Annotated in this window: 110 protein-coding genes (1 of these 110 running past the window's edge); 15 read left to right on the top strand and 95 right to left on the bottom strand. The window is 40.7% G+C overall.

The window, feature by feature from the left end:
- The 4 genes from P9E47_RS04530 to P9E47_RS04515 all read right to left on the bottom strand — a co-directional run.
- On the bottom strand, nucleotides 1-233 hold the 5' portion of the coding sequence (locus P9E47_RS04530; RefSeq protein WP_326162680.1) for a flagellar hook-basal body protein. It extends 613 nt beyond the left edge of the window; only the first 233 of its 846 coding nucleotides appear in the window; the start codon lies at nucleotides 231-233; its stop codon lies off the left edge, out of view.
- 133 nt (nucleotides 234-366) lie between these two features.
- Entirely contained in the window at nucleotides 367-1,368 is a 1,002-nt protein-coding gene (gene mreB, locus P9E47_RS04525; protein ID WP_003333329.1) for a rod shape-determining protein, read from the bottom strand.
- A gap of 221 nt (nucleotides 1,369-1,589) precedes the next feature.
- The gene (spoIIID, locus tag P9E47_RS04520; RefSeq protein WP_035195972.1) at nucleotides 1,590-1,880 is read right to left on the bottom strand and encodes a sporulation transcriptional regulator SpoIIID; all 291 of its coding nucleotides are present in this window, start codon (nucleotides 1,878-1,880) and stop codon (nucleotides 1,590-1,592) included.
- Between the two features lie 286 nt (nucleotides 1,881-2,166).
- Nucleotides 2,167-2,943, bottom strand: a complete 777-nt coding sequence (locus tag P9E47_RS04515) for an isoprenyl transferase (RefSeq protein ID WP_326162679.1) — start codon at nucleotides 2,941-2,943, stop codon at nucleotides 2,167-2,169.
- A gap of 296 nt (nucleotides 2,944-3,239) precedes the next feature.
- Here P9E47_RS04515 and P9E47_RS04510 point away from each other — a divergent pair, with 296 nt between their 5' ends.
- Complete coding sequence (locus tag P9E47_RS04510) at nucleotides 3,240-3,809, top strand: Uma2 family endonuclease (RefSeq protein WP_003333335.1); 570 nt, start codon at nucleotides 3,240-3,242, stop codon at nucleotides 3,807-3,809.
- A 169-nt stretch (nucleotides 3,810-3,978) separates the two neighbouring features.
- Here P9E47_RS04510 and P9E47_RS04505 read toward each other — a convergent pair whose 3' ends face one another.
- The 5 genes from P9E47_RS04505 to P9E47_RS04485 all read right to left on the bottom strand — a co-directional run bounded on the left by P9E47_RS04505 (nucleotide 3,979) and on the right by P9E47_RS04485 (nucleotide 10,647).
- Complete coding sequence (locus P9E47_RS04505) at nucleotides 3,979-4,641, bottom strand: 3'-5' exonuclease (protein WP_003333336.1); 663 nt, start codon at nucleotides 4,639-4,641, stop codon at nucleotides 3,979-3,981.
- Between the two features lie 146 nt (nucleotides 4,642-4,787).
- On the bottom strand, nucleotides 4,788-6,710 hold the full coding sequence (locus P9E47_RS04500) for a DUF294 nucleotidyltransferase-like domain-containing protein (protein ID WP_003333337.1): 1,923 nt from the start codon (nucleotides 6,708-6,710) through the stop codon (nucleotides 4,788-4,790).
- Between the two features lie 130 nt (nucleotides 6,711-6,840).
- The gene (locus tag P9E47_RS04495; RefSeq protein ID WP_326162677.1) at nucleotides 6,841-8,376 is read right to left on the bottom strand and encodes a solute symporter family protein; all 1,536 of its coding nucleotides are present in this window, start codon (nucleotides 8,374-8,376) and stop codon (nucleotides 6,841-6,843) included.
- A 29-nt stretch (nucleotides 8,377-8,405) separates the two neighbouring features.
- A complete protein-coding gene (locus P9E47_RS04490; protein ID WP_035195959.1) occupies nucleotides 8,406-8,738 on the bottom strand; it encodes a DUF485 domain-containing protein in 333 nt (110 codons plus the stop codon).
- Nucleotides 8,739-9,711: 973 nt separating this feature from the next.
- Nucleotides 9,712-10,647 (bottom strand): peptidoglycan DD-metalloendopeptidase family protein, encoded by a 936-nt coding sequence (locus P9E47_RS04485; protein WP_326162676.1) that lies wholly within the window; start codon nucleotides 10,645-10,647, stop codon nucleotides 9,712-9,714.
- A gap of 355 nt (nucleotides 10,648-11,002) precedes the next feature.
- Here P9E47_RS04485 and P9E47_RS04480 point away from each other — a divergent pair, with 355 nt between their 5' ends.
- Nucleotides 11,003-11,338, top strand: a complete 336-nt coding sequence (locus P9E47_RS04480) for a hypothetical protein (protein WP_326162674.1) — start codon at nucleotides 11,003-11,005, stop codon at nucleotides 11,336-11,338.
- Between the two features lie 154 nt (nucleotides 11,339-11,492).
- On the opposite strand, the gene spoIID is transcribed toward P9E47_RS04480, so the two are convergent.
- The 29 genes from spoIID to P9E47_RS04335 form a co-directional block, all read right to left on the bottom strand.
- On the bottom strand, nucleotides 11,493-12,527 hold the full coding sequence (gene spoIID / locus P9E47_RS04475) for a stage II sporulation protein D (protein WP_326151631.1): 1,035 nt from the start codon (nucleotides 12,525-12,527) through the stop codon (nucleotides 11,493-11,495).
- 383 nt (nucleotides 12,528-12,910) lie between these two features.
- A complete protein-coding gene (gene murA, locus P9E47_RS04470; protein ID WP_003333343.1) occupies nucleotides 12,911-14,221 on the bottom strand; it encodes a UDP-N-acetylglucosamine 1-carboxyvinyltransferase in 1,311 nt (436 codons plus the stop codon).
- A 31-nt stretch (nucleotides 14,222-14,252) separates the two neighbouring features.
- A complete protein-coding gene (locus P9E47_RS04465) occupies nucleotides 14,253-15,158 on the bottom strand; it encodes a YwmB family TATA-box binding protein (protein WP_326162673.1) in 906 nt (301 codons plus the stop codon).
- 392 nt (nucleotides 15,159-15,550) lie between these two features.
- On the bottom strand, nucleotides 15,551-15,784 hold the full coding sequence (locus tag P9E47_RS04460) for a DUF1146 family protein (protein WP_003333347.1): 234 nt from the start codon (nucleotides 15,782-15,784) through the stop codon (nucleotides 15,551-15,553).
- 329 nt (nucleotides 15,785-16,113) lie between these two features.
- The gene (gene nuoN, locus P9E47_RS04455) at nucleotides 16,114-17,634 is read right to left on the bottom strand and encodes an NADH-quinone oxidoreductase subunit NuoN (RefSeq protein WP_326162672.1); all 1,521 of its coding nucleotides are present in this window, start codon (nucleotides 17,632-17,634) and stop codon (nucleotides 16,114-16,116) included.
- A 6-nt stretch (nucleotides 17,635-17,640) separates the two neighbouring features.
- The gene (locus tag P9E47_RS04450; RefSeq protein WP_326162671.1) at nucleotides 17,641-19,149 is read right to left on the bottom strand and encodes a complex I subunit 4 family protein; all 1,509 of its coding nucleotides are present in this window, start codon (nucleotides 19,147-19,149) and stop codon (nucleotides 17,641-17,643) included.
- Nucleotides 19,146-21,017 carry an NADH-quinone oxidoreductase subunit L gene (gene nuoL / locus P9E47_RS04445; RefSeq protein WP_326162670.1) on the bottom strand — a complete coding sequence of 624 codons (1,872 nt, stop codon included), beginning with the start codon at nucleotides 21,015-21,017 and terminating at the stop codon, nucleotides 19,146-19,148. The genes P9E47_RS04450 and nuoL overlap by 4 nt, the downstream gene beginning before the upstream one ends.
- A 45-nt stretch (nucleotides 21,018-21,062) precedes the next feature.
- A complete protein-coding gene (nuoK, locus tag P9E47_RS04440; RefSeq protein WP_003333351.1) occupies nucleotides 21,063-21,377 on the bottom strand; it encodes an NADH-quinone oxidoreductase subunit NuoK in 315 nt (104 codons plus the stop codon).
- Complete coding sequence (locus P9E47_RS04435) at nucleotides 21,370-21,885, bottom strand: NADH-quinone oxidoreductase subunit J (protein ID WP_003333352.1); 516 nt, start codon at nucleotides 21,883-21,885, stop codon at nucleotides 21,370-21,372. The genes nuoK and P9E47_RS04435 overlap by 8 nt, the downstream gene beginning before the upstream one ends.
- Nucleotides 21,882-22,301: an NADH-quinone oxidoreductase subunit NuoI gene (gene nuoI / locus P9E47_RS04430; RefSeq protein WP_003333353.1), complete on the bottom strand. Its 420-nt coding sequence runs from the start codon at nucleotides 22,299-22,301 to the stop codon at nucleotides 21,882-21,884. Before nuoI ends, P9E47_RS04435 begins: the two co-directional genes overlap by 4 nt.
- A gap of 48 nt (nucleotides 22,302-22,349) precedes the next feature.
- Nucleotides 22,350-23,354, bottom strand: a complete 1,005-nt coding sequence (gene nuoH, locus P9E47_RS04425; protein ID WP_326153913.1) for an NADH-quinone oxidoreductase subunit NuoH — start codon at nucleotides 23,352-23,354, stop codon at nucleotides 22,350-22,352.
- Nucleotides 23,354-24,457: an NADH-quinone oxidoreductase subunit D gene (locus P9E47_RS04420; protein WP_003333354.1), complete on the bottom strand. Its 1,104-nt coding sequence runs from the start codon at nucleotides 24,455-24,457 to the stop codon at nucleotides 23,354-23,356. The genes nuoH and P9E47_RS04420 overlap by 1 nt, the downstream gene beginning before the upstream one ends.
- 3 nt (nucleotides 24,458-24,460) lie before the next feature.
- Nucleotides 24,461-25,510: an NADH-quinone oxidoreductase subunit C gene (locus P9E47_RS04415; protein ID WP_326162669.1), complete on the bottom strand. Its 1,050-nt coding sequence runs from the start codon at nucleotides 25,508-25,510 to the stop codon at nucleotides 24,461-24,463.
- Between the two features lie 3 nt (nucleotides 25,511-25,513).
- Nucleotides 25,514-26,035, bottom strand: a complete 522-nt coding sequence (locus P9E47_RS04410; protein WP_003333357.1) for an NADH-quinone oxidoreductase subunit B — start codon at nucleotides 26,033-26,035, stop codon at nucleotides 25,514-25,516.
- Nucleotides 26,026-26,400 carry an NADH-quinone oxidoreductase subunit A gene (locus P9E47_RS04405; protein WP_003333358.1) on the bottom strand — a complete coding sequence of 125 codons (375 nt, stop codon included), beginning with the start codon at nucleotides 26,398-26,400 and terminating at the stop codon, nucleotides 26,026-26,028. The genes P9E47_RS04410 and P9E47_RS04405 overlap by 10 nt, the downstream gene beginning before the upstream one ends.
- 374 nt (nucleotides 26,401-26,774) lie before the next feature.
- Nucleotides 26,775-27,176 carry a F0F1 ATP synthase subunit epsilon gene (locus P9E47_RS04400; protein WP_003333359.1) on the bottom strand — a complete coding sequence of 134 codons (402 nt, stop codon included), beginning with the start codon at nucleotides 27,174-27,176 and terminating at the stop codon, nucleotides 26,775-26,777.
- A gap of 80 nt (nucleotides 27,177-27,256) precedes the next feature.
- Nucleotides 27,257-28,669, bottom strand: a complete 1,413-nt coding sequence (gene atpD / locus P9E47_RS04395; protein ID WP_326162668.1) for a F0F1 ATP synthase subunit beta — start codon at nucleotides 28,667-28,669, stop codon at nucleotides 27,257-27,259.
- 95 nt (nucleotides 28,670-28,764) lie between these two features.
- Complete coding sequence (locus P9E47_RS04390) at nucleotides 28,765-29,625, bottom strand: F0F1 ATP synthase subunit gamma (RefSeq protein ID WP_003333361.1); 861 nt, start codon at nucleotides 29,623-29,625, stop codon at nucleotides 28,765-28,767.
- A 157-nt stretch (nucleotides 29,626-29,782) separates the two neighbouring features.
- A complete protein-coding gene (atpA, locus tag P9E47_RS04385) occupies nucleotides 29,783-31,291 on the bottom strand; it encodes a F0F1 ATP synthase subunit alpha (RefSeq protein ID WP_003333362.1) in 1,509 nt (502 codons plus the stop codon).
- 17 nt (nucleotides 31,292-31,308) lie between these two features.
- Entirely contained in the window at nucleotides 31,309-31,854 is a 546-nt protein-coding gene (locus P9E47_RS04380) for a F0F1 ATP synthase subunit delta (RefSeq protein ID WP_003333363.1), read from the bottom strand.
- Nucleotides 31,851-32,375 carry a F0F1 ATP synthase subunit B gene (atpF, locus tag P9E47_RS04375; protein ID WP_003333364.1) on the bottom strand — a complete coding sequence of 175 codons (525 nt, stop codon included), beginning with the start codon at nucleotides 32,373-32,375 and terminating at the stop codon, nucleotides 31,851-31,853. The genes P9E47_RS04380 and atpF overlap by 4 nt, the downstream gene beginning before the upstream one ends.
- 269 nt (nucleotides 32,376-32,644) lie before the next feature.
- Complete coding sequence (gene atpE, locus P9E47_RS04370; RefSeq protein ID WP_003333365.1) at nucleotides 32,645-32,863, bottom strand: F0F1 ATP synthase subunit C; 219 nt, start codon at nucleotides 32,861-32,863, stop codon at nucleotides 32,645-32,647.
- Nucleotides 32,864-32,917: 54 nt separating this feature from the next.
- Nucleotides 32,918-33,628, bottom strand: coding sequence for a F0F1 ATP synthase subunit A (gene atpB / locus P9E47_RS04365; protein ID WP_003333367.1), 711 nt, complete (start codon nucleotides 33,626-33,628; stop codon nucleotides 32,918-32,920).
- A 17-nt stretch (nucleotides 33,629-33,645) separates the two neighbouring features.
- The gene (locus tag P9E47_RS04360; RefSeq protein ID WP_003333368.1) at nucleotides 33,646-34,053 is read right to left on the bottom strand and encodes an ATP synthase subunit I; all 408 of its coding nucleotides are present in this window, start codon (nucleotides 34,051-34,053) and stop codon (nucleotides 33,646-33,648) included.
- 59 nt (nucleotides 34,054-34,112) lie between these two features.
- Nucleotides 34,113-34,310 (bottom strand): AtpZ/AtpI family protein, encoded by a 198-nt coding sequence (locus P9E47_RS04355; RefSeq protein WP_035196026.1) that lies wholly within the window; start codon nucleotides 34,308-34,310, stop codon nucleotides 34,113-34,115.
- Nucleotides 34,311-34,842: 532 nt separating this feature from the next.
- On the bottom strand, nucleotides 34,843-37,101 hold the full coding sequence (locus P9E47_RS04350) for a S8 family serine peptidase (RefSeq protein WP_326162666.1): 2,259 nt from the start codon (nucleotides 37,099-37,101) through the stop codon (nucleotides 34,843-34,845).
- A gap of 558 nt (nucleotides 37,102-37,659) precedes the next feature.
- Nucleotides 37,660-38,802, bottom strand: coding sequence for a non-hydrolyzing UDP-N-acetylglucosamine 2-epimerase (wecB, locus tag P9E47_RS04345; protein ID WP_326162665.1), 1,143 nt, complete (start codon nucleotides 38,800-38,802; stop codon nucleotides 37,660-37,662).
- Nucleotides 38,803-38,908: 106 nt separating this feature from the next.
- Nucleotides 38,909-39,538 carry a uracil phosphoribosyltransferase gene (gene upp, locus P9E47_RS04340; protein WP_003333080.1) on the bottom strand — a complete coding sequence of 210 codons (630 nt, stop codon included), beginning with the start codon at nucleotides 39,536-39,538 and terminating at the stop codon, nucleotides 38,909-38,911.
- A gap of 472 nt (nucleotides 39,539-40,010) precedes the next feature.
- Nucleotides 40,011-41,216: a YbfB/YjiJ family MFS transporter gene (locus tag P9E47_RS04335; RefSeq protein ID WP_003333081.1), complete on the bottom strand. Its 1,206-nt coding sequence runs from the start codon at nucleotides 41,214-41,216 to the stop codon at nucleotides 40,011-40,013.
- Between the two features lie 153 nt (nucleotides 41,217-41,369).
- Here P9E47_RS04335 and P9E47_RS04330 point away from each other — a divergent pair, with 153 nt between their 5' ends.
- Nucleotides 41,370-41,789 carry a hypothetical protein gene (locus tag P9E47_RS04330; protein WP_003333082.1) on the top strand — a complete coding sequence of 140 codons (420 nt, stop codon included), beginning with the start codon at nucleotides 41,370-41,372 and terminating at the stop codon, nucleotides 41,787-41,789.
- Nucleotides 41,790-41,905: 116 nt separating this feature from the next.
- On the opposite strand, the gene P9E47_RS04325 is transcribed toward P9E47_RS04330, so the two are convergent.
- The 29 genes from P9E47_RS04325 to P9E47_RS04185 form a co-directional block, all read right to left on the bottom strand.
- Nucleotides 41,906-43,147 carry a serine hydroxymethyltransferase gene (locus P9E47_RS04325; protein ID WP_003333083.1) on the bottom strand — a complete coding sequence of 414 codons (1,242 nt, stop codon included), beginning with the start codon at nucleotides 43,145-43,147 and terminating at the stop codon, nucleotides 41,906-41,908.
- 103 nt (nucleotides 43,148-43,250) lie between these two features.
- Nucleotides 43,251-43,829 (bottom strand): TIGR01440 family protein, encoded by a 579-nt coding sequence (locus P9E47_RS04320; protein ID WP_326162664.1) that lies wholly within the window; start codon nucleotides 43,827-43,829, stop codon nucleotides 43,251-43,253.
- Nucleotides 43,830-44,048: 219 nt separating this feature from the next.
- The gene (gene rpiB / locus P9E47_RS04315; protein ID WP_003333085.1) at nucleotides 44,049-44,489 is read right to left on the bottom strand and encodes a ribose 5-phosphate isomerase B; all 441 of its coding nucleotides are present in this window, start codon (nucleotides 44,487-44,489) and stop codon (nucleotides 44,049-44,051) included.
- A 1-nt stretch (nucleotide 44,490) separates the two neighbouring features.
- Nucleotides 44,491-45,789 carry a methyl-accepting chemotaxis protein gene (locus P9E47_RS04310; protein ID WP_003333086.1) on the bottom strand — a complete coding sequence of 433 codons (1,299 nt, stop codon included), beginning with the start codon at nucleotides 45,787-45,789 and terminating at the stop codon, nucleotides 44,491-44,493.
- 95 nt (nucleotides 45,790-45,884) lie between these two features.
- On the bottom strand, nucleotides 45,885-46,343 hold the full coding sequence (locus P9E47_RS04305) for a low molecular weight protein arginine phosphatase (RefSeq protein WP_003333087.1): 459 nt from the start codon (nucleotides 46,341-46,343) through the stop codon (nucleotides 45,885-45,887).
- Nucleotides 46,344-46,565: 222 nt separating this feature from the next.
- Nucleotides 46,566-47,126, bottom strand: a complete 561-nt coding sequence (locus P9E47_RS04300; protein ID WP_003333088.1) for a manganese efflux pump MntP — start codon at nucleotides 47,124-47,126, stop codon at nucleotides 46,566-46,568.
- Between the two features lie 117 nt (nucleotides 47,127-47,243).
- Nucleotides 47,244-48,293: an L-threonylcarbamoyladenylate synthase gene (locus tag P9E47_RS04295; protein ID WP_326162663.1), complete on the bottom strand. Its 1,050-nt coding sequence runs from the start codon at nucleotides 48,291-48,293 to the stop codon at nucleotides 47,244-47,246.
- A gap of 174 nt (nucleotides 48,294-48,467) precedes the next feature.
- Nucleotides 48,468-48,926, bottom strand: coding sequence for a GNAT family N-acetyltransferase (locus P9E47_RS04290; RefSeq protein WP_003333090.1), 459 nt, complete (start codon nucleotides 48,924-48,926; stop codon nucleotides 48,468-48,470).
- 196 nt (nucleotides 48,927-49,122) lie between these two features.
- On the bottom strand, nucleotides 49,123-49,737 hold the full coding sequence (spoIIR, locus tag P9E47_RS04285) for a stage II sporulation protein R (protein WP_326155990.1): 615 nt from the start codon (nucleotides 49,735-49,737) through the stop codon (nucleotides 49,123-49,125).
- Nucleotides 49,738-49,961: 224 nt separating this feature from the next.
- Entirely contained in the window at nucleotides 49,962-50,843 is an 882-nt protein-coding gene (prmC, locus tag P9E47_RS04280) for a peptide chain release factor N(5)-glutamine methyltransferase (RefSeq protein WP_003333094.1), read from the bottom strand.
- Nucleotides 50,843-51,910, bottom strand: coding sequence for a peptide chain release factor 1 (gene prfA, locus P9E47_RS04275; protein ID WP_003333095.1), 1,068 nt, complete (start codon nucleotides 51,908-51,910; stop codon nucleotides 50,843-50,845). Before prfA ends, prmC begins: the two co-directional genes overlap by 1 nt.
- A 212-nt stretch (nucleotides 51,911-52,122) precedes the next feature.
- On the bottom strand, nucleotides 52,123-52,557 hold the full coding sequence (locus P9E47_RS04270; protein WP_326162662.1) for a hypothetical protein: 435 nt from the start codon (nucleotides 52,555-52,557) through the stop codon (nucleotides 52,123-52,125).
- A gap of 191 nt (nucleotides 52,558-52,748) precedes the next feature.
- Entirely contained in the window at nucleotides 52,749-53,363 is a 615-nt protein-coding gene (locus tag P9E47_RS04265; protein WP_039957790.1) for a thymidine kinase, read from the bottom strand.
- Nucleotides 53,364-53,587: 224 nt separating this feature from the next.
- Entirely contained in the window at nucleotides 53,588-53,788 is a 201-nt protein-coding gene (gene rpmE / locus P9E47_RS04260; RefSeq protein ID WP_003333098.1) for a 50S ribosomal protein L31, read from the bottom strand.
- A 184-nt stretch (nucleotides 53,789-53,972) separates the two neighbouring features.
- Nucleotides 53,973-55,241 (bottom strand): transcription termination factor Rho, encoded by a 1,269-nt coding sequence (gene rho, locus P9E47_RS04255; RefSeq protein WP_003333099.1) that lies wholly within the window; start codon nucleotides 55,239-55,241, stop codon nucleotides 53,973-53,975.
- Nucleotides 55,242-55,527: 286 nt separating this feature from the next.
- Nucleotides 55,528-56,496: a class II fructose-bisphosphatase gene (gene glpX / locus P9E47_RS04250; protein ID WP_003333100.1), complete on the bottom strand. Its 969-nt coding sequence runs from the start codon at nucleotides 56,494-56,496 to the stop codon at nucleotides 55,528-55,530.
- 248 nt (nucleotides 56,497-56,744) lie between these two features.
- Nucleotides 56,745-58,031 (bottom strand): UDP-N-acetylglucosamine 1-carboxyvinyltransferase, encoded by a 1,287-nt coding sequence (locus P9E47_RS04245; protein ID WP_003333101.1) that lies wholly within the window; start codon nucleotides 58,029-58,031, stop codon nucleotides 56,745-56,747.
- A 123-nt stretch (nucleotides 58,032-58,154) separates the two neighbouring features.
- Nucleotides 58,155-58,799, bottom strand: a complete 645-nt coding sequence (gene fsa / locus P9E47_RS04240; protein ID WP_326162661.1) for a fructose-6-phosphate aldolase — start codon at nucleotides 58,797-58,799, stop codon at nucleotides 58,155-58,157.
- 225 nt (nucleotides 58,800-59,024) lie between these two features.
- Nucleotides 59,025-59,888, bottom strand: coding sequence for a class II fructose-1,6-bisphosphate aldolase (fba, locus tag P9E47_RS04235; RefSeq protein WP_003333103.1), 864 nt, complete (start codon nucleotides 59,886-59,888; stop codon nucleotides 59,025-59,027).
- A 328-nt stretch (nucleotides 59,889-60,216) separates the two neighbouring features.
- Nucleotides 60,217-60,585: a response regulator gene (locus tag P9E47_RS04230; RefSeq protein ID WP_003333105.1), complete on the bottom strand. Its 369-nt coding sequence runs from the start codon at nucleotides 60,583-60,585 to the stop codon at nucleotides 60,217-60,219.
- Between the two features lie 245 nt (nucleotides 60,586-60,830).
- Nucleotides 60,831-62,432 (bottom strand): CTP synthase, encoded by a 1,602-nt coding sequence (locus P9E47_RS04225; RefSeq protein WP_003333106.1) that lies wholly within the window; start codon nucleotides 62,430-62,432, stop codon nucleotides 60,831-60,833.
- A 321-nt stretch (nucleotides 62,433-62,753) separates the two neighbouring features.
- Nucleotides 62,754-63,383 carry a DNA-directed RNA polymerase subunit delta gene (rpoE, locus tag P9E47_RS04220; RefSeq protein WP_003333107.1) on the bottom strand — a complete coding sequence of 210 codons (630 nt, stop codon included), beginning with the start codon at nucleotides 63,381-63,383 and terminating at the stop codon, nucleotides 62,754-62,756.
- Between the two features lie 261 nt (nucleotides 63,384-63,644).
- Nucleotides 63,645-66,911: a fused isobutyryl-CoA mutase/GTPase IcmF gene (gene icmF / locus P9E47_RS04215; RefSeq protein WP_326162659.1), complete on the bottom strand. Its 3,267-nt coding sequence runs from the start codon at nucleotides 66,909-66,911 to the stop codon at nucleotides 63,645-63,647.
- A 67-nt stretch (nucleotides 66,912-66,978) separates the two neighbouring features.
- Nucleotides 66,979-67,608, bottom strand: coding sequence for a TetR/AcrR family transcriptional regulator (locus P9E47_RS04210; RefSeq protein ID WP_003333109.1), 630 nt, complete (start codon nucleotides 67,606-67,608; stop codon nucleotides 66,979-66,981).
- Nucleotides 67,609-67,832: 224 nt separating this feature from the next.
- A complete protein-coding gene (locus tag P9E47_RS04205) occupies nucleotides 67,833-68,975 on the bottom strand; it encodes an acyl-CoA dehydrogenase (RefSeq protein WP_003333110.1) in 1,143 nt (380 codons plus the stop codon).
- Between the two features lie 193 nt (nucleotides 68,976-69,168).
- Nucleotides 69,169-70,311: an acyl-CoA dehydrogenase gene (locus P9E47_RS04200; protein ID WP_003333111.1), complete on the bottom strand. Its 1,143-nt coding sequence runs from the start codon at nucleotides 70,309-70,311 to the stop codon at nucleotides 69,169-69,171.
- A gap of 196 nt (nucleotides 70,312-70,507) precedes the next feature.
- A complete protein-coding gene (locus P9E47_RS04195) occupies nucleotides 70,508-71,359 on the bottom strand; it encodes a 3-hydroxybutyryl-CoA dehydrogenase (protein ID WP_003333112.1) in 852 nt (283 codons plus the stop codon).
- A gap of 44 nt (nucleotides 71,360-71,403) precedes the next feature.
- Nucleotides 71,404-72,594, bottom strand: a complete 1,191-nt coding sequence (locus P9E47_RS04190) for an acetyl-CoA C-acetyltransferase (RefSeq protein WP_326162658.1) — start codon at nucleotides 72,592-72,594, stop codon at nucleotides 71,404-71,406.
- A 151-nt stretch (nucleotides 72,595-72,745) separates the two neighbouring features.
- Entirely contained in the window at nucleotides 72,746-74,851 is a 2,106-nt protein-coding gene (locus tag P9E47_RS04185; protein WP_326162657.1) for a (Fe-S)-binding protein, read from the bottom strand.
- 315 nt (nucleotides 74,852-75,166) lie between these two features.
- Between P9E47_RS04185 and cls the strand changes: the two genes are divergently transcribed.
- Nucleotides 75,167-76,363 (top strand): cardiolipin synthase, encoded by a 1,197-nt coding sequence (gene cls, locus P9E47_RS04180; protein WP_326162655.1) that lies wholly within the window; start codon nucleotides 75,167-75,169, stop codon nucleotides 76,361-76,363.
- 174 nt (nucleotides 76,364-76,537) lie between these two features.
- Here cls and P9E47_RS04175 read toward each other — a convergent pair whose 3' ends face one another.
- The 8 genes from P9E47_RS04175 to P9E47_RS04140 form a co-directional block, all read right to left on the bottom strand.
- Nucleotides 76,538-76,903 (bottom strand): DUF488 domain-containing protein, encoded by a 366-nt coding sequence (locus P9E47_RS04175; RefSeq protein WP_003333117.1) that lies wholly within the window; start codon nucleotides 76,901-76,903, stop codon nucleotides 76,538-76,540.
- A 107-nt stretch (nucleotides 76,904-77,010) separates the two neighbouring features.
- Nucleotides 77,011-78,681 carry an arginine--tRNA ligase gene (gene argS, locus P9E47_RS04170; RefSeq protein ID WP_326162653.1) on the bottom strand — a complete coding sequence of 557 codons (1,671 nt, stop codon included), beginning with the start codon at nucleotides 78,679-78,681 and terminating at the stop codon, nucleotides 77,011-77,013.
- An 87-nt stretch (nucleotides 78,682-78,768) separates the two neighbouring features.
- Complete coding sequence (locus tag P9E47_RS04165; protein ID WP_003333119.1) at nucleotides 78,769-79,215, bottom strand: DUF1934 domain-containing protein; 447 nt, start codon at nucleotides 79,213-79,215, stop codon at nucleotides 78,769-78,771.
- A 192-nt stretch (nucleotides 79,216-79,407) separates the two neighbouring features.
- A complete protein-coding gene (locus P9E47_RS04160) occupies nucleotides 79,408-79,833 on the bottom strand; it encodes a universal stress protein (protein ID WP_326162652.1) in 426 nt (141 codons plus the stop codon).
- Between the two features lie 164 nt (nucleotides 79,834-79,997).
- Nucleotides 79,998-82,022: a DUF6449 domain-containing protein gene (locus tag P9E47_RS04155; protein WP_326162651.1), complete on the bottom strand. Its 2,025-nt coding sequence runs from the start codon at nucleotides 82,020-82,022 to the stop codon at nucleotides 79,998-80,000.
- Nucleotides 81,997-82,899, bottom strand: coding sequence for an ABC transporter ATP-binding protein (locus P9E47_RS04150; protein WP_326162649.1), 903 nt, complete (start codon nucleotides 82,897-82,899; stop codon nucleotides 81,997-81,999). The genes P9E47_RS04155 and P9E47_RS04150 overlap by 26 nt, the downstream gene beginning before the upstream one ends.
- Nucleotides 82,896-83,282: a GntR family transcriptional regulator gene (locus P9E47_RS04145; protein WP_003333123.1), complete on the bottom strand. Its 387-nt coding sequence runs from the start codon at nucleotides 83,280-83,282 to the stop codon at nucleotides 82,896-82,898. Before P9E47_RS04145 ends, P9E47_RS04150 begins: the two co-directional genes overlap by 4 nt.
- Nucleotides 83,283-83,544: 262 nt before the next feature.
- Entirely contained in the window at nucleotides 83,545-84,243 is a 699-nt protein-coding gene (locus P9E47_RS04140; protein WP_326162647.1) for a GNAT family N-acetyltransferase, read from the bottom strand.
- Between the two features lie 197 nt (nucleotides 84,244-84,440).
- On the opposite strand from P9E47_RS04140, the gene P9E47_RS04135 reads away from it, so the two are divergent.
- Both P9E47_RS04135 and P9E47_RS04130 read left to right on the top strand, forming a co-directional pair.
- A complete protein-coding gene (locus P9E47_RS04135) occupies nucleotides 84,441-86,114 on the top strand; it encodes an ABC1 kinase family protein (protein WP_003333126.1) in 1,674 nt (557 codons plus the stop codon).
- Between the two features lie 265 nt (nucleotides 86,115-86,379).
- Entirely contained in the window at nucleotides 86,380-86,901 is a 522-nt protein-coding gene (locus P9E47_RS04130) for a DoxX family protein (RefSeq protein WP_003333127.1), read from the top strand.
- A 123-nt stretch (nucleotides 86,902-87,024) separates the two neighbouring features.
- On the opposite strand, the gene speB is transcribed toward P9E47_RS04130, so the two are convergent.
- Complete coding sequence (gene speB / locus P9E47_RS04125) at nucleotides 87,025-87,894, bottom strand: agmatinase (protein ID WP_326162646.1); 870 nt, start codon at nucleotides 87,892-87,894, stop codon at nucleotides 87,025-87,027.
- A gap of 86 nt (nucleotides 87,895-87,980) precedes the next feature.
- Nucleotides 87,981-88,808 carry a spermidine synthase gene (speE, locus tag P9E47_RS04120; RefSeq protein ID WP_326162645.1) on the bottom strand — a complete coding sequence of 276 codons (828 nt, stop codon included), beginning with the start codon at nucleotides 88,806-88,808 and terminating at the stop codon, nucleotides 87,981-87,983.
- A 311-nt stretch (nucleotides 88,809-89,119) separates the two neighbouring features.
- On the opposite strand from speE, the gene P9E47_RS04115 reads away from it, so the two are divergent.
- A complete protein-coding gene (locus tag P9E47_RS04115; protein ID WP_326162643.1) occupies nucleotides 89,120-91,198 on the top strand; it encodes a transglycosylase domain-containing protein in 2,079 nt (692 codons plus the stop codon).
- Nucleotides 91,199-91,538: 340 nt separating this feature from the next.
- Here P9E47_RS04115 and P9E47_RS04110 read toward each other — a convergent pair whose 3' ends face one another.
- A complete protein-coding gene (locus P9E47_RS04110; protein WP_326162642.1) occupies nucleotides 91,539-92,051 on the bottom strand; it encodes a YwhD family protein in 513 nt (170 codons plus the stop codon).
- Between the two features lie 199 nt (nucleotides 92,052-92,250).
- Here P9E47_RS04110 and P9E47_RS04105 point away from each other — a divergent pair, with 199 nt between their 5' ends.
- Together P9E47_RS04105 and P9E47_RS04100 are read left to right on the top strand one after the other, a co-directional pair.
- The gene (locus P9E47_RS04105) at nucleotides 92,251-92,433 is read left to right on the top strand and encodes a 2-hydroxymuconate tautomerase (protein WP_003333132.1); all 183 of its coding nucleotides are present in this window, start codon (nucleotides 92,251-92,253) and stop codon (nucleotides 92,431-92,433) included.
- Nucleotides 92,434-92,559: 126 nt separating this feature from the next.
- Complete coding sequence (locus P9E47_RS04100) at nucleotides 92,560-92,853, top strand: hypothetical protein (protein ID WP_003333133.1); 294 nt, start codon at nucleotides 92,560-92,562, stop codon at nucleotides 92,851-92,853.
- Between the two features lie 38 nt (nucleotides 92,854-92,891).
- Here P9E47_RS04100 and P9E47_RS04095 read toward each other — a convergent pair whose 3' ends face one another.
- The 4 genes from P9E47_RS04095 to P9E47_RS04080 all read right to left on the bottom strand — a co-directional run bounded on the left by P9E47_RS04095 (nucleotide 92,892) and on the right by P9E47_RS04080 (nucleotide 95,822).
- The gene (locus P9E47_RS04095) at nucleotides 92,892-93,425 is read right to left on the bottom strand and encodes an undecaprenyl-diphosphatase (RefSeq protein WP_035195435.1); all 534 of its coding nucleotides are present in this window, start codon (nucleotides 93,423-93,425) and stop codon (nucleotides 92,892-92,894) included.
- A gap of 135 nt (nucleotides 93,426-93,560) precedes the next feature.
- Nucleotides 93,561-94,082 (bottom strand): YwgA family protein, encoded by a 522-nt coding sequence (locus P9E47_RS04090; RefSeq protein WP_003333136.1) that lies wholly within the window; start codon nucleotides 94,080-94,082, stop codon nucleotides 93,561-93,563.
- Between the two features lie 11 nt (nucleotides 94,083-94,093).
- Nucleotides 94,094-95,386: an HD domain-containing protein gene (locus tag P9E47_RS04085; RefSeq protein WP_003333137.1), complete on the bottom strand. Its 1,293-nt coding sequence runs from the start codon at nucleotides 95,384-95,386 to the stop codon at nucleotides 94,094-94,096.
- Nucleotides 95,387-95,597: 211 nt separating this feature from the next.
- Nucleotides 95,598-95,822, bottom strand: coding sequence for a DUF1450 domain-containing protein (locus tag P9E47_RS04080; RefSeq protein ID WP_003333141.1), 225 nt, complete (start codon nucleotides 95,820-95,822; stop codon nucleotides 95,598-95,600).
- A 360-nt stretch (nucleotides 95,823-96,182) separates the two neighbouring features.
- Between P9E47_RS04080 and P9E47_RS04075 the strand changes: the two genes are divergently transcribed.
- Both P9E47_RS04075 and P9E47_RS04070 read left to right on the top strand, forming a co-directional pair.
- A complete protein-coding gene (locus P9E47_RS04075; protein WP_003333142.1) occupies nucleotides 96,183-96,881 on the top strand; it encodes an RsfA family transcriptional regulator in 699 nt (232 codons plus the stop codon).
- A gap of 234 nt (nucleotides 96,882-97,115) precedes the next feature.
- Nucleotides 97,116-97,940 carry a lipoate--protein ligase family protein gene (locus P9E47_RS04070; protein ID WP_326162641.1) on the top strand — a complete coding sequence of 275 codons (825 nt, stop codon included), beginning with the start codon at nucleotides 97,116-97,118 and terminating at the stop codon, nucleotides 97,938-97,940.
- Nucleotides 97,941-98,010: 70 nt separating this feature from the next.
- Here P9E47_RS04070 and pta read toward each other — a convergent pair whose 3' ends face one another.
- Entirely contained in the window at nucleotides 98,011-98,982 is a 972-nt protein-coding gene (gene pta / locus P9E47_RS04065; RefSeq protein ID WP_326162640.1) for a phosphate acetyltransferase, read from the bottom strand.
- Between the two features lie 358 nt (nucleotides 98,983-99,340).
- On the opposite strand from pta, the gene hemQ reads away from it, so the two are divergent.
- From hemQ to gerQ, 3 genes are all read left to right on the top strand, one after another.
- Nucleotides 99,341-100,084: a hydrogen peroxide-dependent heme synthase gene (hemQ, locus tag P9E47_RS04060; protein ID WP_003333146.1), complete on the top strand. Its 744-nt coding sequence runs from the start codon at nucleotides 99,341-99,343 to the stop codon at nucleotides 100,082-100,084.
- Nucleotides 100,085-100,332: 248 nt separating this feature from the next.
- Nucleotides 100,333-100,758 (top strand): cell wall hydrolase, encoded by a 426-nt coding sequence (locus P9E47_RS04055; RefSeq protein ID WP_003333147.1) that lies wholly within the window; start codon nucleotides 100,333-100,335, stop codon nucleotides 100,756-100,758.
- Between the two features lie 139 nt (nucleotides 100,759-100,897).
- Nucleotides 100,898-101,356: a spore coat protein GerQ gene (gene gerQ / locus P9E47_RS04050; protein ID WP_326162639.1), complete on the top strand. Its 459-nt coding sequence runs from the start codon at nucleotides 100,898-100,900 to the stop codon at nucleotides 101,354-101,356.
- Between the two features lie 73 nt (nucleotides 101,357-101,429).
- Here the strand turns inward: gerQ and P9E47_RS04045 are convergent, their stop codons facing one another.
- Nucleotides 101,430-101,801: a DUF423 domain-containing protein gene (locus tag P9E47_RS04045; RefSeq protein WP_039957801.1), complete on the bottom strand. Its 372-nt coding sequence runs from the start codon at nucleotides 101,799-101,801 to the stop codon at nucleotides 101,430-101,432.
- Between the two features lie 213 nt (nucleotides 101,802-102,014).
- Between P9E47_RS04045 and P9E47_RS04040 the strand changes: the two genes are divergently transcribed.
- A complete protein-coding gene (locus tag P9E47_RS04040; protein WP_326162638.1) occupies nucleotides 102,015-102,359 on the top strand; it encodes a YckD family protein in 345 nt (114 codons plus the stop codon).
- 105 nt (nucleotides 102,360-102,464) lie between these two features.
- Here P9E47_RS04040 and P9E47_RS04035 read toward each other — a convergent pair whose 3' ends face one another.
- The 11 genes from P9E47_RS04035 to P9E47_RS03985 form a co-directional block, all read right to left on the bottom strand.
- Nucleotides 102,465-104,369 carry an LTA synthase family protein gene (locus P9E47_RS04035; RefSeq protein WP_326162637.1) on the bottom strand — a complete coding sequence of 635 codons (1,905 nt, stop codon included), beginning with the start codon at nucleotides 104,367-104,369 and terminating at the stop codon, nucleotides 102,465-102,467.
- Between the two features lie 163 nt (nucleotides 104,370-104,532).
- A complete protein-coding gene (locus tag P9E47_RS04030; protein WP_003333154.1) occupies nucleotides 104,533-105,246 on the bottom strand; it encodes an ABC transporter ATP-binding protein in 714 nt (237 codons plus the stop codon).
- 21 nt (nucleotides 105,247-105,267) lie between these two features.
- A complete protein-coding gene (locus P9E47_RS04025) occupies nucleotides 105,268-106,047 on the bottom strand; it encodes an ABC transporter ATP-binding protein (protein WP_003333155.1) in 780 nt (259 codons plus the stop codon).
- A 2-nt stretch (nucleotides 106,048-106,049) separates the two neighbouring features.
- Complete coding sequence (locus P9E47_RS04020) at nucleotides 106,050-107,384, bottom strand: branched-chain amino acid ABC transporter permease (RefSeq protein WP_003333156.1); 1,335 nt, start codon at nucleotides 107,382-107,384, stop codon at nucleotides 106,050-106,052.
- Between the two features lie 4 nt (nucleotides 107,385-107,388).
- On the bottom strand, nucleotides 107,389-108,375 hold the full coding sequence (locus tag P9E47_RS04015) for a branched-chain amino acid ABC transporter permease (protein WP_003333157.1): 987 nt from the start codon (nucleotides 108,373-108,375) through the stop codon (nucleotides 107,389-107,391).
- Nucleotides 108,376-108,478: 103 nt separating this feature from the next.
- Nucleotides 108,479-109,705, bottom strand: coding sequence for a branched-chain amino acid ABC transporter substrate-binding protein (locus tag P9E47_RS04010; RefSeq protein WP_326162636.1), 1,227 nt, complete (start codon nucleotides 109,703-109,705; stop codon nucleotides 108,479-108,481).
- Between the two features lie 159 nt (nucleotides 109,706-109,864).
- The gene (locus P9E47_RS04005; RefSeq protein ID WP_003333159.1) at nucleotides 109,865-110,299 is read right to left on the bottom strand and encodes a threonine/serine exporter family protein; all 435 of its coding nucleotides are present in this window, start codon (nucleotides 110,297-110,299) and stop codon (nucleotides 109,865-109,867) included.
- A gap of 14 nt (nucleotides 110,300-110,313) precedes the next feature.
- Entirely contained in the window at nucleotides 110,314-111,087 is a 774-nt protein-coding gene (locus P9E47_RS04000) for a threonine/serine exporter family protein (RefSeq protein WP_003333160.1), read from the bottom strand.
- 145 nt (nucleotides 111,088-111,232) lie between these two features.
- Entirely contained in the window at nucleotides 111,233-113,443 is a 2,211-nt protein-coding gene (locus P9E47_RS03995) for a sensor histidine kinase (protein WP_326162635.1), read from the bottom strand.
- On the bottom strand, nucleotides 113,421-114,119 hold the full coding sequence (locus P9E47_RS03990) for a response regulator transcription factor (protein ID WP_326162634.1): 699 nt from the start codon (nucleotides 114,117-114,119) through the stop codon (nucleotides 113,421-113,423). Before P9E47_RS03990 ends, P9E47_RS03995 begins: the two co-directional genes overlap by 23 nt.
- A gap of 805 nt (nucleotides 114,120-114,924) precedes the next feature.
- On the bottom strand, nucleotides 114,925-115,257 hold the full coding sequence (locus P9E47_RS03985; protein ID WP_003333165.1) for a hypothetical protein: 333 nt from the start codon (nucleotides 115,255-115,257) through the stop codon (nucleotides 114,925-114,927).
- Nucleotides 115,258-115,343: the final 86 nt, after the last annotated feature.

The following is a 115,343-nucleotide window of genomic DNA, read 5'->3' as shown; positions in this document are numbered from 1 at the left end:
ACACCAGTATTGATTGGACCGATTGTTTGGATGCCATTTAGCTGATAGCGTTTTTTTACAGGTAACGTTTCCGTGTTCATGCTTGTGATCAGCATTTCTGGGAATGCCCGTAAGGATCCTTGATCTGCTTTGAACCCTGGTGTATTCGCGTTTGCTAAGTTATTTGTTAGCATTTCTTGGCGGCGTTGCTGTGAAAGCATGCCCGCTGCCGCTGTATAAAAACCTCGGAGCATATTGTTGTCTCCCTTCGAGATCGGAACTTTTCCTTTATAGTGGGACAGAGGGTCAGGTTCACTGTCCCATTTGGGTCACAGGACCCACCGAGCCACAGAACCCGACCCCTTGTCCCATTTTATATCGACCGGTTTAGCCCCATCTTTTACTTGGAAGTTTATCCATATTATCTAACATGATGCCTGTTCCGATTGCTACGCAGTCCATTGGATTTTCTGCAATTAGAACAGGAACTTTTAATTCTTCTGCTAAAAGCTGGTCGATGCCGTGAAGCAAGGCGCCGCCACCTGTTAGGATTACACCACGGTCAATAATGTCTGCTGATAGCTCTGGTGGCGTACGTTCTAATACGCTTTTTGAAGCTTGTACAATCAATGCCACTGATTCACGTAGTGCTTCCCCGATTTCTTGTGAATAAACAGTAATTGTACGTGGAAGGCCTGAGACCATATCACGACCGCGAATATCAATTTCCTCATTACGTGCACCTGGAAATACAGTTGCCACATTGACTTTGATATCTTCAGATGTTCGTTCACCAATTAACAGCTTATATTTTCTTTTGATATAATTCAGTATTTCTGTATCGAACTTGTCCCCAGCCATTTTAATAGAAGAGGCGGTGACAATATCGCCCATTGAAAGCACGGCAACATCTGTTGTTCCACCGCCAATATCTACAACCATGTTTCCACTAGGCTGGAAGATATCCATCCCTGCACCAATTGCAGCAACCTTTGGCTCTTCTTCAAGAAATACTTTTTTACCGCCGCTTTTTTCAGCAGCTTCTTTGATTGCTTTTCTTTCCACCGACGTTGTATTAGTTGGACAGCAAATTAACATCCGCGGTTTTGAGAAAAAGCCTTTCACATTGATTTTTTCAATAAAATACTTCAACATTGATTCCGTTACATCAAAATCGGCAATGACCCCATCCTTTAATGGACGAATTGCAACAATATTTCCAGGTGTACGACCTACCATACGTCTTGCCTCTTCACCAACAGCTAATGCACGACCAGTGTTGCGGTCAATCGCAACTACAGATGGTTCGTTCAAAACGATACCCTTCCCTTTCACATGGATCAGCACATTAGCCGTTCCCAAATCAATTCCGATATCCCTAGCAATCATTAATCATTATCCTCCTTAAACCATTCCATCTATATGGAAACCGATACTTTATCTCTAATATCATATTGTATCATATTTGCATAGGGTCTGTCATTTTTTGTACTATAAAGTCTAATTTTTATGGATTATAGTATAAGAAAAACATCGACATTTACCATTGTGGGCAAATATCGTGTTTTTCTAATCGGAAATTTCATTGGGAATTTATTGGATTTTTTAGATTATCTGATCTGTACTTCGGTGCTGTCTGTCTCAGCATCGGTTTTATCCGATTTGTACTTCAATTTTGTTGCTTCACCACCCCGCAAGTGTCGAATTGATTTATGATAATCGAGTATCTCTTTTACTTCGTTTGCTAGCTCGGGATTAATGTCTGGAAGTCGTTCTGTTAAATCTTTGTGGACAGTACTTTTGGAAACGCCAAATTCCTTCGCAATGACGCGAACTGTCTTCTTCGTCTCCACGATATACTTGCCAATCTTGATAGTTCGCTCTTTGATGTAATCGTGCACACCACTCGCCTCCCTAAATTGGATGTGAGAAGTGCGAAATGAGACTCACTTTATACGCTCACCTCAAACACTCTCTAAACATGGTTTGTATATATTTATTAGCGAACAAGTGGTATTATGCTTAAAAGTCAATAGGGACAAGGGAATTGTTAGAATTTTTTTGCTTTTGAGCCATGGAGTCCGCCATGGGGGCGGGAACTGTGGTCCATTTATGGGTGCAAAACAAAAGGCTGGGTATCATGGCGATACCCAGCCTTTTGTTTTGATATGTATTCGATTTAAGTAGTTATACCCCACCAAACCTTCGAGTTCGGCATTGGTATTCAACAATGGATTTAAGAAATTCGTTTTTATTAAAATCCGGCCAATACACATCGGTAAACCAAAACTCTGCATATGCTAGTTGCCACAACATAAAGTTGCTAAGCCGAATCTCCCCACTGGTGCGAATTAACAAATCAGGTTCTCCGATATCAGAAGTCATTAAATAACTAGAAAACAATTCTTCATTAATATCTTCGACTTCTAAATTACCATTCTTTGAATCTTTCACGATCTGTTTTATCGCTTCAATCATTTCATAGCGACTACCATAATTTAATGCGAAGTTTAGAATTAAACCATCATTGTACTGAGTGTCATAAATCGCTTTATTTAATGCTTTTACAGTATGTGATGGAAGTTGCTCTTGGTTCCCCATTACCCTGACTTGAACATTTTCAGTAACTAATTCAGGCAAAAATGTTCCTAAAAATTCCTCGGGGAGCCTCATTAAATAATCAACCTCTTCTTTAGGCCTCTTCCAATTTTCAGTTGAAAATGCATAAAGAGTTAACACTTTAACTCCAATTTCATTAGCTGATTTTACAATTTTACGGACTACCTTCATTCCCTCATAGTGACCGGCAATACGAGGAAGACCTCTTTTTTTAGCCCAGCGCCCATTTCCATCCATTATAATTGCAATGTGATTAGGTACAGAAGACAAATCAATATCTTCTATTGAATAATCCGAACTTGTGATTTCTGTTTTGTTCTTTATTAACGAGAAAATATCGAGCATTATATCCTCCACCTAAATTTCTTTAAAGTATTACTAAAAATAGAACTTTTATTTATTTTTCAGATAATTCAAGTATTTTGTTTGCTAGTAGGTCTATTTTATCGTAAAAACTAATGAACTTCCATATTTCTTTATTATTTTACATATTATAACAGGACCTTTATAGGAAGGAAGGACCATAGGTGAGCCATGGGGGCGGGAACTATGGTCCGCAATTACTGGAGTATTTTATCATTTAGTATAGAAGTGTTATAATTATATATAAAGTATGGGTAGGTATGAACGGAGGGTATTTTATGGCATTGCCTAAAGAAAATGTCCGATACAGTTATGCTGATTATCGTAAATGGGATGAAAATGTTCGGGTGGAATTAATTAATGGCCTAGTTTATGATATGACGCCTGCACCAAGCAGAAAACATCAGAAAATACTGCGTGAACTTTCGACTGAATTTAGTCAATTTTTAAGGAATAAAAGTTGCGAGGTTTATTTTGCTCCGTTTGATGTACGCCTGTTTAGTGAAAACAAGGATGATAAGGATATTTTAGATGTAGTGCAGCCAGATCTAACAGTTATATGTGATAAGTCTAAGTTGGACGACCATGGCTGTAACGGAAGTCCAGATTTTATTCTTGAAATATTATCGCCATCCAATACTAACTATGATCGCTGGACAAAATATAAAACCTATGAAAAGGCTGGAGTGCGTGAATATTGGATCGTTGACCCTTTCTATGAGACTGTAGAAGTATTCTTATTGGAAGATGGCTTTTATCGATTGTCTGGGGTTTACTCAAAAGAAGATGCTGTACCTGTAAATGTAGTTGAGGGACTGGAGATCGAACTTCAAAAAGTTTTTATTTAGCAAATTACATTCTGGGGCCAGAGTTATCATCAAAAGTCAGGTATCCATTGATACCTGACTTTATTATTGTTATTAACTCTTTAGTTTGCTTATGATTATTATTGAGTTCCATAAATTTCATTGATCCTATTTCTAGGATATCAATTTAAAAGGGGAGATAGTAATCACATCAAAACGAATGACTCCTCGACTCCACATCACTATATAGTAATAAATCTCCCCATGTTTTGTAGCCGCGGTCGACGAATTGCTGCAGGAGCTCGCTAAATAGGTACGCTGTTGTTAGGGCGTCGCCTAGAGCTGAGTGTCTTGGGTAGATGCGGGTGCCGAAGGCCATGGCGTATCTTTCTAGGTCACGCATATCCCAGGACGGGCTGAGGAGCCCGATTACGTTAAGCGTATCGATAAGTTTTGGCTTTTTTAGGACTTGCTTAGCTCGTCTTATTTCGTGCCGTAGGACCATTTCGTCGAAGGCAACGTAGTGACCCACTAGTGCTGCACTTTTGTTTTGTTCGATAAAGTCAAAGTAGGCGGTGATGGCGTCGATTGATTCTGGAGCCGCTTTGACTTTTTCCTCTGTTATGCCGGTTAGTTCGGTGATAATTTTTGGTATGTCCCGATTTGGTTTGACGAAGGTTTGGAATGTGTTTTGTTCTAATACTTCGAATCCTTTCATTTGTACAGCACCGATTTCAAGTAGGCGATCGGTTGTCGCTACTTGAAAGCCAGTCGTTTCAGTATCGAAGATTGTGAATGATAGTTCTTCGATTGGTGTTGATAATGGTAGATTGTCGTCCAATGGACAGGACATCGATTTTTTTAACCAGAACAAGCTTGAATCCCCCTATTTTCAATTACCCATGATTATTGTTGAAGACCAACCTGTAAAAAGTGCCAGACTTGGTACACCAGTTAGTGTGCCAGTTGTACCACCAGTGGTGCCTGTCCCCTTACTGCACGGCACTCAGTTCTATAAACTCATAGTTTTGACAAAAGATGGAACTGCAGGGCACGCACGGCTTTTAACATATTCATGATTTCGTCCTTCTCCCAGCTATGAAGGGAAGTGATGTCTATCTCCGTTGTGCTCTGTTCCCCTTTTAGATGTTTTTCCCAAGACATTTTAATCCGAGTTTTCAAAGCTACTTCGTAGGCATGGCGCAAATCGTCTGAAAGGCTCTCATACAGGACTTTTCTCCTAACTAGTTCGTTCAGAAGCTGCAGGGAGGTTCCTTCGATGATGCCATTTATTGCCCCCAGCACCTGCAAGCAATGATGAAGTGGGAACAGGGCATGTTTTTTTACATCTATCACGTTCTTCTTTCCTTTGAAAAGCCCGAGAAAAGATTGGTCAATTTGTGGAACTAATTTTTCTCGTTCTTGTTGGGCCATGTAATAAAGGAAAGTCTGGGAAACTTCCAATTTGTTTTGGACCATCGTGACAAATTGTTCGTTCAAGTTGTTATCGCCATATAAAAATCGGAACGATAAAAAGTTTTGTCCCAATAAAATTTGCTCGTCCGTTGTTTTTAATGCCCACTCGCGAAGCCTTGCCTTCCAGTCCGTAATAGATCCACGCCAATCCGGGTTATTGGACATCATCTTGCCGATACAACGTGAATAGCCCGCTTTTTCCAGGTGCACGACGATTTCTTCACCCAGCAGTGAAAAATAATCTTCCACTGCTTGCTTTTTCGAATCATCAGGATCGGCATAGACGAGGAAATGGTCCTGATCTGTAAGCATAAACTGCTCCCCCCTAGCACCACTCCCCATTAAATACCATGTAAATGGAACCGGTGGTGTACCCTTTCCTTTCTTTTCTAATGATTCAACGGCTAGGGCTACACATTGTCGGGTGAGGCGGTCATACAGCTTTGTAATAATTTCGAGCATATGAACCGTTGAGATTTCATCATTGATTAAGCTCGTTAAAACATCATAAATGGCATTTTTAACCGATGGTAGATTGTCATATGAGGACTGTTCAATTTGTTTTAAAATACTCATCTGTCCTCTATTTTTCTTAGTAAGCAAACTAGATAGGGTCACAATTCCAACAACCCGTTCTTCTTCAATAACCGGTAAATGCTTTACACCATTTGTGTAAAAGGCTGATAAAGCCTCATAGTAATAAGCATTGCGTGAAATTGTAAGTGGATTGGGAGTCATGATGTCTTTAGCTTGAAATTGAAGTGAATGATTTTCTAATTGGGTTGCGACTCTACGAACGATGTCTTTATCCGTGATGACCCCGAGGAGCCTCTCCGCTTCGTCCACTACAAGGACCGATCCGATAGCGTGCTCTACCATTTTCCGTGCCGCTTCCTGAGCTGTCTCATTCTCGCTAATCGTAATAACCGGTTCCGTCATTAGATCTTGTACACGGCGGACAAACGGCTCACTTTCGCCCCAATCCGCAGCCAATTTCACCTGTTCGGCCAATGAAGAATAGATATCTCGTAGCCTGATTGCTACTTTTCTTAGGAAAAAATCACGGACCTCTGCGTCTGACCATCTTTTTTCGACAACTGAATAAGGGATTTTCAGGCAATATAGATCCTCAACCGCCTCTACCTCAACGGTAAGGGAACGGATATGATCATCCGGCTCACCTAAAAACTGAGCCAGACTTGAAAAGCCAATAATTTCATTTTGTTGGAGAACTTCAAGAATTTCCCTTCTGTCATTTTCCCCGCCAATGTAGACTTCTGCCACCCCGGTTAAAATGAGAAGCAGGCCTTCCCTGTGGGATTTGGCATACAGGACTTTTTCCGTTTTTTTATAAATTTTCAACTCACAGTCTTCCATTAATTTTGAAAATTGTTCCTCGGTTGAGCCTGCAAATAGTGGATGTTTATGCACCAGCTCATATAGTTCTACTTTGTTCAGTACATTCATGGCTTCTACCTCATTATTATTTTGAAAATAGACGAAAACCCCCATCCATGGCTTAACAAAGTAGGAAGGAGGGTTCTCAGTCTATTTATTTTATTTGTGGGTTAGGACTACCAATTTAAGATTTAATGAATTAACCAATCTCTCTGTAACCAGTTTGTGCTTTGAATTCAACCTCAGCGAATTTCTTCTCATCGCGTTCAGCTGAAACTAATGTACCGATAATGGCTGCCAAGAAACCAAGTGGTACCGAGATAATCGCTGGGTTCGTGAATGGGAAGATTGGATTTCCTGTAATTAATGTTGCGCCTTCTGTTGGGCTCATTACGCTTGGGCTGATTGCCACAAGAATTAATGATGAAAGAAGACCTACTACCATTGATGCTACTGCACCCGTTGTATTGAACTTTTTCCAATAGATTGTAAAAAGAATTGTTGGTAGGTTTGCTGCTGCAGCGATACAGAATGCTAGTGACACTAGGAACGCAACGTTCATTTTTTCTGCACCAAGTGCAATGATGATCGAGAATACAGCGATACCTAATGAAGCTGCACGAGCTGCCTTAACTTGCTCTTTTTCAGTTGCTTTACCTTTTTTGTAAATTTGTCCATAAAGGTCATGAGCGATCGCTGATGCTCCAGATAATACTAGACCGGCAACAACCGCTAAGATCGTCGCGAATGCAACCGCTGATACGAATGATTCAAGAACTGGTCCACCTAATACGCCGGCAAGCATTGGCGCCGCCATGTTACCAGCTGCGTTTTCGGCAATAATCGCATCTGAGCCTACGAATTTCGCCGCACCAAAGCCTAAGAAAACTGTTAATACATAGAAAATACCGATGATCCATGTTGCATAAATTACAGAAGAACGAGCTGTTTTCGCATCTTTAACCGTAAAGAAGCGCATTAGGATGTGTGGTAAACCAGCAGTACCTAGAATAAGTGCAATTAGAACTGAAATTAAATCCAATGGATTTTTATATTTAACACCTGAATGTAAGTAAGCTTCACCATGTGGTGTTGCTGTTGCCATTTCGTTAAACATTTGAACTAGACTGAAGTCAAACTTTAAGAATACTAGGAAGGAAATAATAATTGTTCCTGCCATGAGTAAACCCGCTTTAATGATCTGTACCCAGCTTGTCGCTGTCATACCACCGAATAAAACGTAAATTGTCATCATAATACCAACGATAATAACTGCAATATGATAGTCAATGCCAAGAAGAAGTTTAATAAGTGCTCCCGCTCCAACTAACTGAGCAAGCATATAGAAAATTACGATCGTGATTGTATTGAATGCTGCTGCACCACGAACTCTAGGTGCTGAAAAACGTGACGCAATCATATCTGCCATTGTATATTTACCAAGGTTACGCATTGGTTCCGCTACTAGGAATAATACTACTAGATAAGCTACTAACCAACCAATACTATAGTAAAATCCATCATAACCAACTAAAGAAATTGCCCCCGCAATACCTAAGAATGAAGCAGCTGATAAATAGTCTCCCGCTATCGCCATGCCATTTTGCCAACCAGACAAAGATCCACCAGCTGTGTAGAATTCACTTGCCGTTGAAGTTCTCTTTGCTGCCCAATAAGTTACTACTAGTGTTGCTGCTATTACAGCAACGAAAATTAGTACAGAAACAATACCCAATTAGAACGCCCCCCTTTATATGATCTCTTTTATTTGAGAATATTTTTTGCAATGATTTCTTCAGCTTCGCTATCGAAACTTGAAGACTTTTTCAAATAGATTGTTGCAAACGTCCAAGTCATGATAAACATCGCGAATGAGTAAATCCATGTCCATGTGATCCAGCCAATGGCTTTCGTTTCTAGTATACTTGTATACCCTGTTAAAATCGGAAGTATGAAATAGGCAGCCAGAAATACGATTACATATGGCGTCATAAATGCATTTTTCCGTTTAACCAACGCTTTAAACTCAGGTGTTTCAACTAATCTCTCATAATCTACGTTACCTGAACGTGTTTCCTTACGAGCAGTACTACTCATTTTTTCATCCCCTTTATTGTGTGATGTCCCTATGGATCAAATGCGCCTTGGCGTATTTGTGCCCAGATTTTTTCGAGCTCGCTCGAAAAACTACCCCTGAAAATCTGAGGCATCCGCCGGAGGCTTTAACTTTATTCAATAGAATAAAGTTAATCCTTCTCCCTTAGATAAATACTTTGTGGACTACCCTCTTAACCCCTTTGTTTTGAATCACCCCCTTAAATTCATTAGAGGTCGTCCTATTTTTTATCAGTAAGCCCGAAAAGGTGGGCTTATTGTAAACTATGTGTGAGTTGTTGTGTTTATGAGAATTTTAGTAGATTTTTATTTTTCTAATTTCTCTATCACTTTTTCCTCCAGACAAGATTTTATAACTATCTTACATGTAAGCGTATTCAACATATGATAGAAAAGTAAAATTTATTCCGCCTTTTGTGCGTATGGGTTGAGCATTGTTTGGGCTCCACTCTTTCAATATAATTTTAGGCAGAGAGTTATAACGTTTTTAATAATTTTTTGAATATTTCCATAGTTGTATTATTCCAGAATATAGGTGCTACCGTCAAGATTTTTTTTATAAATTTATTATAATTTTTTGTCGATTTGTGGTTGGACACGTTTTTGTAAGCTTGTATGTGACAATTCCTTGGCTCTTTTGTGACGTTAAATTTTTATATTGAAATAATGTTATTTCAGGATTGTGGATGAAGTTTATGGGGGGATTTGCGGGTTAGTTCGAATTTTTGTTTTATTTTATGAATAATGGTTGGTGGTAGGTCTTTGTCTTTGCTGACTTTTTCTTTATTTTTATAGGTAATCAGTATTATACATAGTGAATTATTAAGGTTTCTATAGTACAAATGTACTAATTAGGAGATTTGAGAATTACTATTTTTCAGAAGTTTTTTTACAAAAAAAGAAGGCCTTGAAGTTGTGTGGATTTTTCAAGACCTTTCATTATTTTGCTGTGTCATTAACCTCTATTCATGCTAATAGAAGCGTCAGTTTCTGGTTTTTCAGTACCAGATTTGTCTTCTTTTTTATCAGAAGGCTGATCTTTCACTTTATCAGCAGGTACTTCACTTTGCTCCGGTTGTTTTTCATCAGCAGATTTAGCCTCAGTTGCCTTATCAGCAGCATCCGTTTTTCCTTCTTCTTTCACTTGTTCAGCAGACTCTTTTGATTTTGCTGCATTTTTAGTTGCCACGTTTTCAGCTTCTGAAAATGGTTTGTTGAATAAATCATTGGGATTTATAGGGTCGTTGTTTTGACGAATTTCAAAATGTACGTGGATGCCAGCATCTTTATTATAAACGCTTGTTCCAGCTGTACCGATAACATCACCTTGATCTACTTGAATCCCCGCTTCCACATGCATTTCATCTAAGCTTTGATAGAATGTGGTTACGCCATTTTCATGCTCAATTTCTACTACGTTTCCTAGGATCGGGTCGTTTTCGGCTCTAACGACTGTGCCACTTAATGAAGCTACTACGTCAAAGCCTTCGCCATTTTCTTGGGCGATATCGATGCCAGTGCTAGGATAATACGTATTATTATAGAAAACGAGTGCGGCTTCTTGTTCTTCACTGGATGCATCATTATCATAGAATTCCTTCTTAATGACGACTGATTTTTCATCCATTACAGGCATTTTGAAGTTTTCTTCAGTTGCAGTAACAGGAATGGCTTCTTGGTTTGTGTAGTTTGGTGTTTGATTGTTGGCTACATTTTGTGCTTGCTCGTCTTTATCTGTACCGAACAGGTTGCCTGTAGCTGCTTGGAACCAAAGTACTCCTGTCAAAATTAATGCTGCACTTGCAATGTAAACTGATGGAAGCACCCATTTCTTTCTGATAATACGTTTCCACTTTGAATCTAGAGAAGTTACTTTTTCTTCCTCTCTCATTTTCATCACCTCAGCAACCAGTTTTATCAAATTTACTAGTTTCTATACATTGGAGAAAAAGTTTTTTTAGATTATTTTTCGACAAAAGGGGCGGGATTATGCATGGGGTGGGGAATTTTTTTATGGAGGGCTTGGGACATGGGGTCGGGAACTCTGGCTCGGTTCGTGAATTGTTTTACTAGGAACATTCCATGATTATAAAAGTTTTTTATCTCTTATTTATGTTTTCTTGCCGACTTTTGATTGGCAAGCAATTTTTTATTCTATTGCTTTCATATTCGTGTATCATTTATTTTGAGGGGAAAATTTATTCTATAGTACGATAAGTATTTATAGAAGTCGGGGGATGGTGTGAGTGAATTCCAAGTATAGTAAAAGTATTGAGTTGTATGGTAAGTGCATTGGTAATTTAGAGATTAGTCCTTTTGAGTCGGTGGATTTGCTGCATAGACGCAGCGATCTGGAAAGAGTGGTTCATGAACTAACCGAGGACCAGAAGATAAAGTTATCAGAATATGATTTGAAGTTAATTGATAATGCAAAGATCATGTCTGAGCATATACAGAAGGCTTATGATTTTTCTGTGTCGGATCACCCGCTAAGCGAGTGGTGGTGGCATTTGGATTTAGTGGCTAATGGGAAGAGTCCATTCAATTTGAATGTTGAATTGGAGTCCGATGAGGTAAAATAATTAAGATGTTGGTGGTGGGAGGATGGGCTTTGGGCTTGGGACAGAGTTCCCGACCCTGTGGCTCTTTCCAACCGTGACCCACAACCTGAAGAGCAAAAGAGCACCATCCCGAAAAGAGAGCCCCAGTTTCAGGAGCTCCCGCTAAATATCCTGTTTATTTCTTCGCCACTACTGCTGCGGCTATGTTGGAATCGATGCTTGAAATAGCTGTGCCTTGGTAGTAGTAGGTGATGATGTCTTTGAATGTTTTGCCTTCGGTAGCCATGCCGTTTGCACCGTATTGGCTCATACCAACACCGTGACCATAGCCTTTTGTTGTGATGACGACGTTAGTTCCCTGTTTTTTCCATGTGAAGTCACTGGAACGCAGACCTAGTTTTTCACGGATTTCGCGGCCATCGAACGTTTTGTCATTGATTTTGACTTGGGCTACACGATTGCCTTTTGTTCGAGAAATAATTTCACCAACTGTGTCTGATTTTATTTTTACATTAAGCTTCTTTTCGAAGTCAGCGACGGACACGATAACCTGGTCTTTGAATTTTGGAGATGCTTTATCCCAAGGGCTTTCTACGCTACGTAAATATGGGAATGAATTTTTCCAATAATCCTCAGAGTTTTCTGTGAAGCCATTGCTTGTTGAAAAGAATGATGCTGTGATTGGCTCGTTGTTATACGTTATGATTTGGCCTTTTGTGGCCCCTACTGCCTCTGTAATGCGTTCCATTTTCCATTCATAGTTAGCTGCTCCCCAAGCGGTGCGAAGCTCTTCTGGGCTCTTATATACCTGATGCATGACGGTATCGGTTACTACTGCCCCCTCCGGAGCGCTAATCGGTTCATTTCCTAATAATTGTTTTACGATATAAGTGCGGGCGGTTAAAGCTTGTGCTTTTAAAGCCTCTAATTCAAACTCAGCCGGCATTTCTGATGCAACGACTCCCTTTACATATTCTTCTAGTGGGATATTGTCGATTTTCTTTGTTTTACTTCTATAGACAGCAACTTCAATCGCTGGCTCCTGTAGCGTTGGATTTTGTTGGGTTGCTGAAGCTGGTACTGCCGAATTTTCATGTGGATTTAGTGTATGTTTTTCGTTTGTAAAGGGTATTACTAATAAGGTTGGAATTAATAAGATTACTGCAAAAAGTGCGGATCCAAGAATAACTAGTGGTTTGATTCGTGACATTGTCTCATCCTCCATAATAAAATGCGCCTTGGCGTATTTTCGCTCAGCGGATATTATCGAGCTTGCTCGATAAAAATCTGAGGCATCCGCCGGAGGCTTGATCTTTATTCCAAGGAATAAAGGTTCAAATTTGTTGCTATATATCTAAAATATGGGGATGGACAAGCAAATAGAACTAAAATTAGAAAAGCGCAGGCGCCCGTTTAGCGAAGTTTACGAGTCGCTGGGCGCTGGAGCTGGACAAAATTGTGCAATCTGAGACAGAGTTCCCGACCCTACGGCGCACAAAAACGCAACTAACCACACAAAAAAAGGAACCAATTGATTTTTGGCTCCTTTGCTTTGAACTAGGCCGGAGTTTCCGACCCCGTGTCCCACCATGGCTATGCTAGGTTTGACCTAACATTGATGATATTGCTTGATTTTGTAATTGTATCTTCGTTGATACGTTCGATTTCTGCACCTAGGCCGGCAAGTTTTTCGGTAAAGTTGTAATAGCCGCGATCTAGATGTTTAAGTTCGACTACGCGTGTATAGCCTTCTGCTACAAGACCAGCAAGGATGAGCGCTGCGGCAGCGCGAAGATCTGTTGCAGATACTTCTGCTCCTTGAAGATTTGCTGGACCGTTAATGATTGCTGAACGACCTTCGATTTTGATATCGCTATTCATGCGGCGGAATTCTTCCACATGCATATAACGATTTTCAAAAACCGTTTCAGTAATCATGCTCGTGCCCTCTGCTCTTAATTGCAGTGCCATCATTTGTGACTGCATATCTGTTGGAAAGCCAGGATACGGCATTGTTTTTAAATCAATTGCTTTTAGACGTTCTGGTCCGATTACACGGATTCCATCTTTAACTTCCTCAAAACGAACGCCCATCTCTTCCATTTTTGCAATTAAAGCAGTTAAATGTTCAGGAACAGCACCCTTAACAATAACATCGCCTTGCGTAATTGCTGCAGCTATCATAAATGTTCCTGCTTCAATCCGGTCAGGAATGATTGTATGATGAGCACCTACTAGTTTTTCAACGCCGTCAATACGAATTGTACCCGTGCCAGCACCTCTAACTTTTGCTCCCATTGCATTTAAGTAATTCGCTAAATCAACGATTTCAGGCTCTTTTGCAACGTTTTCGATTGTCGTTGTGCCTTCGGCTAATACAGCTGCCATCATAATATTTTCCGTTGCCCCTACGCTTGGGAAGTCTAAATATATTTTCGCACCACGAAGTCGACCCTCCACTTTTGCTTCAAGGAAGCCGTTACCTACTACAACAGAGGCACCCATAGCTTCGAAGCCTTTCAAATGTTGATCAATTGGGCGGGAACCGATCGCACATCCGCCAGGCAACGCCACACGTGCGTGACCCACACGGGCCAATAATGGTCCCATTACAAGAACAGAGGCACGCATTTTTCGAACGTACTCAAATGGGGCTTCTGTAAGTAATGGCTTAGAAGCATCAACTTGAATCATATTATCATTAAAAATAACCTCTGTGTTTAATAAACGTAAAACTTCATTAATCGTGTAAACATCTGCAAGAGAAGGGACGTCGTAAATATAGCTTTTTCCTTCACTAGCGAGTAAACTTGCTGCGATGACAGGCAGTACAGCATTCTTAGCACCTTCAACTTTTACGGTACCCGATAACCGCCTACCACCACGGACGATGATTTTATCCAAGGTATTCCCCTCCGCGTCCATTATCTATATATTAATATTCAGATGTGATGATTGGTGTGCCAATTACGACCGTAGTTGAGGCGCCCAATCCATGATTTCGTAACGCTATTTGTATATTCATTTCCTTATTCTTCTCAGGGATGCTGTTCTTCCAATTTTCAGTATATGCTGATACTGTGACAAATTCCTCTTCTTGTAAAGATTCAATTGGATCTGCGGAAAAGTCCTTTAGTATTTTAAGGGCTTGATTATACAAAACACCATCTATCTTACCACCAGTTTGACCCTTTGCACAAGAGAAAATTTGCGGACTTTTGTCGAACATTGTACCTATTTTTGTTTGAACCGATGGTGCAAAATCATTCATAAGCTCCGGTTCCCAATTTTCTCCTTCAATCACATATATAAGATACGTTTTGAGTTGATTTTTATGGGGGTAGGCGACATAAATTATTTGTTCTTTTAGTGCTGCAGTTGTGTTTTTTGTTACGGCTATTTCGCTATTATTTTGGGATTGGCTTTCGTTTTGTTGGTTGTCGATTTTTGCCGAACTTGTAGCTACATTAGTAGTATCTGCTTTTACATCTGATTCAATGCTAGTTGTTTCAGTTTTTTGGATTTTTGTTTCTGCGGTACCCACTGTTTTGTACATGCCATTTTCTTGTATTTGCTCCCATTCGAAGTTCGGGTTTTGTTTCTTTAGATGGTCGATCTTGGCATCGTATTTTTCTTTGTTTGTAAAAGAAGTGCGGTCCTCGCGTGCATAAATTGACCAACCCTCGACTTTGATTTCGTGCTTGTTCATCACTTCAAAAATATCTTGAAGTTGCTCCGTCGCATTTTCCGTCAAACCGATCACTTGGCTATTCCCATGACCATTAAATTGAAAACACATAACAAACATAAAAGTTAAAAGAACAAAAATTGGTTTATTCATTTTAAAGCTCCTCTTCTCCCTACTGGATGGCTGTGTTGATTAGATTTTGATCCGTATTTGATTCGCCATCCTCTGTTATCTCTTTTTTTAGTTTGGTTTAGTCACCTACAAGATTCTTTATTTACATTTTTGCCAGTTAATTTAGGATGAATACGTGGAAGAAGTCGTCAGTTATCGACATGGATAAGTTTTAGGTTTAAGGGGAAAATAGGTGGGGCATAGGCTCGGTCTTGGTGGGACGCAGGGTCGGGTTCTCTGTCCAGTTTTGAGCCGTGGGGTCGAGCCGTGGGGTCGGGTTCTCTGGCCCGGATGTTCGTGGGCTAAGCCGCGGGGTCGGGAACTGTGTCCCACCCAAAACGCAAAAAGTCCCGGAAATACTAAACCGGAACCTTTTAAAACATAAATTGCAGCTGCTGTGCCCAGAGAAGATAGTTTAAAAAGAAATTGCTTACTGCCGAACCGATCGCGATTGTTAATAAAATCATTAGTACTTTTGCATGACCGATCTTCCCCGGTTTGATTAACAAGTCCATTCTCAGCCCCATTAATGTCCACCAAGTAATAGCGAAAAATAGCAAATGTACAACAATGCTGACAGCCGATTGCTGACCAAAGTTTTCAAACATTATTTCCCCTCCTCCCTTCAATATTTCCCGGAAAATACATATAACGACAAAAGTTAACTTTATGTATGAATTATCACCAAATTTATTCAAAACAGCAATACGTTTAACCGACCTTTCATTAACCATTATGCAGTATTTAAAGGCAAAGTAAAAAAATATTTAATAAATTTGCTAGTACTGAGACAGAGTTCCCGACCCCATGGCCCCAAAATGGGACAGAGAACCCACCCCTGCGGTCCAACGGCCAAAGCCGCCCACACTTGCGCACGTACCAAAAAGAAAAGACTCGCCCCAGGCGAGTCTTTTCTTTTTCCACACTACACTATTGTTTACATCCCCATCACGCTGTAGAAGAAGTCGAGTGCTAGGTTTGGTGCGATTCCGAATAGGATTGTACCGATTACGCATAGGGCTACGACTACCATTACACCGCTTGGCAATTTGATCCGAACAGGTTCATTTTCGTCTACTGGGGCTACCATGAACATTTGTTTCATGACGCCGAAGTAGTAGAAGTATGAGATGACAGTTGTTGCCATCATGATGCTCACTAAGACGATGTGGCCTGGGAATGGTCCCATCGCTGTGATTGGTCCTAAGGCACCGATGAAGATGTTCAACTTACCGATAAAGCCGGCTGTACCCGGTATTCCTGCTAAAGACAACAGGAAGATTGCCATCATAACGGCGGCAATTGGTGCACGCTTGTATAGGCCGGAGAAGCTTGAGATATCGTCGCTTCCCATTTTGACTGTTACGACTTGTAGGATTGCGAACATACCAAGGTTCATTAGTAAGTAAGCTACTAGGTAGAACCAAATTCCTTCTAACCATAATGGTGATAATGAAAGGAATGGTACTAGTAAGTAACCGGCATGGGCAATACTTGAATAAGCGAATAAACGCTTGATGTTTTTCTGTCTTAATGCAATTGTGTTTCCGACAATCATTGTTAGAACAGCGATGACTCCAAGCAATGGTTTGATTGACCATAACAGGTTATAGTCGTCAGCATTCAATCCTGGTGCGCTATGAAATGCTGTAAGGAATAGACGGATGATGATGACGAATCCGGCTGTCTTCGATACAACACTCAAGAATGCTGTTACAGGTGTTGGTGAACCTTGGTATACGTCTGGTGCCCACATTTGGTAAGGGACAACTGCGATTTTGAAAGATAAACCAACAAATGAAATGATGAACGCTAGAGCTGCTAAGTTTAGTAAATCGCTGCTCGCTAAATTTGCAGTACGCATGCCAATTTCGAATATATTCGTAGTTCCAGTTATACCATAGATATAGCTGAATCCGAATAGGATAAATGCTGTTGAAATAGCTCCGTTGATGATGTATTTCATTGCAGCTTCATTCGATTGTAAATTGTCTTTACGCATACCTGCCAAAATATAAGAAGAAATAGATAACAATTCAAGGCCGATGAATAATGTAATTAAGTCTGCACTTGAAGCCATGAACATAGCACCTAAAAGTGCTGTCATAAATAAGTAGAAAAACTCACCACGATGACGAATCTTATCTTCTGGATTATAATTCATTGCTAGTAAGAAAACAAAAGCTGTTCCTACAAGGAAAATAAACTTAAATACAACGGCGAATGGATCAAAAATGTAAGTGCCAAATAAAATATCAGCTGGCTCTTGCCCTATTTGTCCAATTAAGAAAACCAACGCAATGACGATACCGGCGATTCCAATCCAACCGAGTATATTGCGGCTTTTCTTATTATCCATAAATAAATCTATTAGCGATAAAAGGGTAGCTGTAATCACAATTGTGAATTCTGGAGCCATAAGTCCCCATTTAAAGCTTAACAATGTTTCTAAATCCATATCAGCTTACCCCCCTATCCCTAACATTATAGTTTCTAGCGTCATTTGAATTGCGTTTGTCAGAATATTAGGGTAGACACCGATCAGAATTACAAATGCCAACAATACTAATACTGGTACATATTCAACTGAGCGAATATCTTTAAGCCCTGTATGACGAGTGCTTGTGGCACCAAACGTAATATTCAACACAGCGCGCAGTAAATAAGCAGCTGTTAAGATGATACCTAAACATCCGATTGCCGCTACAACCGGCATAGATTTGAATAAACCTAAAAATGCCATGAACTCGCTGACAAACCCTGACATACCTGGTAGTCCAAGAGATGCCATTGCTGCTGCTAAGAAGAAGCCTGCAGTGATTGGCATTACTTTCGCAATACCGCCAAGTGCGTCGATTGTTGTTGTTCCTGTGCGCTCGTACATAATACCGACGATAAAGAACAATAAAGCTGAAATTAAACCATGGGAGATTACTTGGAAAATCGCACCTTGAATACCTTCTAAATTCATAGCGCCTAATCCGATTAAGACAATCCCCATATGTGAAATACTTGAGTAAGCCAATACTTTTTTGAAATCTGTTTGAACTAGAGCTAAAAATGCTCCATATAATAAATTCACTACGCCAAGTACGGCAATTAACACTGCTAGACGTCCAAACTCAGCCGGGAACAGATTTAAACCGAATGTAATTAAACCATATGCCCCGATTTTAAGCAAAATCCCTGAGTGAATCATAACCGTTGGGATTGGTGCTTCAGCATGGACTGTTAATACCCATGAATGCAATGGGAAGATTGGAAGCTTAACCCCAAATGCAATCAACAACGCAATTAAAATCCCCATTTTAAAGCCTGGTGTAATTCCCACTGTTGCAAGTGCCTGTGGGTCTGCTGCCATAATTGTTCTTAACTCTTCGTAGTTGGCTGTTCCTGTTCTTGCAAAAAGTAATGCAAAAACAACTAATAAAATCGCAGAACCAAGTCCGTTGAAGATTAAGAAGTTATAAGCCGCTTTCATTCTTTCCTCATAACCCCATTTACCAACTAAGAAGAACGTTGGAATTAATGTAATTTCGAAGAAAATAAAGAATAATACTGTGTTTTGTGCAGCGAACACGCCTAGCATCCCTAACTCAAGGAGTAGGAATAGCATGAAAAATCCTTTCCATTCCTTCTTTACGTAGATCGATGCAACGGAAGCTAGTGTTGCCACAACTGTTGTTAAAAGAAGTAGAACTAATGAAAGTCCTGTTACTCCCATTTCATAATTAATGATGAAAGGGAAGTCCCCACCCATATTAAAAGAGATCCAGTCCATTTTTTGGGCTAACTGTACTCCTTTTTCATTAAAATCAAATTGGCTGTAGGCAACAAAGGATAGTAATAACGGAACTAATGTTGCGATGAAACCAACCGCTTTGATTGCTTTTTCATTATTTTTTGCCATAAAGGCTAAAACGATAATCCCGAGCAGGGGAGAGAAAACTAAAAACGTTAGAAGACTACTCATCCAAGATAACCCCCTGTCAACGCGATGATCACCACTAGAACGGCTATCCCGAAGAAGGCAACTGTTCCATACGTTTGGACTTGACCATCTTGAAGCTTCGCACCTGCGCGCCCAATTCCTTGAGCTAGAGCAGCAGTTCCTTTTACAAGACCACCAACGATATAAGTATCAAAAACTTGTAAAATTAACCCGATTGTGCGTGTTCCGAGTACGACGATGGTATGATAGATTTCATCGATGTAATATTTATTGTAAAGTACTTTGTACCATACAGGAAACGGCTTAACAAGCCAGTCGCGTGAAAGTACTTTTGCACCGTACATAAGATATGCGAGTAGTATACCAGCTAAAGAAACCCCTGTTGCTACGAACATGATCCAACCTGGTCCCTCAATATGACCATGCCCTAGACTGTGTGAACCTTCTGTTAACCAATCCCCCAAAAACGTGCCAAACCAAGGTGTATTCACATAGCCTGAGACAACCGCTAAAACTCCCAACACAATCATCGGGAACGTCATCACACCTGGTGATTCATGCGCATGATTTCCGTGTTCTCCTCTAGATTCCCCTGTAAATACCATGAAGAACAAACGGAACATGTAAAATGCTGTGAAGAATGCAGCACCAACAGCTAACCAGAACAATCCGTAACGGCCGTCTGCCCATGCTGCAACTAAAATTTCATCTTTACTGAAGAAACCTGATAGCAATGGAAATCCACTGATTGCTAATGTACCAATTAGGAACAATGGCGCTGTCAGCTTCATTTTTTTCCATAAACCGCCCATTTCTTCGATATCCTGTGTATGAACTGCGTGAATAACAGAACCCGCAGCTAGGAACAGTAACGCTTTAAAGAAGGCGTGTGTCATTAAGTGGAACACACCTGATACATAACCTGCAGCCCCTAATGCAAGCATCATGTAACCTAATTGGCTGACTGTTGAGTAAGCCAGCACACGCTTGATGTCTTTTTGTACTAAACCGATTGATGCTGCAAAAATAGCTGTAATACCACCGATTGTTGCTACTACAGTCATCGCCGCCCCGCTTGCTGAGAATAGCGGGAATAAAGACGCTACTAAGTAAACCCCGGCAGCAACCATTGTTGCGGCGTGGATTAATGCTGAAACTGGTGTTGGACCTTCCATCGCATCCGGTAACCATGTGTGTAACGGGAATTGACCAGATTTACCAACCGCACCGACAAAGATTAGAATCGCTGTTAACGTAATCCAAAACGGTTCGATTGCCCCAGCATCCACTGCAGCGAAAATCTCATCATATTCAAAGCTGCCAACCTGCCAGAATAATAAAATCATTCCGATGAATAAGCCGACGTCACCGATACGTGTAACAATGAACGCCTTTTTAGCAGCAGCTCTTGCTTCTGGATTGAAAAAATAAAATCCGATCAGCAAGAATGAACCTAAACCTACAAGCTCCCAGAAGATGTACACTTGTAATAGGTTTGGTGAAATAACTAATGATAACATTGCAAAAGTAAATAAACCTAAATAGCTATAAAACACAGGCATACGTTCATCGCCGTGCATGTATCCTTTTGAATACATATGAACTAGGAAACTTACAAGTGAAACGATAAATAGCATTAACGCATTTAATTGATTCACTTCAAAACCAGCCGTTAAGCCAGTATTTCCGATTGTAAGCCACGTTCCCTCAATCTTAACATTTTCTCCTTGAAGCCGCTCTAGCAGCACCATGACCGAAAGTAAGAGGGAGGCTAATGTTGCTAACATACCCACATAGGCACTGCTTTCTTTCAACCTTCGACCGAAAATAAGAAGAAGTACGAAAGAAAGAAGTGGAAACAGTGGTATCAGCCATGCATTTTCCATCATCTTATCACAATCCCCTTCCAGACTCACAGGCAGTGAGACTCATGTCTATTTTTTCATTATGTTGATGTCATCAATATTAACTGTTTTCTTGTTGCGGTGTAGGGCAATTAAGATCGCTAAGCCTACCGCAACCTCTGCTGCTGCTACAGTTATTGTAAATAATGAAAAAATTTGTCCTGTGATACTTGGATTAACCCCATACTTACTAAAAGCAACGAGATTTAAATTAACTGCATTCAGCATTAATTCAACTGAAATTAATACGATCACGGTGTTTCTTTTTGTTAGAGCACCAAATAAACCGATACAGAAAAGTACTAGGGCAAGCACAAGGTAGACAGATAAAGGTACACTACTCATTCACTTCATCCTCCTTGTCATCCTTTTTAGAAAGAATAATCGCGCCAATTAACGCTACAAGCAATAGGACTGATGTTAATTCAAAAGGAATGATGTACTTTGAATACAATTCAGTACCGATTTGCAGTACGTTATTTTCATGCAATGTTGTTGCTTGTTCGCCTAGTGATAAATCATTAATTGAGAAATACATTACAAGGAAGAATCCGATCACTCCGAGAGTAACAAATATTGTTTTCCAAGAATGTGGTCTTCGCGCCTCTTGATCATCATGTTTCGTTAACATGATACCAAAAAGCATGATGATCGTAATTGCTCCGGAATAAACCATAACTTGAACAACGGCTACGAATTCAGCCGATAATGTAACATAAAGTCCGGCTAACGCTAAGAAGGTGAATACTAAGGCAACAACCATGTGGACTACCTTTGTAAGGTTGAGCAATAGTACCCCGCCCACAATTGCAACTAAGGCTAGGATAAAAAACGCTAAAAGCTCGCCACTCATGGTTTGTTCACCTCTCTTATACTCTCATCATTTTCATCTAAATAACTTAAGTCTTTATATAACTCGTCACGGCTGTACTCAGCAAGTTCAAAGTTATTTGTCATAATAATCGCTTCTGTAGGACAAACCTCTGTACATAAATCACACAAAATACAAATCTCAAAGTTGATTGTATACGTGTCAATGATTTTCCCCTTTTTACTTGGATCCGGATGTTTTTTACCGGTAAGCTTTATACAATCTGTCGGACAAATCGCCGCACATTGATTACAAACGATACATTTTTCAGGGTAAAATTTCTGTATACCGCGAAAACGATCGGGCAAGGCCAATGGTTCATTTGGATAATCATATGTGACCGGCTTTTTTGTTAATTCCTTTAGGGTATAACCCAAGCCCTTAAATACGCCCTTCATGCTTCCACCCCTTTTTCTCGTGGTTGGATTAAATTAATTTTTTTTAGTTTAAAAAAATAATGCCTTTAGTATTGCAGATAAAAATAGGTTCGCTAATGCGATTGGTAATAATACTTTCCACGCAAATTCCATTAATGTATCAGCTTTGAAACGTGGGAATGTTGCACGGAACCAAATGAAAATATAGACGATTACGCTGAACTTCAGGGCAAACCACACAGCACCTGGAATAAAGCCAAGTCCCGGGATTGGATTCCATCCGCCCAAGAATAAAACAGTGATTAACGCTGACATCGCGAACAAATACACATACTCTGAAAGCATAAAGAAGGCCATACGGAAGCCTGAATATTCAGTATGGTAACCTGCAACTAGCTCTGACTCTGTTTCCGGTAAGTCAAATGGAATACGTGCTAATTCAGCATTGGCAGCAATGAAGAATACAGCAAATCCGATTGGTTGTAAAAAGATATAAGCAATATTTTGTTGGGCATGAACGACGTCATTTAAGTTCATACTGCCTGTAAATAAAACAACACCTAAAATAGACATAACGAGCGGAATTTCATAGGAAACCATTTGCGCTGCCCCACGCATCCCACCTATTAATGAATATTTGTTGTTTGATGACCATGCCGCCATTACGGTACCAACGATCGACATACCTGATAGTGCGATATAGTAAAGGATCCCAACATTAAGGTCTGCGAACTGATATTTATCAGTAAACGGTATTGTTGCAATGACCATGAATGATGGTACGAATGCAATAACGGGTGCCAGTAGGAATAATGGTTTATCAACCGCTTTCGGAATGATGTCTTCCTTAAGCAATAGTTTCAAAACGTCTGCTACTGTTTGCAATAAACCCCAGCGGCCCCCTAATTTGTTCGGACCTACACGTGATTGCATGAAGGCAAGCACTTTTCTTTCTGCTAAGATCGCATAGGCAACGAAAGCCAAGATCACTGTAAACAATAGTAATGCTGCTAACAGAAAGTAAATCCCAAAGTTCAAGAGTCCTGGAGGTGAGTTTAATAGTGATTGAATCATTATCCGTCAACCTCCCCTAACACGATATCGAAGCTCGCCAAAATAGCGACCATATCTGAAATGTTTTGACCTTCAACAAGCTTTTTGAAAATTTGAAGATTATAGAAGCTTGGACGTCGGAATTTCAAGCGATATGGTTCTTTTTTGCCGTCACTATAGATATAACAGCCGATTTCACCACGTGCTCCCTCAATACGTGTAAATGCTTCCCCAACAGGAGCTTTAATGATTTTCGGAACTTTAGCCATGATTGGCCCTTCACTTGGGAACTGTTCACAAGCTTGCTCGATAATTTTTAAGCATTCTTCTACTTCAAGCATACGGCACATATAGCGGTCAAAAGCATCGCCATTTTCCCCAACAGGGACATCAAAGTCAAAACGATCATAGATTGAATATGGTTCGTCTTTACGAAGATCCCATTTTAAGCCCGTACTGCGAAGATTTGTACCACTTAATGAATAAGCAATCGCTTCTTCCTTCGTAAACTTACCAATCCCTTTTACACGTGATTGGAAGATTTCATTTCCAGTTACAAGATTGTGATAGCCTTTGGCTTTTTCACGCATATAAGGAACGAATTCTTTTACTTTTTCGATCCAGCCATCTGGAGCATCCCATTTCACACCGCCTACACGCATGTAGTTGAAAGTGATACGGGCACCGCAAAGTTCGTTTAATAGGTTCAAAATCATTTCACGTTCACGAACTGCATACATAAATGGACTTGTAGCCCCCATATCCATTAGGAATGTTCCGAATGCAATTAAGTGACTGGCAACTCGTCCTAGCTCCATCGCAAGGACACGGAGATACTCCGCTCTTTCAGGGATTTCTAAGCCCATCATCGTTTCTACCGTGTGAACAACTGTGTAGTTATTTGTCATGGCTGACAGGTAATCCATGCGGTCAGTGTATGGAATGATTTGTGTATATTGCAGGTCTTCAGCCAACTTTTCCGTTCCACGATGCAAATAACCGATAACAGGTGTAGCTTCTTTAATGATTTCACCATCAAGCTTAAGAACTACCCGGAATACCCCGTGTGTACTTGGATGCTGAGGACCAACGTTGAGTAGCAATTCTTCGGTTTTGTAAGCCATTTGCTACACCTCCACATCATACTGCTCGTAGTCTTTACGAAGTGGGTGTCCTACCCAATCGTCTGCAAGCATGATTCTAGTTAAATTAGGATGATTCGTATATGTGATTCCCACAAGGTCATAGGATTCTCTTTCCGGCCAATCGGCACCAGGCCATAATGGTGTTAAGGAATCAATCACCGGGTTGTCACGATCAATTTTTACTTTTAAAGCAACGGATTGACGATTTTTATAAGAGTAAAGATGGTTGTAGACTTCCATATGTTTCACGAAGTCTGAACCATGGTGCTCTGATAAATAGTCAAATCCAAGCTGTTCATTGTATTTAAGGAATTCGGCGATCTTGTAATATGTGTCTGGCTTTGCAACCAATGTAGGTACATCTTGAGATAGCTTGTTTATGTAAGCATCTTCTAATACGTCTTCGCCTAAATGGTCTTTGATCACCTTAATATATTTATCTAAATATGGTTGGTTTGGTGATGGTGCTTCCGGTGGTGTTTCTGCACCTACTGCTTCAGCGGCTCCGCCAGCTTTGGCTTTTGCGGCAGCTACAGCAGCAGCCTTCGCTTTCGCAGCAGCGATTGCTTTCGCCTTTTCATCGTCACCGCCAGCTGCGGCTCCCGCGCCTCCTGCAGCAGCTTTGGCCTTTGCGGCAGCGGCTGCAGCGGCTTTTGCTTTCGCAGCGGCAATGGCCTTCGCCTTATCATCCGTACCTTCTGGTAACGCTGTGGCACCCTCTGCTTGGAATGCAGCTTCTGATGCTGCTGATTTTGCTTTTGCAGCAGCGGCAGCCTTTGCTTTTGCGGCTGCGGCAGCTTTCGCCTTCGCAGCAGCGGCGGCTTTCGCTTTGGCATCTGCTCCTGCTGCGTCAGCACTTACTTCTGCTGGGGCTTCACTTTCAGCCGTTTGTGCTTCCGCTCCACCTTGTTGTTTCGCTAACGCAGCGGCTTTTGCCTTTGCAGCCGCAGCAGCTTTCGCCTTCGCGGCAGCAGCAGCTTTTGCTTTTTCAACAGCCTCTTTCTTCAATTGCTCTAAATCCTTTTCACTCATGGATTACATCACCCGCTTTCCAGTCTTAGCCTCTAGGCGGATTTTTTCTTCCAATTTATGCAAGCCGTAAAGTAAAGCGGCTGGGTTTGGAGGGCAACCTGGTATATATACATCAACCGGCACAATTTGGTCTACACCTTTTACAACTGCGTAAGATTTCACATACGGTCCGCCTGCAGTTGCACAAACACCCATCGCAATAACCCATTTTGGTTCAGGCATTTGATCGTAAAGACGACGCAAGATCGGTGCCATTTTTTTCGTAACAGTACCAGCAACAATCATACAGTCCGCATGACGTGGGGAAGCACGGAAGACCTCTTTACCAATACGAGAAATATCAAAGTGCGCTCCACCTGCAGCCATCATTTCGATTGCACAACAAGCGAGCCCGAAGGTCATTGGCCAAATTGAACCTCTACGAGCCCATGCTTTAATTTCTTCTACTGTAGTCAAAAACACATTGCGTTTGAACTCTTCTTGTTCTTCCGGTGTAATATCCGCTAAATTTAAATTTAAATCCACTTTAACACCTTCTTTTTCCAAGCGTAAATTAAGCCGATAATAAGCATAACAACGAAGATTAACATCTCAATTAATGCGAAGATTCCCAACTTATCATAGGCAACCGCCCACGGATATAAGAAGATTGTCTCCACATCAAAAATAACAAACATTAAAGCAAAAATATAATAACGTACATTAAACTGAACCCTAGCTTCATGGAAAGGTTCTAGACCACTTTCGTAGGTCGTCCTCTTTTCTGCCGTAGGATTATACGGTCTCAGGAATCGACCAAATGTCAGTGCTCCGACAGGTAGTATAATACCTAACAATAGAAAGACAACTACAATTAAATAATTGTTTTGGTACAGAAACAAACTGTCCATACCATCCCCCCCAAATCGGTTTATTCTTAAATACTCACACCGACCTTATTATAGCAAATAGCTAAAATTGTGTCGACCAAACGTCAAAAATATCGTAAAAAAACATGAACTTCATCTCGGAAATATTGACATTTATTCTACTATGTGATTAAGTCTGTGCATTTTATCACATAATTATTTTTATTTCATGAAAAAAATGTGAATACAGTTCTTGTCATTATTATTTTGACGTAATATTTTGTTTCATTATGTGAAACTATGTTGCTAAAAAAACTAAAGAAGGATCGAATTTGATCCTGCATTAGGTTTTTTACAACTAGATAACATAAATAAATCCCGCCACTTATGAAAGTGGAGGGATCTACTGAATAATATTAACGTCCGCCAACATCTAAACGATTGATTGCACGTTTTAATGCAAGTTCGGCACGTTTGAAATCAACGTCGTCTGTTTTTGCTTGTTGTAAACGGCGCTCTGCACGTTCTTTCGCTGCACGAGCACGATCTATGTCTATACTTGTAGCCAATTCAGCTGCTTGAGCTAGAATTGTCACTTTTTCAGGTCTTACTTCAACGAAGCCACCACTAACAGCAACTTTGTCAGTGTTGTTGCCGTTCTTAAGACGAACAGCACTAATAGTTAACGGGGCAACCAACGGAATATGGCCTGGTAAAATACCAAGTTCACCGCTTACTGCTTTTACACTAACCATTTCAACATCTGTTTCAACTACAGCGCCATCAGGAGTAACTACACTGACTTGAATTGTCTTCATTAGATAACCTCCTATTCTAGAGGTGAGTTGTAAGATGTGAGAAATGAGATTCTCTCATTTCCCATTTCTCACTTCTAGATTTACGCCATTGCTTTTGCTTTTTCAACAACTTCTTCGATACGTCCAACTAGACGGAATGCGTCTTCTGGAAGATCGTCGTATTTACCTTCAAGGATTTCCTTGAAGCCACGAACTGTTTCTTTTACAGGTACATATGATCCTGGTTGACCTGTAAATTGCTCAGCAACGTGGAAGTTTTGAGATAAGAAGAATTGGATACGGCGAGCACGTGCAACGACTAACTTGTCTTCGTCGCCTAGTTCATCCATACCTAGGATTGCGATAATATCCTGTAATTCTCTGTATCTTTGTAATGTTTGCTGTACTTGACGAGCAACATTGTAATGTTCTTCACCAACAATCTCAGGTGATAATGCACGAGATGTAGATGCTAATGGATCCACCGCTGGGTAAATACCCATCTCAGAAAGCTTACGCTCAAGGTTAGTTGTTGCATCTAAGTGAGCGAAAGTTGTTGCTGGCGCTGGGTCAGTATAGTCATCCGCTGGTACATAGATCGCTTGGATTGATGTAACTGAACCTACGTTAGTAGATGTGATACGTTCTTGTAATTGACCCATTTCAGTAGCTAGTGTTGGTTGGTAACCTACGGCAGATGGCATACGTCCTAATAGGGCAGATACCTCTGAACCTGCTTGTGTGAAACGGAAGATGTTATCGATAAAGAATAACACGTCTTGTCCTTGCTCATCACGGAAATATTCAGCCATTGTCAAACCAGTTAAGGCAACACGTTGACGTGCTCCAGGTGGCTCGTTCATCTGACCAAATACCATCGCTGTTTTCTTGATAACGCCTGAATCACTCATTTCGTGGTAAAGGTCATTACCCTCACGAGTACGTTCACCTACACCAGCGAAAACTGAGATACCGCCGTGCTCTTGAGCGATGTTGTTGATTAATTCCTGGATTAATACGGTTTTACCTACACCGGCACCACCGAACAAACCGATCTTACCACCCTTGATGTAAGGAGCAAGAAGGTCTACTACTTTAATTCCAGTTTCTAAGATTTCAACTTGTGTTGATAATTGTTCAAATGTTGGTGCTTGACGATGGATTGGATCTCTGCGAGCCTCTGCAGGAACTGGTTCATTAAGGTCAATTGTTTCTCCTAATACGTTGAATACACGACCTAGAGTAACGTCACCAACTGGTACTGAGATTGGTGCGCCAGTATCTACTGCTTCGATTCCGCGAATTAAACCGTCAGTAGAGTCCATCGCAACTGTACGTACTGTATCGTCACCAAGATGAAGGGCAACTTCTAATGTTAAGTTGATATCCACTTCTGATGCAGTACGCGCTTTATGTTCAATTCTAAGGGCGTTGTATAATTCAGGAAGCTTGCCGCTTTCGAATTTTACGTCTACAACTGGACCCAAAATTGCTGTTATGCGTCCTTTATTCATCGCTTTTCCTCCTAACAGATTTGTTCACTATGAACATTCCGTTCTATTCAGTACTAGTGAGTCAGGTGTTTGCCTGGCTGCACTTAAAGTCAGTACTATTCTAATGCTGCTGCCCCACCGACGATTTCGGTGATTTCTTGAGTAATTGCAGCTTGACGTGCACGGTTGAATAACAATGTAAGTGAATCGATAAGCTCACCAGCGTTATCAGTAGCACTTTTCATTGCAGTCATACGCGAAGCATGTTCACTAGCCTTACCATCGAGCAGCGCTCCATAAATTAAACTTTCAGCATACTGCGGAAGCAGTGTTTCTAAAATTTCTTCTTGAGATGGTTCATACTCATATGAACTTAAGCCAGTATTGCCTTCAGCAAGGTCTGTTAACGGTAAAAGCTTTTTCACCGTTAATTCTTGTGAGATCGCACTAACAAAATGGTTATAGTACATATAAAGTTCGTCATAAGCCCCATCTGTAAACATACCAACTGCTTGGTTAGCTATTTCTTTAATATCTGAGAATACGGGCTGGTCTGCTAAACCAGTGATTTCTTTGACAACCGGCATATTTCTCTTCTTAAAGAAGTCACGTCCCATACGTCCAATTGCAACAATCGTGTATTCATCAGTTGATTTATGACGTTCTTGAATTTGTCGTAATACAGCACGTAAAACGTTACTGTTATAAGCACCAGCTAAGCCACGGTCAGATGTGATTACTAGATAGCCAGTCTTTTTAACCGGTCTTGATTCTAGCATTGGATGGCTGACACCTTTACTTCCAAGGGCTATGCTTGTTACAACCTCTTGCATTTTTTCCATGTACGGATAGAATGATTTAGCGTTTTCTTCAGCACGGCTTAACTTAGAAGCTGATACCATGTGCATCGCTTTTGTGATTTGCATCGTTTTCTTTGTTGATGTAATACGACCTTTTATTTCGCGTAATGAAGCCACTCGTTTCACCACCTTTTTCTCGTGGTAAAGGGGCCGGGCCTTGCGAGGCTCGCGCCACCTTTATTTATTTTTAAAATAAGATAATCTCTGTATCGTTGTCTAGCTACAGCGACCAGCGACTAGTAAACTTCGCTAAACGGTCGCTTCCGCTTTTCTATTATTCAGATATTGCAAATGTCTTTTTGAAGTCATTGATTGCAGCAGTAATGTCTGCATCAGCAGGCAATTCTTTAGTGCTCTTAATAGTTTCAAAAATTTCTTTGCGGTTATGTTCAATCCATGCATATAGTTCTTGCTCGAAACGGCCAATATCTGCTACTGGAATTTCGTCAAGGAAGCCTTTTGTTAATGCATAAAGGATTACGACTTGCTTTTCAACAGCAAGCGGCTTGTTTAAACCTTGCTTCAATACTTCTACAGTACGAACACCACGGTTTAATTTTGCTTGTGTAGCTTTATCAAGGTCTGAACCGAATTGTGCGAATGCTTCTAACTCACGGAAAGAAGCAAGGTCAAGACGTAATGTACCTGATACCTTTTTCATCGCTTTAATTTGGGCAGAACCCCCTACACGTGATACTGATAGACCTGCGTTGATCGCTGGACGTACCCCTGAGAAGAACAAGTCTGATTGTAAGAAGATTTGTCCGTCTGTAATTGAGATAACGTTTGTTGGAATATACGCAGAAACGTCACCAGCTTGTGTTTCGATGAATGGAAGTGCCGTCATTGAACCGCCGCCTAAATCATCGTTAAGTTTTGCTGCACGCTCTAGTAAGCGTGAGTGTAAGTAGAATACATCCCCTGGATACGCTTCACGACCTGGAGGACGACGTAATAACAATGAAAGTTCACGGTATGCTGATGCTTGTTTTGTTAAATCATCATAGATGATTAAAACGTGCTTACCGTTGTACATGAATTCCTCACCCATTGCTACACCTGCATATGGAGCAAGGTATAATAATGGAGCTGGTTGTGATGCAGATGCTGTTACAACGATTGTGTAATCTAATGCACCGTTTTTACGTAATGTTTCAACAACACCACGAACTGTTGATTCTTTTTGACCAATTGCAACGTAAATACAAATCATATTTTCGTCTTTTTGGTTTAAGATTGCGTCGATTGCTACTGATGTTTTACCAGTTTGACGGTCACCGATGATTAACTCACGTTGTCCGCGTCCGATTGGTACAAGAGCGTCAATCGCTTTAATACCAGTTTGTAATGGTTCATGTACTGATTTACGAGCCATAACCCCTGGTGCTTTTTGTTCGATTGGACGAGTTTTTGTAGTTTCAATTGGGCCTAAGCCGTCAACCGGTAAACCTAATGGGTTTACTACACGTCCTAATAATTGCTCACCTACAGGAACCTCCATGATACGGCCTGTACGACGAACTTCGTCACCTTCACGAATTTCAGTATATGGTCCAAGAATAACGATACCAACGTTGTTTTCTTCTAAGTTTTGGGCAAGACCCATTACTCCGTTAGAGAACTCAAGAAGTTCTCCCGCCATTGCGTTATCAAGACCATGAGCAAGTGCGATACCGTCACCGACACGGATTACAGTACCAACATCATTCACTTCGATTTCAGACTGATAATTTTCGATTTGCTTTTTTATCAGTGCACTAATTTCTTCTGCTTTGATGCTCATGAATTTCACCCCTACTTCTAGCGTTGTGCTGATAGTAATTGACGTTCAATACGGTCAAGCTTACCTTTTACACTGCCATCATAAATTGTATTTCCGATTCGTATCTTGACACCGCCGATTAGGCTGTTGTCTACGATATTTGTAATGCGTAATTCTGATTTGCCAATTTTCTTTGCAAAAACTTCTGAAAGTGCTTTTTCTTCATCAGCATTTAATGGACGGACTGAGAATACTTTCGCATCCGCAATACCGCGTGCATCATTAGCTAAAAGGAAATATTGTTCAGCCACTTCTAGAAGGATTTCTTCACGTTTGCGATCGATTAAAAGAAGAATCATGTTGATTACAGTTTGTGAGGCATCTTTGAATACTTCTTTTACTAGCGCTTTTTTCGTGTCTTTTGCAATCTTTGGATGTTTTAAGATTGTAAGAAATTGTGGATTTTCAGCCACTACTTTTTCGACAACCTGTAATTCTTGTTCTAATTGCTCTAATTCGTTACGTTCTTTTGCTAATTGGTAAAGAGCGACGGCATAGCGACCAGCGACAGCATTTTGACTCATCGTGCCTCGCCTACCTCTTTGATGTACTCATCGATCAGTTTTTGTTGATCTTGTTCATTTAACTCTTTTTCAATAACTTTAGATGCAATTAGTACTGATAATGTAGCCACTTGCTCACGTAAAGCTGAAATAGCTTGGTCTTTTTCTTGCTGTATTTCTTTTACAGCAGCATCTTTTAGACGTGTTGCTTCAACTTTAGCAGCTTCGATAATATCTTTTTGTTGTTGCTCGCCAAGTTTCTTAGCGTTTTCGATTAATTCAGCAGCATCTTGACGTGCTGTTTTAAGTGCTTCAGCTTGTTGTGCTGCAACCTTTTGGGCTTCTTGACGAGCTTTTTCTGCTGCTTCGATTTCGTTAGCAATATGCTCTTCACGTTTTTTCATAATTCCCATTAATGGGCCGAATGCAAACTTACGAAGTAAAAGTAATAGAATGATAAACGATGCAAGCTGGAAAACGATATCACCTGTGTTAATACCTTGCGCACCAGCTGATGCTAATACTAAAAAGTCTAATGACACTGTATTTCACTCCTTTCAATACGTGCCTACTCATCATGAAAATGAATAATGCGATTTAGCTTTGTTTCTAGTTTTAATCGGAATGCTTTTTCGGTTGAATTTTTAGATGAAATTTCTCGAAAAACTCCGAATTAAGTTCGTGATTAGTCTTGGAACTAGGTCCCCATAAAGGAATGGCGAAGGATCTCGCTTAGATCGATCTTTCGCCATTATGAACTAAGGTCCATGATCCTTGATGCTTTAATTTGCTGTTGTATGGGTTCTTTTTATTAAGCGTTTTGGCCCATTACGATGAACGCGATAACTACCCCGATGATCGGTAATGCTTCTACTAACGCAACCCCGATAAACATTGTAGTTTGAAGTCTACCTTGAAGTTCTGGTTGACGAGCGATTCCCTCAACTGTACGTCCAACGATAAGACCGTTACCAATACCAGCACCTAGTGCCGCTAAACCTACCGCAATTGCAGCTGCTATTAAATTCATTTAAAAGTCCTCCCTTTTTCCTATGAAAAGTTTTATTATAATAGAGTTTTTATATTAATGGTCCATGCTCACTTTATGAGACAAGTAAACCATTGTTAACATTGTAAAAATAAATGCTTGGATTGTACCTACGAAAATACTGAATCCCTGCCATGCAAGCATCGGTAAAATACCACCGATTGCACCGCCGACACCACTTGACATTAATCCTGCCAGTAAACCTAGTAAAATTTCACCTGCGTAGATGTTACCATAGAGACGCAGACCGAGAGTTAGAGTGTTTGCAAACTCTTCGATGATTTTTAGTGGGAATAAAAACTTCATTGGAGCGAAGAATGTTCCTCCATAATGTTTTGCCCCTGTTAACTTAACACCGTAATAATGAGATAGACCTACGACCATTACAGCTAAAGTTAATGTGATTGTTGGGTCTGCTGTAGGTGATTTCCACCACAGAACGCCATCAATCGATACTGAGAATGGTAGACCTAACATATTTGATACAAAGATGTACATAATGATTGTTACGCCCAATGTTAGGAAACGACCACCCGTTTGCCAGTCCATTGTATTCCCGATGATCCCTTTGACGAAGTCCAAAACCCACTCCATAAAGTTTTGCATCCCAGTTGGGCGGAGTTGTAAGGATTTTGCGCCAGCAGTTGCAAGTAAAAATACAATAATTGAAGCAATTGTGATCATAAGGACGTTGGCTAAATTAAATTGAAGTCCTAAAAATGTTACTATTGGAGCACCATGTTCCAAATTGTTTCACCTCTCTTTCAGTTTTTCCGGATGGATTGAAAAAGAAAATCTATCATAATGACGAAATGGTTTGTCATTAATCCTATAATCACGGCTACTAGGCTAAACGTTTCCGGGTAGCGCATTGCGATAAGAACTGCCAGCGCGGCAGCTGCTAGTCTGTTCAAAGATCCAAGAGACTTGACTCTCTTTTTCTTTTCATCTTCTTTTTTGTTCGCATTGTCGACGATGGTTTGTCCCATTCGGTTAACCTTGCTATGCATCGACCATAAATTGTATGTACTGATAAGAGTTCCCAGTATTAGCCCTAAAAAAATGTGAGGGTATGGCGTAAAGCCCCATCCTATCACAAATATTGCTAGTAGATTAATAATAATCTTAAGTTCTCTGATGAAAATTTGCTTGTATTCTTTAATATTCATCATGTCTCCCTTTTTTCAAGGCTTAGGCTTAAGATGGCTTAAGGCTTTGGGTGAGAATATGTTTATTTTTGATCATCGTTCACATTGAACTTCTTGATAAGCTGTAACATGCTATAGATGCCAGTCGCCAATCCTAGAAATAGACCTAAAATTAAAAATAATGGCAGCGTCCCTAACTCGGCATCCAGCCATTTTCCTAAAAATAAACCTATTAAGATTGAGCCAACCAATTGGGCAGAAATGGCGGACATAAGCGCCATCGCCTTATAAGGATTTCTAGGCCGTTTCTCATCACGCAAGGAAAAACACTCCTTCCGCTAAAGTTTTTTCAATTCACTGACAAATATATACATATTTTGCTCCCTTTTCACACCTTTTTTAGCATACAATAGGGCACTTTTAATGTCAATCCATTTTAAGTGAAAATCGTCACATATATGTCAAAATTTCGGAAGCAGCCCCTTCAGTGCCCTGTGAGAGGTATTTTCGACGTTGGGAACTGGTCGGTGGTACCTCACTGCCGCTGTACTATCATCGCTTTCCCCAGAGTACCCTTTCCCCCTTCCACCCAGCTTTAAACCTGTTTTTTGGGTAATTTGGTCAACAGATTGTCCATAAAAAGGGCTTTTCGTTAATTTAATATGCTTTTTTCATAACAATACAACCAATCTGTGAGAAAAAGGTTCGTTTTTATAATGAAATTACACTAAATTACCTTTATTTAATAATTCTACACATGGAAGTTCGGAAATGTCCTCCTCACAGGGCTGGCACCACTGCCAGCCCTTCTATTCACTTCCCCTCCCCAATGGTTATCCTACTTTGTTGCACTCCTTCTTTGCCGTTTTGTATTGCATAGACAATACAAATGTAATCCCCGTCGGCGAATGGAATGTCGTCTCGCTTCAGTTCAGCCTCTAGTAAACCTCTGTTCACATTTCTTTCCTGGACTAGGTGTCCGACGTAGGTTAAAGTCAGCGGGTCGAAGAGGGCAACTCCTAATTCCTCCGCTCCTTCTGGCAAGTAGAGTTCGTATTTATAAACATCATCCGCCCCACTCTCCTTCTCGAATGAAAAGCCCATAACCCGTGGATGGTCCGCATCTCCGACAACAAATAGATATGGGAGCAGAATTTCGTCATCACTGCTTGACTCTACTTTTACATTTCCGTAGTGAATGCCATCCGTTATCTTATTCGAATCGACAGTCACAGCTACAGTCACGATTCTCTTTTCCAGCGGTTTTAACGAAAAGGATAAAGGCAGCCTCCAGTGAACTCCTTCCTTCAAGTTAGGAGTGGCGAATGATATTTTTTCAGTTTGACTAGATTTATTTTCTAGCGTTATCTTTACCGACTTCTCAATCATTCCGCTATTTGGCACAATCGATCCCAACGCCAATGACCCGGGATATACCAACACCTTCGCATCCACCGCTTTCTCGACCTGAATCCGACCGGCCCCCTGCTCGTATGGGTTGTACATTCGACCCACATCATCGAAAATCGGTTTTGCTGTATTCATCAGCGCCGCCTTTACTTGCTCTGGATTCCAATCAGGGTGAGCCTGCTTGATTAACGCCGCCGCTCCAGCAACATGCGGTGCAGCCATACTTGTTCCTTGCAATGAAATGTAACCGTTCGGGATTGTGCTTTTAATTTTCACACCCGGTGCCACCACATCGGGCTTGATTCCCCAAGTGTGCGTAACCGGACCGCGTGAACTGAAATTGGCCAATTGGTCCTGCACCTTCCTCATTTTTGTCGCCGCCCACTCATGTCCTTTTTCCAGTTCGTCTTTTATAAAAAGTCCGTCCTCCCGGGTGAGCGCTACAACCGGAATCGTGATTGCCTCCTCTAGTCCTCCTGAAAAAGCTCCTTCCTCATTGTTAAAAATCAACACTGCTTTCGCGCCCTTTTTATAGGCATTATTAACCTTTTCCGTAAAAGATATTTCTCCTCTTTCGATTAAAACAATTTTGTCTTTGACATCCGGGAATTCTGTTGGGTATCCTAATCCACCGAAAATGATTTTGTGGCTTTTCGTTAGGTTCCAAGGTACGGAGCCTTGAAGTGGCTGAAGGATAAAGGTTTTGTTTGGAACCAACTCCAGCTCTAGTACAGGAATCTCAAGCGGCGGAGTCGAAGCACCAACTGAAATTGCTTTTTCCGAAGTGCCTGGCGAGCCCACCGTCCACAACCCAGGGCCGGAGTTTCCATTTGAAGTTACCGCAATAACTCCTTTTTCCACCGCCTTATCGAGTGCCATGCTCGTCGGATAATCCGGACCGTTGACTGAGCTGCCAAGCGATAGATTAATAATGTCCATTCCATCCTCGACCGCTTTTTCAATGGCGGCAATGACTTGATCGGATGTTCCGACACCACCCGGACCGAGCGCACGATAGGCATAAATTTCAGCATCGGGTGCTACCCCAAGGTACTTTCCGTTGGCACCAATGATTCCAGCCACATGTGATCCGTGCAAGGTAGCCTCCCCTTGGCTTTTCACCGTTTCCATCGGATCCTCGTCCTCATCGACAAGGTCAAACCCACCTTGATAATTTCGTTGCAAATCTCCATGAGTATAATCAATGCCCGTATCGATAACACCGACCTTCACACCTTTACCTGTCAGGCGCCGACCCTTCTCATCGAATTCACCGCGGAGAAGCATTCCACCGATGAAAGGCACACTTTGATCAAGCTCGACTTTATAGGTACTTGTATGATGCACCTCTTTAATCCCGGGCTGCCGTTTTATTTTTTCAATATCTTCCTCGGTTCCAACAATCGATGCACCTTGAAGGACCGTATCAAACACCTTGTCTAGTTTTACATTTGGATAATTGGCTTTTATTTTCTTAAGTACTTCTTGGTCTTCAACTTCAATGATGAACTTTTTGGATTGATTCTTTTCTGGAGGGGTTACGTTTATTTTAATTGGTTTTATTTTCGGAACATTCGTATGGATTTGATGTGCATAAGTATGCGTAAGTTGACTTGATAAAAGCAGGTTGACGAGGGTCAAACTAATGATAGTTTTTAGCATTATAGCACCACACTCCTTAATCGATTATTGTGTCACTATAATGGTATTTTTATGTAAAAATTTATTAATCGGAGTGTGACAAGGTTTTTGGACTGTATCAATAGTTTTAAATATAGTTAGTAGAGCGAGGGTAGTAAAGTTGACCTTTTCAAAGATAAAATAATAATTTATAAGGAACATATAATTTCCTGTGTACCTATTTCGAGTTTCTTCCTATTATATATAGCAAATTTTTTGCAAAATCCAACTACTTGGCAACTGCAATGAAACACCATTAGCCATTTTTTTGAAACAGGTTTTTTGTGTGGTTTTTTTCTTCTCTGTTAAAACGCTTTCATTCTTAAGCGCATTATTAAGCAAAAGTAATTGTGGGACGGAGAACCCGGCCCCATGTCCCACTCAACATTGTCTAGCTCCAGCGCCTATCGCCTAGCAAACTTCAGGTCTCCTCCCTACGATAAGTCAACTAAGAATTGCTAACGCAATTCAAGTTTCCTTTATCTCAGTCGAAGCCCCTCCAGTTTGTACGGCGATGAGCAAGGCGCTTCCGCTTTTCTATTATAAAAATGCTTCTGGGCGTTGTTCGATTTGACCAAAATGGTAGCGGATGGCTTCAGCAATGCGTTCGCTGGCTTTTCCATCTCCGTATGGGTTCGAAGCTTTTGCCATTTTTTCATATTCAATCTGATCTGTAAGCAAGTCGGATGCTAAACGATAGATTGTATCCTCATCTGTTCCGGCCAACTTCAATGTGCCGGCTTCGATTCCTTCTGGACGCTCCGTCGTGTCGCGTAATACAAGAACTGGAACTCCAAGCGATGGCGCCTCCTCCTGAACGCCGCCGGAATCGGTCAAAATTAAATGAGCACGAGCGGCAAAGTTATGGAAGTCAATCACATCAAGCGGTTCAATTAATTGAATGCGATCATGTCCGCCCAAAATTTCACCAGCAATTTCACGTACAGCAGGATTCATATGGACAGGGTAAATGACCTGAACATCAGCGAACTCATCTACGATGCGGCGAATCGCACGGAACATATTGCGCATCGGCTCCCCAAGGTTTTCGCGACGGTGTGCTGTCACAAGTACAAGTCTGCCCCCGCTTACTTTTTCAAGAACCTCGTTTGTATAATCTTCTTTTACCGTAGTTTTTAAAGCATCAATCGCTGTATTTCCGGTGATAAAGATTGCCTCTTGCTTTTTATTTTCATTCGTAAGGTTTTCGAAGGCTTTTTCCGTCGGTGAAAAATGAAGGTCAGCGATCACGCCTGTTAATTGGCGGTTCATCTCCTCCGGAAATGGCGAATATTTATTCCAAGTCCGTAAGCCGGCTTCAACATGACCCACCGAAACCTGATTATAATACGCAGCAAGGCTCGCGATAAACGTTGTTGTCGTATCGCCATGAACAAGCACGATGTCCGGTTTGACCTCTTTGATAACAGCATCCAAACCTTCAAGCCCTCTAGTTGTCACATCGATAAGTGTTTGGCGGTCCTTCATGATGTTTAGATCGTAATCAGGTTTTACATTAAAAATTTCTAAAACCTGATCGAGCATTTGGCGATGCTGAGCTGTTACCGCAACAATGGATTCAAACTGTTCCGGGCGTTTTTCCAGTTCCAGCACAAGCGGGCACATTTTAATCGCTTCCGGTCTAGTTCCAAAAGTCGTTAAAACTTTAATTCGTTTTGACATTTTTATTCACTCCAATTAATTGTTCCGAACAAAGCGACCAAGGTATTTTGGGCTAAATAAGCAACTTGCCACTACTATTGAGTGGCATGTGCATAGTAAACGGCGATTATTTTGTTCCGAAAAGACGGTCTCCCGCATCTCCTAAACCTGGAACAATATAGCCGTGGTCATTCAATTTTTCATCTAATCCAGCAATATAAATATCAACATCAGGATGTTCTTTTTGAACCACTTCAACACCTTCAGGAGCAGCAATGACACACATTAAACGAATATGAGTGGCACCGCGTGTTTTTAAAGAAGTAATCGCAGCAGCAGCTGAGCCTCCTGTAGCAAGCATTGGATCTAAAACGATGAACTCGCGCTCTTCGATGTCAGATGGAAGCTTCACATAGTATTCGACAGGCATTAGCGTTTTAGGGTCACGGTATAGACCAACATGACCAACCTTTGCAGCCGGAATCAGCTTTAAAATACCGTCTACCATTCCAAGACCTGCACGTAAAATTGGAATTAGACCCAGCTTTTTACCTGCAAGCACATTTGCTTTAGCCGTTGCTACTGGTGTTTCAACGGTTACTTCCTTAAGTGGAAGGTCACGTGTTGCTTCGAAAGCCATTAAACTAGCAATTTCGTCTACCAGCTCGCGAAATTCTTTTGTACCCGTATTTTTGTCACGAATCATTGTAAGCTTATGTTGAATTAACGGATGATCAAAAACATGAATTTTTCCCATCTTACCGTCTCCTTTTCTCATTTTCACATTATGTATTTTGCCCATTTTTATATTTTTGAAAGACATTGCTTTTATTTCAAAAAAGAATGAGGGCAGCACAGTTGACATATTTGGACAAATTATGTGGATTCTATGATGGCCGAAAAAAGCACATCCCGCCACCAGTTATGGAATTAAGAGAATTCTGCTCCTGCGATTACTCGTCGCATAAAAAAAATTGCCGAATAAGGTTAAAAAATTTGCCTACTTTGGTCAAATTGTGTCTATCTAGTAAATTGTATAAGAAAATAGTAATAGAGACAAGTGAATTGGGAAAAGTCATCGGCTAAAATAGATATAAAAGAAAATTGGGATAGTTCGAAAAAATAAAACTGACGCTGCAACTGCGTAGCGGGCTGGTACAAAAACAAAAATTTAAAAGCCGATTTACTTAGAAATCGACTTTGGAGTAATTTTGATTATATAAAAATTTTTAGTTGCTGTTGGATTGTACGTTCTCCCACTCAACTTCTTGAGCCGTTTTTTTCTCAAATTTAATTCCATTCATAATTAGGCATGCTCCGAGGAATACAACCGCTGCCGCCCCTATTAATGCCGAGTTGAAGCTATGTGTGACCGATGATAAAAGACCTGCAATTGTTGGTCCGATCATTTGGCCGATTGCATAAATGGCCGTCATATAGCCAATAAGTCGGCTCGTATTGGATAGATTCATTTGACGCGCGATAGTTGTTGCCAGGGTGGTGATACCCATAAATGTCGCACCAAATAGTGCGGCACTGATCATTAAGCTAGTTGCCGACATCCACATCACCGGTAGTGCGATGCCGAGAGATTGTAATACCATCGCAAAAATCAAGGATTTTATAAGTCCCCACCTTTTTCCAATCAATGACCAAATTGCACATGACGGGATGGCAGCCAAGCCTACGATCATCCAGATAAAGGTTGCAGCGCTGCTGGTTGGCAACATTTTTTCAGCAAAAGAAACGATAAATGTTCCTGTTACAATATAGCCCAAGCCCTCTAAACCGTAAGCCGCAACTAACCATGGAAGCCATTTAGCGGGTGGCACCTGGTTTCTGACTACTTGATTATTTGTTTTTTCAATCGAATTAGGATAATCTACGAGCAGAATCCAAACAAAGAGTGTTAGAATAGCTGCTACAATTCCGAGCCCAACCCATACACCTTCCCACTGGAAAAAGCGGTTTAGAGCTGGCGTGAACAATCCTGTAGTGAAAATTCCAAACCCTACACCACTGTAAAAAAAACCAGACCAATTTGTTTTGTTTCTGGCAGCCAGTTTGTCTAAAACAATACTGGAGGCCAACACGAATACAAAAGCGCTTGCCACACCCGATAGAAAACGAAGGATAAACCAGAATATAAAAGAATGTGATAAACCCATAATGGCAGTTGTTGAGATACTAATAATTAGACTTAGTCTTAGAAGGAACGTCCGATTGTTGTTCAATGGTACGACACTTGTAATGAATGCCCCGACCAAATATCCAGCGTAATTGCTTGTTGCCAGGTACCCAGCCATGGCGTCAGAGAAGCCAATCGCATTTTGCATCAACGGTAGTACTGGCGTATATGTAAATCTCCCGATTCCCATTGCAATCATTAAAGAAAAAATACCTCCAATTAAAAAAAGAAAAGGCTGCTTTTTCAAATACTCACCCCCGGACCCCTGATTTTTATAATTTTATCACAGTTTTTTACTTATAGTTTAAAATTCCTTTACACTGTATTGCAACTGCTTGGAATAAACTGTAAATTACTTGTAAATAATAAATTAGAAGTAATGAATAAAGGAACTTTGCTAATGAGGGTTATTTCAGCTCTATTTTCAATGCTTATGCCAGGGTTTGGCCAAATATATAATCGGCAATTTATAAAAGGGATTTTCTTTGTAATACTAGAACATTACGTTAATGCGTCTGCCAATATAAACAAGGCCATTCACCTTGATTTTAACGGGTTTCATCAACAAGCACTGGAGGCAGTTATTTACGATGGTTTGTTATTTTATCCGGGTTTCTATGTCTATGCGGTATGGGATTCTTGGTTTTATGCAAAGGTGGGAGCAAATAAAACAAAAACGGCGATTCCTTTTATAATAAGCGGATTTTTAGGTGAATTCGGCTCAATTTATGCTACGAAGATACCAATCCCCTCTTTAACAACGGGACTGCTTATGATTATTCCTATGATTATCGGGATGATTGTCTTTCGGAAGCAGTGAAGGGTTGATGGGGCGTCAGGCTACCTTGACGGTGGGTCAATGGGGCGGTGAGCCAGAGGGTCCCGACCCTCTGACCTCATTCGGGACATAGATCCCGACCCCATGGCTCTTATTAATTATAGATTCGGATATAATTGGAATTTTGAAGTTAAATCTTCTACACGCTTCGCTGCTTCAGCCAATTTTTCTTCGTTATCTACATTTTTTAATGTTAAGCCAATGATTGATGCAATTTCGTCCATTTCTTCTAGACCAAAACCGCGGCTTGTAACTGCAGCTGTACCAATACGGATACCGCTTGTTACAAATGGGCTTTCTTGGTCGAATGGAATGGTATTTTTGTTAACAGTGATGCCGACATCATCTAATGCTTTTTCAGCTACTTTTCCTGTTAATCCTAATTTACTTACATCGATTAATAATAAGTGGTTGTCTGTACCGCCTGATACTAGTGTTAAGCCTTCTTTTTGCAGGCCTTCTCCAAGACGTTTTGCGTTGTCTTTAATATTCCCGGCATATTCTTTAAAGCTGTCTTGTAGTGCTTCACCGAATGCAACAGCTTTTGCTGCGATTACGTGCATTAATGGACCGCCTTGGATTCCAGGGAAGATTGCTTTATCAATTTTTTGAGCAAATTCTTGTTTACATAAAATCATACCGCCACGTGGTCCACGTAATGTTTTATGTGTAGTTGTTGTTACGAAATCAGCGTATGGTACAGGATTCATGTGCAGGCCGGCTGCCACAAGACCAGCGATGTGAGCCATATCGACCATTAAGTAAGCTCCCACTTCATCAGCAATTTCGCGGAATTTCGCAAAGTCAATTTCACGAGGATATGCACTTGCGCCTGCTACGATCAATTTCGGCTTATGTTCTTTAGCTTTTGCTAAAACATCTTCATAATCGATTTGTTGTGTTTCTTTGTCGACTCCATACTCAACAAAGTTGTATTGAATTCCACTGAAGTTAACAGGACTTCCGTGTGTTAAATGTCCTCCGTGTGATAAGTTCATTCCTAGAACTGTATCCCCTGTTTGTAAAATTGTGAAGTAAACCGCCATGTTCGCTTGTGCACCTGAGTGTGGCTGAACATTGACATGCTCTGCTCCAAAGATTTGCTTCGCACGATTTCTTGCGATATCTTCTGCTACGTCCACATACTCACAGCCGCCATAGTAACGTTTACCAGGATAGCCTTCTGCATATTTGTTTGTTAAAACAGAACCTTGTGCCTCCATTACTGCTTCACTTACGAAATTTTCTGACGCAATTAATTCAATTTTATTGCGTTGACGACCAAGTTCGTCTTGGATTGCTTGATATAACTCTTGGTCTTGCGATTTTAAATGTTCCATGTTTTCCTCCTAAGATATATATATTAATTTTTGATAAAATCCGAATATTAATGTTCGTAAACCATTGTAACATATTTATTTTTAATAAAAAACCCAAAAAATTTTAGCTTTCGCAGGAAATGTTCGCTTCTATATCCGAATAAACTGCTCGCTCTCCACCGATAAGCTTCGGTCTTGTCCGAACCATCGTAACGTGAGCTTGTCCAATTTCTGTTATTTTACCACGAACTGGAACCGCTACGTGCTTAATATGCATTCCAATAAATGTGTCACCAATATCAATGCCGGCATCAGCTTTTATGAATTCTACCATTTTCGGGTTTTGAAAATGTCTATAGGCGTATGTTGCCATTGCCCCTCCCGCTGTTTTGACCGGAATGACAGATACTGGCTCGAACCGCTTTTGCTGTGCGGTTTCTTTTTCAACGACTAGGGCACGGTTTAAATGCTCACAGCATTGGAATGCTAGCTGTACACCTGTTTTTTGCTTAAAATTTTGAAATACTGAGAAAATTGTTTTCGCAACTTCGTCCATTCCGGATGTTCCAATTCGTTTGCCGATGACTTCACTTGTGCTGCACCCAATGACCAGGATGTGGTCTGATGTAAGGTTTGCCACTGCCTGAAGGTCTGCGAGCACGGTTTCAAGCTGTATTTTTATAAGTTTTAAATCTATTTCCACTTTTAAGGGCTCCTTTCTTGGATGATATGTGCTGGGACGCGGGGACCGACCCCATGGCTCGTCCACCTTACACAATCTGGGACGGAGAACCCGCCCCCCCCGCGGCACAGCTCGCATACAAAAATAGCAGGTATTTTGCATACACCTGCTAACCAGATTGAATGTTTCGTTCGAGGGAGAGGAAGTCGTCGACGAGACGGTCCCCATCCTACTACATTGTTATTTTTTTTCGTAATCTGTAATTTTTGTAATTCGATTTAAATGACGGCCGCCTTCGAAGTCGGTTGTGAGCCATGTTTTTGCAATTTCTCTAGCCAAGCCTGGACCAATTACGCGTTCACCCATTGCGAGGATGTTGCTATCATTGTGCTCACGTGTTGCTTTTGCACTGAATACGTCATGAACGAGCGCACAACGGATGCCTCTTACCTTATTTGCTGAAATGGACATACCGATTCCTGTTCCGCAAATCAAAATGCCGCGGTCGAACTCCCCGCTTGCGACTTTTTCCGCGACCGGAATTGCATAGTCGGGATAATCTACGGAGTTGCTGCATTCACAGCCGAAATCCTCATACTCAATCCCCATTTCTTGCATTAGGGCTATAATCTCCGCTCTAATATGGATCCCACCATGATCTGATGCGATTGCTACTTTCATTTTATTTGCCTCCTAATTGAAATTGGTTAATTGTTTGCTTCAATGTTTGTGCTTGGTCTGATAATTGACCTGCAATAATTGCAATATCTTCAATCATCGCTGCCTGCTCAGTCGTCGTTGCAGAAATTTCCTGAGACCCCGCAGAAGTTTCCTCGGCAATAGCTGCCACTTCCTCTGATTGAGCCGATGTATCTTGAATATAGCTCATTTGTTTTTGGGCAAAAACAGCAATTTGTTGAACAGCTTCCTCCATTTGATGAACAGACACTGTCATTTGTTCAATCGCTTCATTCGTTTCAATACCCTTATCGGCACCTTTATTAGCAGTGTCAACTTGCTCAAGAATCTGGGTAACGACATTTTTAACTTCTACTTGAATATTCCCAACTAAGTCGGAAATTCCATGAACAGCTTGTCTACTTTCATCAGCTAATTTACGAACTTCTTCGGCTACAACGGCAAAACCTTTGCCATGCTCGCCCGCACGTGCAGCCTCAATCGAAGCATTGAGCGCCAAGAGATTTGTCTGCTCAGCGATATCTCCGACTAATGAAATGATATTTTCAATTTCCTTCGCATTTTTCTCCAGTCGTTGAACTACCGCCAACGATGCTTGATTTTCTTTTGCAAGTAGTTCAATTTCTTGGACTAGCGAACGAATGACTTTTTTACTATTTTCCAAAGAAACAACCATATTCGCGGAAACCGCTTGAGAATCAGTTGCATGTTTTAATACTTCCTGGGAAATTTCCGTAACCGTATTAATCGATTCAACCGTTGATGTGATCGCGCTGGCTGAGCGCTCCGCACCGTTTGCAATATCCTCGAGCGTTGACGAAATAGCCTCAGCTTGAATAGCTGCTGTTTTTGACGCTTCAGAAATACGATCCACATTTTGGTTCGTACTTTGGAAGTTTTGCTCAATATTGATAACCATTGTTCTCAATGATTTTAACATGTTATTAAAAGCAAGTCCTAAAGAACGAATTTCATCGTCCGATTTTGACACCTTCGCATCCTCAGAAATATCACCGCCAGCGGCCTTATAGACGGCTGCTTCAAGAATTTGCAGCGGTTTGACGATAAAACCAGCAGCAAAATAGGCAAGAATTCCCGACCAAATAATTCCTAACAACAAGGTGATAATTGTAAACATCTCTTCGCTAATTGAGATAAAATCTTTCGCATAATCATATAAGAAGTATATGAAAAATGCACTTGTTGAATAGGTTATAATTGAAACAATGGTGATGAAAACTACTACTTTCATGCGTAAGCTAAACTTGTATTTTCTCTGCATTATGGCCTCCCGATATTCGTACAGAACTGTTTCTCCTTTAATCTCCACAAAACATTATTTTTATATAAGAAAAAAATCAGGGCTTGGTGGGAAGTCTAATGTTGATCTGCTTCACCCTGATTGTCCAATTTTTCAATAAGCTTAAGAATAGCCTCTTCAATTTCATTGAAAGTTTTTTCGTAGTCATTCAATGAGCCACCATATGGGTCAGCAATATCAGCTTTCCTATTCAGGGCGTACTCTTTTAAACTAAAAACCTTTTCGGTCGCCTTCGGATAGCGCTGCTGGATCAATTGCTTGTGACTATTTCCCATTGTCAAAATTAAATCTGACCAGGCAACAAGCTCTGTTGTAAGCTGCTTCGACTTATGATCAATTGGTATAGATTGATTTTTTAAAATTTCAATTGAATGAGCGGAAGCTGAACTCCCATCGTGCGCAAAAATGCCAGCTGATCTTACTTCAAAACGATTATTCGTTTTATGCTTAAAAATAGCCTCGGCCATCGGGCTCCTGCATGTATTCCCCGTACAAATAAATAGAATTTTATGCAAGCAGCTCCCTCCTTCACTCATAAAGTTTTACCATATATTTATATATTATAAAGCAAACCGGCCACTTCTAATATCATTTAATTAAAATAATCGAAAAAAGTTCAAAATAAGGACTAGGGTTGAGCTTCATCAATTGGCATGACCTAAAGCAATTAAAAACGCACAAAGGATTCCATGCTAAAATCCCTTGTGCATTATTTTTTAAAAAAAAGCATGTAAATTTCAAAATGGCAATAATAGCTTCAACCCGAATGCGAGGAGGATACTGCCACCAAGGGCTTCGCCATACGACCCAAGCCAAGTCTGAACCTTTCTGCCGAGCAGCAAGCCCACCCATGTTAGGACCATACTGAAAAATCCAAAAAGAAAAATGGCTACAGCTGTCCGTGCACCAAATATCCCGAGGCTTAAACCAACCGAAAAACTATCCAGGCTGACACTTAGCGCGAAAATAATTAAACCAAATCCAATTGGTGTAACAAGAGTTTGCTGCCCCGATTTAAAAGATGATACGACCATCTGTAGACCCAAAATTAATAAAAGTGCACCGCCAATATAGGAAGCAATGCCACTGAAATGAACAGAAATCATGCGCCCGAGGCCAATCCCCAAGAGCGGCATTATTACATGAAAAATTCCGATTGTGATTCCTATGTAGAACACTTGCTTTAAACGGAGTCGAATCATACCCATTCCCAAGCCTAACGAAAAGGCGTCCATTCCAAGAGCTATTGCCATGATGGAGAGCGTTATGATCTCCCCAATTAGTTCTGTTATTCCCATCGTCTTTCCCCCTCAGACGTGCTTGTATAACATATGCACGTCCATGGAGTTTTAGAATTATTGAGAAAAAATTATATTGGGGCATCAGTTGTGACACCGGTGGTACTTGTCCACATTTTATTCTTTTATTATGTTTCCTCCGGCAGCTTTGGATAGGCGATTCATTACGGCCTCGCCTACGCCGGTTTGCGGAAAGCTTTCGCTGAATATAATATCGATTTTTTCTTCGTCGAAAGCGCGAAGGCTGTCATACAAATGGTGGGCAACGGTTTTTAAATCTTCACGATATCCACAGGTTATTACGATATCCGCATTATAGTTCTGTTTATTTTCTTCAGTTGTCAACATTCCCACTTTTTTACCGTTTTGGTGCTCTTCATCAATGAGCTTTTGGATAAAATCACGGGGGCCGTCTACGATATACAACGGTGCTTTTGGTGCATAATGCGTATATTTCATGCCCGGTGATTTGGGAGCTTCGTCTTTTTCCAAAAGGGCCTTATCCACAGCTACAGATCCAATCACTGCTTCTATTTCTTCTCTAGTTACTCCACCTGGGCGCAAAATTATTGGCGGAGTGCATGTACAATCAATGACTGTGGATTCTACGCCGACACCGGTTGCACCACCATCCACCACACCAGCAATTCTTCCGTTCAAATCGTGCAAAACATGGTCCGCATTGGTCGGACTCGGTTTTCCAGATAGATTGGCACTCGGTGCAGCCACTGGTGCATCCGCAGCCTCTATTAAAGCGAGGGCTACCGGATGGTCAGGCATTCGAATCGCCACTGTTTGTAAACCGGCTGTCACTTTTGGAGAAACAACCGAATTGCTTTCAAAAATAATCGTTAATGGGCCTGGCCAAAATGAATCCATTAATTTTTGAGACACAGCTGGAATATTTTTAACTAACTTATTTAATTGATTAATATTGGATATGTGGACAATTAGCGGATTATCACTTGGGCGTCCTTTTGCTTCATAAATCTTCGAAATCGCTTGATCTGACAAGGCATTGGCCCCTAACCCATACACCGTTTCTGTTGGAAAGGCGACCACTTCTCCCCTACTTATCCACATGGCAGCGTTTTTAATTTGTGGATTACTTGTGAGTTCCGATGAATTTTTGTCCACAATCCAATGATGTGTTTTTAAATTATTCATATTTTAGTCCCTTCTCTTGCTATATCGCTATTTTCTGTATTTTATATTAATCGGTATAAACAAAATTATCCACATAATGTGGATAATTCTCTTAAAAAAGTGGATAACTTTGTGGATTTTGTTAGTTATTCCAATATTTTTGTATAGAAAATTGTTTTGAATCTCTCTCAATCACTAAAAAGTATAATACATAATCACAGGTTGTTCATTATTTATGTTTTGATAGTGCTCAAAATCTAACATTTCCACAGGTGTTTCATCAGCCAACTGGAACCCTAGCATGTGAAAAAGTTTAACAGATCGTTGATGTCTTGTGCATAAAAACAGCTTCCGCAGACTATTTTTTTTCGAATAATCAATAACCGCCCTCATGATTTCTAAAATACTAAGTTGATCCGACTTTTCATTGATAACAAAAGATCTCAATAGCCCATTTTGTTGCTGAAATTCAAATCCGACCACAGCAACAAGAGACTGATCATCCCCATTTGTGGACAGGCTGTGTGTTTCTTTTTCCATAATTAAAAAGTTATCCACATTTTGTTCAATTCCGTGCGTTTGCAGGCCCGCCTGCCCTACTAGTTGTTCAATTCTATTAATATCATCGTGTTTTGCTTTACGAATAATTTGCATGTTAAGTGTCTCTCCCTACTTTTCATTTTTAGCGGTGTATTTACGCGATTTGCGGAGTGGGACACAGTTCCCGACCCCATGGCCCAGACCCCGCGGCTCACACCGCCCCCTAACCCATTTACTAAAAGCTATGATCGAAAAGTAGATCTCATGACTATTAATTCTATTAATTTTTTATTTATGATTAACATTCTCATTAGAATGCACCTAGTAATTTTTCAATTAATTCTACGATAAATGATTTTACTACTACTTTTTCCTGTGAATCTGCTGTAGCTGGTTTAGATTCTTCATCTGCTTGCTTTACTGCATCACCATTTGAAAAATCTAGGAAGCATAGCGGTGGGAACAGTACGCACCACCAATTTGCACCTTCAGCATTACCAAGTGAAATTAAAATTGCTTCATATTGGCCAGCCGGGTAAATAAAGTTGCCATAAATTTTTGTTGGGAAATTTACATTGTCAAAATCAACATGAACCTTTTGGTTGCTGCCTTCCTGTTCTAATACTTGATAAGTGATTTTTTCAATTTCCGGAACGCGGTTGTCAATTAAAGTTCTAGCTGCCTCAATGGAAGTTAAATCCTCAACCCATTTCGTGATTTCAGCGTTTACCGCATCACGAACTTTTCTTTTTAATGCTTGATCTTCGTTTGAATCACTATTTGCAAGAATTCGTAATCTGATGGCTTCATCCGGAATTACAACTGGCCCCTCCGCCTCTACAATTGCTCTATCAAAAATTTGAATTAAATTTGCACCTATTAAAATTAAAAGCATGAATATGATTGCTTGTGTTTGTTTTTTCATTTTATCTCCACCGTCCTTACTAAGACAGTGTGGACAAAAACAAAACATCTTAAACTAGCAGAATTAAATTTTTATAAAAATAATTTAATAGATTTGTAGATTGGGCTGCCGGGGCGGGCATGCCTACGGAAATCCGGCTGTTGACACGGATCATCAAGAGTTCAGCCGGAAATCCCAAGACTTTACCCGTAAATATAAATGCTTTACTCGGAATAGCTACCCGATCAGAACCTCCCAAATACCATCCTGTCTTTTCCGTTGATATCATGGACGATTTCAACATGAATGCCTTTGTGCTGAAAAGTTTTCTGGAGCATATCAGCAACATTTTCTCCTTGGCCTACCCCAATTTCGAAGGCAATCAAAGCATGGTCTTCTACAACATGCGGCAATTGATCCATAAAGCGTCGGTATAGGTCAAGGCCGTCGGTACCGCCAACCAGCGCTCGGATAGGTTCATGGTCTTTGACAATGTCGGACAAATTCTCAATGTCCCCTTCCGGAATATAGGGAGGGTTGGAGACGATTATGTCGAACTTTTCACCACGCTCCAAGAATGGCGTCAATAAATCCCCTTGAATAAAGCAGATTGATGGTGCCTCAAGATTTTGTGCATTTTTATGGGCCACTTCAAGCGATTCCTCCGCGATATCTGTTGCGGTTACTCGAAGCGCTGGATCCTCAAGCGCCAATGTAATCGCGATGATGCCGCTTCCTGTTCCAATATCAACAACGTTGAGTTTTTCCGAACGACCGCTAAAGTGCTCTTTTTTTCTTTTTAAAACACCTTCTATTAATTCTTCCGTTTCCGGGCGTGGGATCAACACTTCCTCGTTCACTTCAAACTTTCTTCCGTAAAAAAATTCATATCCCATTAAGTATTGGACAGGTGTGCCACCAGCATATTGATAGACATCTTCGATAAAAGCTTCCTTAGTCTTTTCGTCCATCCATTGATCTCTTATTGATGCGTAGAGCTGTGCCCGTGACATTTGAAGGTGATGTCTTAGTAAAAGTTCAGCCGCAAATGGTTCTCTATTTTGTTTTTCTAAAAAAGAAGAAGCCCAATTGAGGGCTTCGTGTATTTTTGTAAATGTTGGTTTCATTACTCAGCTTGCTCCATTTTTTTCGCTTGGTCATCCAAAATTAACGCATCAATAATTTCATCAAGTTTTCCTTGTAAAATTTGATCAAGCTTTTGAATTGTTAAACCAATGCGGTGGTCTGTTACACGGTTTTGCGGAAAGTTGTACGTACGGATACGTTCAGAACGGTCTCCTGTTCCAACGGCTGATTTACGGTTTTGATCGTATTCAGCCTGTGCTTCCTGCTGGAATTTATCATAAATACGGGCACGTAATACCTTCATTGCTTTTTCTTTGTTCTTGATTTGCGACTTTTCATCTTGACATGAAACGACGATACCAGTCGGGATGTGGGTCAAACGTACAGCAGACATCGTTGTGTTAACACTTTGTCCACCGGGTCCGCTTGACGCAAATGTGTCTACACGGATGTCTTTCTCATGAACTTCTACCTCAACCTCTTCCGCTTCAGCAAGTACAGCAACTGTTGCAGTCGATGTATGGATGCGACCGCCAGATTCGGTTTCCGGCACACGTTGTACGCGGTGAGCGCCATTTTCAAACTTCATTTTAGAATAAGCGCCGTTACCGTTAATCATGAAAATAATTTCCTTGTAGCCACCAATTCCGGTTGAGTTCGCTTCAATAACTTCCGGCTTCCAGCCTTGCGCTTCAGCATAACGGCTGTACATACGGAACAGGTCACCGGCAAACAATGCCGCTTCGTCTCCACCGGCAGCACCACGAATTTCAACGATAACGTTTTTGTCATCGTTCGGATCTTTTGGTAAAAGTAAAATTCGCATCCGTTCCGAAAGTTGTTCTTCCTGTTCAGAAAGCTCCGATACCTCTTCCTTCACCATTTCGCGCATTTCAGCATCTAATTTTTCCTCAAGCATTGCTTTTGCATCCTTCAATTGCTCAAGTACCTCTTTATATTCACGGTAAACCTGAACAGTCTCCTCAATTCCTGACTGTTCTTTTGAATACTCACGTAATTTATTTGTATCACTAATGACATCTGGGTCACTTAGTAGTTCATTTAATTTCTCATATCGGTTTTCAATCGCTTGTAAACGGTCTAACACACATAGTCACCTCATTAATTAGTCCATAACATTTCAATTATAGTATAAGTGATATTGCTAGTCAAAATTATAGTGAAATTATATTTGTGGTAAAGAAGATGGGGCAGCGGATGGGACATTAGTTGGCACGTCAGTGGTGCCTGTGCCCAAAGTCAAGAAAAGTGTCCAGTACTTTTGTTTGGGAAGGAGTACTAGACACTTTGCGAGGATTGTTATGCATTATTATTGTTTACTCGTAAGTCGATTTTGTAGCGTGGGACGGCGTTGGCTAGTTTTCTTTGAAGGTCATCCGTTCGCCAGTGAAGGTCGTCTCTAGATAGATTGCGCTTTGGCGTCACGTTAACGATTGCTTTGTGACCATTGATATAAATCATTCCTGCGTTGAAGGCATTGGTGCTTTCAACGATTTCACGTAGTTTTTGTTGGTAGGCCCCATGGTTATTATGGGCTTCATTTTCGGTGTTCAGGTCTAGAAAGTTTGGGTTTCGATCAGCGATATCCGTTATTTCCCCTTCTACATAGGAAACATCCTTCCGCCCTGATTCTTCGTTATCTCTTAATGTGTCACTGGTTTCAGACTGAAAGCCAAATTGATTACCATTGTTCATTGTTCCACATGCAGTAAGTACGGTAAGTATAAGCATCAATAAAAAAACAAACGCCTTATTCATTGACTACACCTCCTAAAAAATAGGTTGCCAAAAAACAAAGCGATCAATACAGGTAATTATAAGTAAAATCGGTTTCAATCGTAGAAGTCAGCTAGACCATTGAGGAAAAACCATCAAGGCAAAAATAAAATGCAGACGGACTTTTCCTCTGCATATTGCACACTTTTTTATATAATTGCTGATATATTTGTTTTTTTACTCACAGGTTTCCCTGGTACTTGATGACAATGGCGGCAACGTGATTCGTATGCTTCTGATGCCCCAACTAAGATAACAGGGTCATGATAAGAAGCTGGTTTTCCGTTGATTAATCGTTGGGTTCGACTTGCTGGTGAGCCACAAACAACACAAATGGCTTGAAGCTTTGTGACTGATTCTGCCAATGCCATTAACTTTGGCACGGAGCCAAATGGCTCCCCACGGAAGTCCTGGTCAAGTCCCGCGCAAATGATGCGGTAGCCCTTATTTGCTAAAAGCTGTGCTACTTCAACGATTTCATCATCAAAAAATTGTACTTCATCGATCCCGATAACATCTGTCTCAGGATTTACTAATTCTATGATTCGTGCTGAATTTTCAACTGGTTTTGCTATGACAGAGGTTCCATTATGGGAAACAACAGAGGATTTGCTATACCGATTATCGATAATCGGCTTAAAAACTTGAACAGTCAGCTTTGCGTACTCTGCCCGCCTAATGCGTCTGATGAGTTCCTCTGATTTTCCAGAAAACATGCTTCCACAAATGACCTCGATCCAACCGCTTTGCTTCATAACGTACACGACGATCTCCCCTTGTAAATCATGTTGTTTTTACCATTAACAGGTTAAAAGTAAAAAGGGCTTATCTCAAATGTGCCCGACACCACATACCTATATGCGGATTTATCTACACCCATAAAGGATGGCAGATAGACACTTTGAAACAGCCCCTCATAGTTATTCTAATTATCCAAAATCAATGTACTCATGCTAAGGCGCATGCATTGATCTTTGAATAAAAATGATTACTTAAGATTGTATTTTTTCTTGAAGCGATCCACACGGCCGCCAGCATCAGCGAACTTTTGACGTCCAGTATAGAATGGATGGCATTCAGAACAAATTTCTACCTTTACTGCATCCTTTACTGATCCGCTCTCAAATTCATTTCCGCAAGCACATGTCACCATTACTGTTTTATAGTTAGGGTGAATTCCTTGTTTCATGATTTTCATCTCCTTCCGCCCTGAATCCTGAGGAAACAGAGTTTAACTTAACACACATGAAAAGATTATAACAGGAATGTATTCGTAATGCAAGAATACATTTCTACCCTTATCAGCCTGTACAAAAGGCCCTTAATCGGCAAGAAATGCCATATAATTTCAGCATTTTGCGTCCCTATTTTAATTACCTTTTAGTTACTCCACGCATTTCTTCGTCCATCTTTTGGAAGAATTCCTCGTTGGTTTTTGTATTTTTTAAGCGCTTTAAGAAGCGTTCTACAAAATCAGGTGTATCCGTCATTGTTTTACGGATTGCCCATAGTTTGTCCAAATGATTCTTCGGTAATAACAACTCTTCTTTCCGTGTTCCTGAACGGCGAATGTCAATGGCTGGGAAGATACGGCGCTCTGCAAGACTGCGGTCAAGATGCAGCTCCATGTTACCTGTTCCTTTAAATTCCTCGTAAATAACATCATCCATTCTTGAACCTGTATCGACAAGCGCAGTTGCTAAAATGGTTAAGCTTCCGCCCTCTTCAATATTACGGGCAGCCCCAAAGAAACGCTTCGGACGGTGGAAAGCTGCAGGGTCGATACCTCCAGATAATGTTCTTCCACTTGGTGGAATTACTAGGTTATAGGCTCTCGCAAGGCGAGTAATACTATCCATAAGAATAATAACATCTTTTTTATGCTCAACTAAACGCATGGCTCTTTCTAAAACAAGTTCTGCTACTTTGATGTGATTTTCAGGCACTTCATCAAAGGTTGAACTTACAACATCACCAACGACAGAGCGTTCAATATCGGTTACTTCCTCTGGGCGCTCGTCGATTAATAATACGATTAATTCAGCTTCGGGATGATTGGTTGTAATGCTATTTGCAATTTCTTTTAGTAGAACTGTTTTTCCTGCCTTTGGAGGTGCTACGATTAAACCACGCTGACCAAAACCAACTGGAGCTAATAAATCCATAATTCTTGTAGAAAGATGATGGGATTCGGTTTCAAGAACCATATGGCGGTCGGGATATAGAGGTGTTAACGCTGGGAAGTGCACTCTTTCTTTTGCAGTTTCAGGGTCATCGCCATTAACAGCTTCAACATGGAGCAACCCATAGTAGCGTTCATTTTCTTTCGGCGGTCGAACTTTACCAGATACTTTGTCACCATTTCTAAGATCAAATCTTCTAATTTGGGAAGCGGATATGTAGATATCCTCAGAGCTTGGAGAATAGTTGATCGGTCGCAGGAAGCCAAAACCTTCCGACTGGATGATTTCCAAAACACCTTCCATGAATAATAAACCGTCTTGTTCTGCTCTTGCTTTTAAGATTGAAAAAATAAGTTCTTTTTTGTTCAGCTTACTGTAATAAGAAATTTTCAATTCACGGGCAAGCTCGTACAATTCTTTTAATTTCATATTTTCTAAATGAGAAATAGATACAGACATTTTTACACCACTCTTTTAATTTTTTGAAAAATAAAAATATTTAAAGACCAAAATAAGGAATTAATAAAATAAAAGCAAGGAAGTTAATTTGAGAGAAGGGTGAAACTATAGTCGTGAAGTTAATTTTGTAGTTTTATCTCTATTATAAAACAAATTGCATCTTGGTAGACTATTAGAATTAGTATACCATACACTATTCAGATTGGTCAAACAGTTGTTCTGTTTAATTTAACTTAGGCCCCGAAACCGAGGCCTAAAAATCATCTGATGTTTGTATGCTTCACTTTTATTTCATTACTAGATTTGGTTTTGTTTTTAGGCTGTGACGGCCGTCGATGAAGCGAACAGTTCCAGATTTTGCACGCATAACTAATGATTGGGTTGTGCCAATGCTTCCTTCTTTAAACTGAACGCCTTTCAAAAGTTCTCCGTCGGTGATCCCAGTAGCAGCAAAAATGCAGTCGTCGCCTTTTACAAGGTCGTCCATTGTTAAAACTTTATCAACATCTGCGATGCCCATTTCGTGGCAGCGTCTTAGCTCTTCATCGTTTTGCGGTTTAAGTTTCCCTTGCAGTTCTCCCCCTAAGCATTTCAAACCAACGGCAGCTAAAACTCCCTCAGGAGCTCCACCAATCCCAAACATAATGTCCACGCCTGTAAAATCAAAGGCAGTGTTCAATGCAGCCGCAACGTCACCATCAGTGATCAATTTAATGCGGGCACCTGCTTCACGAATTTCAGAAATAATTTGGTCATGGCGCGGGCGGTTTAAAACAATCGCCACAACGTCCTCGATCGCTTTATTTTTCGCTTTGGCAACAGCCTTTAAATTTTCAATAACTGGTGCGTTAATATCGATTTTGCCAGCACATTCTGGACCAACAGCAATTTTATCCATATACATATCCGGTGCATGTAAAAGATTGCCACGGTCAGCAATCGCAATGACCGCAAAAGCTCCCCAAGTTCCCGCTGCAAGAATATTTGTACCTTCAAGCGGGTCAACAGCTACGTCCACTTCTGGACCATGCCCAGTGCCCAGCTCTTCACCAATATAAAGCATTGGTGCTTCGTCCATTTCTCCTTCACCGATCACAACAGTTCCTTGCATTGGAATTGTGTCAAATACTTTACGCATTGCTTCAGTTGCAGCGTTGTCTGCAGCTTCTTTTTTTCCTCTTCCCATCCATCTTGCTGATGCTAGGGCAGCTGCTTCTGTTACCCGCACTAATTCCATTGTTAAACTTCTTTCCATATTCGATTCCTCTCCCATGGTTTTAGATTTCCACATTATTGTCTAGCTCCAGCACCCAGCGACTAGTAAACTTCACTAAACGGGCGCTTCCGCTTTTCTACTTGTCCAGCTCCAGCGACCAGCGACTCGTAAAACTTCGCTCACCTCCCTACGATAAGTCATCATCGACTCTCTACGTTCGTCGTGATTCCTTTATCTCAGTCGATGCGCTCCAGTTTTTTCGTCGCTAAACGGTCGCCTACGCTTTTCTACGAATTTTGAAAGTTATTTATTTCAGTTTCCGTCATATTTTCGCGCCAAATCACGGCACCCAAATTCGTCAGCTTGTCTACTAAATCCTCGTAACCGCGGTCAATATGCTCTAACCCGGTTATTTCCGTAATTCCATCTGCCATAAGACCAGCGGCAACGAGTGCTGCACCGGCTCTTAAATCAGAAGCCTTCACCTTTGCTCCTTGCAATCTAACAGGGCCCGTAATGATGGCAGAACGTCCTTCCACTTTTACATTGGCATTCATTCTTCTTAACTCATCAATATGCTTAAAACGGGCACCATAAATCGTATCCGTTACAAGTCCCGTTCCAATTGCATTTGTTAATAAAGAAGTAAAAGGCTGTTGAAGATCCGTCGGAAATCCCGGATAAACGAGGGTTTTAATATCAACCATTTTAAGTTCCGGTACTCTTGTAATAAGAACTTGGTCATCCATAATTTTAATATTGGCGCCCATTTCTCGAAGTTTGGCAATCAACGATTCCAGATGATGCGGAATCACATTATCAATCAAAACTTCTTCACCCTGAGCAACAGCCATAATCATATACGTTCCGGCTTCAATCCTGTCGGGAATGATCGTATGACGGCAGCCGTGCAAATGATCAACACCATCAATCCGAATGATGTCTGTACCTGCACCTTTTATCTTAGCTCCCATACTAGTAAGAATCGTGGCAACATCAATGATTTCAGGCTCTTTGGCTGCATTTTCAATGATCGTCTGACCCTTTGCTCTTACCGCTGCAAGCATAATATTGATCGTAGCGCCCACACTAACGACATCAAGATAAATTCGTGCTCCTACTAATTCATCGGCACGCAAATAGATCGCACCCTGTTCATTCGTAACAGTTGCACCTAGCGCTTCAAAGCCTTTAATATGCTGATCAATCGGGCGAGGACCAAGATGACAGCCACCCGGCAGCCCGATCACAGCCTGCTTAAAACGGCCAAGCATCGCTCCCATTAAATAATAGGAAGCTCGAAGCTTTTTAACCTTCCCGTTCGGCAATGGCATTGAAACCATCTTGGAGGGATCGATCGTAACCGTATCTTCATCTAAAGAAACCGTTCCACCTATTTCTTCCAACAGTCCACATAATGTATGTACATCAGAAATATTAGGCAAACCTTCTATTGTTACAGTTGAATCTGCTAAAATAGCAGCAGGTATTAAGGCAACAGCACTATTTTTGGCTCCACTTATGCGGACAGTCCCTCTTAAACGATGACCGCCTTCAACTTTTAACTTTTCCATTTTCGCCAATCTGCGCCCCCTTTACAATTTTTCTTTTACCTATTAGTTTACACCAAAAAACATTTTGTATGTGTATTATTTTTGGGATCATACAGGGGAACCCGTCATATAATTATCGGCTTTTTATTTATTTTTATTCCAATCAGCTAAAAATTTTTCAATCCCCGCTTCAGTCAATGGATGGTTAAACAACTGCATGATGACCTTAAAAGGAACCGTTGCAATATGAGCGCCTTTCAATGCCGCTTCCGTAATATGCATTGGATGGCGGATGGAGGCCGCAATAATTTCCGTTTCGATATCATGGATCGCAAAAATATCAGCAATTTGCTCAATTAACGCTAAGCCATCATGACCAATATCATCTAAACGTCCTAGAAATGGAGAAACATAAGCAGCCCCCGCTCTTGCTGCTAAAAGTGCTTGATTAGCTGAGAAAATAAGCGTCACATTTGTTTTAATTCCAAGCTTTTTAAAAGCTGCTACTGCTTTTAATCCGTCCGGCGTCATCGGTACCTTAATAGTAATATTAGGAGCGATCGCCGCAAGCTCTTTGCCTTCTTCAATCATCTCTTCCGCTTTTAAGGACAGGACTTCAGCACTGATTGAACCTTGAGTAACCTCAACCGCAATTTCCTTCAAACGATCATGGAATGATACATTCTCTTTAGCTACTAGACTAGGATTCGTTGTCACACCATCCAAAACACCTAACGCATTCGCCTCACGAATTTCATCAATATTAGCAGTATCTATGAAAAATTTCATTTTGGTCCCTCCAATTTTTTTATGACTTTATGAGGTAAAAAAATATAAAAGAAAATGCAGACAGTTATGCATGCCAAAACTGAAACCGCCTTTTTACCGGGCGGTTTCCTTGTACTATAAAGTATACAATTTTATGGATTATAGTATAAGAAAGGACATCGAGGGCCACCGTTATTGGCGGCAAGTCATGTCTTTCTATTTTTTTATAAATATGGGTAGGAAAAATTAAGCTTTGTTAGATGAACCAAATTCGCGAATTTTTCCAATAACTGTTTCCTTAATTGTATCGCGAGCTGGGCCCATAAATTTACGTGTATCGTAAAGCTCTGGTTTTTCCTCTAAAACTTTACGAACTGTTTTTGTGGAAGTAATTTGGTTTTCTGTATTTACGTTAATTTTTGCAGTTCCTAAAGAAATAGCTTTTTGAATGTCTTTCGTTGGAATTCCAGTACCACCGTGTAATACTAATGGCACGCCTGTTAATTCCATAACTTCCTTCATGCGGTCAAAGCCAAGTTTCGGCTCGCCTTTGTATGGTCCATGAACAGAACCTAAAGCAGGTGCAAAGCAATCTACGCCTGTTTCACGTACCAATCGATCACACTCAGCCGGAATCGCATACATAGCTTCAGCATCATCAACGACTAAATCGTCTTCTTGACCACCGATGCGGCCTAATTCAGCCTCAACTGAAATCCCGATTGTATGTGCAACATCAACAACTCGTTTTGTTAATTCGATGTTCTCTTCTAACGGATAATGAGAGCCGTCAATCATTACAGATGTAAAACCCGCATACATAGCTTCTACACATTTTTCAAAGCTAGAACCATGGTCAAGATGAATTGCAACCGGAACAGTCATTTCATAATATTCCATAAGCCCTTTCACCATTGCTACAACGGTCTTAAATCCGCCCATATATTTAGCGGCACCTTCAGAAACACCAAGAATTACCGGAGAATTTTCTGCTTGAGCAGCTTGTAAAATTGCTTGAGTATACTCTAGATTGTTGATGTTAAACTGACCTACAGCATATCCTTCATTTTTCGCTTTGTTCAACATTTCAGTCATTGACACTAAAGGCATTGTTTCATGTCCTCCCTAATCATCAAAAAAATTATTATGTACAACAGATTTAGTATAGCACAATCAAATGCTCCTTGGCGTATTTGTGCCCAGATTTTATCTATGACATCCACCGGAAGCTTTAGCTTTATTCCCTAGAATAAAGTTAAAATGAATATGCCTGAATGCCCAATTATTGTCACTTTAAAGTTATTGTATGTGTTTGATATACACGGCTTGTATAAGTTTATGTGCAAGCGAACGCATGTGGGCATGTTTCCTACTATAATTTAGGATGCCCAAAGTTTTAGATTATAAAATTTTTTTAAGTTGATAATGCTTCTTTTTTCTACGCCTCAAGAGGAGCCTGTGCCTTTACAGCTGCACGAATTTCATCTATATCAAATGGTTTAGCGAAATGAGTGCGTGCACCTAAATCTTTCGCTTGCTGGATCATATCTAACTCACCATAAGCAGTCATAATAAAGACCTCAATCGATTGATCCATCTCTTTTAATCTTTTTAAAATTTCAATACCATCCATTCCAGGAATTTTCATATCAAGCAAAACAAGATCAGGTCGGTCTTGTTCCACAATTTGTAATGCTTGCATTCCATTTGATGCTTGGAACGTTTGATATCCTTCTTTTTGAAAAACTTCATTTAATAATATTCTAATTCCGTACTGATCATCCACAATTAATAGTTTTTTACTCAAGATATCACCCCGTCTAGTTCACATATTGTTCCAAATTAAAATATAGTATACTTATTCTCTAGTTTTCATCTAATTCCTGCATAAAGTAGCGAGAAAATATCGACAGTTTTTTTCAATGGTTCCTATAGCGCAACAATACAGGTGTTTTGTGAATCTTTTATGTGTATAATAGTGAATTTATCAAATAAAGGAAGGCACAGCCGCAATGTAATGACCAATGCGACTGTGCCTCCCTTTATTTTTACCTACTCTTTATGATTCAGTGATGCATGAATAAATTCTCTGAATAGTGGTTGTGGTCTTGTTGGCCTTGATCTGAATTCTGGGTGGAATTGACATGCCACGAACCATGGGTGATCTTTTACTTCGATAACTTCGACTAAACGGCCGTCAGGGCTTGTTCCTGAGAATACAAGGCCAGCGTCTTCAAATGCTTGACGATATTGATTATTGAATTCATAACGATGACGGTGACGCTCATATACTAACTCGTCGTCGTATGCCGAAAAAGCTGTTGTACCTTCCTTTAGCACGCATGGATATAGGCCTAAGCGCAATGTTCCGCCTAAATCCTCCACATCTTTTTGCTCCGGTAATAAATCAATGATTGGGTATGGTGTATCCGAATTAATTTCTGATGAGTTTGCATCAGTATAGCCTAGTACGTTACGTGCAAATTCAACTGTAGCAAGCTGCATTCCTAAGCAAATGCCAAGGAATGGCACTTTATTTTCACGAGCAAAGCGTGTTGCTTCGATTTTCCCTTCAATTCCACGATCACCAAATCCGCCTGGAACAAGGATACCGTCAACATCGCCAAGTAGCTCGCCAACATTTTCTGCCGTTACATGTTCTGCGTTAATCCATTTCACTTTAATATCGGCATCATAGTTATAGCCGGCATGGCGCATCGCTTCTACTACTGAAATATATGCATCTTGAAGCTCCACGTATTTTCCTACTAATCCGATCGTAACTTCTTTAGAAAGGTTCGCTACTTTTTCAACTAAAGCTTCCCACTCCACCATATCGGCATCTTTTGCATTTAGCTTTAAATGATTGACAACAATTTGATCAAAGCCTTGTTGTTGAAGTGCTAATGGAATTTCGTAAAGATTTTTTGCATCACGACATTCGATAACTGATTTTGCATCAATATCACAGAAAAGCGCAATTTTATCCTTCATATCTTGTGTGACTGGCATTTCATTACGAGTAACAATCACATTTGGCTGAATACCAAGACTGCGCAGTTCTTTAACACTGTGCTGCGTTGGCTTAGTTTTCATCTCACCAGCTGCTTTAATATATGGAATCAATGTACAGTGAATGTACATAACATTTTCGCTGCCAATATCGCTTTTAATTTGGCGAATTGCTTCTAGGAAAGGCAATGATTCGATATCCCCAACCGTACCGCCAATTTCCGTAATAACGACATCCGCGTTTGTTTCACGACCAGCGCGGAATACGCGATCTTTAATTTCATTTGTGATGTGCGGGATAACCTGTACAGTACCGCCTAAATAATCGCCACGGCGCTCTTTTTTTATAACCGTAGAATAAATCTTTCCTGTCGTCACATTGTTGTATTTACTTAAATTGATGTCGATAAAACGCTCATAGTGACCTAAATCCAAATCCGTTTCAGCGCCATCATCTGTTACAAAAACCTCACCGTGCTGATATGGACTCATTGTTCCCGGGTCCACATTTATATATGGATCAAATTTTTGAATTGTCACATTCACTCCGCGATTTTTTAATAAACGACCTAATGAAGCGGCGGTGATCCCTTTACCAAGTGAAGACACAACGCCTCCAGTAACGAAAATATATTTCGTCATTCCTTTCCCCTCTTTCTAAAAACTTAATAAAATTGATGAATGAAAAATGAAAACCTTGAAATAAAAAGAAACATCTATATTAGTATGTGATGTTTTACAAAAATGATTAATTAAGGGGAAAAAACAAAAAAAGTGCAGCCCTTAAGAAGGGAGCACTTTTGCATTTAATGTAAACAAACAAAATTGTTTTATGAGAGCCCAAGAAAGATTCTACCGATTTCGACTTTTAAAGTCAAGTAGGAAAAAAGATTGTCATAATTGCTGGAAAGATGGAAAAGGGTGGCCCTTCAAAGGAGATCCACCTAGTCTGCTATTCATAAATTAATCTTTGTCTTCTTCCTCATCGTCAAAATCTTCGTCTTCTTCCTCTTCATCATCTAGATCGGCATCATCAAAATCTTCGTCCAGATCAAATTCATCTTCATCTAAGAGGTCTTCGTCCTCTTCTTCGTCTTCTGCTTCATCGATGTCATCGAACTCATCTAAATCCTCTTCTTCTTCTTCATCGTCGAAGTCATCCTCATCATCAAGCAGATCGTCTTCTTCTAGTTCATCGTCATCATCAAGATAATCTTCGTCTTCTTCCTCGTAATCTTCCTCTTCATCATAGTCATCGAAGTCATCATCCTTGGCAACCTTCTTCTTGCCTTTTTTCTTCTTAGCCTTAGCCGGCACAGTAACCTCTTCATCAACTTGATCATATGGGTACCAGCTTCGCAGCCCCCAACGATTTTCACCGATGCATAAAAAGCGACCGTCCACGTTCATATCAGTATAAAACTGAGCAATGCGATCGTCCTTTTCTTCCTGAGATAAACCTTTTATTCCTGCAACTTTATTAAATAAATCATAGAAATCAATGGCCTGCTTTTCTTCTTCCAAAAGCATTAGGGCAAGCTCCATCATTGATAGCTCTTGAATTTCATCATTTGTTAACTGTGAAATACTCATTAAGGCAACCCCTCTCTACTACTAATTGGATATTGGATAAAATGTATGTAATGATTTCATCTGGTTTCCATCTATATAGAAAATCATACCATTCATTATAAACAAATCTACATATAATATGCTAGAGTAATCAAGAGTTTTTTGCAAAAAAAGAAGGAAAAACCCGCTTACCCATGGTTTTTCCTCCTTATATGGTGTTGGGACGCGGGGTCGGGAACTGTGGCTCACTTTCGAGCCACAGTTCCCGACCCTCTGGCCTACTTACATATTTCTACGATACTGACCGCCTACTTCGTATAGGGCGTTTGTGATTTGACCTAGGCTGGCTACTTTTACGGTTTCCATTAATTCTGCAAAAATATTACCGCCGCTAACGGCAACTTCCTTCAATTTAGCCAAAGCTACTTCCGATGCACTGGCATTGTCTTCTTGGAATTTGCGCAAATTCAAGATTTGGCTTTCCTTTTCTTCGTACGATGCACGGGCTAGCTCGATGCTGTTCATGTCTTCTTCTGATGGCGGGTTTGGATTCAAATAAGTGTTAACACCAATAATCGGCAGCTCGCCGCTATGTTTTTTATGTTCATAGTACATCGACTCTTCTTGAATCTTGCTGCGCTGGTATTGGGTTTCCATCGCACCTAAGACACCACCGCGGTCATTTAATCGTTCAAATTCCTGAAGAACCGCTTCCTCGACAATGTCTGTCAGTTCTTCAACAATAAATGAGCCTTGCAATGGATTTTCATTTTTCGTTAGGCCAAATTCCTTCGTAATGATCATTTGAATTGCCATCGCGCGGCGTACGGATTCCTCTGTCGGTGTTGTAATCGCTTCGTCATACGCATTTGTATGAAGTGAATTACAGTTATCCATTAAGGCAATTAACGCTTGCAGAGTTGTACGAATATCATTGAAGTCAATTTCCTGAGCATGCAATGAACGACCTGATGTTTGGGTATGGTACTTTAACTTTTGGCTGCGCTCATTGGCCCCATATTTATTTTTCATCGTTATTGACCAAATTCTTCTGGCAACGCGACCTAACACTGTGTATTCAGGGTCAAGTCCATTTGAGAAAAAGAATGATAGGTTTGGTGCAAACTCATCAATATCCATACCGCGGCTCAGATAGTACTCGACGTACGTGAAGCCGTTCGATAATGTGAACGCAAGCTGGGAAATCGGGTTTGCCCCCGCTTCAGCAATATGATAGCCGGAGATGGACACAGAATAATAGTTGCGAACTTTATGGTCGATAAAGTATTGCTGGATGTCCCCCATCATCCGCAGCGCAAATTCTGTAGAGAAGATACACGTATTTTGACCTTGGTCTTCTTTTAAAATATCAGCTTGAACAGTTCCACGAACGGTTTGCAGCGTCCACTCTTTAATTTTTACAAATTCCTCAACAGTAGGAATACGTCCCTGCTCCTCTTCAAATTTACGAACTTGCTGATCAATCGCTGTATTCATGAAAAAGGCAAGAATGATAGGTGCCGGTCCATTGATTGTCATTGATACAGATGTAGATGGCGCACAAAGATCAAAGCCAGCATAGAGCTTCTTCATATCCTCTAACGTACAAATGCTGACGCCGCTCTCGCCGACTTTTCCAAAAATATCAGGACGATAATCCGGATCTTCCCCATAAAGAGTAACGGAATCAAAAGCTGTACTTAGACGTTTTGCATCATCATCCTTTGAAAGATAGTGAAAACGGCGGTTTGTACGTTCAGGCGTACCTTCCCCAGCAAACTGACGCTTCGGATCCTCTCCTTCACGCTTGAATGGGAACACACCCGCTGTATAAGGGAAATATCCAGGTGTATTTTCTTTATACACCCAACGTAAAATTTCGCCCCAGTCCTCGTAATGAGGCAACTTGACCTTTGGAATATCAAGCCCAGACAGACTTTTGGTCGTCAGCTCCGTAATGATTTCTTTATCGCGAACCTTTGTCACAAATTGTTTTCCACTATATTGTTTCAAACGGCTCGGCCATTCTTGTAAAATTTTCTTAGATTCCGGCGTCAGCCTTTCTTCGATTGAAACCTTCAATGCCTCAAGTGACGCGATCACCTCATTATTCGTCTCTTTTGTTTTTAAAACTTCCAGTGTACCAGTCACTTGGAATAACTGACGGGCAATTTTCACTTGCTCTTCCGCTTGTTTATGATAGTTGCGGACAGTGTCAGCAATTTCTCGAAGATAATGGCGACGACTGTTCGGAATAATAATATTTTGCTTCACGACTTTGTCTGTTTTTTGAAGCTTTGTCGACCAATCGCCACCGAATTTTTCCTGAATTTTTTCAAGGAATGCAACAAATAGCGTGTTTGTGCCTTCATCATTAAATTGGCTCGCAATTGTTCCATAAACCGGCAGTTCCTCTGGCTCTTTATCGAAAAGATTATGGCTGCGCTGATATTGTTTGCGCACTTGCGTAAGAGCATCCTCGGAGCCTTGGCGCTCAAATTTATTTATAACAATTAAGTCAGCGTAATCAATCATATCGATTTTTTCAAGCTGAGATGGCGCCCCAAATTCACTCGTCATCACGTACATGGAAATGTCCGTAACATCGGTGATGCCGGCATCCCCTTGGCCGATTCCGCTTGTTTCAACGATGATCAGATCAAAGCCGGCCGCTTTTACAACTTGAATCGCTTCTTTAATCGCAGCGGATAGCTCCGTTCTTGAACCACGTGTTGCCAGACTTCGCATATAGATACGCGGGTTGAAAATCGAATTCATGCGAATGCGGTCCCCAAGAAGGGCCCCGCCTGTTTTTTGTTTTGTTGGGTCAATGGACAGAATTGCGACTTTTTTCTCCGGGATCTCATGGATAAAGCGGCGGATTAATTCATCTGTCAATGAGGATTTCCCTGCTCCCCCTGTTCCGGTAATGCCGACAACCGGTATGTTTTTCTCCAGTTCTTTTACCTTAGAAAGGACGGTTTGGGCTGTAGCCGCTGCCTCATCCGTTGTTGTTATCGCATTTTCTGCAAATGTAATGCATTTAGCGATTGCCTGGTGATCGCCTGCCTGAAGCTTCTCAAGCTCTTCTTCAGAAAGCTGGGTAACCGTCGGAAAATCACATTCCTCCACCATTTCATTAATCATGCCCTGCAAGCCTAATTCGCGGCCATCATCCGGTGAAAAAATTCGAGCAATCCCATAATCATGGAGCTCTTTCATTTCCCTAGGAATAATGACGCCGCCACCGCCGCCATAAATGCGAATATGTGAGGCTCCTCGTTCTTTTAACAGATCATACATATATTTAAAATATTCAACATGTCCGCCTTGATAAGAAGAAACGGCAATCCCTTGGACATCTTCCTGAATGGCAGCGTTCACAATTTCTTCAACAGAGCGATTATGCCCAAGGTGAATCACCTCAGCCCCACTGCCTTGAATAATTCTTCTCATTATATTAATGGATGCATCATGGCCATCAAAAAGACTTGATGCGGTCACAAACCGAACATGATTTTTCGGACGGTACACTTTTTCGGTACTCATCGTTTCAACTCCCCCTTTATGCTAATTATCAACTCACTATCCTGATACCACCCGGAAATTAAATTGATCACATTTCTTTGCCCTTTACCCCAAAAATCAACTGCTTGATTTGCAGCTCTGTATACTCCTCAAGTGTATACATTTTTTGAAAAAACCAGCGGCGGAATGCCCACATTTGTCCTTGTACAAAAATATTATGAGCGATGAACTCGATCTCACGTTCACTTAAGGATAGCTCCTTATTGTGAACACACCCCTTGATAACGGTTTGAAACATCCCCACCATCTCGAACTCTTTTTTCAGTACATAAGGAAGGGCATCCTTCGTTAACGATTTGGCCTCTTGGTACATAACCAACACCTCGTCCTGCATCTCGTCCATAACCTTAAAATACGCAGTTACAGCATCGCGGAGACTTTCAAGATTGCCGCGATCCGTGTCGATAACCTGCTGCATCCTTTGTTGCACCTGGTCATAAATGGAGTCACAGACTAAATAGAGAACATCTTCTTTCGTGCGTATATACTCATAAAGCGTACCGATGCTAAAGCCAGCCGCTTTGGCAATCTCCCTCGTTGTGCTCCGGTGAAAGCCTTTTTTAATAAAAAGCTTTACAGCACCTTTAATCATTTGGTCCCGTCTTTTTTGAATCAGCTTCTCGTCTTTGACAGAAGCAAGTACTTCTCGTTTTGTCAAAACATTCCCTCCTTCTTGGGAAAAGAAATGCAAGTGGTACTGGGTTTTGTTGCAATAAAACCCCAGTACCAGACAATAACTAATCGTTTCCCGACAATATTATGGTAAATTCGGATAATATTCTTCTATTGCACATAAAAATTTACCACATTAAGTCTGGAAGCGCGATTATTTTCACTAAAAAGATTGGTTTGTGTCAAAGCACAAATAGTTCGCCACAAAAATTAGTCTGCAATCAACATTCTTGAGATTACTAGACGTTGAATTTCTTGTGTTCCTTCATAAATTTGCGTAATTTTGGCGTCACGCATAAAGCGTTCTACCGGATATTCCTTTGTATAGCCGTAGCCTCCGAACACTTGAACAGCATCAGTTGTCACTTTCATTGCCGTGTCACCCGCCATTAACTTCGCCATTGCCGATGCTTGACCGTATGGTAGGCCTTCTGACTCTTTCCATGCTGCTTGATAGGTTAATAGTCTTGAAGCTTCAATCGCTGTTGCCATATCTGCTAGTTTAAAGCCGATTCCTTGCTGCAGGGCGATTGGCTTGCCGAACTGCTTGCGGTCTTTTGCATACGCAACTGCTGCATCTAAGGCCCCTTGCGCGATTCCAACAGCTTGAGCTGCGATTCCATTGCGGCCGCCGTCTAAAGTCATCATGGCAATTTTAAAGCCGTCGCCTTCTTTTCCAAGAAGATTTTCCATTGGAACACGGCAGTCTTCGAAAATAATTTCAGTTGTAGGTGAGGAACGAATACCCAGTTTATTTTCTTTTTTACCTACAGAGAAGCCTGGGAAGTCTTTTTCAACAATAAACGCACTGACGCCTTTTGTTTTTTGTTCCGGATCTGTTACCGCGAACACAACATATGTGTCAGCGACCCCGCCATTGGTAATGAAGATTTTCGATCCATTTAAAATATACTCATCGCCCACGAGCTTCGCAGTTGTTTTCATGCCGCCTGCATCAGAGCCCGCACCTGGTTCGGTTAAACCGTAGGCACCGATTTTCTTGCCTTCCGCCATTGGGCGCAAATATTTTTGTTTTTGCTCTTCTGAACCGAATTTGAAAATCGGCCAGCCTGCTAATGAAACATGTGCTGACAACGTTACCCCTGTTGATGCACAAACGCGGGAAAGCTCTTCAACCGCAATTACATAGGCTAAATAATCGAAGCCGCTGCCGCCATACTCCTCCGGCCATGGAATCCCTGTAAGACCTAATTCCGCCATTTGGTCGAAGATTTCGCGATCAAAACGTGCTTCCTCGTCGCGCTCAGCCGCTGTTGGAGCGACCACCTCATTTGCAAATTCACGAATCATTTTGCGGAGCATTTCATGTTCTTCTGATAATTGGAAATTCATTTTTACGTCCCCCTAGACAATTTTTTATTGGAATTAAATAGTTGATAGTGATTTTTTTGAAAAAATAAATCAGAGATGCGCATCGAATTTCGACTGAGGGCTCAGTCGATTAATGTGCTGAATTAATGTAAAAATATTCATTTTGCAAATAACCCCTATTTGTAGTCTTTGATCTTATGCTCGAAAAACTAAGTTAATCTGCAATTAATTTTCGATTAATCACAATTCGCTGAATCTCGCTTGTACCTTCGTAAATCTCGCAAATCTTCGCATCGCGGAAATAGCGCTCAACAGGATATTCCTTCGTATAGCCGTAGCCTCCAAATACTTGAATTGCTTCTGTTGCAACTTCCATCGCCGTTCTTGATGCAAAAAGTTTCGCCATCGATGCTTCCTGCCCACACGGAATCCCTTGCGCTTTTAAATAAGCGGCGCGATAGACTAATAGTCTTGTAGCTTCAACCGCTGTTGCCATATCGGCAAGTTTAAAACCGATTCCTTGCTGAAGGGCAATTGGTTTGCCAAATTGCTTACGATCTTTGGCATAGTTGACTGCCGCTTCTAAGGCTGCTTCAGCAATTCCAAGCGCTTGAGCCGCAATGCCGATGCGCCCATATTCGAGATTGCTCATTGCAATTTTAAAGCCTTCCCCTTCAGCGCCAAGGAGATTTTCAGCCGGCACCTTACAATCCTCAAACGTTAACTGTACCGTTCTGGAACCGTGAAGGCCCATTTTATGTTCATTTTTACCAATAATTAAACCCGGTGTATTCTTTTCTACTATAAAAGTAGAAATGCCTTTTGTGCCTTTTTCAGCATCCGTAATGGCAAAAACAATATACGTGTCTGCCTCACCACCGTTTGTGATGAAAATTTTTGAACCGTTTAATACGTAAAAATCCCCATCTTTTACAGCACGTGTTTTAAGGCTCGCCGCATCTGAACCGGCATTAGGTTCTGTCAAGGCAAAGGCCCCTAAAAACTCACCACTAGCAAGCTTCGTAACATACTTTTGCTTTTGCGCCTCCGTTCCAAAATAAAGAATCGGATTTGTTCCAACCGATGTATGAACAGACAAAATGACACCAATTGTTGCACTTACTTTTGAAATTTCGTTGATGGCGATGACGTAGGATGTATAATCCATCCCGGCGCCACCGTACTCTTCTGGAATCGTGATCCCCATCAAACCAAGCTCGGCCATCTTATTCAGTATTTCTGCTGGAAACTCATCATGCTCTTCCATTCTTTCAATAAATGGAGCAATTTCAGTTTGGGCAAAATCTCGGACCATTTTTTGCATCATTTCTTGTTCTTCAGTAAATTTTAGATCCATCGTATTGTCCTCCTTGGCGCCTTTTCTGATGAAAATGAATGAACAAGCATTAGTTTGAGATGAGTGTGCGCTCATTTTAACTATGTGGAAAAGGGGAGGAGTCTTCTTCAAAGTGCGCTTCCCCCGCTTTTTTTACCCTAATCGTGCTTGTAAGATCATTTTGCGCAAAAGCGCCCAAAAGTCTTTTTAATTTATGTTATTCATATTTATAAAAGCCGCGACCTGATTTTTTACCTAACCAGCCTGCTTTTACATATTTTCGTAGTAACGGACATGGACGATATTTGTCATCGCCGAATCCTGTGTGAAGGACTTCCATAATATACAAGCAAGTATCAAGTCCGATGAAGTCAGCCAATGTTAACGGCCCCATTGGGTGGTTCATGCCAAGCTTCATCACTTCGTCAACTGCTTCAGGAGTTGCGACCCCTTCATAAACAGTGTAAATCGCCTCGTTGATCATCGGCATTAACACGCGGTTGGAAACGAAGCCTGGGAAATCATTTACTTCAACCGGCACTTTATTCAACTTTTTCGTCATATCTTCGATTGCCTGATATACTTCATCCGCCGTTGCAAGGCCACGAATGATTTCAACGAGCTTCATCACAGGAACCGGATTCATAAAATGCATGCCGATTACTTTTTCTGGACGCTTTGTCACGGCCGCAATCTCGGTAATAGGCAGTGAAGAGGTATTAGTTGCCAAAATTGTATGAGCTGGTGCAATCTCATCAAGCTGTTTGAAGATATTGCTTTTGATTTCCATATTTTCAACCGCTGCTTCAATAATGATGTCCACTTCACTAGCTGATTGGATGTCTGTTGATGGTTGCAGGCGAGCAATGATTGCAGCTTTTTCGTCGGAAGTCATACGGTCTTTGTCAACCTGACGCTGCAGGTTTTTATCAATTATCCCCATGCCTCGATCTAAGAATTCTTGTTTTAAATCTTGTAATATTACATCGAAGCCCGCCATCGCACATACTTGTGCAATCCCAGACCCCATTTGTCCTGCCCCAATTACCATCACTTTTTGAATGCTCATGATTTGATTCCCCCAGTTTTAATTTACTTTTTATACTGCCGAAACTAGTTTTGATACCCCACTTCAACCATAATGGCGTCGCCTTGGCCGCCTCCGCTGCAAATCGCTGCGATACCCAGCCCGCCTCCGCGGCGTTTTAATTCATGAATTAATGTTAGAATAATTCTTGTGCCGCTTGCGCCGATTGGATGTCCAAGGGCTACAGCACCGCCGTTTACATTTACCTTTTCTGGATCAAGGCCAGCAATTTTTCCGCTTGTTAAAGCAACGGCGGCAAAGGCTTCGTTAATTTCAAATAGTGCGATTTCCTCCAGTGACTTCCCTGTTTTTTGTAAAAGTTCATTGATGACAAGCCCTGGCGTTTCAGGGAAACGATGTGCTTCAACAGCAATTGCGACATGACCGACAATCGTTGCCATGATTGGCTTTCCATCTTTAAGTGCCCGTTCTTCAGACATCAGAATGAGGGCGCCGGCACCGTCGTTAACACCTGGTGCATTCCCTGCCGTTATCGTACCTTCAGGCCCAAACGCAGGTGGCAGTTTGCTTAGTTTTTCAAGGGATGTGTCCTTACGCGGACCTTCATCTGTATCAATAACCATTGGGTCACCCTTTCTTTGCGGCACCTCAACGGCTACGATTTCATCTTTGAATTTGCCAGCCTCAATCGCAGCGATTGCCCGTTCGTGACTGCGGAATGACCATTCGTCCTGCTGCTGGCGGGTCAACCCGAATTCCTCTGCCGTGCTGTTTCCATATGTACCCATGTGCACTTTTTTAAAGGAGCAGGTTAAACCATCATGAACCATTAGATCAATAATTTTGGCATCTCCCATCCGTGCTCCAAAACGGGCTGAAGGCATGAAGTAAGGGGCGTTGCTCATTGATTCCATCCCGCCGGCAACAATTACCTCTTGGTCGCCAACACGAATAATTTGATCTGCTAGAGTTACGCTTCTAAGTCCTGATGCACAAACTTTATTAATCGTTTCCGTCTGGACCTCCCAAGGGATGCCAGCCTCGCGGGCTGCTTGGCGTGAAGGAATTTGTCCTTGGCCCCCCTGCAGAACAGTTCCCATAATGACTTCCCCAACCTGTGATCCATCAATACCAGCACGCTCTAACGCTTCCTTAATGGCAATACCGCCTAGCTGTGCAGCTGACAGAGAGCTTAATCCGCCTCCAAACCGCCCAAATGGTGTTCTTGCACCGCTTACAATCACTGTCCTTGTCATTTGTCTTCCCCCTTTTAAAATCCGGTTTGGCGTATTCGCACCAAGAGTTTTTCAAGCAGTCATTCTGCATCACTTGAGGGACCAGAGGGTCTGACCCCCTGGCTCCCACGCGACTCAACTGGGACAGAGTTCCCGACCCCGTGGACCACCTCTATTGCACTATCGCCTCTTCCTTCCGATAAACTGCCATCTCTAGTAATTCAGCCACATCGTATGTTTTAACTTTGTCTTCCACTTCCTTCGCTTTCGTGCCATCACTTAGCATCGTTAAGCAATATGGACAGCCACTTGAAATGACCGATGGATTCACTTCAAGCGCTTGCTCTGTGCGTGTTACGTTAATGCGGTCGCCAACATGTTCTTCCATCCACATTAATCCGCCGCCCGCACCACAGCACATCGCAGTATCACGGCTGCGTTCCATTTCAATAAGGTTGACACCAGGAATTGCTTTTAAAATTTCACGAGGTTGATCGTAAATTTCGTTGTAACGGCCAAGATAGCAGGAATCATGGAACGTGATCGTTTCATCCAATTCATATTTAGGCTGCAGACGACCTTCCTTCAACAACTGCGCCAACACCTCGGTATGGTGATAAACCTCGACTTCGAGTCCAAAGTCAATGTATTCATTTTTCAATGTATTGTATGCATGCGGATCGATCGTTACGATTTTTTTCGCACCGCTCTTTTCAATTTCAGCAATGTTTCCGCCCGCTAATTCTTGGAATAAAAACTCATTTCCAAGGCGGCGCGGTGTATCCCCAGAGTTCTTTTCTTTATTTCCCAAAATCGCGAACGAAACGCCTGCTTCATTCATTAATTTTGCAAATGATAAAGCAATTTTTTGGCTGCGGTTATCATAGGAACCCATGGAGCCAACCCAGAATAAATATTCAAACTCTTCGCCGGCTTTTTGCATTTCTTTTACAGTCTTTATCACAACATCGTCACGAAGATCACGCCAGTTTTCACGCTCTTTACGGTTGATCCCCCAAGGGTTGCCTTGACGTTCAATATTTTGCATAGCCCTTTGCGCGTCAGGATTCACTTTACCTTCTGTTAAAACAAGGTAACGGCGCAGGTCGATAATTTTTTCAACATGTTCATTCATAACCGGACATTGGTCCTCACAGTTACGGCATGTTGTACAGGCCCAAATCTCCTCTTCCGTGATCACATCACCGATTAAACTTTTATCATACCCGGCCAGCGTTGCAGCAGATTCACTTGCCCCTTGACCGGAAGCCTGCATGGCCAACTGGTTTCCAACCGTATTGGAAAAGGCAAAGGTCGGTACCCATGGAGCCCTTGACGTGATCGCTGCTCCTTTTTCTGTAAGGTGATCACGCATTTTAACAATCAAATCCATTGGCGACAGCAACTTTCCTGTTGCCGTTGCCGGACACATGCTTGTACAACGACCACACTCTACACATGCGTAAAAGTCAATCATCTGGTGCTGCGTGAAGTCCTCGATTTTTCCAACCCCAAAGGACTCTTGTGTTTCGTCTTCAAAATTAATCGGTCTAAGCTTTCCAGGCGCGTCTAAACGATTAAAAAAGACGTTGAGTGGCCCAGCAATCAAATGGGCATGCTTAGACTGCGGAACGTAAACTAAGAAAGTTAACAATACTAATAAATGAATCCACCAAGCGATATAAAAAATTGTCACTGCCACCGGTTTACTGATACCGGCAAAAATCGTAGCAATCGCGCCTGCCACCGGCTCACTCAATGACGGCTCGTGACCGTGCCAAATTAGGCCCATGCCATTTCCAAGTAAAACAGAAAGCATTAATGAACCAATAAAAATAAGAACCAAACCCGCTTTGAGCCCCCGCTTAAGACGAGCAAGTTTTTCAATATAGCGGCGATAAAAGGCAAAAAGAACAGCCACCAAAATCATCAGCGTTACAATTTCTTGGAAAAAAGTAAATGCCGGATACAACGGTCCAAATGGCAGATGCGACCCAGGCACTAGCCCCTTCCAAATAAAATCAATCGCACCAAATTGGACAAGCAAGAAGCCGTAAAACATCATGACATGCATAATTCCACTTTTCTTATCCTTCATAAGCTTCTTTTGTCCGAACACCATAACCCAAATCTTGTCAAAGCGCTCTTTATACTTACGGTCAAACTCTACTTTTTTACCCAGTTTGATGTATTCATGTCTTGTTTTCAGGAGGTAAGAAAATAGATAAATGCCGTATGCAGTTACTAACAGAAATGCAATCCAGTTGACTAACAGCATAAAATAGTCTCTCCTTTTGTGATAAATTGTGGGTTGAATTAAGGTCGTAGTGTGGGACATGGGGTCAGACCCCATGGTCCAACCCCAGCAAATCAGTTGCTCGCTTTTTGTGCCGCAGAACCCGACCCTCTGTCTCACTCCTTGTCCCGCTTTAATTTTTCAAAGGGTATAAATTTTCTGAATTCATTATATCATAAATATTGTAAATTGAGCGAGCGTTCAGTCGACATTTTTTTCAAAAAATTTTTTCTTAACTATATGTTAAGTTGTACATACTACCTAATAGAAATTAATATGATTGAGGAGTCCAAATTAATGACTGTAATATTAATTTTATTGTTAATTTTTATAGCTTGGCTTGCCATTGACTTTTTCTTCGGCCGTTTGAAGCATCTTAATTCCGTTTCAAAACGAAACTACCCGCTCAGGCATGCCAATTGGCAATTGTTCACTGATGGACAAGAACTTTATAATCATTTGTTTGAGGATATTTCAAATGCAAAGCACCACGTTCATATTTTATTTTATATCGTTAAAAATGATTTGATCAGCAATGACTTTTTGAATTTATTAAAAAAGAAAGCGGAGGAAGGAGTCAAAGTTCGCCTTCTATTGGACCGGGTTGGCTCCTATCGAATTTCAAGGAAAGAGGTTCGCCAATTACGGGAAAGCGGCGTACATTTTTCATTTAGTAATAAGCCGAGGTTTCCTTTCATTTTTTATACTTTAAACTATCGCAATCATCGGAAAATCACGGTCATTGACGGAAATATCGGTTATTTTGGCGGCTTTAATATTGGAAAGGAATATTTAGGACATGACCCGTACCTTGGATATTGGCAGGATTTCCATTTGAAAATACACGGTGACGGTGTTCAAGATCTTCAATCCGAGTTTATGTCGGATTGGGGAAAAGCAACGAATGAACACTTACACGGTGAATCTGTATATTTCCCGAAATTGGAGCAAGGCCCTTTGCCATTGCGGTTCCTCCCAACAGACGGCGCCTTTATTAAAGATTTATTAATTGATCTGATAAAAAATTCAAAGTCTGAAATCTTAATTGGCACCCCTTATTTCATCCCCGGGTATGAAATGCTGCAAGTAATATTGGCGGCAAGAAAGCGTGGGGTTAATGTAAAAATACTTGTGCCTTATAAGGCGGACCATCCTTTTGTAAAAGAAGCAGCATTCCCCTATTTTAAGGTAATGTTGAAAGCCGGCTGTCAAATTTATCGCTACACGAATGGCTTTTATCACGGAAAAATTATTTTGATTGATAATGAGCTTTGTGATTTTGGTACTGCCAACTTTGATAAGCGCAGCTTTTTTATTAATGATGAACTAAATTGCTTCATTCGTGACCCGGCCTTTATTGAAAAAATACGAAGTGAGTTTTTGATAGACGTCTTCCATCGTTCTGAAAAATTGACGACTAAGAAATATGAAAAACGCCCGTTTTTACAGCGAGGCAAGGAGTTTTTTTCATCATTGATTTCGGATTTGTTGTAATCAGAAAAGCGGAAGCACCCGTTTAGCGACGAAAAAACTGGAGCTCGTCGACTGAGATAAAGGAAATACGGCGAACGTAGAGAGTCGATGTTGACTTATCGTAGGGAGGCGGGTGAAGTTTTTCTAGTCGCTAGGTGCTGGAGCTGGACAACGATGCACAAAATAATATGAGCTTTAATTTTTTTCAAGCAAAAATTCATATAGCACAATCGCATGATTATGAAGCTGATCCTTCGCAGCATACAACAAAGTAACCGGCTCTTCCATTACCTTTTGTTTTAAAATGTCGACCTGCTCTTTATGTAGTGGGTCTTCCTTCAATTCTTTCAGGTAATTTTTCCGGAATTGTGGAAAAAGCTCGGGATCATGGCAAAACCATTTTCGCAGCTCTGGACTTGGAGCAATTTCCTTCATCCATAAATCAACTTTTGCCACTTCCTTTTTGATGCCCCTTGGCCATAGCCTGTCAATTAGCACCCGAAATCCATCGTCTGAATCAGGTGTTTCGTAAATTCTTTTCATTTTAAAATTTTGTTTCAAAATAAGCAATTACTCCTTACTTGTTTGTTTTTACTCCCCACTTTATTTTTGCAAAAAACCCTCAGGCCATGAATGATCCGTGATCCGAGGGTTCAAACATACATATACTACATTTTCTCTGGTGCAGATACTCCAACTAGGTCTAAGGCATTTTTTAATGTGATTTGAACAGCTTTTACTAGGGCAAGGCGTGCTCTAGATTTTTCAAGTTCTTCAGGGTTGATGACTTTTTCAGCATTGTAGAAGCTGTGTAATGCAGAAGCTAAATCATAGATATAGTTAGTTATGCGGTGTGGCATTCTTTTTTCTGCTGCTTCTGCTACGGCTTCTGGGAATTCGCCAAGCTTTTTCAATAGATCGATTTCTTTTTCAGCTTGGATTTGTGAAAGGTCAAGCGCACCTTCAAAGATAAGGCTTTGCTCTTCACCTTGGCGCAGCATACTGCAAATACGGGCATGTGCATATTGTGCATAATAAACCGGGTTTTCATTTGATTTTGATACAGCTAAATCCATATCAAAATCTAAATGGCTGTCCGCACTGCGCATTGCGAAGAAATAACGCATTGCATCAATGCCCACTTCTTCCATTAACTCACGAAGCGTGACTGCTTTACCTGTACGTTTGCTCATTTTCATCTTTTCACCGTTTTGGAAAAGGTTAACCATTTGAATAATTTCTACTTCTAATGTATCTGCATTGTAGCCAAGGGCTTGAATCGCCGCTTTCATTCTTGGGATGTAGCCATGATGGTCTGCTCCCCAAATGTTGATCAGCTTTTCAAAGCCACGCTTTAATTTATCTTGATGGTAAGCAATATCTGGAGTTAAGTACGTATAGCTGCCATCATTTTTAATTAATACGCGGTCTTTGTCATCGCCATATGTTGTGGAACGAAACCAGGTTGCCCCATCCTCTTCATAGAGTTCTCCTTTTTCTCGCAACGCATCCAACGCCACATCAATTTTGCCATTTTCATATAAAGAGGTCTCTGAAAACCAGTTATCGAATTCAACGCGGAATTGCTTAAGGTCCTCACGAAGCTTCGCTAACTCAAACTTTAAACCATAATCACGGAAGTACTTGTAGCGCTCTTGTTCATCTTTTTGTAAAAGACTGTCGCCCTCTTCCTCCGCAAGCTTTTGACCAATTCCAATAACGTCAGCACCATGATAGCCGTCCTCCGGCATTGCCACATCTTGACCTAACGCCTGTCTGTAGCGTGCTTCAACTGAAAGAGCCAAATTATGGATTTGGTTCCCCGCATCATTAATATAATATTCACGTTGAACATCATAACCTGCTTTTGCTAAAACATTACATAACGTATCACCCACCGCTGCACCACGAGCATGTCCTAAATGAAGGTCCCCAGTAGGGTTTGCAGATACAAACTCAACTTGAACTTTTTGGCCCTTGCCAGTGTTTGTCTGTCCATATCCGGAGCCAGCTTCAAGAATCGTTGGGATTAAGTCTGTAAGATAGCTATTATTCATGTAAAAATTGATAAAGCCTGGACCCGCGATTTCAATTTTTTCAATAGATGCTTTTGTTTTATCAAAATTTTCAACAAGCTGCTCTGCAATCATACGTGGCGCTTTTTTAGCCACACGGGCAAGCTGCATCGCCATATTGGTTGCGTAATCACCATGCGCTTTTTCTTTTGGTATTTCTAAAATCACTTCAGGGATTTCAGCTTCACTTGCTAGTTCAGCTTTCATGACAGCTGCTTTAATTTCTTCCTTTAATCGTTCTTTCACTTGTTCAACGATATTCATCGGAGTTCCTCCTTCATTTTTTCTTATTCAGTTAAATGTTTTATGTATGGATGGATTTTTGCGTTTTTACTATGTTTTTACCTGCGTTTATTCTATTTTTTCTATCATAAAAGTCAGCCGGTGGCGGCCAACCCATTCACCTTGCATTTGCAACTGATAAGAGAGTATTAACTTTGCTTTACGAGAGTCGATACGATTTGTAAAATCAATATTTTCAGTTTTTGCAACCATTTCCATCATTCCATATGGGCTTTGGTAGGACCCGAATGTTGTAGCACCCTTTTTATAAGTCTGGCGCATGGAAACCCCACCGGAGCGCATGATCAAAACTTCATCACCTTTGACTTTTATCACATTCGAAATCTGCCCCACATTCTCCATCATTTCCTTATAGGCAAGGAAAGTTGCATCCTCTTTCGAATATAAAGTACCTTCTTCCTCAATCGTTAGCAATTCTTTACGGCCTGCACCATCGCGAATTTCTGTAACAAGCTTTAATCGAATTGGTATTTTTGCTGATTCATTTTCTGCCATGAAGACACGTCCTCTTAGTCTCTTTAACCTTTCTATTATATTAATTGTATCCAATGTTCGCAAGAGGAAGACGTGAGTTGGTGAATATCTTGTGGGTCGCAGGGTCAGACCCTGTGGCTTTGTTTATATATAAAAAAAGGAATCCCTACTAATTAGAGATCCCTACAATTTCTTTTACTATATTTTCTTTATTTAAGGCACCACCGTTACCGGCACAGGTGCTTCATGGAGCACACTGTAGCTGACGCTGCCTAGTATATTTCTCTTAAATGCACCTAAGCCTCTTGTACCCATGACGATCATCGTTACTTGTTCTTCTTCTGCTTCTTTGCAAATTTCTAAATCAGGTAATCCGATTCTCGATTTAGTCACGACCTCTAAACTTTGGTCTTGCACAATATCTAGCACTTTATCAATCGCTTCTTGTGCTTCGTCTTCTTGGTATTCATGTAATTCCTCTTGGCTTATGAACCTTTTAACATTGCGTGTATTAAGGCTTAATTGGACATTTAACACGATTATTTTTGCTTGAAGGCCTTTTGCGATATGAACAGCGAATTTCAATGCTCTTCTTGAATGGTCTGAACCATCAACAGGGACTAATATTGTGTTTTCCATAGGGTCTTACCTCCAATTTAATCAAAATTCAATTTTGTATTCCTATTTATTCATAATTCGACAATGGCAATAGTTTCTCCTGCATCATAAGCCCCAGTATGGGGACAGGCACCCTAAATAGAAAAACCAGCATAGCGACAGTAACTATGCTGGTCAAACAAACCCTATTTAAAATGCTCGGCAACAAAGGATGGAACATTTTCCAAGCCGTGGTAGGATGGCTCTTTGCTATTTTTATAATAGATGGCGATTAAATATTCCTTGTCCCAACGCCATGATGCTTCATACAAGCACTCTTCCAGCTGACTTGGGTCTTCGATGATTAAAGGTTTCTCATTGTTTTTAAACAAGGTTTCCAAAGATACGCCGGGCCTTGATAGGGCTTCCTCTGCGTTCTCAGCTTTGATTACAGCCACAAACATTAAGTCCTCCGGCACGACTCTTGCCTGCTCGAGTAAATTATTTTCCTTTAACCAATTGTCAAATTGATGATAGGACTTTTTCCACGGAACATACAAACGTTGGTTATTTTCTAATAGTAATTCAATTTCTCCCCATGTTTCGCGCTCTGTTACGATGTCTTCATACGGTTCCTGGAGCATATCTGATTTAAGGGCATTGATGATTTCCTCAATTTGCTTCGGATCGACCGTATTAAACTTTTTATAACTAAGATAATTTGTATTAAGCGAAATCTTATCTACCTGTATCTCTTCTTTTAATCTTAATAATTCATTATTTGAGTATCTATATTCCTGTGATTCATAAATTGGCTTCAACTGTTCGTCGTAGCCAGCTTCTGGAATTTCATACTGGCGGACTAATTTTGAGCCATTTTTCAACTCATAGGCAACCACAATATTTTGATAAGATTTTCGACTCGTTACTTGGTCCCCACCTTCGATCAACTGCTGATGAAGCTTCATAATCGAATTGATATTTTCCGGATCCTTAAAAAAGTAACGATTCGATTCATTTAAGGCATTTACCTGAATTACCTCTGAGTATTCAGTCACCGGCATCGCGTATTCGGGCGTTTCTGGGTACTCATTTTTTAACCAATGAGCATTATATCCGAAATAAGCGCGCTCAATTTCAGCTGCATCCGGCAGCTTTTTTTCATACCCAGTCATGTCTAAACTCAAAAGGAGTCCAAGCACTGCAACTGCAACTGCATAAACTAGATAGCCTTTCATTTTTCGGAAAATCCGCCACGTTTTTTGCAATACCATTTCGGCAACGATATAGCCAAAAACGGATCCAAAAATATATCCAAATAATATCCAGCCCATTTCACCTTGCTGTGTTTCACCAAAATACATCCCGCTGAGCAGCATGAAGCAAAACGTAACTCCATATTTAAAAATTGGCTTTAAATAGCGGAAAGCAATGGCTTGCGTCGCGCCTTCAATTTGTCTTTTTTTATAAGCAAAAATCCCTAATAGGTAGAAAATCACCGATAGAGCAATGTAAATCAAGACTGCTTTGGCTGTCATGCTTCGATGCCCAATTTCAATCATTTGAGCAATCGGAGTTAGAAATTCTATATTTTGATCAAAATAATAATCATAAGCAAATCCGTAGATAAAATATTTTAAATTATGATAGAGCAAAATCATAATCCCAGCTGGAAATACTAGAAAAATATAAGCCAGCACAATCGATACCGCTGAAATCCCCGTAACAGCGCCAATTAACGTCGTCAGTGCAAACACGAACACATTCATGACGATTGTCAGACCTGCCCATTTTGTAATATCCAAAGCTGAAAAATAACCTTCTAAACCAAGCGTCCCATGGGCGATCGCTATAAAAATAGCTGTAATAACGACAGGTACAACTAATAGAGAAATTCCAATGAGCGCATGATGGTGAAACAGTGTCGTTCTTTTAATCGGAAGGCTGTGAATGAAATCGGCCGGCACCTTCACCTGCAAATAACGGAATAAAATAATGGATAGAATCACCGGGACTGAGAACATTAACAATACTTGAAGGCCATCTAAAATTGAAAAAAGGTAATGACCGTTATCATAGTTGTCAGGTAAATGCTCCGCCTGGTACATCATAAAGATTTGTAATGGCACCGCAAATAACAAAGCAATTTGGTAGATGATGCCGATCCAACCGACATTTCGTAAATCCTGCGTAACAATCCCGCGTTTAAACCATGATACTTTCGATTGCATAGCCGACATCCCCCATTTCGTAAATAAAGATTTCCTCAAGTGTTAGTGGCAATAGGTCAAACAGAACCGGATGGAACGATTGCACCTTATCTTTGACGTCCTCTTCCTTTCCTCTAACAATACAAAGGAGGACACTTCCACGTGATTCCTGATAAAGAACATCGAGGTCTTGTAAAAACCCGGCCGGTGTTTCGCCCGCTTTAAAGGCCACTTGAATTTTATGAATATCTGATTTTAGATCATCTAGATCCCTTTCAATCATAATTTCGCCATGATGCAAAATGCCGACATGATCGCAAATATCTTCCACTTCCCGGAGGTTGTGTGAAGAAATGAGAACGGTCATTTCACGTTCCGCCACATCCTGGACAAGCAGATTTTTCACCTTTTGACGCATAACTGCATCCAAGCCATCAAGCGGTTCATCTAAAATCAGCACTTCCGGCATTGTGGAAAGTGTTAGCCAAAAAGCAACTTGACGCTGCATCCCTTTTGAGAGGCGGTGAACTTTTTTATTTTGATCAATTGGAAAAACCTCACCCAGCCTTTGGTACCGTTCCTCATTCCATGACGGAAATAGACTTCTATAATAGTCAGCCATTTGTTTGATCGTATATTGTGAGAAAAAGAACAGCGTGTCTGGTAAAAAGATGATTTTCTGTTTAATTTGGACATTTTCAAACACCGATTGATTGTCAATTTGAACTTCGCCACTGTCCTGACGGTAAATACCTGCTAATATTTTTAAAAGAGTAGTTTTACCCGCACCATTTGACCCTAGCAAACCGTAGATGGAACCTTTGTTTATATGTAAGCTCACATTTTTGACTGCCTCCATGTCTTCAAAGGATTTGCGGATATTTTTTATGTTGATCATTGTTTCTCGCCCCCTTTGACGGACTGCTCAGCCTCTTCAATGAGCGTGACGATTTCTTCTTTTTTGACTCCTAGAAAAATCGCCTCTGAAATTAACTTCATTAATTCTTGTTTCATCTTCTTCACCTTTTCCCCCTTGTTGATCTCTGACGGCGGTGTGACAAAACTGCCTTTCCCTGGCACTGAGTAAATATAGCCTTGATGTTCTAATTCTCGGTAAGCTTTTTGAATTGTATTTGGATTAATCGTTAAGTCCTTGGCCAGCTGGCGAACGGACGGCAATTGTTCATCCGCTTTCAGTACTTCATTAATAATTAAATCTTTCAACTTTTCAACGAGCTGTTCATAGATGGGTACCCGACTGCGCATATCTAATTGGAACATATTAGCTTTAGGCCTCCTCTCATCTTGTTGTGTTAGTCGTATTATGTGTTCTAACCGTATTATATATCATAATACAGTTATGTCAATAGGAAAATTGATGGGGTGAAGTGCGGTGCGGGGTTCGATGCGGAGACAGGCACTGCTGAATGCACTACTGGCGTAGCAACTGATGCGTGGGGACAGGCACCACTGGAAAGGTATCTATGAAAAAAAACACTTGAAGTAATCTCCCCAAGTGTTTGAACGTGCTTTGTATTTATTTTTAAAAAGATGTATGGTCTATCCCCATTTTGTTCAGGCATTTGCTCAAAATCGCTTTATCGATTCGATTCACCTCATAATATTTTTCCCGATACATAGCTTGAATAATATCGCTTATTTCGATCTGCGTTATCGTTTGACTTCCTTGAAAGCTTTTGAACAATAGATTTAATGGTATACCATTTGTATCACCGTGTAATGGTGGTTGAAGGTAATTTATACTTTCGTGGCTTCTATAATTATTTTTTTCATAGAAGCGTTCCCTTTTAATACAATCTTCTTTTTCAGCCTCTGTATGAACAAGTTCTTCCATTTCCGTTTCCAAAATTGAAAAGCGCAGTGCGCTATGCCCCGCTGATATTGCATCCTTTTTCAACAGTTCTTCCATTTTTAATAATGTTGTGGACCCCAATCCATTCCCCCGAACAAGCGGATTTGTTACGATATAGACGATGAAACCAGTATTTACATCAGCTAAATAATGCCCTGTTGCAAAAGAAGCAACCGTATCTCCCTCCATACCTACTAAAAAGCGAAAGCTATTCGGAAAGCTGCTAGTTGCATATTTTAGCCCTTTTTGAAAAACATCATAGGGTTCCCTTACTTCAATCGGAAAGGCTTGATCGTATAGTTTTAAAACACTTTCTAAATTCATTTGATTATCATTCGTAATTTCAGTCCAGTTAATTTCTGCTGTCACAGCACAACACCTTTTCTCTAAATAATTCACAATTCAATTTTACATAATCTTATTTTAAAAAGAAACAAAAGTGATCCAGGTCCCCATTTCCGCCCACCTCCCCAAAATCTGTTCACAAATCTACAAAATTCAACCCAACCTGAATTGCCAAATGTTGTATGATAAAAGAAGAATTGCATCACTAGGAGGTGCCTATATTGCTTGGAAAAAAGATCAAACATGCCGGGCGATATCAAGAAATTGTAAATGCTTTTTTGCGTAACGGCTTTAGTTACTTTGTATATCGGCTTGGCCTGTCTAATCAAATTTCATCAAAAAAACAGCAGGAATCGGAAAAACTTATGAATAAGCAAACGGTTGGCATGAAGCTTCGTAATATTCTTCAAGGACTAGGACCAACTTTTATTAAGCTTGGACAAATTGCCAGCACCCGCCGCGATCTCATTCCTGAGGAAATCACTCGAGAGCTCGAGCAGCTTCAAGATAACGTTGTATCGTTCCCTTTTGAGCAGGTCCGGGAAATTATCGAGGGAGAACTGGGGGATACGTTAGAAAATCTTTTTCAAGATTTTAGTGAGACACCGCTTGCGACGGCGTCAATCGGTCAAGTTCATAGTGCCCATCTCAACACAGGAGAACAAGTTGCTGTAAAAATTCAACGTCCAGATATCGTACCGATTGTCGAAACCGATTTGGAAATCCTTGATGATTTAGCAAGGGGGATGGAGTCAAAAATAGCCTGGGCCAAAACCTATGAAATTCGCAAAATGATCAACACATTTGCGAAAACATTGCGGGCTGAGCTTGATTATTATATTGAAGGCAGAAATTGTGAACGAATTGCCAAGCAGTTTTCTTATCAGCCTGAAATTGAGATTCCCCATGTTCATTGGAAGTATACAACAAAGAAAGTATTAACGATGGATTTTGTGCAAGGCATCAAGGTTAGCAACATCGCAAAGCTGGAGGCTGAAGGCTATGATCGCAGGCTGATTGCTGATCGAATTACACAATCGATGCTTCAACAAATTTTTATCGAAGGCTTTTTTCATGGGGACCCGCATCCAGGCAACATTTACGTATTGCCTGAAAATCGGATTGCCTATTTAGATTTTGGGATGGTGGGTCGACTGAATGATGATACAAAATTTCACTTTGCATCGATGATCATCCATTTGCAGCGCGGCAACACAGACGGGCTTATTAAGGCTATTTCATCAATGGGCATGCTTTCGAAAGAAACAGATATGACTTCCTTTTATAATGAAATTGATCAACTAGTGATGAAATATTACGATGTTTCTTTTAGCAAACTTCAGCTCAGCGAAGCAATCAATGATTTGTTGACCGTTATTTATCATCACCGGATCCAAATCCCTTCAGATCTAACAGTTTTGGCGAAAACACTAATTGTACTTGAGGCGATTATCGAAAATCTTGACCCGGAGTTCAGCATCATGAAAGCAGCCGAGCCATTTGGTGAAAAGCTGTTTCTCCACCGCTACGAACCAACTACTATTTTAAAAAAGTCATGGAAACAATGGGTCGAAAATGCTCAATTTTTATCACAAGTTCCCAAAAATTTAAAAGATCTTTCTAAAACGATTCAAAACGGAGATTTACATTTTAAAATCAGCGTCCCAGAGCTTCAGCTTTTTTTACAAAGGCTAGATAAGATAAGCAACCGGCTTGCTTTTAGTATTATTCTTTTAGCCTTTAGCATTTTAATGGTCGGCCTCATTATTGGATCAGCAATTGCTGACCAAGCCAATCTTTTATGGCAAATACCAGTGATTGAAATCGGTTCGGTTGTTGCCACCCTGATGTTTTTGTTTATTGTTTTTTCAATTTATAAATCGGGGCGGCTGTAAAGGTCTAAGGGTCTTTATTTTTATAAAAATAATAGTAGGCAGGAAATTCACATTGTTGGATTTCCTGCTTATTTTTTAAACTTGCAAGATTGCTTCCTCTTTCTTTACGAAAGTTACTAGTGTTTATACATAGATTTCAATATTCCGCCATAACTTTATTAACACTTTGTGAATAGATTCACAAGGTACTGTTGCAATATTATTAACGGTGGTAATCTTAACACATAGAAATCATCATTTTATATTCTGAAAGGAAGTAATCATCATGATTAACAAATGGTTAAGAGAAAGTAATATATCCGCTGGTATTTTAACAATTATTCGTTTATATTGGGGCTACGCTTTCTTTACAGCAGGTCTTGGCAAATTAACTGGAGGCTTTGATGCAAGTGGTTTCTTAAAAGGAGCAATTGCGAATCCGGTTGCAACTCACGGTGAAGTCGTTTATGGTTGGTATAATTCATTCTTAGAAGGTGTAGCATTACCCAACATTGGATTATTTAACGTTCTAGTTCCTTGGGGCGAAACATTAGTTGGTTTAGGTCTTATGCTTGGATGCTTAACAACTGCCGCTGCCTTCTTCGGAATGTTGATGAACTTCTCATTCCTATTAGCTGGAACAGTTTCTCACAACCCTACTGATATTTTAATGGGCGTAATCATCGCCGCAGCTGGCTACAATGCTGGTAAATTCGGTTTAGACCGCTTTGTATTGCCTTTCTTACGCAAAATGTTTAACAAAGAAGGTCACAAAGCAGAAAAACATACAGCCCCTCATTCAGCTTAATAATGAAAAAAGCAAACCATTTTAGGACTCGATGGTTTGCTTTTTTTGTACTGATAAGAAAGGACATCGACTTCCGCCATTGCGGGCGGAAAGTCGTGTCTTTCTAATTTTGGATTATTTTTTTTAAACCCAGCCTAAAATTATTTCACGTAACAGCTTACTTGCTGTATTTGCAGTTTGCTCTGATGGGTCATAGATTGGCGCAACTTCCACTAAGTCAGCACCGACAACTTTTATGTCAGACTTAGCAATTTCGTGAATGGAGGCGAGAAGTTCACGGGACGTGATTCCGCCGGCGTCAACTGTTCCTGTACCAGGTGCATGCGCTGGATCTAGTACATCAATATCAATAGTAACATAAACCGGGCGTCCTGCTAGCTTTGGCAAAATTTCTTTGAGTGGCTCAAGCACTTCAAATTTCGCAATATACATGCCTACTTCTTTGGCCCATTGGAATTCTTCCTTCATGCCGGAACGAATTCCAAAAGAAAATACGTTTTGCGGTCCGATCAGTTCAGCCGCCTTGCGAATTGGCGTTGAATGGGAAAGCGGCTCCCCTTCATAATTTTCACGAAGATCCGTATGAGCATCCATATGAATGATCGCAAGGTCCGGATACTTTTTGTACATTGCTCTAATAACCGGCCAAGTAACTAAGTGCTCGCCACCCATTCCAAGCGGGAATTTGTCTGCTGCTAAAATTTGGCCAACAAAATCTTCAATCATATCAAGGCTCCGTTGAGCATTTCCAAAAGGAAGCGGAATATCACCAGCATCATAATATTTCACTTCTTCAAGCTCGCGGTCCAAATACGCGCTATATTCCTCCAACCCAACGGAAACCTCACGAATACGTGCCGGGCCGAAGCGAGAACCTGGGCGAAAGCTTACGGTCCAATCCATTGGCATGCCATATAATACGGCTTCACTCTCTTCAAAGTTCTGGTGACTTTTTATAAAAACATTACCTTGATAGGCTTCATCAAATCTCATCTAATTTTTCCTCCTCAAATTGTGGGACAGAGGGTCGGGTTCCGCGTCCCTGGGACACAGGGCCAGGAACTGTGTCCCAGTTCCGTTCATTTTGTTAAATCTTCTACAAAGCGCGGCAGCACAAATGCCGCTTTATGAAGTTCTTTTGTATAGTATTTTGTTTCAATATCATGGAAACGACTTTCTTCCACCGCTAACGGGTCGTGCTTTTTCGAACCGATCGTAAACGTCCACAGTCCACTTGGATAGGTTGGGACATTGGCTATATAAAGCTTTACGATCGGAAAAATTTCTTTGACATCGCGTTGCACGTCACGGATTAAATCCGCTTTGAACCATGGATTGTCAGTTTGGGCAACAAAGATGCCATCCTCTTTCAATGCTTTTGCAATACCTGCATAAAAGCCTTTTGTAAAAAGATTAACAGCAGGTCCAACCGGTTCCGTTGAATCGACCATAATGACGTCATACACATTTTCTGCCTTGGCAATATGCATGAAACCATCGCCAACAATGACTTTGACACGAGGATTTTCAAGCTCACCGGCGATCTCAGGAAGAAACTTCTTCGAGTATTCAATCACCTTGCCATCAATTTCAACCAATGTTACCTTCTTCACGCTCGGGTGTTTTAAAACCTCACGAATAACACCACCATCTCCCCCACCAACAACCAGTACGTTCTCAGGATTCGGGTGTGTAAATAACGGAACATGGGCAACCATTTCATGATAGACAAACTCATCCTTCTTCGTCGTCATAACCATTCCATCTAAAATCAACATATTGCCGAATTCCTCTGTTTCCACCATATCTAATTTTTGAAATTCAGTCTGTTCTGTATGTAAAGTCTGCTTAATTTTTGCCGTAATTCCATAGCTTTCGGTTTGTTTTTCAGTAAACCATAATTCCATCGTTTCTTCATTCCTTTCTTAAAAAGTTCAATAATGCCTAACATAATCTACCTTTTAATGTTCCCTATGTCCTCGGTAAAAATCATGAAGATCTGGAAAAATCCGAAAGTCCAAGATAAAAGTATAGATTATTACTGCAAAAATGCAAGAAATTTTTTCTAACCGTTCCTTGTTATGTTTATTTTCTATAAAAACCTCCAATACTAGTTAATAAAATCTCGTAGAAATTGGGACAGAGGGTCGGGATCTGTGGCCCGAATTGGGACACAGATCCCGACCCCATGGCTCTCCACAAAAAAAGGGGGATTTTATTGGAGCTTATTACTCAGGAAAACCTTGATAAAACGCGAAGATGGCTGCGTGCTATTTTAGTAATTGGAATGATCCTATTAATCTTATTTATTATTTTCATTGCCGGCTTAATAACCTATGGGAAGGCGAAGGGGCCGCCGCCTCTGGCAGTCCCGCAAACGACGATTTTTTACGCGCAGGATGGGAAAACGATTATTGGCGAAAGCATTCATAACGGAGAGAACCGTTATTGGATGCCTTTGAGTGAAATTTCGCAAGAGGTTATTGAGGCGACGATTTCGATTGAGGATCGGAAGTTTTATAATCATTATGGTTTCGATGTGAAGCGGATTGTCGGGGCGATCATTGCCGATATTAAAGCGATGGCCAAAGTTCAAGGAGCAAGCACGATTTCACAGCAGTATGCCCGTAACCTATTCTTAGAGCATGATAAAACGTGGAAGCGGAAATTTGATGAGGCTCTTTATACGGTTCGGCTTGAAACGAACTATAATAAGGATGAAATTTTGGAGGGCTACTTAAATACGATTTACTATGGACACGGTGCCTATGGAATTGAAGCGGCTGCTAACTATTATTTTAACAAACATGCAAAAGACCTAACATTAGAGGAGGCCGCGATGCTGGCGGGGATTCCGAAAGCACCAAGCTATTATTCACCTTTTAATGATGAACAAAAAGCAAAAACTAGACAAAAAATAGTTTTACAGTCGATGGAAAATAACGGCTTGATCACAGAAGCCGAGGTAAACAAAGCGTTCGAAACACCATTACAATTCAATACGGATCATGACATTACCCATAAGCAAATAGCTCCCTACTTCCAAGATGCTGTTAAGCTTGCTTTAAAGGATGTCGTAAAGCTAGATGAGCGGACAATAGAATTAGGCGGCCTCCGCGTCTATACAACATTGGACCCGACGGCGCAAGAAATCGCTGAAACCAATATTGCCAATATCATCAATCCGAAGTCGGAAATTCAAGTTGCCCTGATGTCGATGGAGCCGAAGACCGGAAAAGTGCGGGCATTGGTTGGCGGTCGTGACTATATAAAAAGTCCTTTTAATAGGGTAACTCAGGCTGAACGGATGCCAGGTTCGACGTTTAAGCCGTTTCTTTTTTACGCAGCCTTAGAAAATGGCTTTACACCTTCGACGAAAATGCGTAGCGAACCGATGAATTTTCCGTATGACGAGGGCCGGGCCGTTTACCGCCCTGACAATTATAATAATTACTATGCCAATGATTTTATAACGATGGCCCAAGCTCTAGCCTTATCTGACAATATTTACGCTGTGAAGACCCATATGTTTTTAGGCGTCAATAAGCTCGTAGAAACGGCTAAGCAGCTCGGCATTACAAGTGACCTAACCGCGGTCCCTTCCCTAGCACTTGGTACATCCTCTGTCAAAATGATGGATATGGTGAAAGCTTACGGGATGATTGCTAACGGCGGAATTTCAGTCACACCTATTTTTATCGAAAAGGTCGTCAACCATAAAGGCGAAGTCATTTATCGGAGCAAACGGGAAAAAGAACAAGTTTTGGATCCGGCCCTTGCTTTTGTCACAGCCCATTTAATGACCGGAATGTTTGATAAAAAATTAAATTCCTATACATCCGTGACTGGTCAATCAATCGCCAATGGGCTGACGCGTCTATATGCCGGCAAATCTGGTACAACAAAAACAGATAGCTGGATGATCGGCTTTACCCCACAGCTCGTAACTGGGGTTTGGATTGGCTATGACCGGGATGAAACAATCGATATTGTTGCTGAACGAGCCTACGCAAAAAGAATTTGGGCGAAATATATGGAGGAAGCTTTGCAGGATAAACCATTTGTAGGGTTTAAACCACCAAAAGGTGTCGTTCCCGCTTATGTCGACCCGGCGAACGGCTTATTAGCTACAAGTGATTGCAAAAATGCTCGCTTAACCTACTTCGTTGAAGGCACAGAGCCGACAGAGTATTGTTCAGTGCACTTACCGAATGGTGAAGAAAAACACGAAGAAAAAGAAGGTTTAGAAGAACAGCCGGACAAAGGCTGGTTTGAGAGGATATTTAAGTGGTGGTAGATGGAGCACATCGACTGAGATAAAGGAAACACGGCGAACTTTGTGAGCCGATGTTGACTTATCGTAGGGAGGTGGGTGAAGTTTACTAGTTGCTGGGTGCTGGAGCTGGACAGAAAAGAAAAGAAACCAAGGTTCCCCAAAAATGGGCGCCTTGGTTTCTTTCTGTCCTAGTCTATGTGTGAAATTAGACTAATTATTAGTTTACTTTCTTTTAGGAAAAACCTCAAGATGTTCACAGAATGTTCAGAAATAGTCCAAAAATTCCGGTAACTTTATTGTAATTTTTTGAAATAATAATTAATAATTTTGAGGTTAGGAGACTTTAATTGTCCCCTAACAGTTATTTTTCAGGCAGCAAGGCGTTTTTTAACTCTTCTGCGGAATTGTCCCACATTTCTTGATTAAAGTTTTTCAAAAATTCTCCTAAAACCAGTCTGGATTGCTCATCCATATTATTCACGATGACCCTTCCCTTTAGTGAACGATCCATGTTGTTCACGTGCTCCGGCATTGATTTATAGCCGCGTCTTGCCTCACTATCAATGAAGAGCTCACAAGTCCCAAGGCCATGATAGTATGGCCCTTCCTGCTTACGGTGAACGGTCACCCAAACAACCCAATAGGTTTTGCCGTTTGGAACCTCGTCCCGGTTCGTCAGCATCTTTATTCCTTTTTCAATCTTGCTTCTTGCATGCAAGGCCCCCATATCGATAAAGGCTTCCCGTGTTTCAGTATCAATCATAACGGGCGAAACATTATTCAGGCTAATAGCCCCTACTCCATAGCCGCCATGCCCATCTGTGGAATCATTCTTTATAATATTAAAACCAGTACCTTGGCTTTTATTATTCATTTATGAAAGCACCCCTTATCTTTTAGAAAATAACAAACTAACTTTTTGGTTAAAATATTATCATTAACATAATATCCCTATTTTAGCATCCTAACACAGAAACTTCACCTTTGGCGACTTGTTGAAAAATGAAGGATTTTTTTGTTTTTATAACGAATCTTAAAAGAGAATCTACAACTAGGATAAAGGAGAGAATATTATGCCATATGTAACAGTTAAAATGTTAGAAGGACGTACTGACACGCAAAAGAAGGCCTTAGCAGAAAAAATAACAGCAGCCGTTGTTGAAACAACAGGAGCACCTGCTGACCGAGTTCACGTTATGATCGAGGACATGCCAAAAACAAACCTAAGTGTTGGCGGAAAAATGGCTAACGAATAAAAAACATTATCCAGTTTAGACAAAGTAACCAAATCATTACAGTATTAACAATCACAGAAAGCACATATTAGAGTATGGAAAGCAATAAAATTGCTTCTCAATCTCTATAAAGGAAGTGGCTTCAAATTGAATAATTGGTTATCTGCGCTCTTCAGGACAAAGAGAGGACTAAATATTTTAAATATGTTTGGTAATAGAAGAAACAATAGAGGGATAATTTGGGCTTCCTTGTTAGGTCTGGGGGTTAGTACAGCCGTTTATGGTTTACGAAATACTCGAAACACTAATATCCTACAACCTATTCAGAATGTAATGAATAGGGTTCAATCACGTACAGCAGGACCGATGCCAAATATGGCTGACTTAACGGAATTTTCAGAGGAATTAATTCCTCAGCAAAATATTAACAAAAATAAATAAATCTCATTAATAAAATAACGCCCGCATAATAGTGGGCGTTATTTTGTATATTTTTGAAAATTTATCGAAAATAATTTACAAAAGCTAAAAGCTTTATTAACCATAACACTGGTAATGCTACCAATTAATGCACTACTAATAATATCAGTTAGATAATGATGACCTACCCAAATACGGGAGAAACCAGTTAACAAAGATAAAATCCACATAATGGATCCAAGAAGACGTTCTTGAAGGAAAATAGAAGTAGATATAGCAAATACCAAAAGGGTATGTTTACTCGGAAATGAGGAATCCACTTTTGAAGGAATGAGAATGCCTACACGATGTTTTATAAATGGACGTGGTCTATAATAAAACAATTTAATTACTTTGTTAATTAACAAAGTAATTCCTGAAGAAATCCCTGCACAATACACTGCTTTTTTATCAGAAGTCTTTCTAAACCACATAAAAATCATAACAAATGCAAATACATAACGAACTTTTTTCGATAAAAATATCATTAGAAAATCGATAGGAGTACAACGACCAGAAAGTTGATTAATTGATTTAAACAATTTGTAGTCCATATAATACTCTCCTTATTTTGTAGATAAGTATTAAATTACCCACCTTAACAAGATATATGTAAAAATCCGGAAACAGACTGTTTTTTTAAATCAAATATTACCGTTGATGTTGTTGGAAGCGAACAATGGCTAGGTCTATACTGACCTAGCCATTGTTATTGTTTGTTCACGCAGACTGTCGATATATTGATAGGCCTGCTCGACTTCTTCGTCTGTGTAGCGTTGTTTCGCTTTTAAGGTGAATACTTTTTCTTTTACTTGATCTTTCGGAAGGTCATCAAAGTAAAGTACAGTTGAGACGAGCTCTAGGAAGCGGGAACTCTGTTCATTCATATTTTTCACACATGATTCTAGGTGTGGCATGTCTACTTCGAAGTGGCTTAAGAACTGCTCGCCTTCTTCAGATAATGTATAGCGATATTGGACGTAGCCGCCCTTTTTTTCTTTTTGCTCGCTTAAAAAGCCGTTGTTTTCAAGCTCTTCGACCCGTAATGTCAATTCCTCTGAATAGGGGCCGAAAAAGTGAAAGTTATATTTTTCATGAAAAGGAAATTGGAGTTTTTTTGCGATGTAAACCATCTTTTGGAGTTTTTTTCTACCAACGATTTCCCCCGCATATGAAAATACCTTCATTAATTTCGCATGATCCTGTAACATCAGGCCCTCTCCTATCCTTGCAATATTTCTTTTATTCTTTTCTTTACGTCACCCTCAGGAAGATTGTCGACAAAATCCACGGGATAATAAAGTTTGTGGTCTGTTCGTTTTTTGCCGGAAATCGATTCAACGATCTCTGATTCACGCGAAAGTTCACGCAGCTCACCGTTCGGCATTAATAAATAGATGGGGATTCGCTCCCCTTCTTCTCCCGGTCGGTAAAAATCGTATGGTAAATCTGAAGAAGAATCAACCTCTAAATAATAATTCGTATCGATTCCAACCTCATTAAAAAGCTTCATTAATTCCATCAACTTCATGTAGCCGGAGTTTGGATTAAACTCTATATACTTAAAAAGATTACGATTCATAAAGCGGGTGCATAGATCCTTTAATATCGCGTCATTTTCATGCATCCAATTTTGGAAAAAGAACAGCATGACCGACTCATCCAATGCCAAGTAATCTTTCAGACTTACATTCCCATTAAATAGTGAATAAAAATGCGTCGGTTCCATTGAGAATCTATAGCCTTCCTGGTACAACTTTTTGGCACGATGAAGAATTTTCGTTAAAATAACCTCCGCACTCCGCGTCACAGGATGAAAATAGACCTGCCAATACATTTGGTAGCGGCTCATAATATAGTCTTCGACAGCATGCATCCCGCTCTTTTTAATGACGACCTGGTCCTCAGTCGGACGCATCACACGCAGAATTCGCTCCATATCGAAATGGCCGTAGCTTACCCCTGTGTAAAAAGCATCACGCTGCAAATAATCCATACGGTCGGCATCAATTTGGCTTGAAATCAGGCTGACAACAAGCTTGTTTTCATATGTTTTGGCAATCACCTCTGCAACCTTTTTCGGAAAATCATCGCTGACTCTTTTTAATACTTTATTGATCTCCGTGTCACCAGTAATAATCGCTCTTGTCCATTTTTCATGATCCAGCTGAAACACTTTTTCGAACGAATGTGAAAATGGACCGTGTCCAACATCATGCAATAAGCCGGCAGATAGACATAACAGCCGTTCGGAATTATCCCAATGCTCGCGCCCTTGGAAAATATCAATGATTCTCCTTATAATTTCATAGACACCAAGTGAATGGTTGAAGCGGCTATGCTCAGCCCCATGAAACGTAAAAAACGTCGTCCCAAGCTGGCGCACTCTCCGCAGGCGTTGAAATTCGGCTGTACCGATTAAATCCCATATTAATTTATCCCGAACATGCACATAGCGATGGACCGGGTCTTTAAATACCTTTTCTTCATGTAACTGTTCATTTACGTAAGCCATTTTGAAAGGTACTCCTTTCGCAAAAAGGACCATGATAAATGTCTAGCTCCAGCGCCTCCAGTTTGTACGGCGATGAGCAAGGCGCTTCCGCTTTTCTTATGATCTCTTTTATACTTTTTCCATTATACATTCTATTCTTCCACCAAAAAACCTCTTTTTTCAACAAAAAGAGGTTTATTTCGCCAGCCATATACAGTTATGCACTTTTCAATTATTTTATTTTTTTCTCAAGTTTTTCAATTAACTCGTCTTCTGTTGGTGCTGAAATCGGACGATTATTTAAAAAGGCAAATGATTTCTTTCGACCGGGACCACAATAAGATTGGCAGCCAATGACAACTTCGGCGTCCGGATCAAGCTGTTTTAACTTTGGTAATAAAGTTTTCAAGTTAGTGCCTAGGCAATCATCACAAACTCTGAATTCATTTTTTGACATCACACCCACCTGCCTTTCTGATCATTTTCCAACTAAAAAATTCAACCGTTCATACTAATTTTTATATACTTCCCATTATGGGTAACTTTTTCAGTTTCTATTATGTAAGCCAATCGGCTTTTATCTATTAATCGAATAAAGCTAAACAAAAGTCATTTTACCACTTCCCGCCGTTTGTATCAATGACAATAGGCTTGCTGGTGTAATTTTTAAGCCTAATGGTGTAAAGGTTTCCCACCTTTTCTCTACTATCCTTTTAAAATATGTATAATTTTTTTTGAAATTGTCCATCCTATAACTAACAGAAATTTTACTTATTTTACTTTTACTAGAAAAATATTAAAGGAGTTGTAAGATGTGATGATTCAAAGACAGGATGCATGGTCTGAAGAGGATGATCTGCTATTGGCAGAGACCGTATTGCGTCATATTCGGGAGGGTAGCACCCAGTTAAACGCATTTGAGGAGGTCGGTGACAAACTAAACCGGACGTCGGCCGCATGTGGATTCCGCTGGAATGCCGTTGTGAGGCAGGATTATATGAAAGCAATTGATTTAGCTAAAAAACAACGTAAACAAAGACAGCGTGCTTTAGGAGAAAAAACAAAGCCACTGTATACACCACCTGATCCAACATTTTCGTTTGAGGTTTCAGAGGAAATCATGGTGGAAAAAGATGCTAGAAACGAAGAAGCAGCAGTGGTTACCAATACTATCACGCCCGAGAGAAGCTATGTGCAGTCTTCAAAGGCGCTTTCAATGGATGATGTCATTTTATTTTTAAGCAATTTGAAAAATAGTGACCATCAATCTACGAACATGCAGCAGAAGAATGATAGATTAAAAATGGAAAACAAAGGGCTTGCTGATGAAATTGCTATTTTGAAAAAGCAGCTTGAGCAAACGGAACGTGAATTCCAAACGATCCAAGAGGATTACCAGGCCCTTGTTAAAATAATGGATCGGGCACGAAAAATGGTGTTATTTGAGGATGAGGAGAAACCGACAAATACATTTAAGATGGATAAAAATGGGAACTTGGAGCGAATTGCGAAATAGCAAGTGGAACACAGGGGGGCGCCGTCCTGGTGTGACACGGGGGCGGGTTCTCCGGCCCAGTTTGAGTCCTATTTTTCGTGGCTTTTGAAGCCGCGGGGGCGGGAACTGTGTCCCATCTGGGCAAATATCCATTAGAACAAGCGTAGCTAATTACAGCTCGCTTGTTTTTTATTTTGTATTGGCGAATGCTATAATTGTTTTTAAAGAATTTTGTACGAAAAAGGGGAATTAACTATGCAGGACATCAACCCGCTTTTACAGCAGCCAGAGTGGCGTTATATCGATCATTCCAGTCTTGGATTGTATTTCAGTCCACTGCAGTCATTTGCCTATGATGATACGTTTTGTTCATCTGTTGGAAGTGGCCAGTCGGCACCTGTTATTCGCACTTGGATTCATGCGCCAACGATTGTCCTCGGCATTCAGGATGGCAGATTGCCTTTCTTGGAACAAGGTGTGGCATTTTTGGAGGAAAAAGGCTATCAATCTATTGTTCGTAACTCCGGCGGATTGGCTGTCGTTCTGGATGATGGTATTTTAAATCTTTCGCTGATTTTACCTGAAGGAAAGGGAATTGATATAAATCGTGGCTATGAGGCAATGTGGAATTTAATCCGGCTCATGTTATCCGGATTTGACGTGCAGGTTGATGCGAGGGAAATTGTCGGCAGTTATTGCCCGGGAAGTTTTGATTTAAGTATTGGCGGTAAGAAATTTGCTGGTATTTCGCAACGAAGGCTGCGCGGCGGGGTTGCTGTGCAAATTTATCTTTGTGTAACCGGCAGCGGTAGTTTGCGCGCTGAAATTGTACGGGAATTTTATCATCGTGCCTTGCAAGGAGAGAAAACAAAATTCACCTATCCTACGATTGTCCCCTCCACGATGGCCTCATTATCCGAGCTGTTGGGTAAGACCATAACAACAGAGCAATTGATTACGTTGATGTTGAAGACATTTGGGGATTTGGATGCGGGAATCACGACTACGCCTTTAAGTGAGAAGGAACTGGAATTGTATCAATACAATTATGACCGGATTTTGAAACGAAATGAACAATAAAAGCATGGTGATAGACTGGGACTTAGAGCTGGGGCCAGTGTTGATCAACATGCTTTTTTGTATTTTGTAATTACAACGCCTGTACCGCTGTAATTAATGCTAACTTATAGACGTCTTCAGCGTTGCAGCCGCGGGATAGATCGTTCACCGGCTGGTTTAATCCTTGGAGGATTGGACCGATTGCTTCAAAGCCGCCTAAGCGCTGGGTAATTTTATAGCCGATGTTGCCGGCATCTAGGGTTGGGAATACGAATACTTTGGCATCACCTTGGATGACTGAGTCAGGTGCTTTTTTTACAGCAACTGATGGTACGATGGCAGCGTCAAATTGAAACTCTCCGTCGATGATCAAATCAGGCTGTTTTTCTTTCGCAATTTTGATGGCCTCTGCTACCTTTTCTGTTTCAGGTGTAACTGCAGATCCTTTTGTAGAAAAACTTAGCATCGCAACCTTTGGTTCAACATCAAACAGCACTGCTGATTCGGCACTTACGATGGCGATTTCCGCTAAATCTTGACTATCAGGGTTTGGATTGATAGCACAATCCGCGAAAATATATTTTTCATCGCCTCGCACCATGACAAACATCCCAGATGTCTTTTTGATGCCAGTTTTTGTTTTAATAATTTGCAACGCAGGGCGAACAGTGTCTGCCGTTGAATGAGCGGCACCGCTGACTAAGCCATCTGCTTTTTTTAAATAAACAAGCATTGTGCCAAAGTAATTTTCATCTTTTAAAATTTGTCTAGCCTCTTCTTCTGTTGCTTTTCCCTTCCGGCGCTCGATAAATTCACGCACAAGCACATCAAATTCATCGTAGGAATTCGGATCGAGAATTTCAACATTCCCTAAAGAAATATTTAGAGATGTCGCCTTTTGCTCTACTTCTGCTTTATTTCCGATTAAAATCGGCTTTAAAACTTCCTCAGAGGCAAGTCTGCCAACGGCTGTCAAAATTCGCTCATCCAAGCCCTCTGGGAAGACAATAGTTTTGTTTTTACCTTTAATTTTTTCTTTTACAATAGAAAATAAGTCGCTCAAATCAATACCTCCAAAATCAATTAAGATTACCTAATAAATATATTTCGTAAAAGCATCCGTAAATCCCAACAGAAAGTCAGTGGAGGATTCACCCTATCCTGCTTATTATTACCATATACTTTTCCAATATTCTTGGAAATAGGCTAATCAAAACGGAAACGCTTACTTTAAAAAGTTCCTCTTTTCAGAACGTTGGAAAATTTCTATAACAAACGCAAAAAATTTGACCTAGATTACCCTTTGCCACCTTTTGTCAACTTTTTAAGCTAAAAACTTTCTTCTGGATAAAACTATTGTTATATTAGTTATTGACATGTACATATTGAAATGTAGCTATTAAGATAAAGGAGTGTTATGAATGGCTGAACCAGCAAAAACGTTAGATGGTTGGTATTGTCTTCACGATTTCCGCACGGTAGATTGGACATCTTGGAAAAGGCTATCAGGCGATGAAAGAAATGAAATAATTGTAGAGTTTCAAAACTATCTCAGTGCATTAAAAAATACGGAAGAAGCTAAAAAAGGAAGTCATGCTTTATACACCATTGTCGGCCAAAAAGCTGACTTTATGTTAATGATTCTTCGTCCAACAATGGAGGAGTTAAACGAGCTTGAGACAACTTTTAATAAAACAAAATTTGCGGAGTATTTACTTCCTGCACATTCCTATGTGTCTGTAGTTGAATTAAGTAACTACCTGCCATCTGACCAGGATCCATATCAAAGCCCTGAAGTTTTGGCACGTTTATACCCTATTCTTCCAAAGACGAACCATATTTGCTTCTATCCAATGGATAAGCGTCGTCAAGGCAATGACAACTGGTATATGCTTTCAATGGAAGAGCGCAGCAGTATGATGCGTTCACACGGCATGATCGGCCGCCAGTATGCAGGTAAAGTAAAACAGATCATTACTGGTTCTGTTGGTTTTGATGATTGGGAATGGGGCGTTACGCTTTTTGCAGACGACGTTCTTCAATTTAAAAAGCTTGTGTATGAAATGAGATTTGACGAAGTAAGCGCAAAATATGGCGAATTCGGTTCATTCTTCGTTGGCAACATTTTAACAGAAGAAGCTGTTCCGAAATTCTTACACGTTTAATAAGCAAGTCAGAATTATAAGCTCCCTAACCATTAGGGGGCTTTTTCCATGAGTTGGGACAGAGTTCCCGACCCCATGGCTCGCCCCCGCGCCGCGGCCCACCCAATCCCGCTGCAATTTTTATCATAAAAACACCTACAGCCACATAGTATCTAAATGTAATAACCACAAAAAAAAGGAAAATACAAGTCACCATTTTCTGTTCTTGCAATATGTTAGTAGGGTAATCGCTATTGTGAGGTGAGAAAATGGCTGTTGTGCCACATACTGAGGAAGATGTAAAACTTCTGGCAAGATTGATGCGGGCTGAAGCCGAAGGGGATGGAAGGCTTGGTATGTTAATGGTGGGCAATGTTGGGGTTAATCGTGTAGTTGGAAATTGTCTTGATTTTAAATCTCTCCGTAGCTTACGGGATATGGTTTTCCAGAAGCCAGGCGGCTATGAAGCGGTTGATAAACCTTATTTTTATCAACGTGCTAGAGAAGCAGATATTGGGTTGGCACGCCAAGTAATTAGGGGCTGGAAATATCACCCGGCAACTTACTCTCTATGGTTTTTCAGACCTGAGGGGGACTGTCCAGCCACATGGTTTAACCAAAGGAATGCGGGACGATTTAAATCTCATTGTTTTTATACCCCTGAACAAGAAAATTGTCCGCAAATATTTTTTTAAAGTGTCATTTGAATTTCACACTTAGCAGTTCCAATTTTACACATACACAATAGAAAATAAAGGCATTTTATACTTATTCTTAACTGGCTGTTCTTCCATAAAGTATAAAATTGTCTATCATCAAAGGGAGGAATGTAAAATGGCAAGTAATTTTCCATCTCAAACGCCAGCATATGGGCAATTCCCACAATATGGTTTCGGGCAACAACCCCAGATGCCACCTACATTTTCAGGAGGTCAAATGCCGGGTTTTCCAAGTTTTCCACAACCACAAAAACCTCAATCACCTGCAGCAAATGTTCCCGGAATGCTACCGATTGAGGAATCGTACATTGAAAATATTTTACGATTGAACAAAGGCAAAATTGTAACTGTTTATACAACTTTTGAAAACAATTCACAATGGAATGCGAAAATTTTCAAGGGTGCAATCGAAGCCGCCGGACGTGACCACCTTATTATCAGCGACCCACAAACAGGTCAGCGCTATTTAATTCCAATGATTTACGTTGATTTTGTAACGTTTGATGAAGAAATTGAGTACCAATATCCATTTAGTGGTATGGGACCTAGTTTATCGTCTTTTCCTCCTAGATAAAAGGAAAAGCGGAAGCGCCCGTTCAAGCAAAAGGAGACTGCAAAACAGCCTCCTTTTTACCTTTCCAGCTCCCCTATTTCCCTTTAGCAGCGGCAACTGCCAGTAGAATCCAACCTGCCAAAAACGATATGCCGCCTAAAGGCGTTATCATACCAAGCTTCGCGATTCCTGATGTGCTTAAAGCATACAAGCTCCCTGAGAACAGAATAATTCCGATAAACATCATAATGCCGGACCATTTGATTGCCGAAACGCCCGGCCATTTATTAGCAGCAAATGCCACTATAAATAAACCCATCGTGTGGAACATTTGGTAGTCAACACCTTTTTCCCAAACATCCATCATTCTTTCCGTTAACCGAGGTTCGAGACCATGAGCACCAAATGCTCCTAGTGCAACCGCTAAAAAGCCATTGATTGCCCCCAAAATAATAAATGCCTTCATCATATTTAAAATCCCCACTTCAATTCATTAATTTGTATCTCCATCTTACCGAAATTTGTCACCATACGCCAACAAAACGGCTTTAAAAAATGAGCCAGAGGATCTGCCCCCATGTCTCGGAAACGTTGATTTGGAAAAAACAAAAATAATATGGATAAAATTTGAACTCCCGTTACATATTAACTATGAAAAATATGAATAGGAGGATTTACCATGAAAAAAATTATTGTATTACTTAGTGTTTTATTTCTGACACTAGGTCTTGCTATGCCTGTTTGGGCGCAAAATGACAAGGCTCAACAGCCTGAAACAAAGGTGCAGTTGACGGAAGCGCAAAAGAAGGAGCTTGCTGATATTCACGAAGATATTCTCGAGAATAAGCTTGAATTGATTGATAAGCATGTTGAGTTCGGGATTATTACAAAAGAAAAAGGCGACATGATCAAAGCAAAGATTCAAGAAAAAGCAAAAAAGATGAAGGAAAATGGATATATGCCTGGGGCTTGTAAGTATGGGCACCATAAAGGTCGTGAGATGCGGGGCGAAGGCGACCAATAGAGGATTGTCCGTTACATATGTAAAGGCGAGTGAGTGTAAACTCAACTCGCCTTTTAAAAATGGGCCGCAGTTCCCGACCCCATGGCCCACACACGGAACCAGACCCTATGTCCCACTTCCAAACAAAGCTTCCTTGCTATACCCCTTCCCAAACAACAGGTCGTACTGCAGCCTCTCATAAGTATCTTCCAGCGGTTTAACGTTATCTGGTGTATCCTTATATAAATTTCCATCGGCATCATTTTTAACAGATGTTGTGTACCCTGGCATTTGTTTGCTAAATTCCTCCAAGAAGCGATAGTACAGCGGTTTTTCGATTTGTGCCAAGTCAAGGATATGTGGTCCTAAAAACGATGGACTAATACTTGGCAGCTCTATTTTTTCATCAGTAAAGTTATTCCAGACGACTAACGGTGTTTGTCTCATACGCTGGTATTCTTCCAATGACCATTTTTCATCTTTAACATAACCCGCTTCTTTATAGGTTAAGTAATCTGCGCCTAAGAATGGCATGTGATCACCATAGAAGATGATAATCGTTGGTTCCTCAGATTTCCCATAATAATCGATGAGCTCCGCAAATGCTTCATCCGCCTCGACTACACCTTGTGTATAAGTTTCTAAGCTGTACTTAGACTCATCGGACAACTCACTGTCATCAATCTTAATTTTCACATCATCTTTGTAACGGCCTTTTTCATATGGACCGTGGTTTTGCATTGTTACCGCATAAATGAAATCAGGCTTGTCGGTCGATTCTGTTTTGTTGATAATTTTTGCATTGACCTCTTTGTCTGAAATATACGGCCCTCGGTAAGTGGCATCTTTAAAGTTGTCTAAGCTGATAAATTGATTGAAGCCCAAATATTTATAGACATTTTCTCGATTCCAAAACCAGTTGTAATATGGGTGGACCGCTGTTGGTTCATAGCCTTGCTCTTTTAAAATTGATACTAGCGATGGAAGTGAATGGCCTACAAATTGTTGATAGGCAATCGAGCCGGTTGGTAAAAATGAAACATTTAATCCCGTCATCGCTTCAAACTCAATATTAGACGTACCACCGCCAAACTGTGGTGATAAAAGCCAGCCCACTTGGTTTTTCCGAACAGTCGGCATTGGATCCTCGCTGAATGGAACGGATTCCAGCCGCGTTGGATCCCAAAAAGATTCATTCATAATAAAAATAATATTTGGGTGCCGTTCTAATGTTTTTTCCGTTTTTTCCACCGTCAGCCTATTCTTCAAGTCTTCGACCGTATTCAAAATATTTTCTTTTCCATAGCCTTGTGGTGGAAAAACAAGTGCGCTTTCCGTATTTAAAACAAAGCTCAGAACAAAGCCATTGATCCTGTAGTTCGATTCCTGATTCCAGTTAATATTCGTAATTTGCAACTCATTAAATAAACGCTTTAACGGTGTTGACCTAAATAGGAAAAATGAAACGATCAAGACAACACTAATCACGATTAGAGCCAGCCGTTTCAAAACACTAAGCCTAAACACGACGAAGCCAATTTTTTTCTTAATAAAGATAATCGTCGCAATTATCAACACAACTCCAATAGCAGCAATGGCCAACTTCCCTTTGTTTACTTCTTTAATCAGCTCCGGAAACAGATTGAACATTTGTTGATAAAGCAATACATCCCACGGATAAAGGTTTTCCCCTAAAAACATATGCTTATATCGATTGATAAAGCTAAGCAATAAAGTAAAAACGGTAAACGCAAAGGTACTAAATAGCAGGTCATTAAACAGACCTAAAAATAGCAGGAAAAATACAAATAAAATTAAGTAGTTTAAAATAAACGGATTGTAGTTGTCCTCCATCCATTTTTTAGCTTCTAGGAAATCGCCACGGATGAAGGTTTCCATGCATATTAATAAAGCCCCTGCTACGACTGCCGCGAACACTAGGGTAAACAATATTTTTGCTATTCTAATGGCTATACTATCTCTAGGTTTATTCTCTTTTGTTTTTTTTCTGGCATTTTTTCTTGTACTCAATATAAATCATCCTTCAGCTTCGTTCATTGTCTCTATTATAGTACAAATGGTAGCAGGAATTTAACAAAAACCCGCAATTTGCTTGAATTTTCCTAAAGAAAGACTATTTAAAAACAAAAAACTACCCATATACAGGGTAGTAAACAAAAATGCGGTGAATTTCTTAAGCTAAATAGGCTTCTTGTATTTGTTCATTATCGATTAATTCCTTTCCAAGTCCGCTCAATGTTATTTTGCCATTTTGAATGACATAGCCACGATCGGCAATGCTTAGTGCTTGAAAGGCATTTTGTTCTACGAGCAGGATCGTGATCCCTTCGTTGTTTAGTTCTTTAATAATCTCAAAAATTTGTTCCACAATAATCGGTGCAAGACCCATAGATGGCTCATCCAACATGAGAATCTTCGGCTGCATCATCAGGGCCCGGCCGATCGCAAGCATTTGCTGCTCCCCGCCGCTCATCGTTCCTCCCTGCTGGCTTAAGCGTTCTTTGATTCTAGGAAAATATTGAAAGACGCGTTCCATCCGTTCCTTCACAATCCGTTTGTCTTTGACTGAAAAAGCACCCATTTCGAGATTTTCTTTCACCGTCAGCTTGGGAAAAATCCGTCTGCCTTCCGGGACATGGGCGATGCCGGAGAGCGCCGTTTCATGGGGAGCCCGGTTTGAGATTTCGGTTCCATTGTAAAGAATGCTGCCACTTTTCGGCTTTACCTGTCCGCTGATCGTTTTTAAGGTCGTTGATTTTCCGGCACCATTACTGCCGATTAATGTCACAATTTCGCCCGCATCAACATGAAGCGATATCTCCTTTAAAGCCTGAATACCACCGTAAAATGTATCGATATTTTGTAGATCTAAAATTTTCTCTGCCACTTGTCGCAAGGCCCCCTTCCTTTATGAAACAGTTTCTGCTCCACTTTTTCCTAAGTATGCTTCAATCACCTTTTGGTTTGTACGAATTTCTTCCGGTATTCCTTCGGCGATTTTTTCACCATGGTCCAATACAATAATATGTTCAGATATTTCCATGACAAGTTTCATATCATGCTCGATTAAGACGATTGTCAGTCCAAATTCATTGCGCATTTTGAAAATCAACTCTGTCAGTTCTTTCGTTTCCTTCGGATTCATTCCGGCTGCTGGCTCATCTAATAAGAGGATCTGCGGTCTCGTTGCTAGTGCCCGGCCAATTTCCAGGCGGCGCTGGGCCCCATAGGACAGATTTCGGGCCTCCTCATTTGTAAATTGGCTTAAACCGATATAATCCAATATATTGTACGCCTCTTGTTCAGCGAAGCTTTCTTGTTTTTTAAAAGAAGGCAAGTCTAAAACAGCCCCCAATAAGCCTTGTTTGATATGGTTGTGCATCCCAACCATGACATTTTCAAGCACTGTCATACTTCCAAATAAACGAATGTTTTGGAACGTCCTCGAAATTCCTTTTGCTGAAACCGCATGAGGCTTCAGTCCGACAATGGATTTCCCATTTAATTCAATATCCCCGCTTGTTGGTTGATAAACACCGGTTACCATATTAAAAAACGTTGTTTTTCCTGCCCCATTTGGACCAATAACGGCAGTGATGGAGCCTTTTTTTACGTCCATACTAATATCGCTATTGGCAATCAGGCCCCCAAAGGCTTTTGTTAAATTTTTAACCGTCAAGATGGACATTGTTATCTTTTCGCCTCCTCCGCTCGAGCTACTGGTTCTTGTGACGTCCCTGAGATCATACTGCTAATTTTTCCTTTATTTTTCCTAAGCTTTTCAAGATTGAATACCGGGTTTTTGGCTGGCAAAAGGCCCTGTGGCCTATATAAGGCAAAGCCGATTAAGATGGCTCCAAAAATAAAGCGCTGCATTTTCGCCGGAGAAAGTGCGTCTGGAATCGAGATGATTCCTTGTAAGTTAAGCTGATTGAGCCAGTTGGCAAACTCCGTTAGCACATGTAGGTTGAGAATCGTCATGATGGCTGCACCTAAAATAACTCCTGGTACACTGCCCATTCCACCTAGAAGTACCATAACAAGGATCGTGATCGATTCCAGCAATGTAAAGCTTGTTGGATCGACGAAGGTTTGTTTTGCCGCAAACACAACACCCATTACGCCGGAAAAAGAAGCACCGATCGCAAACGCCATCAACTTTGTTCTTACTAAAGGGATCCCCATCGCTTGCGCCGCAATTTCATTTTCACGAACAGCTTTCCAGGAGCGCCCTAACTTCGAATATTCAAGTCTACGGACCGCAAAAACGGTAATGACAAGGATCACGAGGACGATATAGTAAAATTGACTAGGATACATAAATTCAAACCCAAAAATCTTTGGCGGCGTTATTGAAATAAGGCCCATCGCCCCATTTGTAATATTGACAGGACGGTCAAGGTTATTAAAAACAATCCGGATAATCTCCCCAAAACCAAGGGTTACGATCGCCAGATAATCCCCTTTTACACGCAAGACCGGTACACCGATAATCACACCGGCGATTGCTGCCGCAATTCCCCCAATGATAAGAAACAGCCAAAAGCTTTCACCTGGGAGCGGAAACTCGCCGAATGGCATAAACTTCGATGCCTGCCCGGTGGCAAAGATCCCGTATGTGTAGGCACCAACGGCAAAGAAGGCGACAAACCCAAGGTCTAGTAGCCCAGCAAGACCAACAACAATGTTCAAGCCAAGTGCCATCGCTACATAGATCCCGACAAAGCAGGCGACCTCCATATATGACTGGTAGGCCGGTCCTTGACTTGCGACTACAGGTAAAATAACGACCAACACGGCCCCCGCAATAAGCCACTTTTTCAAATCAGTTAGGCCTGTAAAGTGTAAAAGCAATAATGATGCTAAAAGCAGCAAAAAGGCTATGACTGATTTTTGCGCAAGAACAAGGCTTCCCGCTGTCAACACAATGTAGGCAATGATTAAGGTGGCTTGGTACTTTTTATTGGCTTTGATTTTGTCCAAAAATGGCTCGAGCTTCGTAGTCAATTTATTTTTCATCATCATTCACCTACACCTTCTCCGTTACTGCCTTGCCAAACAGGCCTTCAGGCTTAAAGATGAGCACTAAGATCAAGATTGCGAATGCAAATACATCTTTATATTCCGCGCCAAACACTCCATTTGTAATGATGGTCAGGTTGGCCGCTGCAAACATTTCAAGTAAGCCGATTAAAATCCCACCAAGCATCGCCCCACGGATGTTGCCAATGCCCCCAAGAACCGCGGCCGTAAAGGCCTTTAACCCTAGAATAAAGCCGATATACGGGTCGATTGTCCCATACTGAATGGCAAATAAAACCCCCGTAGCCCCACCTAACGCGGAGCCGACAAAGAAGGTAATCGCGATCACTCTATTCACATTCACGGTCATTAAAGCAGCCGTTTCCCGATCTTGCGCAACCGCCCTCATGGCCATGCCCCACTTTGTCCGATTTATAAAAAAGTCCAACCCAACCATTAAAATGATGGCAGTAACTAACACGATAATAAAAGAGGATTTAAAGGAAGCATCACTAAAAACGGGAAGGATGGCTGAAGTTTTTACAACAATTTGGTCAGTAAAGAGGCTGGGTCCAGTTAGGATGTAGTTTCCCTTTTTTAGCTCCGTAATAAAGCGAATTAAATCTTGAAGCACAAATGAAATCCCAATCGCTGTAATTAACGCAATTAATTTTGGAGAATTTCTCACAGGCCGGTAGGCTACCCTTTCAATACCTACCCCCAAAAGTCCCGTCAATACGGATGTAATTAATATAATGATAATAAGGGCAAGGAGAGCCGGCATCGCTGCCATTAAACCCAAGGATGTAAAGGATAAAAGCATAGCCGTTCCAATAAATGCACCCGTCATAAAAATTTCACCATGGGCAAAATTAATTAACTCTAATATTCCATAAACCATCGTATAACCAAGCGCAACTACTGCATATACCGCTCCTAATGTTAAACCATCAATTAATACTTGCGGCAATGTATGGAGGACTTCTGTTAACATCGATATCACCCACCTTTTCGATTTTTTTGCGAAAAAAGGGTAAAGACATTTGTCGATACCCTTTTTGATTAAATTCTATATTTGGTGTTGACTTGGAAGCAGGTTACTTGCTAACCTCATCCACTTGAGCAGCAGGATAGGCAGGCTCCTCAAACTTATAGATGAAAATTTTCGCATAATCATTGTCCCCGATTTCATCGAAGCTTACTTTTGTAACAACACCCTCAAACTCTTTTCCGTTACGGACGGCTTCCGCTACTTGTTCGCGGGTTGGCAATGCATTATTATTGGCCTTAATGGATTCTTCAATTCCTTGAAGAAGTACGCCCATCGAATCGTATCCATACGCAGAATATCCTTCAATGTCTTTGCCAAATTTAGCTTTATATTTTTCAGCAAACTGTTTCCCTGCATCTGTAGCTGTCGTCACACCAGCAGCAGATGTTATATAAGTGTTCAGCACGCTGTTACCGGCAATTTCCACTAGAGTCGAAGAGTCCATTCCATCTCCACCCATAACTGGGCCTGTAAAGCCCTTTTCACGAGCCTGCTTTATAATTAGGCCGCCCTCCGTATACATCCCGCCAAAATAAATCATGTCCGGTTTTTGAGCGACAACCTGATTCATTACACCATTGAAGTCCTTTTCACCGATTGTGATACCTTCAAAACCGAGGATCTCGGCACCAAGCTCTTCTGCCGCACCTTTAAAGGCTTCAGCAAGACCAGTACCGTATGCCGTTTTATCTTGAATAATGAAAATCTTCTTAGCACCTAAGGTTTTCACAGCAAATTCTGCACCTGCAGGACCTTGGAAATCGTCACGTGCCACAATGCGGTTTACCGTTTTTAATTTACGGTCCGTGACGTCCGTGGCTGTATTGGCCGGCGAAACCATCGGCAAACTATATTTCTCATAAATTTCTGAAGAAGGAATGGCTACACCAGAATTGTAGTGTCCAACAACCCCAAGAATTGCCGTATCAGAGCCAATTAACTGTGCATTGGCAACTCCCTTTTTCGGATCAGCTTGGTCATCAAACGGGACTAATTGCAGTTCAAAACCTAGCTCTTTAAATTTTGCAGCATTTTCTTCTAAAGCAAGCTGAGCTCCTAGTTTAATAGATTCACCAATCGTGGCACTACCGCCGGACAATGGACTTTGTGTTGCAATTTTAATAACTTGAGCACTGCCTGCTTTTCCACCATCAGCTGAAGGTTCTGTAGACTTGCCACCAGCTTGGTCATTTCCACCCGATGATGAACAACCCGCTAGTAACCCGATCGCTAATGTTGCTGTCGCAAGAACTGAAAGCGTTTTCCTTAACATTTTTTAACCCCCTTATTCGTCTTAGAATAATATTGTTAAAACTATTTAGAATATATTACGCGAGATAGGAAAATAAACCTAAATTCAATAAAAAAAATCGCTTTCCCACTGTATCGCGAGAAAGCGAGATCGAAGCAGAGGACGGTTCTTTTGCTTCTTCTATATTTTAGACCTCTTAATCATTTGATTGATAACCTCAGAAAAAACAAGGCCGATCGCAATCGATCCTGATAGCATAAATGCCTTAGTAGCTAATTGAACAGCCATATTGTAATCATTTTCAACAATATGCCGCATCGCGTCATAAGCCATTCCTCCGGGAACCAGTGGTATAATGCCAGAAACATTAAAAACGATCATCGGCGTTTTATAAAACTTCGCAAAGATTTGGCTAATGATCGCAATAAAAAAGGCTGCTACTAACGTTGCCAGTATCATATCTATACTAAAATAACTCACAAGCGCTATATAGATGAACCAGCCTACCATCCCGACGAAGCCACACTTTAGAAGCGCCTTTTTCGGAACGTTGAAGATAATCCCAAAAGCCGCCGAAGCAATAAAGCTAGTAATAAGATGCTCTACTATAAACATAAATTGAATCCTTTCTAATAGAATGTGATAACGACGGCAACTCCGGCTCCGATGGCAAAGGCAGTTAAAAAGGCTTCCGCCCCTTTTGAAAGACCGGATACTAGATGTCCAGCCATTAAATCCCTGACCGCGTTTGTAATTAAGAGCCCAGGTACGAGCGGCATGACGGAGCCGATGATGATTTTGTCGAGTTCCTGTCCCATTCCTGTTTTTACAAAAAGCACTGCCAATAAACCAATCACAAATGATGATAAAAATTCCGATAAAAATTTAATATTTACGAAACGACTTACATATAGGAAAAAGATAAACCCTAAGCCCCCGGTGACGAGGGCCGGGAAAAAGTCGTGCCAACCGCCTTTAAACATAATTAAAAAACAGCCACTTGCGATCGCTGCTGCAGCAATTTGGGTGAAAATCGGATAGGCATGTGTTGTCGACTCAATTTTATGTAGCTGCTCATGGGCTTCTTGAATTGTTATTTCTCTACTAGCAATGCCTCGCGAAACACTATTAACGAGCGTTACCTTTTGAAGGTCAGTCGACCTTTCCGTGATCCTAATAATTCTTGTTGCCTCCATTTGATCGACAGCAAATATAATGCCCGTTGGTGTGACATAGCTATGAGAATTTTCAAAGCCATAGGTGGCTGCAATCCGCATCATCGTATCCTCGACACGGTACGTCTCCGCCCCACCTTGCAGCATTAATTTCCCCGCCAACAAACAGCATTCCACAACTTCGTTTATTTCCTCTCGTTTCGTCAATTCGGTTGATTTTGAATCCACACTATATCTCTCAACTTTCAGTTTATATTTTACATATTTTTCTTTGAATTATATTAGTTTATTCAAGGAATGAGAATTTAACAAGAGACAAACGCAAAAAAACCTTTAAGAAAACCAAGCAGGTCTCCTTAAAGGGGGTAAGAAGTTATATAAGATTCAATAAAATCGTTACTTTAAATAAATCACCATCAACATCAATTTCCATTTCACCGTCATGAAGGTCAACAATCGACTTCGCAATGGCAAGGCCTAGTCCGGAGCCTTCTGTTTGCCTTGAGGCATCGCCTCGTTTAAAGCGTTCAAACAATTCATTGATATCCCCGCCAAGCTCATATTTGGCGATATTTTTAAACGAGATCTCAACCTTATCTCCAACCTGATTCTGGTTCATAGAAATATAGACTCTCGTATTCTCGAGTGAATATTTAAGGATGTTGCCAATGATATTATCAAACACACGCCACATCTTTTGTCCATCGACAACAGCATAAATCGGCTTTTCAGGGTTTGTCACCCTAAACTGCAAGGTTGATTCACTTATTTTTTCATTATACTCCGCAAGAGCTTGCTCCAATAATTGAGCCAAATCTACTTTTTCTTTTATAAGCTCAATATTGCCGCTGGCCATTTTCGAGGCTTCAAATAAATCATCTATTAAAACCTTCAAACGTTTTGACTTTCGATCAATTATTTCGAGATAGGAATCTCGCTCATCCGCACCAAGCTCCGGTGTTTTTAATAACTCCGTATACGTAATGATTGATGTTAATGGCGTCCTGAGATCATGACTAACGTTAGTGATTAACTCTGTTTTTAAGCGTTCACTCTTGGCCTGTTCTTTCTGGGAGGCTTTGACCCCATACTTTAGCGTATTAATATTTCCTGCTAGTTTTGCAAGTACAGATTTACCGACAATCGGCAGGTCAGGTTCGAAATTTCCTGATGCCAATTCACTCGTATTTTTTACAATTCGATTAAAGTAGCCGATGCGTTTTAGAAGGATGATTAAGATCGGCAAGCCTACTACAAGGAAAGCAGGTGCATATATTACTATGAAGGCAGGCTCTACTGCCACAACCGCTGCTCCAAGTCCAAAAGCAAACACGATTCCTAAAATAATGATAGCTTGCGTTCCAACACGTCGATTTAAGAATGCACTCTTGAGGGCTTCCTTCATTCTAATAAGCAATGCCCCTTGGAGATCTCCCTTAAAATTAGCACGGTCTTTATATCTATCAAATAGCAATTTTCCTTGAACAAGTGTTAAAGCTAGAAATAGTGCACACCAAAACAGGTTATAAAGAATCCCTTCGATCAGTTGGTAGAAAGTGCTCCAGTAGCCGAGGAAATACCCCTGCACAAGGAAGACCCATGTGACTATGAAAGAAACTGCAAACATGATAACTTTTACATCAACCGGAACCTTTTTATAGTATGGTTCTATTTTTTCAAATGATAGTGAACGAACAACAGCCGTATTTTTATATAAAAAGATACTTAGGATCAGCGCTGCAATTGCACCTAAACAATAAATATAGTAAGTAGCTTGGTTCTTTTTATAATCATAGTATTCATTTAGAACAGTATTTGTTTGCGCCGATGTTTTCGGGACAGCAATCTGCCCTGAAAATGTTGCTTTATTATTGTTTAAAAGCTTTTCCACCTGCTCTATAAACCCTTGGTCAAAACTATAATATTGGTCGGCAATCGATAAATCCGTATAATTCTTGATGAATGCCATATTTTTACCATTCATGATTTGCGATACAGAGCCTTCGTTTAGATCTAGATTGGTGTAAACTTTGCCTGTTTCATTGTTTTTCAAATAATATTTAAATGAATTTTTATAGACTGCAAAATTCGGGCGATTATCCAGTTCATTGAAATACTGGTCAATCTCATGTTCTTTCTCGTTTATTACTTTTTGACGGACATGGTCATCACTTGTAAAATTGGCTGTAATGTCAGCTATTTTCTCGTCACGTTCAGCCTTTAAGAAATTGACCACCTCTTCATTATTGGCTGTTACGGCGTCTTGAATTTTGCCTTCATATTGCTCTTTTATATTCGTGATTTGCTCATTTAAATTCCCGTAACGATAACGATGGTCGTCAATTTCCTCTTTTGAAACGACAATTTGCTTTTTAGCTTCTTCCCTCGTCACCCCACCAATTTCAAACATGACTAAATCGCCGATAAAGTCATTTAAAGTATCATCAAAATTTACTGTTTGAAAATAATTTTGATTAAAAAGATAATCCGCTTTTGAGAACCCTATCAAAAGGCCATTTAGGCCATACGATAGCAGCAGGACCCATGCTATGATTGCAATTTTACTTTTCCATTTTGTAGCCAATTCCCCACACCACCTTTAAATATCTTGGATTTTTCGGATCGATTTCAATTTTTTCGCGGATTTTACGGATATGTACAGCAACTGTATTTTCCGCATTGTAGCCAGGCTCATTCCAGACTCGTTCGTAGATTTCATGGATCGAAAAAACACGCCCGGCATTGGTCATCAACAGCTCTGCAATTTTGTATTCGATTGGTGTTAGCTTGACAGGCTCACCGTTGATTGCCACTTCCCTCGCTGCTTGGTCGAGGGTTAAACCACGGATGTCGATGACTTTGTCAGCTGTGCCACCTTCATAGGTTCCAAGCGTTACATACCGCCGCAGTTGGGATTTCACTCGGGCAATCAGCTCAAGCGGATTAAACGGCTTTGTCACATAGTCATCGGCGCCAACCTGAAGGCCCAAGATTTTATCCGTGTCCTCGCTTTTGGCACTCAGCATGATAATCGGGATGTTTTTTTGCTCCCGAATTTTGAATGTCGTGGAAATCCCATCAAGCCTCGGCATCATGATATCTAAAACAATAAGATGAACGGTATGCTCATTTAACTTTTCAATCGCTTCGATGCCATCCTTTGCTTTTATCACCGTGATTCCTTCATTTTTTAAATATATCTCAATCGCGTCTCTGATTTCTTTTTCATCATCAACAACAAGTACATTATAGTTGCTCATTTTTCTCACACTCCTTTCCAAATTATACAAGTTTATCGGAAGAAAATCCGCTTGGGACTTGAGCCCCATGACCGCTTCTTGTACTATCAGAAGTCATATATCAATATGATGATAGTATAAGAAAAGACATCAACTTCCACCATTACGGGTGGAAGTCGTGTTTTTCTAAAACTATTTCCATTGTAGCCGCTAAATCTTAACATTAAAGAAGGATAAACCTTAAGAATTTCTTAAGATTGGGTGGGGTTTTCTTAAGATAAAACAAAAAATCCTTCAAAGTCACCCGCTCAATTTTCTTAAGCAAGCACCTTAAAGGGGAATTATAGTTGAAGGTGAAAATTCTTTGATGTTGTACAGTAGAGGGATATTGTTCACTACGGTAATCGCAAAGACTTCAAAATTTAACTAAGAAACGCTATTTCCTTTATACACCGGAAATGACGTTCTTTATGTGGTTTGTTAAACTAAAGCTAACCGTTAGCCTTATTACTTTTTTCATTATTATTTGTATTCGTTTATGGATATATATGGTAAAATGTGGTTATATCATAACACGCAAATGAAAGGAAAATAACTTAAAGGGGATTATTTTATGAAATTTTTTCGTATGGGTATTCTTTGTTTGATTATCATATTTACAATTTATATTATCTCGGATTATATTAGATATAATTCTTTTAAATTAAGTGAAAATTTATTAGATTCCTTTATATATAGTGCACTATTGATTTTCTTTTTGTGGTTATCAACAAATATAAAAGCGAATAAAAAAAAGTAACTCCGTTCTCAGAACGGAGTTACTTTTTTACCAACCCTCTTCTTGCCATACACACTTTCCGGCAATTGAAGTTAATTCTACAGCAATACCTAATACACTACCCTTTACACCAATTTTAATAAGATACTTTGCTGCCAATGTATAATTACCTTCCCAAAGGTAATCAAAGAAAATTCCCACAAAAGCTCCTGTGACTATATCACCATATTCTCCAATAAGTTCGTTCTCAATGCATCTATCTACCGCTGGAGTACTTGCAGAAACATTCTTTGGATTTTTTATAAATACAGGACCCTTTAATTTTTCGATATCTGAACTTGGACCAAATTCCTCTTCCAATAATTCAGTATCAAATCCCACGAGTGTTGATTATCCAAAATTAGACAGACTTATCCCTTGGAGAACTTTATAATTTTTTAAAAATAACAGCTATTTCAGAACGCCAG

Origin of the sequence: Schinkia azotoformans (genome assembly GCF_035811335.1) — a bacterium.
In the GTDB taxonomy this organism is placed as follows: domain Bacteria; phylum Bacillota; class Bacilli; order Bacillales; family Bacillaceae_J; genus Schinkia; species Schinkia azotoformans.
The sequence above is the reverse complement of the archived record's forward strand: the minus strand, read 5'-3'. Positions and strand labels throughout refer to the sequence as shown.

What these genes read in the sequence shown, in the direction of transcription:
- mreB (WP_003333329.1), bottom strand. Translation starts at nt 1,368, where the DNA reads ATGATTGCTAGGGATATCGGAATTGATTTGGGAACGGCTAATGTGCTG.
- glpX (WP_003333100.1), bottom strand. Translation starts at nt 56,496, where the DNA reads ATGGAAAGAAGTTTAACAATGGAATTAGTGCGGGTAACAGAAGCAGCT.
- P9E47_RS04295 (WP_326162663.1), bottom strand. Translation starts at nt 48,293, where the DNA reads ATGAATAATTTAAAAACACATCATTGGATTGTGGACAAAAATTCATCG.
- P9E47_RS04310 (WP_003333086.1), bottom strand. Translation starts at nt 45,789, where the DNA reads ATGCAGAGAAAATACAAGTTTAGCTTACGCATGAAAGTAGTAGTTTTC.
- P9E47_RS04245 (WP_003333101.1), bottom strand. Translation starts at nt 58,031, where the DNA reads ATGGAAAAGTTAAAAGTTGAAGGCGGTCATCGTTTAAGAGGGACTGTC.
- P9E47_RS04110 (WP_326162642.1), bottom strand. Translation starts at nt 92,051, where the DNA reads ATGAATAATAAAAGCCAAGGTACTGGTTTTAATATTATAAAGAATGAT.
- P9E47_RS04485 (WP_326162676.1), bottom strand. Translation starts at nt 10,647, where the DNA reads ATGAGAGAGGAAGAAAAAGTAACTTCTCTAGATTCAAAGTGGAAACGT.
- hemQ (WP_003333146.1), top strand. Translation starts at nt 99,341, where the DNA reads ATGGCTGAACCAGCAAAAACGTTAGATGGTTGGTATTGTCTTCACGAT.
- P9E47_RS04095 (WP_035195435.1), bottom strand. Translation starts at nt 93,425, where the DNA reads ATGGACTACAAATTGTTTAAATCAATTAATCAACTTTCTGGTCGTTGT.
- nuoI (WP_003333353.1), bottom strand. Translation starts at nt 22,301, where the DNA reads ATGAAGGGCGTATTTAAGGGCTTGGGTTATACCCTAAAGGAATTAACA.
- P9E47_RS04145 (WP_003333123.1), bottom strand. Translation starts at nt 83,282, where the DNA reads ATGTTCCAATTAGATATGCGCAGTCGGGTACCCATCTATGAACAGCTC.
- P9E47_RS04515 (WP_326162679.1), bottom strand. Translation starts at nt 2,943, where the DNA reads ATGCTCGATATTTTCTCGTTAATAAAGAACAAAACAGAAATCACAAGT.
- P9E47_RS04325 (WP_003333083.1), bottom strand. Translation starts at nt 43,147, where the DNA reads ATGGAACATTTAAAATCGCAAGACCAAGAGTTATATCAAGCAATCCAA.
- argS (WP_326162653.1), bottom strand. Translation starts at nt 78,681, where the DNA reads ATGAATATCGTTGAACAAGTGAAAGAACGATTAAAGGAAGAAATTAAA.
- P9E47_RS04090 (WP_003333136.1), bottom strand. Translation starts at nt 94,082, where the DNA reads ATGTTACAGGATCATGCGAAATTAATGAAGGTATTTTCATATGCGGGG.
- icmF (WP_326162659.1), bottom strand. Translation starts at nt 66,911, where the DNA reads ATGAGTACCGAAAAAGTGTACCGTCCGAAAAATCATGTTCGGTTTGTG.
- P9E47_RS04435 (WP_003333352.1), bottom strand. Translation starts at nt 21,885, where the DNA reads ATGAGTGGCGAGCTTTTAGCGTTTTTTATCCTAGCCTTAGTTGCAATT.
- P9E47_RS04500 (WP_003333337.1), bottom strand. Translation starts at nt 6,710, where the DNA reads ATGAATGTACTGAACAAAGTAGAACTATATGAGCTGGTGCATAAACAT.
- atpE (WP_003333365.1), bottom strand. Translation starts at nt 32,863, where the DNA reads ATGAATTTAATAGCAGCTGCAATTGCGGTAGGTTTAGCGGCACTAGGT.
- P9E47_RS04185 (WP_326162657.1), bottom strand. Translation starts at nt 74,851, where the DNA reads ATGCTGTTAGTCAACTGGATTGCATTTCTGTTAGTAACTGCATACGGC.
- P9E47_RS04460 (WP_003333347.1), bottom strand. Translation starts at nt 15,784, where the DNA reads ATGTTTGAAAACTTTGGTCAGCAATCGGCTGTCAGCATTGTTGTACAT.
- P9E47_RS04400 (WP_003333359.1), bottom strand. Translation starts at nt 27,176, where the DNA reads ATGAAGACAATTCAAGTCAGTGTAGTTACTCCTGATGGCGCTGTAGTT.
- P9E47_RS04165 (WP_003333119.1), bottom strand. Translation starts at nt 79,215, where the DNA reads ATGGCAGAAAATGAATCAGCAAAAATACCAATTCGATTAAAGCTTGTT.
- spoIID (WP_326151631.1), bottom strand. Translation starts at nt 12,527, where the DNA reads ATGTCACGAATCAAACCACTAGTTATTCTTGGATCCGCACTTTTTGCA.
- P9E47_RS04465 (WP_326162673.1), bottom strand. Translation starts at nt 15,158, where the DNA reads ATGAATAAACCAATTTTTGTTCTTTTAACTTTTATGTTTGTTATGTGT.
- P9E47_RS04450 (WP_326162671.1), bottom strand. Translation starts at nt 19,149, where the DNA reads ATGAGTAGTCTTCTAACGTTTTTAGTTTTCTCTCCCCTGCTCGGGATT.
- P9E47_RS04490 (WP_035195959.1), bottom strand. Translation starts at nt 8,738, where the DNA reads ATGAGTAGTACTGCTCGTAAGGAAACACGTTCAGGTAACGTAGATTAT.
- P9E47_RS04130 (WP_003333127.1), top strand. Translation starts at nt 86,380, where the DNA reads ATGATTAACAAATGGTTAAGAGAAAGTAATATATCCGCTGGTATTTTA.
- P9E47_RS04105 (WP_003333132.1), top strand. Translation starts at nt 92,251, where the DNA reads ATGCCATATGTAACAGTTAAAATGTTAGAAGGACGTACTGACACGCAA.
- spoIIR (WP_326155990.1), bottom strand. Translation starts at nt 49,737, where the DNA reads ATGAAAAAACAAACACAAGCAATCATATTCATGCTTTTAATTTTAATA.
- rpoE (WP_003333107.1), bottom strand. Translation starts at nt 63,383, where the DNA reads ATGAGTATTTCACAGTTAACAAATGATGAAATTCAAGAGCTATCAATG.
- rpmE (WP_003333098.1), bottom strand. Translation starts at nt 53,788, where the DNA reads ATGAAACAAGGAATTCACCCTAACTATAAAACAGTAATGGTGACATGT.
- P9E47_RS04080 (WP_003333141.1), bottom strand. Translation starts at nt 95,822, where the DNA reads ATGTCAAAAAATGAATTCAGAGTTTGTGATGATTGCCTAGGCACTAAC.
- speE (WP_326162645.1), bottom strand. Translation starts at nt 88,808, where the DNA reads ATGGAATTATGGTTTACTGAAAAACAAACCGAAAGCTATGGAATTACG.
- P9E47_RS04225 (WP_003333106.1), bottom strand. Translation starts at nt 62,432, where the DNA reads ATGACGAAATATATTTTCGTTACTGGAGGCGTTGTGTCTTCACTTGGT.
- P9E47_RS04010 (WP_326162636.1), bottom strand. Translation starts at nt 109,705, where the DNA reads ATGTTAAGGAAAACGCTTTCAGTTCTTGCGACAGCAACATTAGCGATC.
- cls (WP_326162655.1), top strand. Translation starts at nt 75,167, where the DNA reads ATGACTGTAATATTAATTTTATTGTTAATTTTTATAGCTTGGCTTGCC.
- atpA (WP_003333362.1), bottom strand. Translation starts at nt 31,291, where the DNA reads ATGAGCATCAAAGCAGAAGAAATTAGTGCACTGATAAAAAAGCAAATC.
- P9E47_RS04205 (WP_003333110.1), bottom strand. Translation starts at nt 68,975, where the DNA reads ATGAATTTCCAATTATCAGAAGAACATGAAATGCTCCGCAAAATGATT.
- P9E47_RS04415 (WP_326162669.1), bottom strand. Translation starts at nt 25,510, where the DNA reads ATGAGTGAAAAGGATTTAGAGCAATTGAAGAAAGAGGCTGTTGAAAAA.
- P9E47_RS04405 (WP_003333358.1), bottom strand. Translation starts at nt 26,400, where the DNA reads ATGGACAGTTTGTTTCTGTACCAAAACAATTATTTAATTGTAGTTGTC.
- P9E47_RS04155 (WP_326162651.1), bottom strand. Translation starts at nt 82,022, where the DNA reads ATGCAATCGAAAGTATCATGGTTTAAACGCGGGATTGTTACGCAGGAT.
- P9E47_RS04360 (WP_003333368.1), bottom strand. Translation starts at nt 34,053, where the DNA reads ATGATGAATATTAAAGAATACAAGCAAATTTTCATCAGAGAACTTAAG.
- P9E47_RS04200 (WP_003333111.1), bottom strand. Translation starts at nt 70,311, where the DNA reads ATGGATCTAAAATTTACTGAAGAACAAGAAATGATGCAAAAAATGGTC.
- P9E47_RS04020 (WP_003333156.1), bottom strand. Translation starts at nt 107,384, where the DNA reads ATGATGATGAAAAATAAATTGACTACGAAGCTCGAGCCATTTTTGGAC.
- nuoL (WP_326162670.1), bottom strand. Translation starts at nt 21,017, where the DNA reads ATGATGGAAAATGCATGGCTGATACCACTGTTTCCACTTCTTTCTTTC.
- prmC (WP_003333094.1), bottom strand. Translation starts at nt 50,843, where the DNA reads ATGAAACCAACATTTACAAAAATACACGAAGCCCTCAATTGGGCTTCT.
- P9E47_RS04380 (WP_003333363.1), bottom strand. Translation starts at nt 31,854, where the DNA reads ATGAGTCAAAATGCTGTCGCTGGTCGCTATGCCGTCGCTCTTTACCAA.
- nuoK (WP_003333351.1), bottom strand. Translation starts at nt 21,377, where the DNA reads ATGAGTAGTGTACCTTTATCTGTCTACCTTGTGCTTGCCCTAGTACTT.
- nuoN (WP_326162672.1), bottom strand. Translation starts at nt 17,634, where the DNA reads ATGGATTTAGAAACATTGTTAAGCTTTAAATGGGGACTTATGGCTCCA.
- wecB (WP_326162665.1), bottom strand. Translation starts at nt 38,802, where the DNA reads ATGTCAAAACGAATTAAAGTTTTAACGACTTTTGGAACTAGACCGGAA.
- P9E47_RS04420 (WP_003333354.1), bottom strand. Translation starts at nt 24,457, where the DNA reads ATGGCTTACAAAACCGAAGAATTGCTACTCAACGTTGGTCCTCAGCAT.
- fba (WP_003333103.1), bottom strand. Translation starts at nt 59,888, where the DNA reads ATGCCTTTAGTGTCAATGACTGAAATGTTGAACAAAGCGAAAAATGAA.
- P9E47_RS04070 (WP_326162641.1), top strand. Translation starts at nt 97,116, where the DNA reads ATGCAGGACATCAACCCGCTTTTACAGCAGCCAGAGTGGCGTTATATC.
- rpiB (WP_003333085.1), bottom strand. Translation starts at nt 44,489, where the DNA reads ATGAAAGTAGCAATCGCATCAGATCATGGTGGGATCCATATTAGAGCG.
- P9E47_RS04300 (WP_003333088.1), bottom strand. Translation starts at nt 47,126, where the DNA reads ATGGGAATAACAGAACTAATTGGGGAGATCATAACGCTCTCCATCATG.
- P9E47_RS04195 (WP_003333112.1), bottom strand. Translation starts at nt 71,359, where the DNA reads ATGAGCATTCAAAAAGTGATGGTAATTGGGGCAGGACAAATGGGGTCT.
- P9E47_RS04290 (WP_003333090.1), bottom strand. Translation starts at nt 48,926, where the DNA reads ATGCAAATTATTCGTAAAGCAAAACACGATGATATTAATAGAATTGAA.
- gerQ (WP_326162639.1), top strand. Translation starts at nt 100,898, where the DNA reads ATGGCAAGTAATTTTCCATCTCAAACGCCAGCATATGGGCAATTCCCA.
- P9E47_RS04190 (WP_326162658.1), bottom strand. Translation starts at nt 72,594, where the DNA reads ATGACAAGGACAGTGATTGTAAGCGGTGCAAGAACACCATTTGGGCGG.
- P9E47_RS04045 (WP_039957801.1), bottom strand. Translation starts at nt 101,801, where the DNA reads ATGAAGGCATTTATTATTTTGGGGGCAATCAATGGCTTTTTAGCGGTT.
- P9E47_RS04350 (WP_326162666.1), bottom strand. Translation starts at nt 37,101, where the DNA reads ATGCTAAAAACTATCATTAGTTTGACCCTCGTCAACCTGCTTTTATCA.
- P9E47_RS04330 (WP_003333082.1), top strand. Translation starts at nt 41,370, where the DNA reads ATGAGGGTTATTTCAGCTCTATTTTCAATGCTTATGCCAGGGTTTGGC.
- rho (WP_003333099.1), bottom strand. Translation starts at nt 55,241, where the DNA reads ATGTCTGTATCTATTTCTCATTTAGAAAATATGAAATTAAAAGAATTG.
- P9E47_RS04075 (WP_003333142.1), top strand. Translation starts at nt 96,183, where the DNA reads ATGATTCAAAGACAGGATGCATGGTCTGAAGAGGATGATCTGCTATTG.
- P9E47_RS04005 (WP_003333159.1), bottom strand. Translation starts at nt 110,299, where the DNA reads ATGTTTATAGTAGAGCATCTTATTACTAGCTTTATTGCTTCGGCGGCT.
- P9E47_RS04015 (WP_003333157.1), bottom strand. Translation starts at nt 108,375, where the DNA reads ATGTTAACAGAAGTCCTCCATACATTGCCGCAAGTATTAATTGATGGT.
- upp (WP_003333080.1), bottom strand. Translation starts at nt 39,538, where the DNA reads ATGGGAAAAATTCATGTTTTTGATCATCCGTTAATTCAACATAAGCTT.
- P9E47_RS04160 (WP_326162652.1), bottom strand. Translation starts at nt 79,833, where the DNA reads ATGGAAAACACAATATTAGTCCCTGTTGATGGTTCAGACCATTCAAGA.
- speB (WP_326162646.1), bottom strand. Translation starts at nt 87,894, where the DNA reads ATGAGATTTGATGAAGCCTATCAAGGTAATGTTTTTATAAAAAGTCAC.
- nuoH (WP_326153913.1), bottom strand. Translation starts at nt 23,354, where the DNA reads ATGATTCAATCACTATTAAACTCACCTCCAGGACTCTTGAACTTTGGG.
- P9E47_RS04355 (WP_035196026.1), bottom strand. Translation starts at nt 34,310, where the DNA reads ATGGCGCTTATGTCCGCCATTTCTGCCCAATTGGTTGGCTCAATCTTA.
- P9E47_RS04025 (WP_003333155.1), bottom strand. Translation starts at nt 106,047, where the DNA reads ATGTCCATCTTGACGGTTAAAAATTTAACAAAAGCCTTTGGGGGCCTG.
- atpD (WP_326162668.1), bottom strand. Translation starts at nt 28,669, where the DNA reads ATGAATAAAGGACGCATAACAGCAATTTTGGGTCCAGTTGTAGACGTA.
- P9E47_RS04150 (WP_326162649.1), bottom strand. Translation starts at nt 82,899, where the DNA reads ATGATCAACATAAAAAATATCCGCAAATCCTTTGAAGACATGGAGGCA.
- P9E47_RS04040 (WP_326162638.1), top strand. Translation starts at nt 102,015, where the DNA reads ATGAAAAAAATTATTGTATTACTTAGTGTTTTATTTCTGACACTAGGT.
- fsa (WP_326162661.1), bottom strand. Translation starts at nt 58,799, where the DNA reads ATGAAATTTTTCATAGATACTGCTAATATTGATGAAATTCGTGAGGCG.
- P9E47_RS04085 (WP_003333137.1), bottom strand. Translation starts at nt 95,386, where the DNA reads ATGGCTTACGTAAATGAACAGTTACATGAAGAAAAGGTATTTAAAGAC.
- P9E47_RS04510 (WP_003333335.1), top strand. Translation starts at nt 3,240, where the DNA reads ATGGCATTGCCTAAAGAAAATGTCCGATACAGTTATGCTGATTATCGT.
- P9E47_RS04055 (WP_003333147.1), top strand. Translation starts at nt 100,333, where the DNA reads ATGGCTGTTGTGCCACATACTGAGGAAGATGTAAAACTTCTGGCAAGA.
- P9E47_RS03990 (WP_326162634.1), bottom strand. Translation starts at nt 114,119, where the DNA reads ATGAGCAACTATAATGTACTTGTTGTTGATGATGAAAAAGAAATCAGA.